Annotated in this window: 106 protein-coding genes and 1 pseudogene (1 of these 107 running past the window's edge); 46 read left to right on the top strand and 61 right to left on the bottom strand. The window is 63.1% G+C overall.

Annotated elements, in window-relative coordinates:
• A protein-coding gene (gene gyrB / locus H618_RS0115150; RefSeq protein ID WP_028695874.1) for a DNA topoisomerase (ATP-hydrolyzing) subunit B crosses the window boundary here: on the top strand, window positions 1–2,140 show its 3' portion. Its footprint begins 281 nt before the window's first position; the window shows 2,140 of its 2,421 coding nt (coding positions 282–2,421); its start codon lies beyond the left edge, outside the window; its stop codon occupies window positions 2,138–2,140.
• 54 nt (window positions 2,141–2,194) lie between these two features.
• On the opposite strand, the gene H618_RS0115145 is transcribed toward gyrB, so the two are convergent.
• The 11 genes from H618_RS0115145 to H618_RS0115095 form a co-directional block, all read right to left on the bottom strand.
• Window positions 2,195–2,626 (bottom strand): hypothetical protein, encoded by a 432-nt coding sequence (locus tag H618_RS0115145; protein WP_028695873.1) that lies wholly within the window; start codon window positions 2,624–2,626, stop codon window positions 2,195–2,197.
• 90 nt (window positions 2,627–2,716) lie between these two features.
• Entirely contained in the window at window positions 2,717–4,366 is a 1,650-nt protein-coding gene (locus tag H618_RS0115140) for a phytoene desaturase family protein (protein ID WP_028695872.1), read from the bottom strand.
• Window positions 4,367–4,388: 22 nt separating this feature from the next.
• The gene (gene fdxA, locus H618_RS0115135; protein WP_028695871.1) at window positions 4,389–4,760 is read right to left on the bottom strand and encodes a ferredoxin FdxA; all 372 of its coding nucleotides are present in this window, start codon (window positions 4,758–4,760) and stop codon (window positions 4,389–4,391) included.
• A gap of 42 nt (window positions 4,761–4,802) precedes the next feature.
• Complete coding sequence (locus tag H618_RS0115130; RefSeq protein WP_028695870.1) at window positions 4,803–6,308, bottom strand: phytoene desaturase family protein; 1,506 nt, start codon at window positions 6,306–6,308, stop codon at window positions 4,803–4,805.
• Window positions 6,309–6,344: 36 nt separating this feature from the next.
• Entirely contained in the window at window positions 6,345–7,100 is a 756-nt protein-coding gene (locus tag H618_RS0115125; protein ID WP_028695869.1) for an SDR family NAD(P)-dependent oxidoreductase, read from the bottom strand.
• Between the two features lie 33 nt (window positions 7,101–7,133).
• On the bottom strand, window positions 7,134–7,973 hold the full coding sequence (locus tag H618_RS0115120) for an alpha/beta hydrolase (protein WP_033727706.1): 840 nt from the start codon (window positions 7,971–7,973) through the stop codon (window positions 7,134–7,136).
• A complete protein-coding gene (locus tag H618_RS0115115; RefSeq protein WP_028695867.1) occupies window positions 7,970–9,490 on the bottom strand; it encodes a phytoene desaturase family protein in 1,521 nt (506 codons plus the stop codon). Before H618_RS0115115 ends, H618_RS0115120 begins: the two co-directional genes overlap by 4 nt.
• Window positions 9,487–10,386, bottom strand: a complete 900-nt coding sequence (locus tag H618_RS0115110; RefSeq protein WP_028695866.1) for a diiron oxygenase — start codon at window positions 10,384–10,386, stop codon at window positions 9,487–9,489. The genes H618_RS0115115 and H618_RS0115110 overlap by 4 nt, the downstream gene beginning before the upstream one ends.
• 34 nt (window positions 10,387–10,420) lie before the next feature.
• Window positions 10,421–10,687: a phosphopantetheine-binding protein gene (locus tag H618_RS0115105; RefSeq protein ID WP_028695865.1), complete on the bottom strand. Its 267-nt coding sequence runs from the start codon at window positions 10,685–10,687 to the stop codon at window positions 10,421–10,423.
• Window positions 10,684–11,487, bottom strand: a complete 804-nt coding sequence (locus H618_RS0115100) for a MaoC family dehydratase (protein ID WP_028695864.1) — start codon at window positions 11,485–11,487, stop codon at window positions 10,684–10,686. Before H618_RS0115100 ends, H618_RS0115105 begins: the two co-directional genes overlap by 4 nt.
• Before the next feature lie 2 nt (window positions 11,488–11,489).
• The gene (locus tag H618_RS0115095) at window positions 11,490–12,752 is read right to left on the bottom strand and encodes a beta-ketoacyl-[acyl-carrier-protein] synthase family protein (protein ID WP_028695863.1); all 1,263 of its coding nucleotides are present in this window, start codon (window positions 12,750–12,752) and stop codon (window positions 11,490–11,492) included.
• Window positions 12,753–13,094: 342 nt separating this feature from the next.
• On the opposite strand from H618_RS0115095, the gene H618_RS0115090 reads away from it, so the two are divergent.
• Window positions 13,095–13,763 (top strand): acyl-homoserine-lactone synthase, encoded by a 669-nt coding sequence (locus H618_RS0115090; protein ID WP_028695862.1) that lies wholly within the window; start codon window positions 13,095–13,097, stop codon window positions 13,761–13,763.
• On the opposite strand, the gene H618_RS22540 is transcribed toward H618_RS0115090, so the two are convergent.
• Together H618_RS22540 and H618_RS0115080 are read right to left on the bottom strand one after the other, a co-directional pair.
• Window positions 13,764–14,492, bottom strand: coding sequence for a LuxR family transcriptional regulator (locus H618_RS22540; protein WP_081673783.1), 729 nt, complete (start codon window positions 14,490–14,492; stop codon window positions 13,764–13,766).
• Between the two features lie 231 nt (window positions 14,493–14,723).
• Window positions 14,724–15,611: a LysR family transcriptional regulator gene (locus H618_RS0115080; RefSeq protein WP_028695860.1), complete on the bottom strand. Its 888-nt coding sequence runs from the start codon at window positions 15,609–15,611 to the stop codon at window positions 14,724–14,726.
• Window positions 15,612–15,792: 181 nt separating this feature from the next.
• Between H618_RS0115080 and H618_RS0115075 the strand changes: the two genes are divergently transcribed.
• Entirely contained in the window at window positions 15,793–17,442 is a 1,650-nt protein-coding gene (locus tag H618_RS0115075) for a GMC family oxidoreductase (protein WP_028695859.1), read from the top strand.
• 98 nt (window positions 17,443–17,540) lie between these two features.
• Window positions 17,541–19,160, top strand: a complete 1,620-nt coding sequence (locus H618_RS0115070) for an MFS transporter (protein ID WP_028695858.1) — start codon at window positions 17,541–17,543, stop codon at window positions 19,158–19,160.
• A gap of 168 nt (window positions 19,161–19,328) precedes the next feature.
• On the opposite strand, the gene H618_RS0115065 is transcribed toward H618_RS0115070, so the two are convergent.
• The 4 genes from H618_RS0115065 to glyQ all read right to left on the bottom strand — a co-directional run bounded on the left by H618_RS0115065 (window position 19,329) and on the right by glyQ (window position 23,691).
• Window positions 19,329–20,099 (bottom strand): lysophospholipid acyltransferase family protein, encoded by a 771-nt coding sequence (locus H618_RS0115065; protein WP_028695857.1) that lies wholly within the window; start codon window positions 20,097–20,099, stop codon window positions 19,329–19,331.
• Window positions 20,100–20,161: 62 nt separating this feature from the next.
• A complete protein-coding gene (gene gmhB / locus H618_RS0115060) occupies window positions 20,162–20,689 on the bottom strand; it encodes a D-glycero-beta-D-manno-heptose 1,7-bisphosphate 7-phosphatase (RefSeq protein ID WP_028695856.1) in 528 nt (175 codons plus the stop codon).
• 3 nt (window positions 20,690–20,692) lie between these two features.
• Window positions 20,693–22,747, bottom strand: coding sequence for a glycine--tRNA ligase subunit beta (gene glyS / locus H618_RS0115055; RefSeq protein WP_028695855.1), 2,055 nt, complete (start codon window positions 22,745–22,747; stop codon window positions 20,693–20,695).
• Window positions 22,744–23,691 carry a glycine--tRNA ligase subunit alpha gene (gene glyQ / locus H618_RS0115050; RefSeq protein ID WP_028695854.1) on the bottom strand — a complete coding sequence of 316 codons (948 nt, stop codon included), beginning with the start codon at window positions 23,689–23,691 and terminating at the stop codon, window positions 22,744–22,746. The genes glyS and glyQ overlap by 4 nt, the downstream gene beginning before the upstream one ends.
• Window positions 23,692–23,774: 83 nt before the next feature.
• Here glyQ and H618_RS0115045 point away from each other — a divergent pair, with 83 nt between their 5' ends.
• On the top strand, window positions 23,775–24,326 hold the full coding sequence (locus H618_RS0115045) for a DNA-3-methyladenine glycosylase I (RefSeq protein WP_028695853.1): 552 nt from the start codon (window positions 23,775–23,777) through the stop codon (window positions 24,324–24,326).
• Between the two features lie 40 nt (window positions 24,327–24,366).
• A complete protein-coding gene (locus H618_RS0115040; RefSeq protein ID WP_028695852.1) occupies window positions 24,367–25,254 on the top strand; it encodes a lysophospholipid acyltransferase in 888 nt (295 codons plus the stop codon).
• Between the two features lie 53 nt (window positions 25,255–25,307).
• Here H618_RS0115040 and H618_RS0115035 read toward each other — a convergent pair whose 3' ends face one another.
• The 5 genes from H618_RS0115035 to def are packed head-to-tail and all read right to left on the bottom strand — an operon-like array spanning window position 25,308 to window position 29,830.
• Window positions 25,308–25,616 carry a tetratricopeptide repeat protein gene (locus H618_RS0115035; RefSeq protein ID WP_028695851.1) on the bottom strand — a complete coding sequence of 103 codons (309 nt, stop codon included), beginning with the start codon at window positions 25,614–25,616 and terminating at the stop codon, window positions 25,308–25,310.
• A gap of 11 nt (window positions 25,617–25,627) precedes the next feature.
• Entirely contained in the window at window positions 25,628–27,001 is a 1,374-nt protein-coding gene (gene trkA, locus H618_RS0115030; RefSeq protein ID WP_028695850.1) for a Trk system potassium transporter TrkA, read from the bottom strand.
• 22 nt (window positions 27,002–27,023) lie between these two features.
• Window positions 27,024–28,334, bottom strand: coding sequence for a 16S rRNA (cytosine(967)-C(5))-methyltransferase RsmB (gene rsmB, locus H618_RS0115025; protein ID WP_028695849.1), 1,311 nt, complete (start codon window positions 28,332–28,334; stop codon window positions 27,024–27,026).
• Window positions 28,331–29,263: a methionyl-tRNA formyltransferase gene (gene fmt, locus H618_RS0115020; RefSeq protein WP_028695848.1), complete on the bottom strand. Its 933-nt coding sequence runs from the start codon at window positions 29,261–29,263 to the stop codon at window positions 28,331–28,333. Before fmt ends, rsmB begins: the two co-directional genes overlap by 4 nt.
• Window positions 29,264–29,323: 60 nt before the next feature.
• Window positions 29,324–29,830, bottom strand: coding sequence for a peptide deformylase (gene def / locus H618_RS0115015; protein WP_028695847.1), 507 nt, complete (start codon window positions 29,828–29,830; stop codon window positions 29,324–29,326).
• Between the two features lie 207 nt (window positions 29,831–30,037).
• Here def and dprA point away from each other — a divergent pair, with 207 nt between their 5' ends.
• The 4 genes from dprA to H618_RS22535 all read left to right on the top strand — a co-directional run bounded on the left by dprA (window position 30,038) and on the right by H618_RS22535 (window position 33,536).
• Entirely contained in the window at window positions 30,038–31,141 is a 1,104-nt protein-coding gene (gene dprA / locus H618_RS0115010) for a DNA-processing protein DprA (protein WP_028695846.1), read from the top strand.
• A 42-nt stretch (window positions 31,142–31,183) separates the two neighbouring features.
• Window positions 31,184–31,741 (top strand): L-threonylcarbamoyladenylate synthase type 1 TsaC, encoded by a 558-nt coding sequence (tsaC, locus tag H618_RS0115005; protein ID WP_028695845.1) that lies wholly within the window; start codon window positions 31,184–31,186, stop codon window positions 31,739–31,741.
• Between the two features lie 548 nt (window positions 31,742–32,289).
• Complete coding sequence (locus H618_RS22795; RefSeq protein ID WP_154660671.1) at window positions 32,290–32,589, top strand: hypothetical protein; 300 nt, start codon at window positions 32,290–32,292, stop codon at window positions 32,587–32,589.
• Window positions 32,590–33,224: 635 nt separating this feature from the next.
• Window positions 33,225–33,536: a hypothetical protein gene (locus tag H618_RS22535; RefSeq protein WP_081673782.1), complete on the top strand. Its 312-nt coding sequence runs from the start codon at window positions 33,225–33,227 to the stop codon at window positions 33,534–33,536.
• A 49-nt stretch (window positions 33,537–33,585) separates the two neighbouring features.
• Here H618_RS22535 and H618_RS0115000 read toward each other — a convergent pair whose 3' ends face one another.
• A complete protein-coding gene (locus H618_RS0115000; protein WP_028695844.1) occupies window positions 33,586–34,563 on the bottom strand; it encodes an NADPH:quinone reductase in 978 nt (325 codons plus the stop codon).
• A gap of 134 nt (window positions 34,564–34,697) precedes the next feature.
• Between H618_RS0115000 and hemF the strand changes: the two genes are divergently transcribed.
• Both hemF and aroE read left to right on the top strand, forming a co-directional pair.
• Window positions 34,698–35,621 carry an oxygen-dependent coproporphyrinogen oxidase gene (gene hemF / locus H618_RS0114995; protein WP_028695843.1) on the top strand — a complete coding sequence of 308 codons (924 nt, stop codon included), beginning with the start codon at window positions 34,698–34,700 and terminating at the stop codon, window positions 35,619–35,621.
• A 16-nt stretch (window positions 35,622–35,637) separates the two neighbouring features.
• Complete coding sequence (aroE, locus tag H618_RS0114990) at window positions 35,638–36,462, top strand: shikimate dehydrogenase (RefSeq protein ID WP_028695842.1); 825 nt, start codon at window positions 35,638–35,640, stop codon at window positions 36,460–36,462.
• Between the two features lie 7 nt (window positions 36,463–36,469).
• Here aroE and H618_RS0114985 read toward each other — a convergent pair whose 3' ends face one another.
• The 3 genes from H618_RS0114985 to betC form a co-directional block, all read right to left on the bottom strand.
• A complete protein-coding gene (locus H618_RS0114985) occupies window positions 36,470–38,035 on the bottom strand; it encodes a SulP family inorganic anion transporter (RefSeq protein WP_028695841.1) in 1,566 nt (521 codons plus the stop codon).
• A gap of 90 nt (window positions 38,036–38,125) precedes the next feature.
• Window positions 38,126–39,052: a choline ABC transporter substrate-binding protein gene (gene choX, locus H618_RS0114980; RefSeq protein WP_028695840.1), complete on the bottom strand. Its 927-nt coding sequence runs from the start codon at window positions 39,050–39,052 to the stop codon at window positions 38,126–38,128.
• A 158-nt stretch (window positions 39,053–39,210) separates the two neighbouring features.
• The gene (gene betC, locus H618_RS0114975; RefSeq protein ID WP_028695839.1) at window positions 39,211–40,743 is read right to left on the bottom strand and encodes a choline-sulfatase; all 1,533 of its coding nucleotides are present in this window, start codon (window positions 40,741–40,743) and stop codon (window positions 39,211–39,213) included.
• 109 nt (window positions 40,744–40,852) lie between these two features.
• Between betC and H618_RS0114970 the strand changes: the two genes are divergently transcribed.
• Window positions 40,853–41,755 (top strand): choline sulfate utilization transcriptional regulator, encoded by a 903-nt coding sequence (locus tag H618_RS0114970; RefSeq protein WP_028695838.1) that lies wholly within the window; start codon window positions 40,853–40,855, stop codon window positions 41,753–41,755.
• A gap of 34 nt (window positions 41,756–41,789) precedes the next feature.
• Entirely contained in the window at window positions 41,790–42,122 is a 333-nt protein-coding gene (locus tag H618_RS0114965) for a DOPA 4,5-dioxygenase family protein (protein ID WP_028695837.1), read from the top strand.
• 24 nt (window positions 42,123–42,146) lie between these two features.
• Here H618_RS0114965 and trpA read toward each other — a convergent pair whose 3' ends face one another.
• Window positions 42,147–42,956 carry a tryptophan synthase subunit alpha gene (gene trpA / locus H618_RS0114960; RefSeq protein WP_028695836.1) on the bottom strand — a complete coding sequence of 270 codons (810 nt, stop codon included), beginning with the start codon at window positions 42,954–42,956 and terminating at the stop codon, window positions 42,147–42,149.
• Window positions 42,953–44,170: a tryptophan synthase subunit beta gene (trpB, locus tag H618_RS0114955; RefSeq protein WP_028695835.1), complete on the bottom strand. Its 1,218-nt coding sequence runs from the start codon at window positions 44,168–44,170 to the stop codon at window positions 42,953–42,955. The genes trpA and trpB overlap by 4 nt, the downstream gene beginning before the upstream one ends.
• Before the next feature lie 109 nt (window positions 44,171–44,279).
• Between trpB and H618_RS0114950 the strand changes: the two genes are divergently transcribed.
• Window positions 44,280–45,176 carry a LysR family transcriptional regulator gene (locus H618_RS0114950; RefSeq protein WP_028695834.1) on the top strand — a complete coding sequence of 299 codons (897 nt, stop codon included), beginning with the start codon at window positions 44,280–44,282 and terminating at the stop codon, window positions 45,174–45,176.
• On the opposite strand, the gene H618_RS0114945 is transcribed toward H618_RS0114950, so the two are convergent.
• Window positions 45,173–45,496 carry an ElaB/YgaM/YqjD family protein gene (locus H618_RS0114945; protein WP_028695833.1) on the bottom strand — a complete coding sequence of 108 codons (324 nt, stop codon included), beginning with the start codon at window positions 45,494–45,496 and terminating at the stop codon, window positions 45,173–45,175. The genes H618_RS0114950 and H618_RS0114945 overlap by 4 nt on opposite strands.
• A 152-nt stretch (window positions 45,497–45,648) precedes the next feature.
• Between H618_RS0114945 and H618_RS0114940 the strand changes: the two genes are divergently transcribed.
• Window positions 45,649–45,864 (top strand): dodecin, encoded by a 216-nt coding sequence (locus H618_RS0114940; protein ID WP_028695832.1) that lies wholly within the window; start codon window positions 45,649–45,651, stop codon window positions 45,862–45,864.
• A gap of 191 nt (window positions 45,865–46,055) precedes the next feature.
• Window positions 46,056–46,277, top strand: a complete 222-nt coding sequence (locus H618_RS0114935) for a DUF1161 domain-containing protein (protein WP_028695831.1) — start codon at window positions 46,056–46,058, stop codon at window positions 46,275–46,277.
• Between the two features lie 45 nt (window positions 46,278–46,322).
• Here the strand turns inward: H618_RS0114935 and H618_RS0114930 are convergent, their stop codons facing one another.
• Window positions 46,323–47,327 carry an LLM class flavin-dependent oxidoreductase gene (locus H618_RS0114930; RefSeq protein WP_028695830.1) on the bottom strand — a complete coding sequence of 335 codons (1,005 nt, stop codon included), beginning with the start codon at window positions 47,325–47,327 and terminating at the stop codon, window positions 46,323–46,325.
• Window positions 47,328–47,481: 154 nt separating this feature from the next.
• Here H618_RS0114930 and H618_RS0114925 point away from each other — a divergent pair, with 154 nt between their 5' ends.
• Entirely contained in the window at window positions 47,482–47,907 is a 426-nt protein-coding gene (locus H618_RS0114925) for an OsmC family protein (RefSeq protein ID WP_028695829.1), read from the top strand.
• Window positions 47,908–47,991: 84 nt separating this feature from the next.
• A complete protein-coding gene (locus H618_RS0114920; protein WP_028695828.1) occupies window positions 47,992–48,225 on the top strand; it encodes a DUF1161 domain-containing protein in 234 nt (77 codons plus the stop codon).
• A 37-nt stretch (window positions 48,226–48,262) separates the two neighbouring features.
• Here the strand turns inward: H618_RS0114920 and H618_RS0114915 are convergent, their stop codons facing one another.
• Together H618_RS0114915 and H618_RS0114910 are read right to left on the bottom strand one after the other, a co-directional pair.
• Window positions 48,263–48,676: a PA0061/PA0062 family lipoprotein gene (locus H618_RS0114915; RefSeq protein WP_028695827.1), complete on the bottom strand. Its 414-nt coding sequence runs from the start codon at window positions 48,674–48,676 to the stop codon at window positions 48,263–48,265.
• Window positions 48,677–48,727: 51 nt separating this feature from the next.
• Window positions 48,728–49,141 carry a PA0061/PA0062 family lipoprotein gene (locus tag H618_RS0114910; RefSeq protein WP_028695826.1) on the bottom strand — a complete coding sequence of 138 codons (414 nt, stop codon included), beginning with the start codon at window positions 49,139–49,141 and terminating at the stop codon, window positions 48,728–48,730.
• 85 nt (window positions 49,142–49,226) lie between these two features.
• On the opposite strand from H618_RS0114910, the gene H618_RS0114905 reads away from it, so the two are divergent.
• Window positions 49,227–50,312, top strand: a complete 1,086-nt coding sequence (locus H618_RS0114905; protein ID WP_028695825.1) for an aminopeptidase — start codon at window positions 49,227–49,229, stop codon at window positions 50,310–50,312.
• On the opposite strand, the gene H618_RS0114900 is transcribed toward H618_RS0114905, so the two are convergent.
• Window positions 50,302–50,952: an HAD family hydrolase gene (locus tag H618_RS0114900; RefSeq protein WP_028695824.1), complete on the bottom strand. Its 651-nt coding sequence runs from the start codon at window positions 50,950–50,952 to the stop codon at window positions 50,302–50,304. The genes H618_RS0114905 and H618_RS0114900 overlap by 11 nt on opposite strands.
• Before the next feature lie 37 nt (window positions 50,953–50,989).
• The gene (locus H618_RS0114895; RefSeq protein WP_028695823.1) at window positions 50,990–51,538 is read right to left on the bottom strand and encodes a gamma carbonic anhydrase family protein; all 549 of its coding nucleotides are present in this window, start codon (window positions 51,536–51,538) and stop codon (window positions 50,990–50,992) included.
• Between the two features lie 104 nt (window positions 51,539–51,642).
• On the opposite strand from H618_RS0114895, the gene prlC reads away from it, so the two are divergent.
• The 6 genes from prlC to H618_RS0114865 all read left to right on the top strand — a co-directional run bounded on the left by prlC (window position 51,643) and on the right by H618_RS0114865 (window position 60,009).
• Window positions 51,643–53,694 carry an oligopeptidase A gene (gene prlC, locus H618_RS0114890; RefSeq protein WP_028695822.1) on the top strand — a complete coding sequence of 684 codons (2,052 nt, stop codon included), beginning with the start codon at window positions 51,643–51,645 and terminating at the stop codon, window positions 53,692–53,694.
• Entirely contained in the window at window positions 53,691–53,972 is a 282-nt protein-coding gene (locus H618_RS0114885; protein WP_028695821.1) for a YheV family putative zinc ribbon protein, read from the top strand. Before prlC ends, H618_RS0114885 begins: the two co-directional genes overlap by 4 nt.
• A 103-nt stretch (window positions 53,973–54,075) precedes the next feature.
• Window positions 54,076–56,088 carry a M3 family metallopeptidase gene (locus H618_RS0114880; RefSeq protein ID WP_245586783.1) on the top strand — a complete coding sequence of 671 codons (2,013 nt, stop codon included), beginning with the start codon at window positions 54,076–54,078 and terminating at the stop codon, window positions 56,086–56,088.
• Between the two features lie 64 nt (window positions 56,089–56,152).
• Window positions 56,153–57,208, top strand: coding sequence for a PA0069 family radical SAM protein (locus H618_RS0114875; protein WP_028695819.1), 1,056 nt, complete (start codon window positions 56,153–56,155; stop codon window positions 57,206–57,208).
• 357 nt (window positions 57,209–57,565) lie between these two features.
• Window positions 57,566–58,285: a carbonic anhydrase gene (locus tag H618_RS0114870; protein ID WP_028695818.1), complete on the top strand. Its 720-nt coding sequence runs from the start codon at window positions 57,566–57,568 to the stop codon at window positions 58,283–58,285.
• A 188-nt stretch (window positions 58,286–58,473) separates the two neighbouring features.
• Complete coding sequence (locus H618_RS0114865; RefSeq protein WP_161628453.1) at window positions 58,474–60,009, top strand: SulP family inorganic anion transporter; 1,536 nt, start codon at window positions 58,474–58,476, stop codon at window positions 60,007–60,009.
• A 24-nt stretch (window positions 60,010–60,033) separates the two neighbouring features.
• On the opposite strand, the gene H618_RS0114860 is transcribed toward H618_RS0114865, so the two are convergent.
• The gene (locus H618_RS0114860; RefSeq protein WP_028695816.1) at window positions 60,034–60,675 is read right to left on the bottom strand and encodes a hypothetical protein; all 642 of its coding nucleotides are present in this window, start codon (window positions 60,673–60,675) and stop codon (window positions 60,034–60,036) included.
• A gap of 380 nt (window positions 60,676–61,055) precedes the next feature.
• On the opposite strand from H618_RS0114860, the gene H618_RS0114855 reads away from it, so the two are divergent.
• A complete protein-coding gene (locus H618_RS0114855; RefSeq protein ID WP_028695815.1) occupies window positions 61,056–61,688 on the top strand; it encodes an SCO family protein in 633 nt (210 codons plus the stop codon).
• Window positions 61,689–61,785: 97 nt separating this feature from the next.
• Window positions 61,786–63,954 (top strand): M48 family metallopeptidase, encoded by a 2,169-nt coding sequence (locus tag H618_RS21745; protein WP_050577319.1) that lies wholly within the window; start codon window positions 61,786–61,788, stop codon window positions 63,952–63,954.
• A 43-nt stretch (window positions 63,955–63,997) separates the two neighbouring features.
• On the opposite strand, the gene H618_RS0114845 is transcribed toward H618_RS21745, so the two are convergent.
• From H618_RS0114845 to H618_RS0114835, 3 genes are all read right to left on the bottom strand, one after another.
• Complete coding sequence (locus tag H618_RS0114845; protein ID WP_028695814.1) at window positions 63,998–64,768, bottom strand: MetQ/NlpA family ABC transporter substrate-binding protein; 771 nt, start codon at window positions 64,766–64,768, stop codon at window positions 63,998–64,000.
• A gap of 63 nt (window positions 64,769–64,831) precedes the next feature.
• A complete protein-coding gene (locus tag H618_RS0114840) occupies window positions 64,832–65,503 on the bottom strand; it encodes a methionine ABC transporter permease (RefSeq protein WP_028695813.1) in 672 nt (223 codons plus the stop codon).
• Window positions 65,503–66,510, bottom strand: a complete 1,008-nt coding sequence (locus H618_RS0114835; RefSeq protein ID WP_028695812.1) for a methionine ABC transporter ATP-binding protein — start codon at window positions 66,508–66,510, stop codon at window positions 65,503–65,505. The genes H618_RS0114840 and H618_RS0114835 overlap by 1 nt, the downstream gene beginning before the upstream one ends.
• A gap of 224 nt (window positions 66,511–66,734) precedes the next feature.
• Between H618_RS0114835 and katE the strand changes: the two genes are divergently transcribed.
• A complete protein-coding gene (gene katE, locus H618_RS0114830) occupies window positions 66,735–68,879 on the top strand; it encodes a catalase HPII (protein ID WP_028695811.1) in 2,145 nt (714 codons plus the stop codon).
• 104 nt (window positions 68,880–68,983) lie between these two features.
• Here the strand turns inward: katE and H618_RS0114825 are convergent, their stop codons facing one another.
• The 4 genes from H618_RS0114825 to zur form a co-directional block, all read right to left on the bottom strand.
• Window positions 68,984–69,691, bottom strand: a complete 708-nt coding sequence (locus tag H618_RS0114825; protein ID WP_028695810.1) for a PA5502 family lipoprotein — start codon at window positions 69,689–69,691, stop codon at window positions 68,984–68,986.
• A gap of 128 nt (window positions 69,692–69,819) precedes the next feature.
• Window positions 69,820–70,602, bottom strand: a complete 783-nt coding sequence (znuB, locus tag H618_RS0114820; protein WP_028695809.1) for a zinc ABC transporter permease subunit ZnuB — start codon at window positions 70,600–70,602, stop codon at window positions 69,820–69,822.
• Entirely contained in the window at window positions 70,595–71,368 is a 774-nt protein-coding gene (gene znuC / locus H618_RS0114815) for a zinc ABC transporter ATP-binding protein ZnuC (protein WP_028695808.1), read from the bottom strand. The genes znuB and znuC overlap by 8 nt, the downstream gene beginning before the upstream one ends.
• Window positions 71,365–71,850, bottom strand: coding sequence for a zinc uptake transcriptional repressor Zur (gene zur, locus H618_RS0114810; RefSeq protein ID WP_028695807.1), 486 nt, complete (start codon window positions 71,848–71,850; stop codon window positions 71,365–71,367). The genes znuC and zur overlap by 4 nt, the downstream gene beginning before the upstream one ends.
• Window positions 71,851–71,915: 65 nt before the next feature.
• On the opposite strand from zur, the gene H618_RS0114805 reads away from it, so the two are divergent.
• Window positions 71,916–72,854 (top strand): zinc ABC transporter substrate-binding protein, encoded by a 939-nt coding sequence (locus H618_RS0114805; RefSeq protein WP_028695806.1) that lies wholly within the window; start codon window positions 71,916–71,918, stop codon window positions 72,852–72,854.
• Between the two features lie 37 nt (window positions 72,855–72,891).
• On the opposite strand, the gene H618_RS0114800 is transcribed toward H618_RS0114805, so the two are convergent.
• Together H618_RS0114800 and H618_RS0114795 are read right to left on the bottom strand one after the other, a co-directional pair.
• Entirely contained in the window at window positions 72,892–73,842 is a 951-nt protein-coding gene (locus H618_RS0114800) for a homoserine kinase (RefSeq protein ID WP_028695805.1), read from the bottom strand.
• Window positions 73,843–73,913: 71 nt separating this feature from the next.
• Window positions 73,914–74,201, bottom strand: a complete 288-nt coding sequence (locus H618_RS0114795) for a DUF2782 domain-containing protein (protein WP_028695804.1) — start codon at window positions 74,199–74,201, stop codon at window positions 73,914–73,916.
• Between the two features lie 75 nt (window positions 74,202–74,276).
• Between H618_RS0114795 and polA the strand changes: the two genes are divergently transcribed.
• On the top strand, window positions 74,277–77,042 hold the full coding sequence (gene polA, locus H618_RS0114790) for a DNA polymerase I (protein WP_028695803.1): 2,766 nt from the start codon (window positions 74,277–74,279) through the stop codon (window positions 77,040–77,042).
• Between the two features lie 337 nt (window positions 77,043–77,379).
• On the opposite strand, the gene yihA is transcribed toward polA, so the two are convergent.
• Window positions 77,380–78,012: a ribosome biogenesis GTP-binding protein YihA/YsxC gene (yihA, locus tag H618_RS0114785; RefSeq protein WP_028695802.1), complete on the bottom strand. Its 633-nt coding sequence runs from the start codon at window positions 78,010–78,012 to the stop codon at window positions 77,380–77,382.
• 339 nt (window positions 78,013–78,351) lie between these two features.
• Here yihA and H618_RS23485 point away from each other — a divergent pair.
• The 7 genes and pseudogenes from H618_RS23485 to H618_RS0114755 form a co-directional block, all read left to right on the top strand.
• Window positions 78,352–78,450, top strand: a pseudogene (locus H618_RS23485) (cytochrome C); the annotation flags it as partial.
• A gap of 31 nt (window positions 78,451–78,481) precedes the next feature.
• Complete coding sequence (locus tag H618_RS0114780) at window positions 78,482–79,099, top strand: c-type cytochrome (protein WP_028695801.1); 618 nt, start codon at window positions 78,482–78,484, stop codon at window positions 79,097–79,099.
• Window positions 79,100–79,250: 151 nt separating this feature from the next.
• Window positions 79,251–79,886, top strand: coding sequence for a thiol:disulfide interchange protein DsbA (gene dsbA, locus H618_RS0114775; RefSeq protein WP_028695800.1), 636 nt, complete (start codon window positions 79,251–79,253; stop codon window positions 79,884–79,886).
• A 10-nt stretch (window positions 79,887–79,896) separates the two neighbouring features.
• Window positions 79,897–80,751, top strand: a complete 855-nt coding sequence (locus tag H618_RS0114770; protein ID WP_028695799.1) for an endonuclease/exonuclease/phosphatase family protein — start codon at window positions 79,897–79,899, stop codon at window positions 80,749–80,751.
• A gap of 47 nt (window positions 80,752–80,798) precedes the next feature.
• Window positions 80,799–82,817, top strand: coding sequence for a GGDEF domain-containing protein (locus H618_RS0114765; RefSeq protein WP_028695798.1), 2,019 nt, complete (start codon window positions 80,799–80,801; stop codon window positions 82,815–82,817).
• Between the two features lie 58 nt (window positions 82,818–82,875).
• On the top strand, window positions 82,876–83,652 hold the full coding sequence (locus H618_RS0114760; RefSeq protein WP_028695797.1) for an N-acetylmuramoyl-L-alanine amidase: 777 nt from the start codon (window positions 82,876–82,878) through the stop codon (window positions 83,650–83,652).
• Window positions 83,653–83,758: 106 nt separating this feature from the next.
• Complete coding sequence (locus H618_RS0114755) at window positions 83,759–85,366, top strand: EAL domain-containing protein (RefSeq protein WP_028695796.1); 1,608 nt, start codon at window positions 83,759–83,761, stop codon at window positions 85,364–85,366.
• A gap of 13 nt (window positions 85,367–85,379) precedes the next feature.
• On the opposite strand, the gene H618_RS0114750 is transcribed toward H618_RS0114755, so the two are convergent.
• Window positions 85,380–87,158, bottom strand: coding sequence for a KinB sensor domain-containing domain (locus H618_RS0114750; RefSeq protein WP_028695795.1), 1,779 nt, complete (start codon window positions 87,156–87,158; stop codon window positions 85,380–85,382).
• Window positions 87,155–88,501 carry a sigma-54-dependent response regulator transcription factor AlgB gene (gene algB / locus H618_RS0114745; protein WP_028695794.1) on the bottom strand — a complete coding sequence of 449 codons (1,347 nt, stop codon included), beginning with the start codon at window positions 88,499–88,501 and terminating at the stop codon, window positions 87,155–87,157. Before algB ends, H618_RS0114750 begins: the two co-directional genes overlap by 4 nt.
• 211 nt (window positions 88,502–88,712) lie before the next feature.
• Between algB and H618_RS0114740 the strand changes: the two genes are divergently transcribed.
• From H618_RS0114740 to H618_RS0114715, 6 genes are all read left to right on the top strand, one after another.
• A complete protein-coding gene (locus H618_RS0114740; protein WP_028695793.1) occupies window positions 88,713–89,531 on the top strand; it encodes a BON domain-containing protein in 819 nt (272 codons plus the stop codon).
• Between the two features lie 198 nt (window positions 89,532–89,729).
• Entirely contained in the window at window positions 89,730–90,026 is a 297-nt protein-coding gene (locus H618_RS0114735; RefSeq protein WP_028695792.1) for a hypothetical protein, read from the top strand.
• Between the two features lie 41 nt (window positions 90,027–90,067).
• Complete coding sequence (locus H618_RS22525) at window positions 90,068–90,235, top strand: DUF1328 domain-containing protein (RefSeq protein WP_028695791.1); 168 nt, start codon at window positions 90,068–90,070, stop codon at window positions 90,233–90,235.
• A complete protein-coding gene (locus H618_RS0114725) occupies window positions 90,232–90,702 on the top strand; it encodes an inhibitor of vertebrate lysozyme family protein (RefSeq protein ID WP_028695790.1) in 471 nt (156 codons plus the stop codon). The genes H618_RS22525 and H618_RS0114725 overlap by 4 nt, the downstream gene beginning before the upstream one ends.
• A 711-nt stretch (window positions 90,703–91,413) precedes the next feature.
• Window positions 91,414–92,748 (top strand): glutamate/aspartate:proton symporter GltP, encoded by a 1,335-nt coding sequence (gene gltP, locus H618_RS0114720; RefSeq protein WP_028695789.1) that lies wholly within the window; start codon window positions 91,414–91,416, stop codon window positions 92,746–92,748.
• Between the two features lie 100 nt (window positions 92,749–92,848).
• A complete protein-coding gene (locus H618_RS0114715) occupies window positions 92,849–94,078 on the top strand; it encodes a nucleoside recognition domain-containing protein (protein WP_028695788.1) in 1,230 nt (409 codons plus the stop codon).
• 40 nt (window positions 94,079–94,118) lie between these two features.
• Here the strand turns inward: H618_RS0114715 and H618_RS0114710 are convergent, their stop codons facing one another.
• The 14 genes from H618_RS0114710 to H618_RS0114645 all read right to left on the bottom strand — a co-directional run bounded on the left by H618_RS0114710 (window position 94,119) and on the right by H618_RS0114645 (window position 109,873).
• Window positions 94,119–95,147, bottom strand: coding sequence for a DUF5924 family protein (locus tag H618_RS0114710; RefSeq protein WP_028695787.1), 1,029 nt, complete (start codon window positions 95,145–95,147; stop codon window positions 94,119–94,121).
• A 74-nt stretch (window positions 95,148–95,221) separates the two neighbouring features.
• Complete coding sequence (locus H618_RS0114705) at window positions 95,222–96,631, bottom strand: M16 family metallopeptidase (RefSeq protein ID WP_028695786.1); 1,410 nt, start codon at window positions 96,629–96,631, stop codon at window positions 95,222–95,224.
• 32 nt (window positions 96,632–96,663) lie between these two features.
• Window positions 96,664–98,322 carry a Na/Pi cotransporter family protein gene (locus tag H618_RS0114700; protein WP_028695785.1) on the bottom strand — a complete coding sequence of 553 codons (1,659 nt, stop codon included), beginning with the start codon at window positions 98,320–98,322 and terminating at the stop codon, window positions 96,664–96,666.
• A 205-nt stretch (window positions 98,323–98,527) separates the two neighbouring features.
• Window positions 98,528–99,835: a CitMHS family transporter gene (locus H618_RS0114695; RefSeq protein ID WP_028695784.1), complete on the bottom strand. Its 1,308-nt coding sequence runs from the start codon at window positions 99,833–99,835 to the stop codon at window positions 98,528–98,530.
• A gap of 290 nt (window positions 99,836–100,125) precedes the next feature.
• The gene (locus H618_RS0114690; protein WP_028695783.1) at window positions 100,126–102,084 is read right to left on the bottom strand and encodes a DUF7844 domain-containing protein; all 1,959 of its coding nucleotides are present in this window, start codon (window positions 102,082–102,084) and stop codon (window positions 100,126–100,128) included.
• Window positions 102,081–102,401 carry a DUF2388 domain-containing protein gene (locus tag H618_RS0114685; protein ID WP_028695782.1) on the bottom strand — a complete coding sequence of 107 codons (321 nt, stop codon included), beginning with the start codon at window positions 102,399–102,401 and terminating at the stop codon, window positions 102,081–102,083. Before H618_RS0114685 ends, H618_RS0114690 begins: the two co-directional genes overlap by 4 nt.
• A gap of 38 nt (window positions 102,402–102,439) precedes the next feature.
• On the bottom strand, window positions 102,440–102,730 hold the full coding sequence (locus tag H618_RS0114680; RefSeq protein WP_028695781.1) for a DUF2388 domain-containing protein: 291 nt from the start codon (window positions 102,728–102,730) through the stop codon (window positions 102,440–102,442).
• A 78-nt stretch (window positions 102,731–102,808) separates the two neighbouring features.
• Window positions 102,809–103,126 carry a DUF2388 domain-containing protein gene (locus H618_RS0114675; RefSeq protein WP_028695780.1) on the bottom strand — a complete coding sequence of 106 codons (318 nt, stop codon included), beginning with the start codon at window positions 103,124–103,126 and terminating at the stop codon, window positions 102,809–102,811.
• A gap of 294 nt (window positions 103,127–103,420) precedes the next feature.
• Complete coding sequence (locus H618_RS0114670; RefSeq protein WP_425414201.1) at window positions 103,421–103,573, bottom strand: DUF1127 domain-containing protein; 153 nt, start codon at window positions 103,571–103,573, stop codon at window positions 103,421–103,423.
• A gap of 418 nt (window positions 103,574–103,991) precedes the next feature.
• Window positions 103,992–105,485 (bottom strand): succinyl-CoA:acetate CoA-transferase ScpC, encoded by a 1,494-nt coding sequence (gene scpC / locus H618_RS0114665; protein WP_028695778.1) that lies wholly within the window; start codon window positions 105,483–105,485, stop codon window positions 103,992–103,994.
• Window positions 105,486–105,664: 179 nt separating this feature from the next.
• On the bottom strand, window positions 105,665–107,101 hold the full coding sequence (locus H618_RS0114660) for an NAD(P)(+) transhydrogenase (Re/Si-specific) subunit beta (protein WP_028695777.1): 1,437 nt from the start codon (window positions 107,099–107,101) through the stop codon (window positions 105,665–105,667).
• Between the two features lie 2 nt (window positions 107,102–107,103).
• Complete coding sequence (locus tag H618_RS0114655; protein ID WP_028695776.1) at window positions 107,104–107,418, bottom strand: NAD(P) transhydrogenase subunit alpha part 2; 315 nt, start codon at window positions 107,416–107,418, stop codon at window positions 107,104–107,106.
• 11 nt (window positions 107,419–107,429) lie between these two features.
• Window positions 107,430–108,551 carry a Re/Si-specific NAD(P)(+) transhydrogenase subunit alpha gene (locus H618_RS0114650; RefSeq protein WP_028695775.1) on the bottom strand — a complete coding sequence of 374 codons (1,122 nt, stop codon included), beginning with the start codon at window positions 108,549–108,551 and terminating at the stop codon, window positions 107,430–107,432.
• A 404-nt stretch (window positions 108,552–108,955) separates the two neighbouring features.
• Window positions 108,956–109,873: a LysR family transcriptional regulator gene (locus H618_RS0114645; protein WP_028695774.1), complete on the bottom strand. Its 918-nt coding sequence runs from the start codon at window positions 109,871–109,873 to the stop codon at window positions 108,956–108,958.
• A 159-nt stretch (window positions 109,874–110,032) separates the two neighbouring features.
• On the opposite strand from H618_RS0114645, the gene H618_RS0114640 reads away from it, so the two are divergent.
• A complete protein-coding gene (locus H618_RS0114640) occupies window positions 110,033–111,214 on the top strand; it encodes an acyl-CoA dehydrogenase (protein ID WP_028695773.1) in 1,182 nt (393 codons plus the stop codon).
• Window positions 111,215–111,228: 14 nt separating this feature from the next.
• Window positions 111,229–112,449, top strand: a complete 1,221-nt coding sequence (locus H618_RS0114635; protein WP_028695772.1) for a CaiB/BaiF CoA transferase family protein — start codon at window positions 111,229–111,231, stop codon at window positions 112,447–112,449.
• Window positions 112,450–112,922 lie beyond the last annotated feature (473 nt).

Genomic DNA, 112,922 nt, shown 5'->3' with positions numbered 1-112,922 from the left:
GGTCATCATGACCGTGCTGCATGCCGGCGGTAAGTTCGACGACAACTCCTACAAGGTTTCCGGCGGTCTGCACGGTGTAGGTGTTTCGGTGGTCAACGCCCTGTCCGAGAAGTTGATCCTGACCGTGCGCCGCAGTGGCAAGATCTGGGAACAAACCTACGTCCATGGCGTTCCTCAAGAACCCATGGCGATCGTGGGCGAAAGTGAAACCACTGGTACCCATATTCACTTCAAGCCGTCGGCAGAGACGTTCAAGAACATCCACTTCAGCTGGGACATTCTTGCGAAACGTATTCGCGAGCTGTCGTTCCTAAACTCGGGTGTGGGCATTCTGCTGAAGGACGAGCGCAGCGGTAAGGAAGAGTTTTTCAAATACGAAGGTGGCTTGCGTGCGTTCGTCGAGTACCTGAACACCAACAAAACGCCGGTCAACTCGCAGGTGTTCCATTTCAGCGTGCAGCGTGAAGACGGTGTCGGTGTTGAAGTTGCCTTGCAGTGGAACGACAGCTTCAACGAAAACCTGCTGTGCTTCACCAACAACATTCCGCAGCGTGACGGCGGTACCCACCTGGTTGGCTTCCGCTCTTCCTTGACCCGTAGCCTTAACAACTACATCGAGCAGGAAGGTCTGGCGAAGAAGAACAAGGTTTCCACCACCGGTGACGATGCGCGTGAAGGCCTGACCGCAATCATCTCGGTCAAGGTGCCGGACCCCAAGTTCAGCTCCCAGACCAAGGACAAGCTGGTTTCGTCGGAGGTGAAAACCGCCGTCGAGCAGGAGATGAACAAGTACTTCTCCGACTTCCTGCTGGAAAACCCCAACGAAGCGAAAGCGGTCGTCGGCAAGATGATCGACGCTGCACGCGCACGTGAAGCGGCGCGCAAGGCGCGGGAGATGACCCGTCGTAAAGGCGCTCTGGATATCGCGGGTCTGCCGGGCAAACTGGCTGATTGCCAAGAGAAGGACCCTGCCCTCTCTGAACTGTACTTGGTGGAGGGTGACTCGGCGGGTGGCTCGGCCAAGCAAGGCCGCAACCGTCGTACCCAGGCGATCCTGCCGCTCAAGGGCAAGATTCTCAACGTCGAGAAAGCCCGCTTCGACAAGATGATCTCGTCCCAGGAAGTCGGCACGCTGATTACCGCACTGGGCTGCGGCATCGGGCGTGAAGAGTACAACATCGACAAGTTGCGTTATCACAACATCATCATCATGACCGATGCTGACGTCGACGGTTCGCACATCCGTACCTTGCTGCTGACCTTCTTCTTCCGCCAGTTGCCTGAACTGGTCGAGCGCGGCTACATCTACATCGCCCAGCCGCCGCTGTACAAGGTCAAGAAAGGCAAGCACGAGCAGTACATCAAGGACGACGAGGCCATGGAGGAATACATGACTCAGTCGGCCCTCGAAGATGCCAGCCTGCACTTGGATGAGTCGGCGCCACCGGTATCGGGCGTTCAGCTGGAAAGTCTGGTCAACGATTTCCGTGGGGTGATGAAAACGCTCAAGCGTCTGTCGCGCCTGTATCCTCAGGAGCTGACCGAGCACTTCATTTACATGAGCGAAGTGACCCAGGAACAGCTTGGCGACCACGAGCACATGCAAGCCTGGCTGGCCAATTACCAGTCGCGCCTCAATGAGCATCAGAAGTCGGGCCTCGTCTACCAGGCCAGCCTGCGTGAGGACAAAGAGCGTAACGTCTGGCTGCCTGAAGTGCAGATCATCTCGCATGGTCTGGCCAGCTATGTCACCTTCAATCGCGATTTCTTCGGCAGCAACGACTACCGCTCGGTGGTCAACATCGGCAACAAGCTGAGCACCCTGCTCGGTGAGGGTGCCTATGTGAAGCGTGGTGAGCGTCGCAAGGCGGTGACTGAGTTCAAGGAAGCGCTGGACTGGCTGATGAACGAGTCGACCAAGCGCCACACCATCCAGCGCTACAAAGGCCTGGGGGAGATGAACCCGGATCAGTTGTGGGAAACCACCATGGACCCGGCCGTGCGTCGCATGCTCAAGGTCACCATCGAAGATGCCATTGGTGCTGACCAGCTGTTCAACACCTTGATGGGCGACGCAGTCGAACCGCGTCGTGACTTCATCGAGAGCAACGCGCTGTCGGTGTCGAACCTGGACTTCTGATCAAGTCCAAAAAAACCCGCGAAAGCGGGTTTTTTTATGCCTGTGATGTACCGCTCAGCTCAACGCTGCCCACACTTGGATCAGGCCGGTCAGATGCACCAGCCCATACACAAGGCAGATCGCTGAACTGATGGCGATGAAACGTTTGCTGCGCCCGGTCCCCGCCAGGGCGAACGGGCCGACGATGCCGCGTAGCAAATACACCGCAGTGATCGCGCAGAGCGCCGGGCGAAGCAGAGGCATGGGGTCGAGCATGCCCGCTCCGGAGAATGCATACAGTGCCCAGATGAACAGCACCCCGGCGATCCCCGCCGTCACCACTGCGGGATAACGTTTCCCTGAACGGGCGGCGCGGACGAATCGTTCGCCAGCGCCGAACAGGTGGTACCAGGACGGCCCGCCGATGATGACGCCGATATGCAGCGATGCCGCGATCAGGCTAAGGCCTGCGGCTATTGCCAGTGTCAGGTTGTAGTCGCTCGCCACGTCATCGCTCCTTGAGTGCACAGGCTGATTGATCCATTCATTCAGCCATGTCGAGCATAGCCTTGTTGCCGACCGGGGCTGAACAATCGCTTACTGCCCTGCGGTCTGAACCTCTGCCTGGGCACGGGTGCCGATGTCCATGATCTGATAGCGCACCTTGCGCCCGCTCACCGCAGCCGCCGCTTCGACTCCGCCCGTCATTGCGCCGAAGATGCCGTGCCCGGTTCGGGTCGAGGCGCCACAGAGGTAGAGGTTGCGAATATCGGTTTTGGCGCCGGGGCGGTTGTGCAGGAAGTACTCAGGGGTAAAGGCCAGGCCATAGGAAGTGCCGCCCTCTGAACCGATGAAGCGCGTTACCGAAAACGGTGTCGAGACTTCCTGATAGACGATGTGTTGGGACATGCCGGGTATCACCCTTTCGGCCAAGGCGATGAGTTGTTCGGCGTACCACTGCTTCTTCGCCAGGTAGGCCGGATTGTTGCGATAGCTGCCGTCGCGTACCTCAGCCTCGCTCAGGCCCCAGCTTTCGGGTGCTGACGGCACCGCCGACATCAACTGCAAGTTGTAGATGCCCGGTGGAGCGATGGCAGGGTTGTCCGGGTCTTTCATGGTCGCGTTGCCGATGAACAAGTGTGGCTCATCGGGGAAGCGCTCAGCGAACACCTCGCGATAGGCTTTCTCGTAGTCGCAGCCAGGGTAGATCCGATAGTTGGTGTTCTTCAGTCCCATGGCCTTGAGGTCCATGTCGATGCCCAGATACACCACCCCCATCGCCGGCGACATCTCGAACCGTTCGGCGCGTTTGACCGTGCTGCGTTTGAGTTGATCGCGACCCACAAGATCGAGCAAGGCATGTTTGATATCGGCATTGCAGATGATGTCGCGCGCTCGAACGGTACGCATGCCCAGGTGCTTGTTATTGAATTGAACACCCATTGCACGGCCATTCTCGATCAGGATGCGCTCGACCTTGGAACGCAGCAGAATCTTGCCGCCATTGCGTTCTACCACTGCACCGAGTTTGTCGGAGAACAACTGCCCGCCTCCCGATGGATAGTAGGAACCCTGCAGGAAATGGTTGACCACCGCCGCATGGCCCGCCATGGTCGCCCGGCTTGGAGGCTGATGGTAAACGCCCAATTGACCGGTGAGCACCGCGCGCAGTCGCTCGTCCTGGGTACAGGTATCGAGGAACTCGGCCACGGTGGACTTGGCATGGCGCATCAGCATCCATGAACGTGGCAGCACCCACAGCGCCGAAAGCGGACGCGAGTGAATCCCCATGAAGTCCCAGACTTGCTGAAGCATCCGGAAGTAGCGCTCGATCCCGGCCTTTTCCTGCGGAAAAGCCTCAATCAATTTTTCTCGGAAGCGTGCGTAGCCGCGTGGAATGGCGAACTGGAAGTCCGGGAAGCACAAGGTCTCGAAGCCTTCGGGGTCTTGCTCGATGAAGTTGATTTCGCCATCGTCGATGCCAGCACCACGCAGGATACGTGGGATCAGACCGTCCTTGCCGCAATCACCGATGTAGTGCAGACCCACGTCGAACTCGTAGTCCTTGCCTTTGCGGTGAAACACCGTGGCGCAGCCGCCCATCTCATAGTGCATGTCGAGCACCAGTACCTGCTTGCCGCGGTTGGCCAAGGTCGCGGCAGCGGTCAGGCCGCCGATACCGGCACCCACCACGATGACGTCGAAGGTCTCGCTTTCAAGGGTTTTGAATCGATCGTAGGTTTGCATGGGGACAGATTCCAGTTGGGCGTCAGGCGTGGGCCAGGTGCGTATCGCGGACCGGATCGACCGGGTCGGCTTCATGAATCAGGTGCGGCAACTTGTTGGGCACCCCACTCCACTGCGGATGATCCTCAAGCGCGGGAATGCGCTGCAGGATCACCGGCCAGTGCTCGGCCAGTGTGGCGTTGAGGTCCAGGAAATGACGGTTGCTGTCATCGAGCTGGTTCTCCGGCGTGATCGCCGCTTCCGGGCACTCGGGCAGGCACAGGCCGCAGTCGACGCATTCCTGGGGGTTGATGACGATGAAGTTGGGGCCCAGGTGAAAGGCATCGGCAGGACAGATGTCGACGCAGTTGGTGTGCCGGCAACGAATGCAGTTGTCAGTGACGACGTAGGTCATGGGAAGTCTCGCAATGTTCGATTGAGGACAGGAAATCGCCGGTCAGAAATAGCGGTCGACCAAGACACGCGCCGACAGCATCGTGCCGATGAAGCCGGCGCCGGGGAATGTCCAGGCGCCTACCTGGTAGAGGCCTTTGACCGGGTACTTCTGCGGGAAGCGGTTGAACAGGCCGGACTGCCGGGTGGTCTGTTCGAAGCCGTAGATAGCGCCTTCCGGGTTTTGCGTGAACTTGCTCATGGTCCTCGGCGAGCCGGCCTCGCACACTTCGATGTGCTGGCGCAGCCCGGGCATGACGCGCTCGGCGTTGTCGATCAGCAAATCGGTCAGCGCCTGTTTCTTGCGCCGGTACTCGAGCTTGCTCAGCGAGTGCCATTCACTGGGTCCGGTAAGGGTGAACAGGCCCAGGCTGGATTTGCCGACGGGCACCATGGACGGATCGATGTTGGAAAAGTAATTGATCGACCAACTGGTGTTGTCGGGGTGCAGCTCTCCGGCCTTGATGTGCTCGAACTGCTCGCGCTGGGTCTTCGGCGGGGCGAAGAAGTGAATGTAGTCTTCGGCTCCGACGCCCAGTTCGCTCAGCGGGCAGTCGAGCCCCAGGTACACCTGAAAGCCCGAGACCGAGAGCTTCTGCTCACGTAGCCGCGACAGATAGCGCGGGGCGAAATGCTCTTCGCCGGTGAGCGCCACGACCGCTTGCGGCGAGATGTTGGCCACTACGTTGCGCGCCCTCACCTCGCCCGACTTGCGCGTCACCACGCCCTTGATTCGGCCACGGCTGGTGACGATACGCTGCACTGCCGACTCCAGCTCCACTCGCCCGCCATGGGCTTCGATGACTTCGACCAAGGCTTGAGACAGCGCCTGCGAGCCACCCTTGATCGAGTAGCCGCCGTGGTCGAGGTAGTCGATGAACGGGTAGGAAAAATAGCCAAACGCCAGGTCCTTGGCCGGCAGGCCGTAGTAGCTCCATTGCGCTGACAGCACTTCCTTGAGCCGCTCGTTGGCGGTGAAGCGGGAAAAGTAGGCGTCCACCGTTTCGTGGCCATAGCGAAGCACCCGCGGATAGACCATGGGCGTCGCGACCAGACGCATCCAGAACGGTTTGCGTGAATAGAGAAAGCCACACAAGTCCTGATAGTTGCGTCGTGATTCGGCGAACAGGCGATTGATGTTGTCGGTCTCTTCAGGAAAGAATCGGAACAATGCGTTCTTGTAACCCTCGAGATCGCGGTGGCCGACGGTGATGTCGATATCGTCTGCGCGGTAGCGGTACAGCGTCGGGTGATGGAGGAACTCGACCTTGTCGGCCACCCCACAGGCCTCGATGACCTTGAACGAATGACCGCCACGCATCACCCCATCGAACGAATGCAGTGATACATCGAAGGTGAAGTCCTTGCGGCGGAAGTTGCTGGCGTAACCGCCAGGAATATTGTGCTTTTCCACCACCAGGACTTTCTGGCCGCGTTGGGCCATGAGGCTGGCGCTGGCGAGCGCGCCGAGGCCGGCGCCGACAAAAACCGTATCGTATTCGTGACTCATGAGTTCTCCCGGCCTTGCGTCCGGCATGTGTTCAGATCAGGCCGTCAGCCCGCCATCGATGAGAAAGGTCTGTCCGGTGATGTAGTTGGCCTGGGTCGACAGCAGGAAGCTGGCCAGGGCGGCAACCTCCTCCACCTCGCCAAAGCGCTTCAGGGGAATGCTGCTGGTGATCGACTTGCGCGCGTCCGCCGGAATCTGCTCGACCATTTCCGTGGCGATGTAGCCCGGGGCGATCGCGTTGACGTTGATCTTGAAGCGGGCCAGTTCCAGCGCCATGGAGCGGGTGATGCCCATCATCGCGGCCTTGGTCGCCGAATAGCCGACCTGACCCTTGTTGCCTTTCAGCCCACTGACCGAAGACATGTGGATGATCTTGCCGCGCTTTTCCGCAGCCATCGCCGGTGCCAGGCACTTGCTGAAATACACCGAGGAATCCAGGTTGGTGGCCACCACCTCGCGGTAGCGTTCTATGTCGAACTTGAACAGCAGTTGATCGCCGGTCATGCCCATGTTGTTGATCAGCCCGTATGGTTCGCCGAGCCGCTCTACCAGTTGCTCGCATACCTGCCTGACCGCGTCGTAGTCGCGCCCATCACAAGCATGCCCCTCGGCTTGTCCGCCCTGCTCGGCCACTTCCCGCTCCAGCTCACGCGCAGCCTCTGCCGATGACTGATAGGTGAAGACGACCTGATAACCCTGCCCTGCGAGGTGCTTCACCAGCGCACGGCCAATACCGCGACTGCCGCCGGTGACCAGTACCCATTTGCCCTTGCCAGGCTGTGCTGCATCCATGATTTCCATTTCCTGTGCCAGCGGTGTTCGCCTTCAGGCGGACACCAGCGGTTTGCGCGCCTGGGCGCGGTCGAAGAAGGCGAAGATCTCTGCGAAATAGCGGTCGCGGTGTTTCTTGTGGTTTTCCAGATGACGGCAGTGTTCGAAACCGATCACCTGCAGGTCTGCGCACTCGCGTTGCAGCTTCGTCACGCTGCTGCCTGGAATGAAGCGGTCGTCCAGTCCGTGGAGGTAGGCAATCGGCAGATGACGGATGCCCCGCAGCGACTGATCGATCGCGCAGGTGCCGGTTGGCACTGCCAGACGACTCCCACTGATCCAGCGCATGGCCAGGCGCAGCGGGCCGCGAGTGAAGTAGCTGCGCACCGAGAGCGGTACGCTGTCGAGCACCGCCGAGGTGAATGGGGTGTGGTCGCGGGCCAGGGCGTGGGCCAGGTGATAGCCGCCGAACGAGCAGCCGACCAGATGGATCGGCAGGCCGGGATAGTCTCGCGACACGCGCCGGGCAATCGCCAGCACATCGTCGGCGAAGGCATGGCCGCCGATGCTGCTGCGGCCGAAGCCTTTGAAGTTGAAGGCCACCACGTGGTAGCCCTGCTCGACGAAGGCGCGGTCCAGCTCGTTCTCATAGAAGTAGTGCATGCCGTACTTGAGGAAGGGATGGCACAGCATCACTACGCCTTTAGGCTGAACTGCACAGCTGTGCTGCACGGCCCCTTCGAGCAGACTGCTGTCAGGCGCGTTCTCGATGAATGCGCTGGCACGGGGCGGCACGTCGCGCTTCCAGCCCTGCACCTGACGAAACATCACCCGGATGAACAGTTTGGACACCGCTGCGCCCAGCCAACTGGTGCTGTGATCGTTTCTGCTCATGCGCGTCTCCATTGTCTGGCCTTCATTTCCGCATAGCCGAACGCGGCCTCATAGCTGGGCCCGGCGACCCAGGCACTGAGGAACTGCACGCCTTCGATGGGGAATCCGTGATGAAAAACATGCCCCTTGAGGTCGGTGCCGACCATGGCGCCGTAGCCGGAGCCCTCGGTGTTGTTGGTGAAGCGCACGTAGGTGTGCGGCGTAGCGACCTCGGTGTGCAGGATGTGCCCGCGCAGTCCCGGTACATGACGCAGCAGCCGTTCGACCAGCACCTGTGCTGCGCGCTTTTTCTTGGCCCGGTAGTCGGCGGTGCGCCGCTGTGGCCAGTGAGCGATCGAATCCAGCACATTGATGCACACCACCTTGCCGGCGTCAGGGTCGAGCGCGTGGTAGTTGGTGACTTCGATCGGCGACAAGCCCCAGAACGCTTCCTCGCACAGTGCAGCATCGTGTCCCTCGCGCTCGGCACGCATCCGCGCTGGCGCGGCTGCGGCGGGGTCGTCAGCGAACAGCATCGACTCGCTGTGGATCAGGCCAAGCTGCTCCGGTGCTGCGTCGGTGACCAAGTACACCGTGGTGGTGGAGCGCGCAGGCTTCAGCGCGCGGAGTTTTTCTCGTGTCGGGGCAAGCTTGAGCCCTGGTTCGAACAGGTGCTGCAAGGCGTAGTGTGGCGAGGCATTGATGAACACCCGCGGTGCATGGAAAGTGCCGGCGTCAGTGCGCACCCCGCTGACCTTGTCGCCATCGGTCAGCACGGCTTGCACGCGGGTGCTCAGCAGAATCTGACCACCGGCCTGCTCGATACGTTGGGCCAGCAGGTTGGAGAGATGCTGCGATGATCCCCTGACATAGGCGTTGCCACGGTTGAGCGTGGCGTACACCACATGCAGGTAGTACAGGTAACCGAGGTCCTCGCAGTACCCGCCGACATAAATGCCGGGCGCTGCGAGGATTTCGATCAGGTACGGATCGTCGAACAGCTCGTGCAGCCCCTGGTGAACGGTCTTGTGCTTGAGATTGCGGTGCGCGTAGCGCAATTGGGCCATGTCGGGTTCGAAGCTGCCATCGAGCATCTGAAACTGGTAGTAGCCGTTACGACCGTAACTGCGCACCTGTTCGAAAAACGTGGCGATGCCCTCGGCCTGGTGCGCGAAGCGTTCGGTCAACTGGCGCTCGACCCGCTCGGCGTCGTTGGCCAGAGGCAGTGCTTGCTTGCCTTGGTAGGCACAGAAGTAGTCCTGTGGATAAACCAGCTCCAGCGCATCCACCAAATCCAGGTCGCGCAGGATCCTGATCAGGTTGCCGCCTTCGTTCATGCCACTGAGCTTGTGCAGGCTGCAGTCGAACACGGCCTGCTGTTTCGGTCGGCTGAAGGTCGATGCGTAACCGCCGACGACGATGTGCTTGTCGATCATCAGCACCCGCATGCCTGGGTCGCGTTTGACCAGCATGGCTGCGCAGGCCAGGCTGGTGATCCCGGCACCGACGAAGATCGCGTCCCAGGATGCCGAGGTCATGGACGCAGCCCCAGCTTGTCGATCCAGGCATAGATCTCTGCGAAGCGCTGCTCGTTGAGCCGAGCATTGTGTGCCGAACGCCACACCTGCTCGATCTTCTCGTGTTCGTGCGGCTGGATCGGGAAGGTGAACGAGGTGTGCTGGGCGACCTCGGGGTTGTAGGTGAACATGTCGACCAGTGCCGGAACGATCTTGTGGCTCATCGCCTTGACCTGAGCGATCGCCTGCGCACTTGCGGTCTCGAAGAACGATTCGCTGATCCAGCGACCGAACGCGATGTGACGTGCCTCGTCGTAGTGGTGCTCGCGGAACAGGGTGCGGGTCATCGGTTCGACGGCAGCGCCCTGGGAGGTGTGCATCGCCCCCATCTCGGCCACCCACTCGATCAGCAAGGTGAACAGTACCCCTACCGCCGGCTCGAGCTTGGGCAGGGTTACCGTCAGCAGTTCATACAGCCCTTTCGGCGGATTCCAGATCTCCAACCCGGCCTTGGCCATGAAGCGTTTGAACGTCAGGGTGTGGACGATCTCCTCTTTGGAGAAGATCATCAGGTACTCCTGCAGATCCTGCGAAATGCGGTCATGGAACTGCGTTACATAGCCCATGTACAGCGGCGGAATGGTCTGTTCCAGCCAGATGAACATAGAGATATCGCGGCCAGTTTCCAGCCAGGCCAGTTCCAGTTTCTGTTCCTCGCTCAGGCCTTCGCAGAACGCCGTGCCGTTTATCCACAGGTGTTCAGGATCTTTCGGGTAGAGGCTGCGGTCGATGGGCTGCTCCCAAGGCAGCACCGTGGCATGGTCCATGGTCTTGTGGTGAGAGACTTCGCTCAGCTTGCGGATCTTCGATTCCCGCGCCGCTGAAATGGCGAGCACACTGCTGGTCGAACTGGACATTCCTTTGCTCCTGATGATGGATTCGACGCTGCTTTCAGGCAGTGGCCTCGACGGGCTCGGCAAGCTCGACCACCAGTTCGCACACCTGGCGCAGGGTGGTGATGTTGCGGTTGGCGAACGCATCGGGGTCGAGCGCTACGCCGATTTTCTTCTGTACCACGACCTGCATTTCGACGAAGTCCAGGCTGTCGAACTCCATCGCTTCGATGGAGGCGTCGAGGGTCACGTCGCTCTCATCGACATCCTTGAGCTCGAGGATCAGTTCACGCACGATCGAAAAAACGCTGTCTACGGTTGTCATTGCAGTGCTCCGTCTTGGGAAGGAAGGGCCTTGATCATCAGGCCGAGGGTGATGGTCATGCAGTGCTGGTCATCGACCAGCACGCCCAGGTCGAGGGTGCCCACGGCCTTGCCGGGGCTTTCGATCAGGACGATGTTGCCGATCTCGCAGCGGACGTCGGTGTGCAACTGAGCCAGTGATAGCAGCGAGGTGCAGAAGGTGATCTGGTGGCTGGTCTGAACCACCAGATGGCCAGAGATATCTTCGATTCGCTCGGGCCGAGGCTGCTGGTGAAATGAGTCGCAGAGGCTGTCGAAGACCATGCCCAGATGGTTCTGTATGAAGTGCGAGAAGATCAGCGCATCCAGCGCCACCCAGTCATCGATGTCGCGGCCCAGATCGTCTCGAAAGCGTTCGAGCCATCCTGCGATGTCCTGCGGGCCAAGGCTGAAGCCTGCCGCTTGCGCCGACCAGGTCGGCGCCGAGACCGCTGAGACATGGCCAATCACATGTTCACTGTCGCCACTGCACGAGTGCAGCTTGAACGCGGTTCGGGCGCTGCGCTCACGGGTCGAGAGGGCGACCGAACGGTTGCGCAGTACCGGCGTCTTCAGCAACGCCTTGAACTGCAGCCAGCCGTGGTCATGCCGCTGAGTACGGCCCATGCGGTGCTTGACCGCCAGCAATGCCAGCATGCCGTGCACCACCACATCGTCGGCTTGCATGCGCTGCGCGGCCTCGGCGTCGAAATGAATCGGATTGCGGTCGCCGGACAGGCTAGCCCAGGCTTCGATCTGCTCAGATCCAAATTGCCACTGCATGGTCAGTCCACCTTGCGCAGCATGATGCCGGCGTTGGCACCACCGAAGCCGAAGCTCAGGTTGAGCGTGTTGTTCAAGCGCTGGGCATGCAGGTGCTGGTTCGGCACGAAGTTGAGGTCACAGTCCGGATCAGGCTCATCGAGGTGCACCGTGGCCGGTACGGTGCCCTGGGCCATGGCCTTGAGGCAGAAGATGGTCTCCATGGCTCCGGCAGCACCGATCAGGTGGCCGGTGTACGACTTGGTACTGGACATCGGAATGGCGTAGGCGGCGTCGCCGAGCGCCAGCTTGATGGAGCGAGCTTCGTTGACATCGTTGAGCGGCGTCGAGGTGCCGTGCAGGTTGATGTAGTCGATGGCGGTCGCCGGCGTGCCGGACTGCCGGCACAGCGCTTCGATGACCTGTACTCGAGCCAGCAGGTCTTCGGCCGGCGCGGTCATGTCATAGGCATCGGAGTAGTTGGCGTAGCCGGTCACCTCACCGAGAATCGTCGCGCCACGGGCCTGGGCCAGTTCATAGTCTTCCAGGCATAGCACGGCCGCACCTTCGGAGAGTACGAAGCCACTGCGTCCCTTGCTGAACGGACAGCAGGCCAGGCGCGGGTTGTCCTGCTCCTTGCTGAGCGCCTGGATCACGTCGATCGACCAGACATTGAACTGCTCTTTGAGCGACTCGCTGCCGCCGGCCAGCATCATCCTGGCGCGGCCGCTGCGAATGGCCTCGTAGGCCTCGCCGATGGCGATCGTGCCGGTGGCACAGGCAGCGACAGGGCTGTTCTGCACACCGCGCATGTTCCAGTGCATGGTGACGCCGGCAGTGGCCGCGTTGCACATCGACATCACCGTGGCGAACGAAGTGGAGATACCGTGGGCGCGGTATTCGTTGTTGTTACCGTTGGCCGTGTCCAGCCCTCCCCAGCCGGTGCCGAGCATCACGCCGCGGTCGAACGGCGACACCACCTCATCCAGCGGCGTGTCGCCGTAGGCCATGCTCAGCGCTTCATGGGCGGCCACCAGGCTGTACTTGGCGAACAACGGCAGCATCTTGGAAATCTTTTTTGGAAACGGGCGCATCAGCTCGCGGCCGAAATCCTCGATGAAACCGAAGTAACGGGCATGGATGGTCGGGTCGTCGAAGCTGTGCTGCCGATAGCCGACCTGGTAGTCCATCATCGCGTCCCAGATGGCATTGACGTTCTGGCCAAGTGAACAGATCGCGCCGTAGCCGGTGACAACGACCCGGCGAGGTGCTGCAGAAGTGGACATTCCCATGATCTTCCCTGTTGGACGCCGCGCCTGACCGTTCACCGTCTGCACGGGCTAATGCACGTCGACGGTGACTGTTGCGCGGGCGTGGTATGAACAATTGCTGAAGCCGGTCAGCGACAGCGCTGCATAACCTGTCGTATTAGTCGGGTGCCTACAACTGTCTCTAAGTACAGGTCGAGTGCATCAGCCTTGGTTAAAGAAAATAGAAAAGCCGACCTGAACTTAAGGACAGGTTAAAACCCGCTGGAACGGGTTAAGCTGTGCTGTCGGAAGTGATACCCATCTACCCTGCGAAGTCTCGATTTATACCGAGTTCGCACCCGTGGAAGAAAACCGCTCATGGATGAGATAGCGTTTCATATAGTTGATTATTCCACTGTTCCGCATGACTGGGTGGCGCAAGTTCACCAACTGCGCAAGCACGTATTTGCGGACCGATTGAACTGGAAAGTACGCGTCAATAACGGTATCGAAGAAGACGAATTCGATAATCCGCAGACCACTTATCTACTGGGCACCTGGCAGGGCATCCCGCTGGCAGGCCTGCGTTTGATCAACACCGTGCACCCCTATATGGTCGAAGGCCCGTTCCGTGATTTCTTTCGCTGTGCAGCGCCCAGGCATCCACGTATCGCTGAATCCAGTCGCTTCTTCGTCGACAAGACGCGCTCTCGCCAGTTGGGTCTGGCCCACCTGCCGCTGACCGAAATGCTTTTGTTGTGCATGCACAATCACGCCCAGAGCACCGGGCTGGAGTCGATCATCACCGTGGTCAGTGCGGCGATGGCGCGGGTAGTGCGCCAGGCGGGCTGGCACTATGAGGTGCTCGACACTGGCGAGGCATCGCCAGGCGAGCGCGTGCTACTGCTGGACATGCCGGTGACGGCGAACAACCGGCAACGCCTGCTCGAAGCCATTCGCCGCCGCCAGCCGCTCAGCGACGAGCGTGCTTCCCAATGGCCCCGTCCATTACAGGGCCTGGACACGCAACTGCGCACCAGTGCCTGATCAGAGCAGGCCCTGGCACTGGGCCTCGTAGATCGCCTGCCGCGCATTGCTGACCTGCAGCTTGCTGGTGATATTGGACATGTGAAATTTCACCGTGCGCTCTGAGATGCCGCAGGTCTTGGCAATGTCCCGATAGTTCTGCCCCAGCATGACCAGCTTGAGTACGCTGGTTTCGCGTTGCGACAGGGTGTCTCTTGGCGCACTGGGAAACAATTGGTCGAGGCTGTGCAGGCCCATGATCCGGCAGTGGAAGCGAATCAGCGCCATCTGGATCTGCGCTTGCTGGTCGGCCATCCGGCGGTCCAGTTCCGCTTGCCCTCCGCCATCCGAGAAACTCAGCGCGCTGAACACGCCGCTGGCGTCGTGCAAGGTGAACGTCGCCCCGGAACGAAGATGGTGGTGCCCGGAACGGCGAAACAGATCGACACCGCTTTCATCGCCATAGGCGGCCGTGGCGTCGCTCCAGGAAAAAGGTGCACAGGTGGTGAGCCCATATTGAATGACCGGGTCGATCAAATGAGCATTCGCTGCTTTATAGGATTTAAGCCAGCGCGCCGGATAATTGGAAATGATCAACGGTTGAACATCGCGATTGCGCACCGTCGCAAAGTACGCGTAGTGCAAGGTGCGTAAATCACCCAGTTGCGTTTCCAATTCTGATTGAAGTGAAGTGTGTAAACAGCCCGGCGCGTGCACGTCGCACTTAGGCATTATCGGTCGACTGTCCATGTCGTGTCCTGTTATTGGGTTTCAGGCATTCTCGCATCTGCTCGGATGCGTCATTTTATGGGTCACGGTTTATTGACGACGGTGGGGCAGTGTCGTCAATGGTCAAGTATAGGCGCAGTTTATACAAGTTGGCCGTGAGCAGGATGAAACTACACCGTTGGCAGCATGGCGCCACGGCCAATGATACGCCGCGAAGCGTGACAGTCGGTTGCACCCCTGGCGTGCATCATTTCATTCTGCCAGCAACTCGCCCTGCGCATCCGCGCACAGCGCCAGTAGGTGATCCCAGACCACGCGCAGGCGCACGGACTTGTGCAACTCACGGCGGGTGCTGATCCAATAGCTGCGCTGAAGGGATTCGTTGGGCAGTATCCTGCGCAGAAGCGGATCATGCCGCGCCATGTAGTTGGGCAGCACCGCGATCCCCAGCCCGGCGCGTGCCGCCTCCTGCTGGGCGATCACGCTGGTGCTGCGAAAGACGACATTGGGCGCGCGACAGAAGCTGTTGAGCAACAGCAGTTCCTGGCTGAACAGCAAGTCGTCGACATAACCGATCCAGCTGTGCCGAATCAGGTCGTCGCGGCTGTGCACGGGCGCTGCCCTATCGAGGTACGCGGGGCTGGCATACAAAGCCAGGCGATAGTCGGTGAGCTTGCGGGTGATCAAGAGGTCGGCGTTCGGCCGCTCGAGATGCACGCTGATTTCTGCCTCGCGATTGAGGATGCTGACGAACCGTGGCACTGCCACCAGCTCGACCTCCAGGCCCGGATAGCGCTCGAACAGCCCGCCCAGGCGAGGCGTGATGAAACAGATGCCGATGCCCTCGGTCACGCCCAGACGGATCTTGCCCAGCGGGGTGATCGCCTGGGTGATTTCTTCCTGCGCCAGCAGCGCGACATTTTCCATGGCCTCAGCGTGTTTGAGCAGCGCCTGCCCGGCTGGAGTCAGCTCAAAACCCTGGGCGTGGTGGATGAACAGCGCCGTGCCAAGGCTGGCCTCGATACGCTCGATGTGCCGCGCTACGGTGCTGTGGGTGGTCTTGAGGCGCCGGCCAGCGCTCAGCAGGCGACCACTGCGCTGAAGCTCCAGGAAAAACCGCAAATCGTTCCAGTCGAACATAGGGCTGAGCCTTGCCGGCTATGGATGAGAGGGGTTGGCCGCGCCGCGCTGGCGTAAGGCGGTCAGCACGGCGCTGTAAAAAAATGCACAGCCATTGCGCAAAAACGCATGCGTGCGCAGCGAAATTAAGCACTAGGATCATAGACGACAAGAATAAAAAATCAGGCGCAAGAACATGCACATGTCATTTGCCGATTCAGGTTTCGACTACATCGTGGTCGGTGCTGGGCCTGCGGGCTGCCTGCTGGCCAATCGTCTGTCCGCTGATCCAAGCTGTCGGGTGCTGCTGCTCGAAGCCGGTGGGCGCGATAACTATCCATGGATTCACATCCCTGTGGGCTACCTGCACTGCATTGGCAACCCGCGCACTGATTGGTGTTTCAAGACCAGCGCGCAGGCAGGTCTGGGCGGTCGTGAGTTGGGCTACCCACGCGGCCGCGTGCTCGGGGGCTGCTCATCGATCAACGGCATGATCTACATGCGTGGTCAGGCCAGTGATTACGATGGCTGGGCCGCGCAAGGCAATCAGGGCTGGGCATGGAAGGATGTACTGCCGCTGTTCAAGGCCAGTGAGCGGCATTTCGCTGGAGCGTCTGACCATCACGGCGGTGAAGGTGAATGGCGCGTCGAACGCCAGCGTTACCAATGGCCGATTCTCGAAGCGTTTCGCGATGCTGCCGAGCAGTGCGGCATCGCCAAGCTCGATGACTTCAACACCGGAGACAACCAGGGCTCCGGGTATTTTCAGGTCAACCAGCGCAACGGCGTACGCTGGAATGCGGCCAAGGCGTTCCTGCGCCCGGTGATGCAGCGGCCCAACCTGACTGTGCTGACCGATGTGCAAGTCGATCGGCTGGAGCTGGAAGGTGGCCGCGCGGCGGCAGTCAACGGACGCTGGCAGAACCAGCCTCGCCGCTTCAGTGCGCGCCGCGAGATCATCCTGTGCGCGGGGGCGATTGGCTCACCCGGGATTCTTCAGCGCTCAGGCATTGGCCCGCGTTCGCTCCTGGAGCGGCTCGGCATCCCGGTGCTTCACGCGCTAGAGGGTGTTGGCGGCAATCTTCAGGATCACCTGCAATTGCGTCTGGTGTATCGCATCGCCAACGCCCGCACCCTCAACCAGATGGCCGGCAGCCTGTGGGGCAAGATGGGCATGGGCTTGCGTTACCTGTACGACCGCAGCGGGCCACTGGCGATGGCACCCAGCCAACTAGGAGCGTTCGTTCGCTCTTCAGCGGAGCAGCCCAGCGCCAACCTGCAGTACCACGTGCAGCCGTTGTCGCTGGAGCGTTTCGGCGAGCCGTTGCACCCCTTCCCTGCCTTTACCGCTTCGGTGTGCAACCTGCGTCCGCTCAGCCGCGGCCGCGTGGACATCAGCAGCGCTGACCCCAATAGCGCACCGCTGATCGACCCCAATTACTTGAGTGAGGCGCAAGACCTCACGGTGGCTGCCCAGGCCATACGCCTGACCCGACGCATCGTCCAGGCCCCTGCCCTGGCGATCTTCGACCCGCGTGAATACCTGCCCGGGGCGGAGATGAACACCGAGCAGCAATTGCATGAAGCCGCGGCGCGCATCGGCACCACCATCTTTCACCCGGTAGGCACGTGCCGGATGGGTAGTGGCCCGCTGGATGTGGTGGACAGCCAACTGCGGGTTCACGGCATTCAGGGCCTGCGCGTGGCCGATGCTTCGATCATGCCCGAGATCGTCTCGGGCAATACCTGTTCGCCAACCCTGATGATCGGCGAGAAGGCGGCGCAGTTGATTCTTCAGCAAAGCCATAGCAAGCGACCCCAGAGTACGCAGCACGCGATACCGACGCCTTGACCAGGTGACGTGCAACACCGGCAGCGGGGAGTCGGAAGCTGCCGACAGTGGAACAACAACAACTATTCACTGTGGCCCACGGGCCGAGGACAGCATCGATGTCGGACTACCTTCAAGAGCAACCCGCAGCTTCCGCTGGCGCCAGCCGCAGCGAGGAACGCAAGATCATCTTCGCCTCCTCGCTCGGCACGGTGTTCGAGTGGTACGACTTCTTCCTGTATGGCGCGCTGGCGGCGGTCATCAGCAAGCAGTTCTTCGCCGGGGTCAACGACACCACGGCGTTCATCTTCGCGCTGATGGCCTTTGCCGCAGGCTTTCTGGTGCGACCGTTCGGAGCATTGGTGTTCGGTCGACTAGGCGACATGATCGGACGCAAGTACACCTTCCTGGTGACCATCGTACTGATGGGGCTGTCGACCTTCGCCGTGGGCCTGCTGCCGACCTACGCCAGCATCGGCATCGCGGCACCGATCATCCTGGTGATTCTGCGCATGCTCCAGGGCCTGGCGCTGGGCGGTGAATACGGCGGTGCGGCCACCTATGTGGCGGAACACGCGCCGCCCGGCAAACGTGGTTTCCACACCGGCTTCATCCAGTCCACAGCCACCTTGGGCTTGCTGCTGTCGCTGCTGGTGGTGCTCGGTAGCCGCTACATCAGCGGTGACGAGTTCGAGACCTGGGGCTGGCGCTTGCCGTTCTTGCTGTCGATCGTGCTGTTGGGCATCTCGACCTGGATTCGCATGAGCATGCGTGAATCGCCAGCATTCGTGAAAATGAAAGCCCAGGGCAAGCTGAGCAAGTCGCCGATCCGGGAATCGTTCACCTCCTGGCCCAACCTCAAGGTGGTGCTGACTGCACTGTTCAGCATCAACGCAGGGCAAGCGGTGACCTTCTACACGGCGCAGTTCTACGTGCTGTTCTTCCTCACCCAGATGCTCAAGATGGACGCCGCTCAGGCCAATACGCTGTTGATCATCAGTGTGATCATCGGCGCGCCGTTCTTCGTGTTCTTCGGTTGGTTGTCCGATCGGGTGGGCCGCAAACCGATTCTGATGATCGGCCTGCTGCTGGCGACCGTGCTGTACTTCCCGCTGTTCAAGGCGCTCAGCCACTACGCCAACCCGCAGATCGACGCCGCCAGCCGTCAGGCGCCGATCGTGGTCAGTGCCGATCCAGGCGGCTGTACCTTCCAGTTCGACCCGGTCGGCAAGGCTCGCTTCGACAGCCCGTGCGACAAGGTCAAGACCTTCCTGGTCAAGCAGGGTCTGCCCTACAGCTCGGTCAAGACCACGGGCGAGGCGGTACAGGTCAGCATCGGTGAACGCACCATCGAAGGTTACGATGAAGCCGCGATGCGCGCCGCCATCGAGCAGGCCGGCTACCCCGCCAAGGCCGATCCGGCGCAGGTCAATCAGGTGATGGTGGTGGTGCTGATCGTGGCGATGATTCTGATCGCCACCATGACCTACGGACCCTTGGCCGCGGTCATGGTCGAGCTGTTCCCGACGCGCATCCGCTATACCTCGATGTCGCTGCCCTACCACATCGGCAACGGCTGGTTCGGCGGCTTCCTGCCCACGGTGTCATTCGCCCTGGTGGTCTACACCGGCGATATCTTCTACGGATTGTGGTACCCGGTGCTGGTCACTGGGATCAGTCTTGTGGTTGGCATTTTCTGCCTGCGAGAGACCAAGGACGTGGATATCGACAAGGTCTGAAGCATCCACAAAAAAACCGGCCTTCGGGCCGGTTTCTTGTGCAGCGAAAAAACTTATGCACGATTTTCGGAAAATCCTGACTTTATGAAATAAACATTAATTTCAATGAGTTACGGAAGATTTTCGGAATTTCAATACAGAGTTGCTCACACCTTATCCACAGAATCATCAAGCTACTTGTCCAGGCTGATCTTCGGCAACCGCAGGCAGTGAGCCGAGCGCGCGTTGGGTGGCCTCGTTCCAGGCCTGAGCACGGTCATTGAGCTCGGCAATGGCCCGAGGACCGGTGCCGTTGGCGTACATTGGTTCACCGATGACCACCTCGATCACCCCTGCCCGCTTGCCCCAGCCCGCCTTGGGCCAGAACTTGCCGGCATTGTGCGCGATTGGCAGCACGGGCAAGCCGGCGTTGACGGCCAGCGCCGTGCCACCGCGGGAGAACTTGCCGATCTGGCCGAAGGGCACGCGGGTGCCCTCTGGGAAGATCAGCACCCAGATGCGCTGCTTGAGCAGTTCATCGCCCTTCTTCGCCACTTGGCGCAGGGCCTCTTTGGGGTTATCGCGATCGATGGCGATGGGTCGCAGCATGGCCATGGCCCAGCCAAAGAACGGCACATACAGCAGCTCGCGCTTGAGCACCTGGCTCAGCGGCGAGAAGTACGCCGAGAGGAAAAAGGTTTCCCAGGTGCTCTGATGGTTGGCGAGGATCACGCAAGGCTCGTCGGGCACGTGCTCGGCGCCGGTGATCTTGTAGCGAATGCCCAGAATCACCCAGGCCAGCATCACGGCGAAGCGGCACCAGTAGACGTTGATGAACCGATAGCGCTGCCGGAAGGGCAGAAACGGTGCGATGAAGAAGCTCAGGGTGCACCACAGCAGCGAGCTGGTGCCCAGCAGCAGGTAAAAAAGAAAGACTCTGATCGCCTGCAGGATCGACATAGTGACATGTACCGTGGCGGGGCCTGCCCGCGTGAGAACGCTGCGCGCCAGGCGCAGCGTTTTTAAAGTAGGGCCCTGGCGACGGACGCCAGGTCTGGGTAGATCAAGGTGTGTTGCGGCACACCCTTGCTCAGGGTCTGCTCACCTTTACCGGTCTTGACCAGCACCGGTTGTGCATCAACCGCCACGGCAGCGTCAAGGTCGCCGCGGCTGTCGCCGACGAACCAGACGCCGGCCAGATCCTGCTGATAATGCTCGGCAATCGCCTTGAGCATGCCCGGCTTCGGTTTGCGGCACGCGCAGTGCTCATCCGGACCATGTGGGCAATACACGACAAGCCCGAGCTCGCCGCCCTGCTCGGCCACCAGCTCGCGCAAGCGCGTATGCATGGCTTCGAGGGTGGTGAGCGGGTAGTAACCGCGAGCGATGCCCGACTGGTTGGTGGCGACGGCCACCGTCCAGCCGGCCTTGCTCAGTTGCGCAATGGCCTCGATCGAGCCGGGGATGGGAATCCATTCCTCCACCGACTTGATATAGGCGTCGGAGTCGAAATTGATCACCCCGTCCCGATCGAGAATCAGCAGTTTCAAGGCTTACCCCAGCAACGAGATATCGGCAACACCCAGGAACAGCCCGCGCAGGCGGCTGAGCAAGGCGTAGCGGTTGGCGCGTACCTTGGCGTCCTCGGCGTTGACCATCACCGCTTCGAAGAAGGCATCGACCGGTTCACGCAAGGCTGCCAGGCGCGCCAGGCTCTCGCTGTACTGACGTGCTGCGGCCATCGGTTGCACGGCGTGGTCGGCCTGCTGGATGGCCGAATACAGCGAGAACTCGTTGGCGTTGTCGAAGTACTTCGGCTCGACCTGCGCAGCGATGGCGCCTTCGGCCTTGCTCAGCAGGTTCGACACGCGCTTGTTGACCGCAGCCAGGGCATCGGCTTCCGGCAACTTGCGGAAGGCCTGTACGGCCTGCACGCGCTGATCGAAGTCCAGTGCCGAGGTGGGCTTGAGGGCACGCACCGACAGGTAGGTGGCGACGTCGATGCCTTCGTCTTCGTAGCGCGCGCGCAGGCGGTCGAAGATGAATTCCAGCACTTGCTCGGCCAGGCCCTGGGTCTTGACCGTGGTGCCGAACTGAGCGACGGCAAAGCGCACGGCTTCGGTCAGGTCGAGGTCGAGTTTCTTCTCGATGAGAATACGCAGCACGCCCAGCGCCGCGCGGCGCAGTGCGTACGGGTCTTTGCTGCCGGTCGGCAGCATGCCGATGCCGAAGATGCCAACCAGGGTGTCGAGCTTGTCGGCGATGGCGACGGCAGCACCGGTCAGCGTGCTGGGTAGTTCGGCGCCCGCGCCACGCGGCATGTACTGCTCGTTGAGGGCCAGGGCGACGTCTTCCGGCTCACCGTCGTTGACGGCGTAGTAGTAACCGGCGATGCCTTGCATCTCGGGGAACTCGCCGACCATCTCGGTGGCCAGGTCGCACTTGGAGAGCAGACCGGCACGCGCGGCACGGGCGGCATCACCACCGATGTGCGGGGCAATCAGCGCAGCCAGCTTGGAGACCCGCGCGGCCTTGTCGTAGACGCTGCCCAGCTGGGCCTGGAAGACCACGTTCTTCAACCGCTCGTTGAAGGTTTCCAGAGGCTGCTTCTTGTCTTGCTTGAAGAAGAACTCGGCGTCGGTCAGACGCGGGCGCACGACTTTTTCATTGCCGTGGACGATCTGCTGCGGATCGCGGCTCTCGACGTTGGCGACGGTGATGAAGCGCGGCAGCAGCTTGCCCTGGCTGTCGAGCAGGCAGAAATACTTCTGGTTGTCCTGCATGGTGGTGATCAGCGCTTCCTGGGGCACTTCGAGGAAACGTTCCTCGAACGAGCACACCAGTGGCACAGGCCACTCGACCAGCGCGGTGACTTCATCGAGCAGCGACGGCGGCACGATGGCGGTGCCGTTCTGCTGGGCGGCCAGCTCGTCGGTGCGCTTGGCGATCAGCGCGCGACGTTCGGCAAAATCAGCGATGACGTAGGCTTTGCGCAAGTCTTCGGCGTAGTTGGCCGGGGCGCTGATGAGCACTTCTTCCGGGTGGTGGAAACGGTGACCACGGGAATGACGGCCGGCGTGCTTGGACAGCACGGTGCAGTCGATCACCTGCTCGCCGAACAGCATCACCAGCCACTGTGGCGGGCGTACGAATTCTTCACGGCTGGCGGCCCAGCGCATGCGCTTGGGAATCGGCAGGTCGTTGAGCGAATCCTGGACGATGGTCGCCAGCAGGCTGCTGGTGGCCTTGCCCGGGATGTGCTGGGAGAAACGCAGCTTGGCGCCGCTCTGGTCGATTTCGGCCAGCTCGACACCGCATTTCTTGGCAAAGCCCAGGGCGGCCTGGGTCGGGTTGCCGTCGGCATCGAAGGCTGCCTGGCGCGGCGGGCCGTCGATATTGATGCTGCGGTCGGGCTGCTGGGCGTCGAGCTGGCGAATCAGCACGGCCAGGCGGCGCGGTGCGGCATACACCTGCTTGCCGGTGTAGTTCAGGCCTGCGGCCTGCAGGCCCTTTTCGATACCGGCCAGGAAGGCGTCGCCGAGGCTGGTAAGAACCTTGGGTGGCAGTTCTTCGGTGCCCAGTTCTACCAGGAAATCTTGAGCACTCATTGTGCAACCTCCAGCTTGGCCAACACTTCGTCTCGCAGTTCAGGGGTCGCCATCGGGAAGCCCAGGCGTGCACGTGCCTGCAGGTAGCTTTGCGCCACGTCGCGGGCCAGGGTGCGCACGCGCAGGATGTAGCGCTGGCGCTCGGTCACCGAGATGGCGCGGCGAGCATCGAGCAGGTTGAAGGTGTGCGAGGCCTTCAGGACCATTTCATAGGTGGGCAGTGGCAGGTCGAGCTTGATCAGACGGTTCGCTTCGCTTTCGTAGAAGTCGAACAGTTCGAACAGTTTTTCGACGTTGGCGTGCTCGAAGTTGTAAGTCGATTGCTCGACTTCGTTCTGGTGGAACACATCGCCATAGGTGACCACGCCGAACGGGCCGTCGGCCCAGACCAGGTCATACACCGAGTCGACGCCCTGGATGTACATCGCCAGGCGCTCGAGGCCGTAGGTGATTTCGCCGGTGACCGGATAGCACTCGATGCCGCCAACCTGCTGGAAGTAGGTGAACTGCGACACTTCCATGCCGTTGAGCCAGATTTCCCAGCCCAGGCCCCAGGCACCGAGGGTTGGCGATTCCCAGTTGTCTTCGACGAAGCGGATGTCGTGCACCAGCGGGTCCAGGCCGATCGCCTTCAGCGAGCCGAGGTACAGCTCCTGGAAGTTGGCCGGGTTCGGCTTGAGCACTACCTGGAACTGGTAGTAGTGCTGCAGGCGGTTGGGGTTTTCACCGTACCGTCCGTCGCCAGGGCGACGGCTCGGCTGCACGTAGGCAGCGTTCCAGGTTTCCGGGCCGACGGCGCGCAGGAAGGTAGCAGTGTGGAAAGTGCCGGCGCCTACTTCCATATCGTAGGGCTGAAGCACCACACAACCTTGCTCGGCCCAGTACTTCTGCAGGGCGAGGATCAGGTCTTGGAAGGTACGCACGGCTGGCGTAGGCTGGCTCACGAAATTCACCTGTATCTGGGGATGCGGATGTAAAGAGCGGGAGTATAACCCGATTCGCCTCGCCCTCTACTGCTTGGAGCCTTATGCCACGCTGCTTTTGGTGTACCGACGACCCGTTGTACCAGGCCTACCACGACCATGAGTGGGGCACGCCGCGGCGTGATCCGGCGTTGCTCTTCGAGATGCTTTTGCTCGAAGGGTTCCAGGCGGGCTTGTCGTGGATCACCGTGCTGCGCAAACGCGAGCGCTATCGCGAGGTGCTGTATGGCTTCGACCCGGTACGACTGGCGCAGATGAGCGATGAACGCATCGAGGAACTGATGCTCGACCCCGGCATCATTCGCAACCGCCTCAAGCTCAACGCCGTGCGCCGCAACGCCCGGGCCTGGCTGGCGCTGGACAACCCGGCCGAGTGGCTGTGGTCGTTCGTCGGCGGCGAGCCGAAAATCAATCACTTCACCGGGCGCAGCGACATTCCGGTGAGCACCGACGAGGCCGTGGCCATGAGCAAGGCCATGAAGAAGGCCGGTTTCACCTTCGTCGGCCCGACCATCTGCTACGCCTTCATGCAGGCGACCGGCATGGTCATGGACCACACCACCGATTGTGATCGCTACGCCGCGCTGGTGCGCTGACGGGTACAATGCGCGGCTTGCAGCTAGAAGGAATGCACCTGTGGAAAAATTCAAAGGCGCCCTGATGGTCGGGGCGCTGCGCCTGTTCGCCAAGCTTCCGTGGTGTGCGGTGCAGCGTGTCGGCGCCGGCATCGGTTGGCTGATGTGGAAGTTGCCCAATGGTTCGCGCAAGGTGGTGCGAATCAACTTGGCCAAGTGCTTTCCGGAGATGAACCCCGCCGAGCGCGAGCAACTGGTGGGACGTGCCCTGCAGGACATCGCCAAGTCGTTCGTGGAAAGCGCCTGTGCGTGGATCTGGCCGCCGCAGCGCTCGATCGATCTGGTCAAGGAGGTCGAAGGCCTTGAGGTGTTGCAGGAGGCGTTGGCCTCGGGCAAAGGCGTGGTCGGTATCACCAGCCATCTGGGCAACTGGGAAGTGCTCAATCACTTCTATTGCAACCAGTGCAAGCCGATCATCTTCTATCGCCCGCCCAAGCTCAAAGCGGTGGACGACCTGCTGCGCGAGCAACGGGTGCAGATGGGCAACCGTGTGGCGCCGTCGACCAAGGAAGGCATTCTCAGCATCATCAAGGAAGTGCGCCGGGGTGGTCAGGTGGGGATTCCGGCCGACCCTGAGCCGGCGGAATCGGCCGGGGTGTTCGTGCCCTTCCTCGGTACCCAGGCGCTGACCAGCAAGTTCGTGCCGAACATGCTCGCCGGCGGCAAGGCGGTCGGGGTGTTCCTGCATGCCGTGCGGCTGCCCGACGGCTCGGGTTTTCGCGCCATCATCGAGGCGGCGCCGGAAGCGATGTACAGCCTTGATGTGACCGAATCGGCGGCGGCCATGAGCAAGGTGGTCGAGCGTTATGTGCGGGCCTATCCGAGCCAGTACATGTGGAGCATGAAGCGCTTCAAGAAACGTCCGGCCGGTGAAGACCGCTGGTACTGATTGATGTATGAGCGCGGGAGCGCCGGACCGCCTGACCGCCGGAGCGCTCGCCCCTACAGGGGTTTGAGTTTCTTTAGGAAGACAGTCATCTCTTTCTCGGCCTGTTTGTCGCCGTGGGCCTGGGCGGCAGTGATGCCTTGCTGCCAGGCGCTACGTGCGGCGGTCGGGTCGCCTGCCAGCTGGTGAGCCTTGCCCAGCAGCTTCCAGGCGGCCGAATACTTCGGGTCCTGCTCGACGCAGCGCGCCAGGTGCACCGCGGCCTCGGCGCCGTGTCCTTCGTCGAGCCAGGCCTTGCCCAGGCCGAAGCGCAGCAGCGGGTTATCCACACCCTTGGCCAGCATTTTTTCCAACGACTCGCGCATGGCTGTTCTCCCTAGAAGAAACTCAGGCCGACGTGGAACAGTTTCTCCACGTCGCGAATGTGCTTTTTATCCACAACGAACAGAATCACGTGGTCGCCACTTTCGATCACCGTCACGTCGTGGGCGATCAGTACCTGCTCGGCACGGATGATGGCGCCGATGGTGGTGCCAGGTGGCAGCGAGATCTGCGCGATGGCCTTGCCCACCACTTTGCTCGACTTGGCATCGCCATGGGCCACAGCCTCGATGGCCTCGGCCGCGCCGCGGCGCAGTGAGTGCACGCTGACGATATCGCCACGCCGCACATGCGCCAGCAAGGTGCCGATGGTGGCCAGCTGCGGGCTGATGGCGATGTCGATGTCGCCGCCTTGCACCAGGTCGACGTAGGCCGGGTTGTTGATCAGCGTCATCACCTTGCGCGCACCCAGGCGCTTGGCCAGCAGCGACGACATGATGTTGGCCTCATCGTCGTTGGTCAGCGCCAGGAAGATATCCGCTTCGGCGATGTTCTCTTCCAGCATCAGGTCGCGATCCGAAGCGCTGCCTTGCAGCACCACGGTGCTTTCCAAGGTGTCGGACAGGTGCCGGCAGCGCGCCGGGCTGACTTCGATGATCTTCACCTGGTAGCGGCTTTCGATGGCCTCGGCCAGGCGCTCGCCAATCTGCCCACCACCGGCGATCACCACCCGCTTGTTGCTTTCGTCGATATTGCGCAGCTCGCCCATTACCGCGCGGATGTCGCGCTTGGCCGCGATGAAGAACACTTCGTCGTCGGCCTCGATCACCGTATCGCCCTGGGGCGTGATCGAGCGATCGCGACGGAAGATCGCCGCCACCCGGGTGTCGACGTTGGGCATGTGCGCACGAATCTGGCGCAGCTGCTGGCCGACCAACGGACCCCCGTAGTACGCCTTGACCGCCACCAGCTGCGCTTTGCCGCCGGCGAAGTCGATCACCTGCAGGGCGCCGGGCTGTTCGATCAGACGCTTGATGTAGTTGGTCACCACTTGCTCGGGGCTGATCAGCACATCCACTGGAATGGCTTCGTTGTCGAACAGCTCGGCGCGGCTCAGGTACGACGATTCGCGCACACGGGCGATCTTGGTCGGGGTGTGGAACAGGGTGTAGGCGACCTGGCAGGCGACCATATTGGTCTCGTCACTGTTGGTTACCGCCACCAGCATGTCGGCGTCATCGGCACCGGCCTGACGCAGCACCGTGGGTAGCGAGCCGCGGCCTTGCACGGTGCGGATGTCGAGGCGGTCGCCGAGGTCGCGCAGGCGTTCGCCGTCGGTGTCCACCACGGTGATGTCGTTGGCCTCGCTGGCGAGGTTCTCTGCGAGTGTGCCGCCTACCTGGCCGGCGCCGAGAATGATGATCTTCATCGGCTAGTCGTACCTTTTCTGGTTATCCGCGCGAGGCGGCGATCTTGATCAGCTTGGCGTAGTAGAAGCCATCGTGCCCGCCTTCCTGGGCCAGCAACTGGCGGCCGTGGGGCTGGCGCAGGCCGGCCTCGGTGGCCAGGTCCAGCTCTCGGGCGCCGGGGGTGCGCGAAAGGAACGCGGCGATGACCTCGGTGTTCTCGGTGGGCAGGCTGGAGCAGGTGGCGTAGAGCAGCATGCCGCCTACCTCGAGGGTAGGCCACAGGGCGTCGAGCAGCTCACCTTGCAGGCTGGCCAGGGCAGGAATGTCATCGGCCTGGCGGGTCAGCTTGATGTCTGGGTGACGACGGATCACCCCAGTCGCCGAGCACGGTGCGTCGAGCAGGATGCGCTGGAACGGCGTGCCATCCCACCAGCTTGCGGTGTCGCGGGCGTCGCAGGCGATCAGTTGTGCATCGAGCTGCAGACGCGCGAGGTTTTCCCGGACGCGGGTCAGGCGCTTGGCTTCCAGGTCGATGGCGACCATCTGGGCAAGGCCCGGCTCGGCTTCGAGCAGATGGCAGGTCTTGCCACCCGGCGCGCAGCAGGCGTCGAGCACGCGCTGGCCGGGGGCCAGTTCGAGCAGGTCGGCCGACAGCTGTGCGGCTTCATCCTGCACGCTGATCCAGCCCTCGGCGAAGCCCGGCAGGCCACGCACATCGCACGGCGTATCGAGCACGATGCCGTCGCGGCTGTAGCGACAGGCGCTGGCGCCGATGCCAGCCTGGTCCAGCAAGGCCAGGTAGGCGTCGCGAGAATGGTGGCGGCGGTTGACCCGCAGAATCATCGGCGGATGGGCGTTGTTGGCAGCGCAGATGGCCTCCCACTGCTCGGGCCAGAAGGCCTTGAGCTGCTTTTGCAGCCAGCGCGGGTGGGCGGTACGCACCACCGGATCGCGCTGCATGTTGGCCAGCAGCGCTTCACCTTCGCGCTGGGCGCGGCGCAGCACGGCGTTGAGCAGGCTTTTGGCCCAGGGCTTTTTCAGCTTGTCGGCACAACCCACGGTTTCGCCCAGGGCGGCGTGGGCCGGGATGCGCGTGTAGAACAGCTGGTACAGGCCGACCAGCAGCAGCGCTTGCACATCGGCATCGGCGGCCTTGAACGGCTTTTGCAGCAGCTGCGCGGCGAGCAGTTCCAGGCGCGGCTGCCAGCGTGCGGTGCCGAAGGCGAGGTCTTGGGTCAGGCCGCGGTCGCGTTCCTCGACCTTGTCCAGTTGCGCCGGCAGTGCGCTGTTGAGCGAGGCCTTGCCGCTGAGCACGGCGGCAAGCGCGCGGGCGGCAGCCAGACGTGGATTCATTGGCCCAGCACCTTGCCGGCAGCGAAGTGCTCACGGCGGCTGTTGAACAGATCGCTGAAAGCCAGCGCCTTGCCGCCCGGCAGTTGCAGACGGGTCAGGCGCAGGGCCTGCTCGCCACAGGCCACCAGTAGGCCATCCTTGCTCGCGGCGAGGACTTCGCCTGGCTCACCCTTGCCCTCGGCCAACGTCGCCGCAAGCACCTTGACGGTGTCACCATCCAGCGTGCTGTGGCACACCGGCCAAGGGTTGAAGGCGCGCACCAGACGCTCCAGTTCCAAGGCCGGGCGGCTCCAGTCGAGGCGCGCTTCATCCTTGTTGAGCTTGTGCGCGTAGGTGGCCAGGGCATCGTCCTGTACCTCGCCGTGCAGGCTGCCATCGGCCAGGCCGGCAATGGCCTGGATCACGGCGTCCGGGCCCATGGCCGCCAGGCGGTCGTGCAGGCTGCCGCCGGTGTCTTCCGCGCTGATCGGCGTGCAGACCTTGAGCAGCATCGGCCCGGTGTCCAGGCCCGCCTCCATGCGCATCACGGTTACCCCGCTTTCGGCATCGCCAGCCTGTACAGCCCGTTGGATCGGCGCGGCGCCGCGCCAGCGCGGCAGCAGCGAGGCATGGCTGTTGATGCAGCCCAGGCGCGGGATGTCGAGCACCGCCTGCGGCAGAATCAGCCCGTAGGCGACCACCACCATCAGGTCGGGCTGTAACGCGGCGAGTTCGGCCTGGGCCTCGGCATTGCGCAAGGTCGGCGGTTGCAGCACCGGAATGTCATGGGCGCTGGCCAGTTGCTTGACCGGGCTGGGCATGAGCTTTTGCCCACGACCGGCAGGACGGTCGGGCTGGGTGTAGACGGCCACCACCTGGTAGGGGCTGTCGAGCAGGGCCTTGAGGTGTTCGGCGGCAAACTCGGGGGTGCCTGCGAAGACAATGCGCATGACGTTCTCGCTTGGAAAAAGAAGAAGGCTTGCCGCGGCAAGCCTTCTGGAAGGTGGGGATCAGGCTTGCTGGCGGTGCTGTTTTTCCAGCTTCTTCTTGATGCGGTCACGCTTGAGCTGGGACAGGTAATCGACGAACAGCTTGCCGTTGAGGTGATCGAACTCGTGCTGCACGCACACCGCCAGCAGGCCCTCGCATTCCAGCTCGAACGGCTTGCCGTCGCGGTCCTGGGCCTTGATGCGCACGCGCAACGGACGGTCGACGTTCTCGTAGAAGCCCGGCACCGACAGGCAACCTTCCTGGTACTGGCCCATGTCGTCGGTCAGTTCCTCGACCGATGGGTTGATGAAGACCCGCGGCTCGCTGCGGTCTTCGCTGAGGTCCATGACCACGACTTGCTCATGCACGTTGACTTGGGTCGCCGCCAGGCCGATGCCGGGCGCTTCGTACATGGTTTCAAACATGTCGTCGATCAGCTGGCGCAGGGCGTCGTCGAACGTCGTCACCGGTTTGGCGACGGTGCGCAGGCGCGGGTCCGGGAATTCGAGGATGTTCAGAATGGCCATAAGGTCAGGCAGTCACTGTGCATTTGGTTGAAAACTGAGCACACATAATAAAGGTAATCCGCGCATTCGGCACCTGGCAAAGGTCGGCTAGGGTGTCACAGGTCGCTTTTCGGGCTTACTCGTAGACAGCTTGTCAAAGCATTATCAACAGAGTTATCCACAGGTTGTGCAGGATGCATGGCCTGCTTTGAGCAAGGATGATCGGCCATGCCTTTACCTTTTTGTCACCTCTGCCCACCTGCCGAACTGGAGGCGCGACTGCGTCTGCACGGCGTCCCCGAAATAGGCCCACGGCGCTATTTCACGCTGATCTCCGCCTTCGGCGATGCCTGCTCGGCCTTCGCCGCCCCTGCCGGTGCCTGGCGCGCACTGGGGCTGCCGGCCAGTTGCAGCGAGGCGCGGCGCAGTGCTCAGGTGCGCGAAGGCGCGAGCGCTGCAATGGCCTGGCTAGAGCGTCCCGGCCAGCATTTACTGATGTGGGACGACCCCCTCTACCCTGCCTTGCTCAAGGAAATCGATGATGCGCCGCCGCTGTTGTTCGTCGCAGGTGATCCGCGATTGCTCGAACGTGCGCAACTGGCAGTGATCGGCAGCCGGCGCGCCAGCCCTCCGGCGCTAGACAACGCAAAGGCGTTTTCGCGGTGTCTGGCCAAGGCGGGATTCGTCATAACCAGTGGCCTGGCGCTAGGCATAGACGGCGCCGTGCACCGCGCTGCGCTGGACGCTGGCGGGCAGACCATCGCGGTACTGGGCAGTGGCCTGCAAAAACTTTATCCACAGCGCCATCGCGACCTGGCGCGCGAGATATCCGAACGTGGGTCTGCGCTGGTGTCGGACTATCCGCTCGACGCCGAACCGCTGCCCGGCAATTTCCCGCGGCGTAATCGCATCATCAGCGGGCTGTCGCTGGGCGTGCTGGTGGTCGAGGCAGGCCTTGCCAGCGGATCGCTGATCACCGCACGCCTGGCCGCCGAGCAGGGCCGCGAGGTGTATGCCATCCCCGGCTCGATCCACCATCCGGGGTCCAAGGGTTGTCATCAGCTGATCCGCGATGGCGCCTTGCTGGTGGAAAACGTCGAGCAGATTCTCGACAGTCTGCGCGGTTGGCAGAACGTCAGCCCGGCACCGACCACCACCGCGCCCAACGAGCATCCCCTGCTGGCCCTGCTGCACGCCGCGCCGCACACCAGTGAAGGCCTGGCCTTGAGCAGCGGTCTGGCGCTGAGCGATGTACTGGCGGCGCTGACCGAACTTGAGCTCGAAGGCAGAGTTACCTGCGCAGCCGGACGTTGGTTTGCAAGGTCGGCCTAAGTACACTGCTCGCACGCAAGATTTCCAGGTGGAGAAACGAACATGGTGAGCAGTTTTCGTGTGCAACAGGCCGCACGTGAGATCCGGGCAGGTGCAGTCATCGCCTACCCGACGGAAGCGGTCTGGGGCCTGGGCTGCGATCCGTGGAACGAAGAGGCGGTGTACCGTCTGCTGGCGCTCAAATCACGGCCTGTGGACAAAGGCCTGATCCTGATCGCCGACAACATCCGGCAATTCGACTTCCTCTTCGAGGATTTCCCCGAGGACTGGATCGACCGCATGAGCGCAACCTGGCCGGGGCCCAATACCTGGCTGGTACCGCATCAGGATCTGTTGCCCGAGTGGATCACCGGCGAGCACGACAGCGTCGCCCTGCGCGTCAGCGATCATCCGCAGGTGCGCGAGCTGTGCGCGCTGGTAGGCCCTTTGATTTCCACCTCCGCCAATCCTGCCGGCCGACCCGCCGCCAAGACACGGCTGCGGGTCGAGCAATATTTCCACGGTGAGCTGGATCATGTGCTGGGCGGGGCACTGGGCGGGCGCAAGAACCCCAGTGTGATTCGTGACTTGGCGACAGGGCAAATCGTACGTCCCGGTTAACGACAAAGCTGGTAATTCCAAACGCTCATCAGGCGAGTCAACGCCAAGCGACTCTTGATTGGTTTTGGGCCCGTGTTCCATTTTTCTATGCTGCGAACTGCTGCCGAGCAATTGAAATTGTGCACTCATCCCGGTGCAATGGCGTCTTAGGCTCTGTATGAAAAGTCCTGAGACGCCGCGAGACAAGGCCAATGGCGCCCCCAGCTAGGCGCCCCCAGCTATTTTCAACGCAGGATCAGCAAGTATCAGGGCTTTCAGACAGAGCCTAGCAATCTCAAAGAGCACACAGAGGACATGGAGGCACAGCCGAGTACCCACAAACGACAGAGTACTGAAACCAGCAAGTAGATTTTCGAAAAATATAATTATTTAAAGATGTGTGAACTTAGGTACTTCATCGTCAGAAATTTCGTAATTTCAAGAATTGTAATATTCTGAATTTACAAGTTTTTAATTTTTATTGTCGTTAAATCGCGCACCATTTAGGGTTGTGGGGCTGCGTCGCTCGTTGCAGAATATCCCCCTCCACTATCCAAGGCACCCGCGAAATGGCCGTTACACAGCCGAACACCGCTGTTTCAAACAGAGCAAAGGCGAAGAGCGCTGCCTCTGGCCAAACCAGAGCTAAATCCGGGAACTCCGCAACTAGACGCAATAAAGAGAAGGCGTTATCTGATAAGCAGAATGTCGCCAAAAGAACGGGTATGGCCGAGCTGACAGCAGAGCAGCTCTGGATTCGTCTTGAAACTAAAGGGTTCGGCCTTGGCAGTCACTTCGATCTGCAAAAGCTCACCCAAAATGACAGCGCTACAAAGCACGGTGCGTCGGGACGATGGGTACGGGAATGAAGTGCTTGACGAGGCGATTTTCGAGCTGACGCAGCGGAAACCTAAGGCGGAACTCTATTCCGTCGTGCCCAAAGGGGACAGAAACAAGCCAAAAAAATAAAGGCCGCTTGCGCGGCCCTAAGAGCTTAAGGAAGCACTCGCCCGGATAACTTGAAACTCGCCCGGCGCGCCAGTACAACCTTGGGGATCAGGCTACGCTTTCGAATCCGAGGGGTCAAGCGGGTGACGGCTTCGCTGATATTCGGTGCAGCGCAAAGAGTGGATTCATGAACCCTTTGCTTGACTCGCTTCGCAATTGTGCCCGTTGAATCTTCGGATGCTGACGTCAGAATTTTCTTTGATTTCCCCAATTGGGTGGCCGGCTGGAGTAGTGGGAAATATCCTACGAGCCGCGTCTACTGCCATGACCTTCTCACAGGGAATCCTTGCCCATAGGCTTCAGCCGTCGCCGAATAACTCGGCGATCGGGTGTGGTAGCCCGAACCAGAGAGTTCCTGGCAGTCAATGGCGGCTGTACGCGGGAGGCCTTGTGCCTGCCGGATTATGGGAACTCTCACCGGTTTACCACCCTGCGTGCAGCTGCCACCTAATCGTGTGGTAACGAGTAGGTGCGGCGTCAAGACGAGAGTGCCTCCATGAAAAGAATCGTACCCAGTCAACCCCTCCCTTGCACCTCCACCCGCGCATTTGGCCGCTGCGATGCTGGTCACGACCCTCTCTTTACAGTAAACCCCAACATCTCCGCCGAAGACGCATTGGTCCACGTAGCCCTTTACCTGCGCGGTGCTTATGAAACCGGTTACAAAGCGCTGGACTACCTACGTGAAGAGGGCCGAGGCCTGTTTTGGTCGCATCTGCATGCGATTGAAATGGCAGAGGGTGTAATTGATGCGCTACTCGATGGCATCGAATCGATGCCATCAAGAGGCAATCCTTCACCGGCCTAGACCTGCCATCACCGAACAGATGCTGATGGAGATTACGGGGCATTTACCTTCAGGGGATAAGTACCGTAGATCCCACTGTCCTTCGCCCAGACAACTCGGTCTGGGCCTTGGCCGCCTCGATCAGCGGGTAGCGCTGCTGGATATCCACCTTGACCTTGCCGCTGGCGATCACGGCGAACAGGTCGTCGGCCATGGCCTGGGTGTTCTGCGCGTTGTTGGCGTGGGTCGCCAGGGTCGGGCGTGTAACGTACAGCGAGCCCTTCTGCGACAGGATGCCAAGGTTGACGCCACTCACCGCACCCGAGGCATTGCCGAAGCTGACCATCAGGCCACGTGGTTGTAGGCAGTCCAGCGAGGTCAGCCAGGTGTCGGCACCGACGCCGTCATAGACTACCGGCACCTTCTTGCCGTCGGTCAGTTCCAGCACCCGCTCGACGACGTTTTCATGGCTGTAGTCGATGGTCGCCCAGGCGCCCAGCGACTTGGCCCGCTCGGCTTTCTCGGCCGAGCTGACCGTGCCGATGACCTTGGCGCCCAGCGCCGAGGCCCACTGGCAGGCCAGCGAACCGACGCCACCGGCGGCAGCGTGGAACAGAATCACGTCACCGGGTTGCACGGCGTAGGTCTGCTTGAGCAGGTACTGCACGGTCAGGCCCTTGAGCATCACCGCAGCGGCCTGTTCGAAGCTGATGCTGTCAGGCAGCTTGACCAGATTGGCTTCAGGCAGCGTGTGCACATCGGCGTAGGCGCCCAGCGGGCCGGTGGCGTAGGCCACGCGGTCGCCGACCTTGAGCCGGCTGACGCCCTCACCCACCGCTTCGACCACCCCGGCACCTTCGGTACCCACACCCGAAGGCAGTGACGGTGGCGCGTACAGGCCGCTGCGGAAATAGGTGTCGATGAAGTTCACGCCGATGGCGTGGTTGCGCACACGCACCTGCTGCGCGGCGGGTGGGGCCGGGTCGAACTCGACCAGTTGCAGAACCTCGGGGCCGCCATGCTGGCTGAACTGGATACGCTGGGCCATCTTGCACTCCTGGCAAAGGGGGGGGAAGCAGGCCCTCTATCGGACGCCTTTGCATGACCGCCGTCAACTGCGGCGCGCCGGGGTCCGATGGTATGCTGCGCGGCGAAATTCTTCCCGCCCCATCAGGTGACCCAATGTCCAGCCGCACCGAGGCCGTCAAAGCCTACCTGCTCGATCTGCAAGACCGCATCTGCGCCGCCCTCGAAGGTGAAGACGGCAGCGCCCGCTTCGTCGAAGACGCCTGGGTCCGCGACGCCGGCGGTGGCGGACGGACGCGGGTGATTGGCGACGGCCAAGTGATCGAAAAAGGCGGGGTGAATTTTTCCCATGTGTTCGGCAGTGGCCTGCCGCCTTCGGCCAGCGCCCATCGCCCGGAGCTGGCCGGACGCGGTTTCGAGGCCCTGGGCGTGTCGCTGGTGATCCACCCGCACAACCCGCACGTGCCAACTTCCCACGCCAATGTGCGTTTCTTCAGCGCTGAAAAAGAGGGCGAGGAAGCGGTCTGGTGGTTCGGCGGCGGCTTCGACCTGACCCCCTACTACGGCGTCGAGGAAGACTGCATCCACTGGCACCGTGTGGCCGAACAGGCGTGCGCGCCGTTTGGCGCCGATGTCTACCCGCGCTACAAGGCCTGGTGCGACCGCTACTTCCACCTCAAGCACCGCGGTGAGCCGCGCGGTATCGGCGGGTTGTTTTTCGATGACCTCAACGACTGGGACTTCGATACCTGCTTCGCCTTCATCCGCGCCATCGGTGACGCCTACATCGATGCGTACCTGCCCATCGTCCAGCGCCGCAAGCACGCCAGCTACACGGCCGAGCAGCGCCAATTCCAGGAGTTTCGCCGCGGCCGCTACGTTGAATTCAACCTGGTGTACGACCGTGGCACCCTCTTCGGCCTGCAGTCGGGCGGGCGCACCGAGTCGATTCTGATGTCGCTGCCGCCACAGGTGCGCTGGGGCTACGATTGGAAACCGGCACCTGGCAGCGAGGAAGCGCGCCTGACCGAGTATTTCCTGCAAGACCGTGACTGGCTCGGCCAGCAGACCCATGGATAACCCGAGGAATCGCGCAATGGACCAGTACGTCGTATTCGGCAACCCCATCGGCCACAGCAAGTCGCCGCTGATCCAGGGCCTGTTCGCCCAGCAGACGGGTCAGGACATGGCCTACAGCACGCTGCTGGCGCCGCTGGACGACTTCAGCAACTGCGCGCTGGGCTTCTTCAAGGTTGGGCGGGGTGCCAACGTCACCGTGCCGTTCAAGGAGCAGGCCTTGCAGTTGTGCGACAGCCTTACCGCCCGCGCACGCCGCGCCGGCGCGGTGAACACCCTGAGCAAACTGGCTGACGACACCTTGCAGGGCGACAACACCGACGGCGCCGGGCTGGTGCGTGACCTGACCGTCAACGCCGGGCTGGCGCTGGGCGGCAAGCGCATTCTCATCCTCGGTGCCGGTGGCGCCGTACGCGGAGTGCTGGAGCCGATTCTGGCGTTGCGTCCGCAGTCGCTGGTGATAGCCAACCGCACCGTGGAGAAGGCCGAACGACTGGCCCAGGAATTCGCCGAACTGGGGCCGGTGGCCGCCAGTGGATTCGCCTGGTTGCAGGAACCGGTGGATCTGATCATCAACGCCACCTCTGCAAGCCTTGCCGGGGAACTGCCGCCGATCGCAGGCAGCCTGGTCGAGCCAGGGCGCACGGTGTGCTACGACATGATGTACGGCAAGGAGCCCACGCCCTTCTGCCGCTGGGCCAGCGAGCTGGGCGCGGCGCAGGTGCTCGATGGCCTGGGCATGCTGGTCGAGCAGGCGGCCGAAGCGTTCCATGGCTGGCGCGGCGTCAGGCCGCAGAGCGCACCGGTGCTGGCGGAACTGCGTCGGCAACTGGCCGCCAGCTGAACCCTGCTCAATCCTCGAACAGGATCGGGCAGGCCTCAGCGCCTTCGAGCTTGTGCAGCTCTTCGATGACCTGTGGCGGTGCCCGGCGCAATGTCAGGCTGCCGCCTGTGCGCAGCAGTCGACGGGCCTCGCGGTGCAGCATGTCGACGCCGGAGTAGTCGATGAAGTTGATCTGCCGGGCGTCGATCACCACCTGTGGCCCCTGGCAACGCTGCAGGCGCGCCTGTAGGTAATGCGCCGCGCCGAAGAAGATCGACCCGCCTACCCGCAACACGTCGGCCTCACCTTCGCGCAGCTGTTGCACACGTGGCCGCGAGGTGCGCTTGAGGTAGAAGAACAGAGACGCCAGCACCCCGGCGTAGATGGCGGTCTGCAATTCCAGCAGCAAGGTGGCCGCAGCGGTCAGCAGCATTACCAGAAACTCCGAGCGGCTGACCCTGAACAGCGCGCCGATGGCGCGGTGGTCGATCAACCCCCAACTGATCAGCAAAATGCCGCCGGCCATCGCCGGAATCGGCAAATGTGCGATCAGCCCCGCACCGGTCAGGGCAAACAGCGCCACCCACAGCGCGGAAAACACCCCGGCCATGGGCGAACGGGCACCGGCTTCGAGGTTGAGTCCCGAACGGGTGAACGAGCCGGATGACAGCGACCCCGAGAACCACGCACCGATCATGTTCGACGCGCCCTGGGCGCGAATTTCCTGGTCGGCGTCGATCAGTTGCTCGGAGCGCGCCGACAGCGAGCGGGCAATCGACAGACTGGTCACCAGGCCCAGCATGCCCAGCGCCACGGCACTGGGCAGCAGGCGCAAAATCGATTCCACGTCGAGCAACGGCAGCGGGCTCAGCGGCGGCAGATGCCCGATGAAGGCCGGCACTCTCGGCACCTCGGCGAACCACGACGGCAGCGCCCAGGCCAGCAGGCTGACGCTGAACAGGCTGATCAACAGGCCCGGCCAGCGCGGGCGCAGCAGCTTGAGTACCAGCCCCAGCAGCAAGGTCGCCACGCCCAGCATCAGCGAGGGCACATCGACCTCACCGACATGGCTGAGCAGGCTTTCCAGGGTTTTCAGCGCGGTGGCCTGACTGCGCAGGTCGAGTCCAAGCAAATTGGGCAGTTGCCCCAGGGCGATGACCACCGCAGCGCCCAGGGTGAAGCCCAGCACCACCGAATGGGAGACGAAATTGACCACCGCGCCGAAACGCAGCATGCCCAGCAGCCACTGGAAAATGCCGGCAAGGAAGGTCAGCAGCAGAATCAGCGTGACGTAATCATCGCTGCCGCTTACCGCAAGGGGGCTCACGCTGGCATACAGCACCACGGAAATCGCCGCCGTCGGCCCGCAGATCAGGTGCCATGACGAGCCGAACAGCGAGGCGATCAGCACCGGGACGATGGCTGCGTACAGGCCGTATTCCGCCGGCAGGCCGGCGATCAGGGCGTAGGCGATGGACTGCGGCAAGGCAAGGATGGCGCCGCTCAGGCCCACCAGCAGGTCTTGCAGCAGGCTGCGGCCCGATTGTCGGGGTAGCCAGACGAGAAACGGCAGCAGCGAACTAAGGCGGGGCATCAGGCGCGGTCCATTGGGCAGTGGCGTCGAGGGTGAACGCCTGCAACGAGCGACGCAAGCCGGGCGCGCTCGGCCCGGCAGGGTCGGGTTTCAGAGTGCTGCCTTGACCGCCTTCAGGCCATCGTCACCGCTTTTGCTGGTGACCCCGGTCAACCAGGCGTCCAGTGCCTGGGGATGAGCCTTGACCCAGGCTTTGGCTGCCGCATCGAAGCTGAGCTTTTTATCCACAACCTCGGCCATGATGCTGTTTTCCATGTCGAGGGTGAAGTTCAGGTTGCCCAGCAGCTTCGCAGCGTTCGGGCACGCCTGTGGATAACCCTTGCGCACCAGGGTGTTGACCTCGCCTTTGTCGCCGAACCACTGCTCGCCACCGGTCAGGTACTTCATCTTCAGCTTCACGTTCATCGGGTGTGGGGTCCAGCCGAGGAAGGCGATGTACTGCTGATTCTTCACGGCGCGGTCGACTTGGGTGAGCATGGCCTGCTCGCTGGATTCGACCAGTTTCCATTTGCCCAGGCCGAATTTATCGGCATCGATGATTTCCTTGAGCGACAGGTTGGCCGGCGCACCCGAGCCAATCCCGTACAACTTCTGGCCGAACTGCTTGGCGTGCTTTTGCAGGTCGGCGAAGTCTTTCACGCCGGCATCCCACACATAGTCAGGCACCGCCAGGGTGAACTGGGTGCCCTCCAGGTTGCGCGACAGGCGCTGCACATCGCCGGTGGCGACGAACTTGTCGTGGAAGCCCTGTTGCGCTGGCATCCAGTTGCCCAGGAAGGCATCGACTTTGCCGTCCTTGAGGCCGCCATAGATGATCGGTACGGCCAGGCTGTCGATCTTCACGTCATAGCCCAGGCCTTCGAGCAGCAGGCGGGCGACGGCGTTGGTCGAGGCGATGTCGCTCCAGCCGGGGTCGGCGAGTTTTACGGTACTGCACGAGGCGTCGTCCGCGGCGTGGGCGGCAACGGCGCCCAGGCTCAGGGCCAATGTGATCACGCGAGGGGAGAACTTGGTCATGGGCGGTCTCTCTGTTCAATCCAAGGCTCTGTCTGAAAACCCTTGATACTCGTTCATGCTGCGTTGAAAACGGCCTGGATCGCCAGCCCGGTCGGAATGCTCATGTACTCGAGTACACTCCGCTTCCTCGGCCGTTTTCGCCTTGCCTGACCTTCGTCTCAAGGCTTTTCAGACGGAGCCATCGGGGCGGGCTGTGGATAACGTGCCTTGCGCTCGAGGTCGTCGAGATCGATGTGGTTGCGCATGTACTGCTGGCTGGCGTCCACAAAGGGTTGGTGGTCCCAGCTGGTCAGTGTGCCGATAGCCAGGGCTTGCGCCACTAGGCGCCGCCGGCGTTGGCTGGCGAGCACTTGCTGGCGCAGCGCCGGGACGTCCCAGCGTTGCCGTGCTTGATCGACGAATGCCTGCAGCAGCGCCTGATGATCAGGGCTGCCGGTGAGGTTCTCCCGCTCGTGCGGGTCGCGGCTCAGGTCATAGAGTAGACAAGGGTCGTCTTCGCTGTACACGAACTTGTAGGCGCCGCGGCGGATCATCAGCAGCGGCCCGACCGTGCCTTCGGCCATGTATTCACCGATCACTTCATCGTGCCCGCCCTGCCCTTGCAGATGCCCCAGCAGCGAGCGGCCGTCCAGGTGCAGGTTGCTCTGCACTTGACCGCCGGCCAGTTCCACCAGGGTCGGCAACAGGTCGCAGGTCGATACCGAAGCCGCTACTCGGCTTGCCGGGAAGCGTTGAGGCGCGTGCACCAGCAGCGGCACCCGTGCCGACATCTCGAACCAGTGCATTTTGTACCAGAGCCCGCGTTCGCCGAGCATGTCGCCGTGATCGCCCGAGAACACGATCAGCGTGTCGTCGGCCAGGCCGCATTCCTCCAGCGTTCGCACCAGCTTGCCGATGTTGTCGTCGATGTAGCTGCAAGCGCCGAAATAAGCACGCCGGGCATCGCGGATCTTGTCCACAGGCAGCGGTTTGTTCCACAGGTCGTAGACCTTGAGCAGGCGCTGGGCGTGGGGGTCCTGTTGATCCTGCTCCAGTGGATACAAGGGCATGGGGATATCCACACCCTCGTACAGATCCCAGTAGTGCCGCGGGATGGTGTAAGGGTCGTGGGGGTGAGTCATCGATACGGTCAGGCAGAACGGCCGGTCTGGGTTTTCCCGCACGTGGTCGTACAGGTACTGACGGGCCTTGAACACCACCTCTTCGTCGAAATCCAGCTGATTGGTGCGCACGCACGGGCCGGCTTGCAGCACCGAGGCCATGTTGTGGTACCAGCTCGGGCGTTCGTCCGGTGCGTCCCAGTTCACCGCCCAGCCATAGTCGGCCGGGTAGATATCACTGGTCAGGCGCTGTTCATAACCGTGCAACTGGTCGGGCCCGCAGAAGTGCATCTTGCCCGACAGCGCGGTGTGATAGCCCAAGCGGCGCAGGTAATGGGCATAGGTCGGTACGTCAGCGGGGAAATCGGCGGCGTTGTCGTAGGCGCCGATGCGGCTTGGCAGTTGGCCGCTGACCAAGGTGAAACGCGAGGGCGCGCACAGCGGGCTGTTGCAGTAGGCCGAGTCGAACACCACCGCCTGTTCGGCCAGTTTCGCCAGGTGCGGCATTTTGATCGGCGAGTCGGCATAGATCGGCAACAGCGGCGCGGCCATCTGATCGGCCATGATGAACAGGATATTCGGTCGTTTCACGGCGGCCTTCCATCGTCAGGATTTATGGGGAATGCTTGCCGATCAGAATGGAGCTGTGGATAACTGGGGTAAAGCCCATGCCGGGCAATGACTGGGATTAGCCAGGCTTATGTTTGAACACCTCGATGGTCTTTCGCTCGACACTTTGCGCGTCTTCGAGAGCGCTGCACGCCTGCGCAGTTTTACCGCCGCAGCCCTGGCGCTGGGCACCACCCAGCCGGCCGTCAGCCAGCAGATCAAGCGCCTGGAAAACGAGCTGGGTACACGCCTGTTCGACCGGGTCTATCGAGGTATCGACCTCACCGAAGCCGGGCAACTGCTGTTCGAGCGTATCCATGCCGGCATGCAGGCCATGGACGAAGGGGTTTCCCAGGCCCGCGCACACAACCAGCGCGAAGTGCTGCAGGTAGCCACCGATTTCGCTTTTGCGGCGTTCTGGCTGATGCCGCGGTTGCAGCGCTTTCACGCTGCTTATCCACAGGTCGATGTCAGCCTGGTGACCGGCGAGCGCAGCCAGGCCATGCTGCGGCCCGATATCGATGTGGCGATTCTGTTCGGCGATGGCCGCTTCCAGCATGGCGAAAGCCGTTGGCTGTTCGATGAGGAGGTCTACCCGGTGTGCAGTCCGCGCCTGATCGACGCCCTGCCCGCCTCAGCCGCGCCCTTGCAGCTCCTGCCATTGCTGCATTTGCGCGGTGAGCAGGCCAGCGGCTGGTTCGATTGGGCGGGTGTGTTCCGCGGCTATGGCCTGAGCACGCCGCCGCCAGCGGGGCAACTGCGTTTCGACAACTACACCCTGGTGATTCAGGCCGCCATCGCCGGCCAGGGCCTGGCGATCGGCTGGCGGCATCTGGTCGATGGGTTGGTCGAGCAGGGGCTGCTGTGTCGCCCACTGCCCGCCAGCCTGCGCTCGTCCCGGGGCTATTACGTGGTCTTGCCGGCACGCAAGCGCAGGGGCGCGTTGATCGAGCGTTTTGTCGACTGGCTGGAGCACGAGCGCTCGCTTCAGTGATACTCGCGTTTCATCATCGAACCGTGGAGTGACCGTGCAACAGATTCAGGGCTACCACGCCCATGTGTATTTCGACGCCGCAACCCTGGCCCAGGCCCGCGAACTGTGTGAACAAGCCGCTCGGCTGTTCCCGATCAGCATGGGCCGGATGCACCAGCGCGCGGTAGGCCCGCACCCGGACTGGAGCTGTCAGTTGGCCTTCGGCCCGCAAGTGATTGGCGAGGTGCTGCCGTGGCTGGCGCTGAACCGCCAAGGGCTGGTGATCTTCCTGCACCCGCTGACCGGGGATGAGCTGGCCGATCACCGCGACCATGCGATCTGGATGGGCGCGGTGAGGCCGTTGCAGTTGTCGATATTTGGCGGCTGAATCTGCGAAAGCCGGCGATCGGTCTCAGCCGCGTGCGTTGCGCACGCCCTTGGCCAGTGCCGAACACAGGCTCAGCACGTCATCCACTGCCTGGCCGGCGTCCTTGGCCTGGGCGATCTTGTCGACTAGCGCCGAACCCACAACCACCCCATCGGCCAGACGCGCGATGGCGGCGGCTTGCTCGGGGGTGCGGATGCCGAAGCCGACGCTGATCGGCAGCTCGGTGTGCCGGCGCAGGCGGGCGATGGCCTGTTCGACGTGCTCGTTGGTGGCCGAGCCGGCACCGGTGACGCCGGCGACCGACACGTAGTAGACGAACCCCGAGCTGCGCTGCAATACCCGTGGCAGACGCGCGTCGTCGGTGGTCGGGGTGGTCAGGCGGATGAAGTCGATACCCGCGGCCTGGGCCGGGGTTGCCAGTTCTTCGTCATGCTCGGGTGGCAGGTCGACGATGATCAGACCATCGACCCCGGCGTCCTTGGCGTCGGCGACGAAGCGCTCGACCCCAAAGCGGTGGATGGGGTTGTAATAGCCCATGAGCACGATCGGCGTGGTCTGGTTGCCGGTGCGGAATTCGCGGACCATCTGCAGGGTTTTCGCCAGGTTCTGGCCGGCCTCCAGAGCACGCAAGGTGGCCAGCTGAATCGCCACGCCATCGGCCATCGGGTCGGTGAATGGCATGCCCAGTTCGATGACGTCGGCGCCGGCCTCCGGCAGCCCTTTGAGAATCGCCAGAGACGCTTCATAACCCGGGTCGCCGGCGGTGACGAAGGTCACCAGGGCAGCGCGGCCTTCGGCCTTGAGGTCGGCAAAACGTTGTTCAAGACGGCTCATGCCTGTTTCTCCTGGGCGGCCATGTGGTTCATCACGGTCTGCATGTCTTTGTCACCGCGCCCCGACAGGCACACCACCATCAGGTGATCCTTGGGCAGGCTCGGCGCGCGGCGAATGGCTTCGGCCAGGGCGTGCGCGGTTTCCAGCGCAGGAATGATGCCTTCGAGACGGCAAGTGGCGTGGAAGGCGTCCAGCGCCTGGTCATCGGTGATGCTGACGTACTCGACGCGCTTCACTTCATGCAGAAAGGCGTGTTCCGGGCCGATGCCGGGGTAGTCCAGGCCAGCGGAGATCGAGTGGGCATCGGTGATCTGACCGTCGTCGTCCTGCAGCAGGTAGGTGCGGTTGCCGTGCAGTACGCCCGGCACGCCACCATTGAGGCTGGCGGCGTGTTTGTCGGTGTCGACGCCATGGCCGCCGGCTTCCACGCCGATGATGTCCACGTTGGCGTCGTCGAGAAACTCATGGAACAGGCCCATGGCGTTGGAGCCACCGCCCACGCAGGCGACCAGGCTGTCTGGCACGCGGCCTTCCTTTTCCTGCATCTGGGCGCGGGTTTCCTTGCCGATGATCGACTGGAAATCACGCACCATGGCCGGATACGGGTGTGGACCTGCCACGGTACCGATCAGGTAGAAGGTGTCTTCGACGTTGGTGACCCAGTCGCGCAGCGCCTCGTTCATGGCGTCCTTGAGGGTGCCGGTGCCAGCGGTGACCGGAACGATCTCGGCGCCCAGCAGCTTCATGCGGAACACGTTGGCCTGCTGGCGCTCGATGTCGGTGGCGCCCATGTAGATCACGCAAGGAATGCCGAAGCGCGCAGCGACGGTGGCAGTCGCCACGCCGTGCATGCCGGCGCCGGTTTCGGCGATCAGACGCTTCTTGCCCATGCGCCGGGCCAGCAGCACCTGGCCGATGCAGTTGTTCACCTTGTGCGCGCCGGTGTGGTTGAGCTCTTCACGCTTGAAGTAGATCTTCGCGCCGCCGCAGTGCTCGGTCAGGCGTTCGGCGAAATACAGCGGGTTCGGGCGGCCGATGTAATCACGCTGGAAATACGCCAGTTCTTCGAGAAATGCCGGGTCGGCCTTGGCCGCTTCGTATTCGCGGGCCAGGTCGAGCACCAGCGGCATCAGGGTTTCAGCCACGTAGCGGCCGCCGAACGAGCCGAACAGGCCGTTGGCATCGGGGCCGGCGCGGTAGTGAGTCTGCGACATGGGGCGCTCCAGAGCGTGATGAATGAGTGATGGGCTTTACTGTACCCATGCACGGCCCGGCTGAAAACCGATAAGATTGGCTCGATATGTCAGGAAAACTCACACGTTCATGCGCGACGACCTTCCCCCCCTCAATGCCCTGCGCGCCTTCGAGGCCGCGGCCCGACTGAACAGCGTCAGCCAAGCCGCCGAGGCGCTGCATGTGACCCACGGCGCCGTCAGCCGGCAGATCAAGGTGCTCGAGCAGCACCTGGGCGTGACCTTGTTCAGCAAGGAAGGACGCGGCCTCAAACTCACAGATGCCGGTGTTCGTCTGCGCGATGCCAGTGCCGAGGCGTTCGATCGCCTGCGCAATGTGTGCGCGCAGTTGGGCAATGACGGGCGTCAGGCCGCGTTCGTGCTGGGCTGCTCGGGAAGCTTGTTGGCGCGCTGGTTCATTCCCCGGCTTGGCCGGCTCGAAGCAGAGCTGCCGGAACTGCGCCTGCACCTTTCAGCTGGCGAAGGCGACCTCGATCCGCGTCGGCCCGGGCTGGACGCGTTGCTGGTGTATGCCGAACCGCCCTGGCCGGCCGACATGCACGTGCATGTGCTGGCCGAGGAACGCATCGGGCCGGTACTGAGCCCGCATCTGCCGGCCTTCGCCGCCTTGCAGCAGGCACCGGCCGAAGCCTTGCTCGGTGAGCCTTTGCTGCACACCACCTCGCGCCCACAGGCGTGGCCGAATTGGGCCCACGAGCAGGGTTTGCCGAGCGATCGATTACAGATGGGGCAGGCGTTCGAGCATTTGTACTACTTGCTCGAAGCGGCAGTGGCAGGTTTGGGGGTAGCGATTGCACCCGAGCCGCTGGTGGCGGATGACCTCAGGGCTGGCAGGCTGGCTGCACCGTGGGGGTTTTCCCCCACCCGTGCAGCCTTGGCGCTGTGGGTGCCCAAGCGCGCCGCAGATGAGCGCGCAGAGCAACTGGCGCAGTGGCTGCGCCGCGAGCTGCAGCGCCAGCTCGATTAGTTGCGACGGCAGAGCAGCCAGGCAGCCAGCAGGCCCAGGGCACCGACGGCAACGCCAGCGGTGGTCCAAGGGTGTTCTTGGGCGTAGTCGCGGGTCGCGATACCGGTTTCCTTGGTGCGGGTCTTCACTTCTTCGTAGGCATCGGAAATCACACCGCGCGAGTGGCGCAGCGCATTTTCGGCGTTACCGCGAATGGCCTTGATGGTCTTGTGCGACTCTTCCGTGGCGTCGTGCTTGAGCGTTTCCAGGGTGCTGAGCAGGCTTTCGATCTCGGCTTCCATGCTTTCCAGCGACGTCTTGCGCAGTGAGTTACGGGCCATGTTGATGCTCCTTAGCAATGAAATGGGCTGTGAGAAATGCGACTACATCACCGTGAGAAAGTGCAATCGAACTTTTCCCCCCGCGCGCCGCTCGCAGAGAGACCGGGCCTGCACCGTCAGGCTCATCGCACTGTCATCCAAGGAGAGCATTCATGAGTGATCATCACACCTACAAGAAGGTCGAATTGGTCGGTTCCTCGCGCACCAGCATCGAAGACGCCATCAACAATGCGCTGGACGAAGCCAGCAGCAGCCTGAAGAACATGGAATGGTTCGAAGTCACCGAAACCCGCGGACATATCGAAGGCAACAAGGTCGGCCACTTCCAGGTCACTCTGAAAGTCGGTTTCAAGATCGCCAATAGCTGATTTCATACCGATCTGCTCGCGGTCACGTGGCTGCCGTACTATTTTTCAGGGACGCCCTGCTGCCAACTGTAAAACCCCGCCGGCTATGGCGGATAAACCGCAGCTGCGGACCGCCCGCTCCTGCATCGTTGGCCTGCGGGGCGTCTTAGAGGTGTCTGATCTGTTTTTCGTCTGTACAAGGAATTCGAGCGATGAAGAGATGGCTAGTGGCCTCAGGCCTGATGATGCTTGCCACCGGTGCTCTGGCAGCCGGCAAGCCGTGTGAAGAGCTGAAGAGCGAAATCGCTGCCAAGCTCGATGCCAAAGGGGTGCAGAGCTACACCCTGGAAGTGGTCGACAAGGGCACTGCGGCCGGCAAGACCGTCGGCAGTTGCGAAGGCGGGACCAAGGAAATCGTTTACCGCCGTGATTGATCGGTAGCATCCGGGGCATGGCGTCGCGCCATGCCCCGGATGTGCTCAACCTGCCTGCAAGGCCTCGGCCAGCAATTGGTACGAACGCAGGCGGTCGGCGTGCTCGTACAGATCACAGGTGAAGATCAGCTCATCGGCGCCGGTCTGCTCCAGCAATACCTCCACCTTCGCCTTGACCTTCTGCGGGCTGCCGATCATCGCCAGGCCCAGGAAGCTGCTCACCGCCTCGCGTTCATGGGGCAGCCATAGCCCGTCCATGCTCGCCACCGGCGGACGCTGCATCAGGCTCTGCCCGCGCATCAGCGCCAGAATCCGTTGATACACCGAGGTCGCCAGGTATTCGGCGTGCTCGTCGGTGTCGGCCACCACCATGGGCACGCCCAGCATCACGTACGGTTTGTCGAGCACCGTCGAGGGTTTGAAGTGATTGCGGTAGGTGCGAATCGCCTCGTGCACGTAGCGCGGAGCGAAATGCGAAGCGAAGGCGTAGGGCAGCCCGCGCATGCCGGCCAGTTGCGCGCTGTACAGGCTCGAACCGAGCAGCCACAGCGGCACGTCCGTGTCATGCCCGGGCACGGCGATCACCCGTTGGTCATCGGTGCGCGGGCCGAGGTAACGCGACAGTTCTTCGACATCCTCCGGGAAGTCGTCGGCACTGCCGGAACGCTCACGGCGCAGGGCGCGGGCGGTCATCTGGTCGGAGCCAGGCGCCCGACCCAGGCCCAGGTCGATGCGCCCCGGGTACAGACTGGCCAGAGTGCCGAACTGCTCGGCGATCACCAAGGGTGCGTGGTTGGGCAGCATCACCCCGCCCGAGCCTACGCGAATGCGCGAGGTGCCACCGGCGAGGTAGCCGATCAGCACCGCCGTGGCCGAACTGGCGATGCCGTCCATGTTGTGGTGCTCGGCCACCCAGAAACGCGTGTAGCCCAGCGCTTCGGCGTGGCGCGCGAGGTCCAGCGAATTGTGCAGCGATTGTGCAGGCCCTGTGTCGGCACGCACCGGTACCAGGTCGAGCACCGAATAGTTGAGGTCGGACAAAGCCGTCATTGGAGCCTCCGCAAGAAATGGTTGGCCTGAAGCCATACTGACTCTGTATGGGCACATTCGGTCGATTCAATGCTTGAGCCAGGATTGCGCTGAACTTGCAGCGGAAGGCGGCCCTCTGACCTTGAGGTACTTCACCCAATGTCCAGGAGGCATCATGAAAAAGACAGCATCGGCGATTTGGGAAGGCGGGATCAAAGACGGCAAAGGCCGCATCTCCACTGAAAGCGGCGCGCTCAAGCAAAACCCGTATGGCTTCAATACCCGTTTCGAGAACACCCCGGGCACCAACCCGGAAGAGCTCATCGGCGCTGCCCATGCCGGCTGCTTCTCGATGGCGTTGTCACTGATGCTTGGCGAGGCCAAGCTGGTGCCCGAGCGTATCGATACCACCGCTGAGGTCACCCTCGACAAGCAGGGCGACGGCTTTGCCATCACCGCCATTCACCTGACCCTCAAGGCCAAGGTGCCAGGCGCCAGCGACGAGCAGTTCCAGGAGATCGCCAACAAGGCCAAGGCCGGTTGCCCGGTGTCTAAAGTGCTCAACGCCGACATCACCCTCGACGCCACCCTGGTGTCCTGAACGGTGTCCTGAGTACGGCAACAGGAACGCTTTCCTGTACTCTGGCAGGCATCGCAGGATGCCTGCCATTACCGGAGTCGTTTCATGATTCGTCTTGCCGTAGCAGTGCTGGCTTCACTGGTGGGCACCGCCGCCCTGGCCGCACCCAAGCCGTGTGAAGAGCTCAAGGCCGAGATCGAGGCCAACATCCAGGCCAAGGGTGTGGCTTCCTATACGCTCGAGATCGTGCCCAACAGCGAGGTCAGCGACCCCAACATGGTGGTCGGCAGCTGTGAAAACTCGACCAAGAAAATCATCTACCAGAAAAACGACGACTGACCGCCGCAAGCCTCGCCAGCGTCAGGCCTTGCCCGGCTCAGGGGATGCAGAAAATATCGCTCGGACGGTCCACCAGCACCTGGCGCCCTGCCCCGTACAAGTACACCTGCGGTTGCATTGCTGGCGCCCGCGCTTCCAGGCGGTAGCGCTGGCCGGCCTCGAAGTCGTTGAAGCGTACGGTCAGGTAGCAGGTGCGCTCGGTGGGGTTCATCGACAGACCGCCTGAATACACCTCGTAATCGAAGCGCACCACCAACTCGTGCTTGCCCGGCGTTACCTGGAAATAGCGGCCATCATCGAGTCGCTGACCGTCGAGCCGGTCGGCCATGAGCATGCGCCCGGGTGTCATGGTGTAGAGGTCGACCCAGGCCTGTTGCGGATCGACCGGGGGCATCGGGCTTGCGCATCCCCCCAGCACACTGAGGGCGATCAGCATCATTGGCTGGCGCATGGCGTAGCTCCGTCGGGGGACATGCCGTTGAGCATAGCGCGATCTGCCCTGTCAGGTACGCTGACAGCCTGCCGGTAAACCTTCCCCGATCAGCTTCTGCCGTTGGTCATACAACTTGACCCACGGATGCAGTCCGGTACTGCCGGCCATCAGCCGGTAGCGCTCGCCGGCATTGAAATCCTTGAACGACAGATTGAGCTGGCAGTCGCGCTGCAAAGGTTCTTCCACCGGGCCCAGGTTGCTCGGCGGCACGGCGAACTGATAGCGCACGGTCAGCTCGTGCTTGCCGGGCGCAACCTCGAAATAGCGCGGGTCCTGCCAGTCGCGTTCATCGACCTGCACCGCGTCCAGCGTGGTATCGGCATGGGGGGCAAGGTCGATCCAGGCCTGCTCGGGATCAGGATCGGGCAGCGTCGAGCAGGCGGATATCAGCAGCAGCGCGCAGGATGTGACGAGCATACGCATGGCAAAGCTTCCCTATGGCGAGATAGTCTTGTGGGCATTGGCCGCTTGAGCGAGATCGACACCTGCGATGTTCCACATTCCTCTGATCGAGCACGCCGGCCGCCGGGCTCTGGACTGCATTTTCAACAGGTTTGTTCCCGTGCTCGCCGCGCTTGTGCTGAGCGGTTGCAGCAGCCTGAGCTACTACGGCCAGTTGGCAGAAGGCCAATACCAACTGCTACGGGCACGTCAGCCGGTGAGCGCGCTTATCGATGATCCGCATACCGAGCCCACTCTGCGCCAGCAACTGCAGCAGGCCCAGGCGGCGCGCCGCTTCGCCAGCCAGACCCTGCAACTGCCAGACAACCAGAGCTATCGGGTGTACGCCGACCTCGGCCGGCCGTTCGTGGTGTGGAACGTGTTCGCCACCCCGGAACTGTCGCTGCAGCCGCTCAGCCACTGCTTCCCCATCGCCGGCTGTGTGGCCTATCGCGGCTATTACCGCCAGGGTGCGGCACGTGGCGCGGCGGCGCTGTTGCGTGAGCAGGGCATGGACGTCTATGTCGGCGGGGTCGAGGCCTATTCGACTCTGGGCTGGTTCGATGACCCGATCCTGTCGTCGATGCTCACCTGGGGCGATGAGCGCCTGGCGACGCTGATCTTCCATGAGCTGTCGCACCAGCGCGTGTACGTGGCGGACGACACCGCTTTCAATGAGTCGTACGCCACCTTCGTCGAGCAGCAGGGCACCCGAGATTGGCGCCGCGCCCAGGGCCTGGCGCAGGCCGACGAGCGATTACCGCAGCAGCGCGATCAGTTCATCGCCCTGGTGCTCGAGGCCCGTGAGCGTTTGCAGGCGCTGTATGCCAGCCCTCGCAGCGACGCCGACAAGCGCCTGGCCAAGCAGGCCGAGTTCGCCCGCCTGCGTCAGCGCTACCAACGTGTGCGCGACCAGCAATGGGCCGGCGACCGTCGTTACGACGCCTTCATCTACGGCCCCTTGAACAACGCCAAGCTGTTGCCGTTTGGCCTGTATGACCAATGGGTGCCGGCCTTCGCCGCGCTGTTCAGGCAGGTCGATGGCAACTGGACGCGCTTTCACCAGCGCGTCGAACGCCTCGGCCAACTGCCCGCCGCCGCGCGCAGCGTGCAGTTACAGCAGTTGGCCGCTGGCGCGCGGCTCAGCGAGTGAGAAACGCCTGGTGCAGCGCGGCGACGCTGTTGAAGTGGAAGGCCGGCGCCTCGGCGCGCAGCTCTTCTTCGCTGCCAAAGCCATAGCCCACAGCAGCCGCTTGCAGGCCATTGCGGTGCGCGCCCATGAGGTCGTGCTTGCGATCGCCGATCATCAGCGTCTGCGCCGGATCGAGGCGCTCTTGCTCTAGGAGATGGCCAATCAGCTCGACCTTGTTGGTGCGGGTGCCGTCCAGCTCGCTGCCGTAGATCACTTTGAAGTGCTGGTCGAAGGCGAAGTGCCGAGCGATTTCGCGGGCGAATTCCCACGGCTTGGAGGTGGCGACGTACAAGGTGCGACCCTGCCCCACCAGCTCGCCGAGCAGCTGCGGGATGCCTTCGTAGACCTGGTTCTCGTACAGCCCGGTCACGCGGAAACGCTCGCGATAGAAATTCACCGCCTGCCAGGCAGTGGCCTCGTCGAAGGCGTAGTTGTGCATGAACGCTTGCAGCAATGGTGGGCCGATGAAGTGTTCCAGGCGCGCGAGGTCTGGCTCGTCGATGCCCAGTTTGCTCAGCGCGTACTGGATCGAGCGGGTGATGCCCAGGCGCGGATCGGTGAGGGTGCCGTCGAGGTCGAAGAGGATGGTCTGCTGATGCATGTAAAGGGTGTCCAGTCGATGAATGCGGAGGTCAGGCTCACTCGGGGCGGTCGAAGCCTTCGGCCAGATGCTGGTCCTTGAGCTTGACGTAGTTGCCGGCGGTATAGGTGAAGAAGCCGCGCTCCTTGTCGGTGAGCGGGCGCACCTGCTTGACCGGACTGCCGACGTACAGGTAGCCGCTGTGCAGGCGCTTGCCCGGCGGCACCAGGCTACCGGCGCCGATGATCACCTCGTCTTCGACCACTGCCCCATCCATGACCGTGCTGCCCATGCCGACCAGAATGCGGCTGCCCAAGGTGCAGCCGTGCAACATCACCTTGTGCCCGATGGTGACGTCATCGCCGATCAACAGCGGGAAGCCTTCAGGATTGAACGGCCCGGCGTGGGTGATGTGCAGCACGCTGGCGTCCTGCACGCTGGTGCGGGTACCGATGCGGATGCGGTGCATGTCGCCGCGAATCACCGTCAACGGCCACACCGAGCTGTCTGCGCCGATCTCGACGTCGCCGATGACGACCGCCGAACGGTCGACGAACACCTGTGGGCCAAGCGATGGGGTGTGCTGGGCGAATGAGCGGATGGCCATGGAAATAGTGCCTCTCTTGCAAAGGGATAGGCAGGCTGCTTGCTGCGGTCGGCGTCGATTGTAATTAAGATGGGCGCGTGTTTCTTCTGCCAAGGTGCCAAACCGTGAGTGCGACCAACCCGCTTCTGCAGCCCCATGACCTGCCGTCCTTCTCGCTGATCCGCGCCGAACACGTGCTGCCGGCGGTCGAGCAGATCCTGGCCGACAACCGCGCAGCCATCGCCGGCATCCTGCAATCACAGGCCCAGCAGCCGACCTGGGCCGGTCTGGTATTGGCCATGGATGAGCTCAACGACCGCCTCGGCGCGGCCTGGAGCCCGGTCAGCCACCTCAACGCGGTGTGCAACAGCGCCGAATTGCGCGAAGCCTACGAGGCCTGCTTGCCGGCCCTGAGCGCCTACTCCACCGAGCTGGGGCAGAACCGCGAATTGTTCCAAGCCTACCAGGCGCTGGCGAGCAGCCCAGAAGCGGCCGGCTTCGATCAGGCGCAGAAAACCATTCTCGAGCACGCGCTGCGTGATTTCCGTCTGTCGGGCATCGACCTGCCGCTCGAGCAACAGCAGCGCTACGCCCAAGTGCAAAGCACCCTCAGCGAGCTGGGCAGCCGCTTCTCCAACCAACTGCTCGACGCCACCCAGGCCTGGAGCAAGCACGTCACCGACGAAACCGCGCTGGCCGGCCTGCCGGATTCGGCCAAGGCGCAGATGGCCGCCGCGGCCCAGGCCAAGGGCCTCGACGGCTGGCTGATCACCCTGGAATTCCCCAGCTACTACGCAGTGATGACTTACGCCAGCGACCGCAGCCTGCGTGAAGAGCTGTACGCCGCCTACTGCACCCGCGCCTCCGATCAGGGCCCGAATGCCGGCCAGTTCGATAACGGCCCGGTGATGGCGCAGATCCTCGACCTGCGTCAGGAACTGGCGCAGTTGCTCGGCTACCCCAACTACGCCGAACTGAGCCTGGCGACCAAGATGGCCGACAGCAGCGAGCAGGTGCTGAGCTTCCTGCGCGACCTCGCCCAGCGCAGCAAACCGTTCGCCGCCCAGGATCTGGAGCAGCTCAAGGCCTACGCCGCCGAGCAAGGCTGCAGCGACCTGGCCAGCTGGGACGTCGGCTACTACGGGGAAAAACTCCGCGAACAACGCTACAGCGTGTCGCAGGAAGCCCTGCGCGCCTACTTCCCGATCGACAAGGTGCTGTCGGGGCTGTTCAGCATCGTGCAGCGCCTGTACGGCATCGAGATCACCGAGCTCAAGGGCTTCGACGGCTGGCATGCCGACGTGCGCCTGTTCGAAATCCGCGAAAACGGCCAGCACGTCGGGCGCTTCTTCTTCGACCTGTATGCCCGCGCCAACAAGCGTGGCGGCGCCTGGATGGACGGCGCGCGCGACCATCGGCGGACCGCCGCTGGTCAGTTGCAGAGCCCGGTGGCGAACCTGGTGTGCAACTTCACCCCGGCCGAGCCAGGCAAACCCGCTCTGCTCACCCACGATGAAGTCACCACGCTGTTCCATGAGTTCGGCCACGGCCTGCACCATCTGCTGACGCGCATCGAACATGCCGGCGTTTCCGGCATCAATGGCGTGGCCTGGGACGCCGTCGAACTGCCCAGCCAGTTCATGGAGAACTGGTGCTGGGAACCGGAAGGCCTGGCGCTGATTTCGGGCCATTACCAGACCGGCGCGCCATTGCCGCAAGACCTGCTCGACAAGATGCTGGCGGCGAAGAACTTCCAGTCCGGGATGATGATGGTGCGCCAGCTGGAGTTCTCGCTGTTCGACTTCGAGCTGCACGCTACCCACGGTGACGGACGCAGCGTGCTGCAGGTGCTCGAAGGGGTGCGCGATGAAGTCACGGTGATGCGTCCGCCCGCCTATAACCGCTTCCCCAACAGCTTCGCGCACATCTTCGCCGGCGGCTACGCGGCGGGCTACTACAGCTACAAGTGGGCTGAAGTGCTGTCTGCCGATGCGTTCTCGCGCTTCGAGGAAGACGGCGTGCTGAATGCCGACACCGGTCGCGCGTTCCGCGAGGCGATCCTTGCGCGGGGCGGCTCGCTGGCGCCGATGGCGCTGTTCGTCGACTTCCGCGGCCGCGAGCCTTCCATCGATGCACTGCTGCGCCACTGCGGGCTGAGCGAGGCCGCGGCGGCATGAGCGAGGACGTTGTGATGAAAACCAAGAAGCGCTTCATCGCCGGGGCGGTCTGCCCGGCGTGCAGCGAGCCGGACAAACTGATGATGTGGAACGAAGACGGCGTTCCGCACCGTGAGTGCGTGGCCTGCGGCTTCAGCGACACCCTCAACGAGCAGGGCCTGTCGGTGCCCAAGGAACTGGGCACGCGGGTCAACCACTTGGCGCCCAAGGCGGCACCGGCGCAGGTGCAGACCGTGCAGTTCTTCCCCAACCCGAAGCTGAAGAAACCTGCTGAGTGAGTTGCCCGGGAGCCCCGCGCTCCCGTGCTGTAGGTAATGCGGCCCAGGGTGCCTGGGAGGCTGATTAAGGTGTTCGCCCTTTGATCAACTCCCGAGGTGCCCTGTGACCGACTCCCCGCTGCCGTCTCTGCACGGCTTGTTCGACTATCCCTCCCTTGACCCAGACACCGTGCAACAGGCGTTCGCCGAACGCTGCGTCGCGCAGCGCAGCGCGCTGGCCACTATTCTCGCCGAGCACGCCCAGGCGCCTGGGTGGAGCACCCTGGTAGCCGCCGTGGAAGCGCTCGACCAGCAGGTTCAAGACCTGTTCCACAGCCTGGTGCCGCTGGCCTATGAAGGTGAGCAATGGGCCGTGTCGATCGACAATTGTTACCAGCAACTGCGTGACTGGGAGCAGCACAAGTACCAGTCAGCCGAGCTGCATCAGGCTTATCTGGCGCTCGACGACGCTGCGCTGGAGCCTGCCCAGCGCGTGCTGCTGGCGCGGATTCTGCAGGATTTCCAGCGCAATGGTGCGGCGCTGGCGCCGCTGCAATGTCAGCAACTGCAGCAGACCGACAGCGCCATCGCTGCCCTCGAACAGCAGTTTCTGGTCAACCTGGACAATGCCCGTGATGCCTGGAGCCTGCTGCTCGATGACAATTCCCGTCTGGTCGGGGTGCCTGAAGCCGAGCAGGCGCGTCTGGCGGCCCGCGCTCATGCTCGCGGCGACAGTGGCTGGCTGATCGAACTGAACGGCACCACTGTCGAGACCTTGCTGCGCTGGGCGGATGAGCGTGATCTGCGCGAGCAGGTGTACCGCGCCCAGCACTCCCTCGCTTGCGACCTGGGCACTGATCCGCAGCTGGATAACGGCCCAGTACTGGCGGCCTTGCTGCGCCTGCGCCACGAACGCGCGCAGCTGCTGGGCGCCGAGGACGCGATGGCGTTGAGCCTGCGCGGCAAGGACGCCACGGGTCAGGCTGAGGTCGAGGGGTTCCTCACCACTTTGCTGGACGACAACCGACCACGCCTTCAGGCCGATCTCGAAGCGCTGCAGGCCGAAGCCATGCGTCAGGGGCTCGACGAACTGCAACCATGGGATGTGACGTACCTGTCGCGCTGCCTGGACAGCGCCGAGGATGACCAACTCGATGCGCGGCTGCGCCAAGGCTTCCCCCTCGAATCGGTTCTCGAAGGCTTGTATGCCCTCTATGAGCGGCTGTTCGGCCTGAACCTGACGCCGGTAGAAACGGCTGCGTGGCAGACCGATGTCCAGGCGTTGCAGGTCAGCGAGGCAGGTGTACTGCTGGGGCATATCTACTTGGACGCCTACGAACGTCCGGGCAAGGCAGCGTGGCCCTACAGCTATCCGATGCGCGCTCGCCATGTTCTGGCGCAGGGTTCGGCAAGCCTGCCGCTGGCGCTGATCTCGTGCAGCTTCGAGCGTCCGCTTGCCGGTGCTTCGGCGCACCTGACGCACCTCGACCTGTGCAAACTGTTCCACGAGTTCGGCCACGCGTTGCACCAAGTGCTGGCCGGCAACGATGATCGCCGGCTCAACCGTATCGACGTCGCCACCTTGGGCGCCGACCACGCCGAGTTCGTCGGCACCTTGCTCGAGCAATGGTGCTGGTCGGCACCCACTCTTGAGCTGTTGCACCATCCCGAGCCCGGTGCGCCGGCGGCCTCACTGCAAGACTTCGAGCAGTGGCTGGTGAGCAAGCGCCGCTGGCAAGCGGTGGACGAAGCGCGGCGTCTACGGCGCGCCTGGTTCGATGTGCATGCCCACAGCGGTAGCGCAGCCCGACACGACCTGCGCGCCCTCGCCGTGGCTGCCAACCAGGAAGCGGGCTTGCCCGAGGCCTTCGCGCAGGAGCGCTTCGCAGAATCGTTCGATTATCTGGTCACCGGTTACGACGCCGGCTACTACTGCTATGCCTGGGCTCAAGCCCATGCCATCGATGCCTTCACGCGATTCGAGCAAGCGCCTGCTGAAGAAGCAGCATTGGGCAGGCACCTGCGCCAGGAGATTCTGTCTCAAGGTGCCGTGCGCAGCATGACGGCGTCTTTCGAAGCCTTCATGGGGCGGCCGCTTTCACTGCAGGCCTATGCAGCCCGTCGGGGTTCCGCCTGACGCCTGTAGCGAGTTGACCAGTGTCGATGTACTGTATGTAAATACAGTGCATCGAGTGCTCAGCATGAACCCCTCCGTCATTCGTGGTCGCGGCACCGCGAACAATCCCCACAACCGCTTCGCCGCCACCCGTTCGGTGGCCGAGGACGACGGCTGGTATCAGGAAGTGCCGCCGACCCAGGCCACCGAGGTGCGTTTCGAACAGGCGAAAACCATCATCGCCCGCAACACCTCCCCCGACCTGCCCTTCGACCGCTCGATCAATCCGTATCGCGGTTGCGAGCACGGCTGTATCTACTGCTATGCCCGCCCCTCCCATGCCTATTGGGACATGTCGCCTGGGCTGGACTTCGAAACCCGGCTGATCGCCAAGAGCAACGCCGCTGATGTGCTCGAACAGCAGCTCAGCAAACCGGGGTATGTCTGTGCGCCGATCAACCTCGGGGCCAACACCGACCCGTACCAGCCCATCGAGCGCGAGCAGCGCCTGAGCCGGCAGGTGCTGGAGGTGCTGTTGCGCTATCGCCACCCGGTCACCATCGTCACCAAAGGCTCGCTGGTGCTGCGTGACCTCGACTTGCTCAGCGAGCTGGCCGAGCGGCGACTGGTGCGGGTAATGATCAGCCTGACTACCTTGGACAATGAACTCAAACGCACCCTCGAACCCCGTGCAGCTTCGCCCACCGCTCGCCTGCGAGCCATTCGCGTGTTGCGCGAGGCCGAGGTGCCGGTCGGTGTGCTGTGCTCACCGATGATCCCGATGATCAACGACAGCGAGCTGGAACGCCTGCTCGAAGCGGCCAAAGAAGCCGGCGCCCAGAGCGCCGCCTACATGCTGCTGCGCCTGCCGCGCGAGGTGGCGCCGCTGTTCGAGCAGTGGCTGCACGACCACTACCCGCAGCGCGCCAGCCATGTGCTCAGCCTGATCCGCCAGAGCCGCGGCGGCGAGCTGTACGACAGCCGTTTTGGTGAGCGCATGCGCGGCGAAGGAGTGTTCGCCGAGCTGCTGGCGCAACGCTTCGCCAAGGCCATGCGCCGCTTGCAGTTCGCCGGGCGCGAGGCGTTGGCGCTGGACTGCTCGGCGTTCGCGCCGCCGGGGGAGCAGATGCGCTTGTTTTGAGCGCTTGTTAGGTTCTGACGGTTGAACGCTACTGCGTTACGCGGATGAAAGAGCTTGTTCTTTGCGTGGGATCGTCGGCACTACCCAACAATCCCACTAAACCCAACCAACAATTTCGCTCATGGCTCTTGGCAACTAATGCTTTTTTGCTATTATCGAAAACCCGCCGAACCCATCTAGGACGCGTGTTCTAGACCCTCCGTAATTAAGTTTCAGTTAAGTTTTCTCCGATAGCGTAGGAAACCAGTCGTCACCGACTGTGATTTCTGGTCTTCGTGTGTCATCTAATTCCGCGCATAGCCTGAATCTTTCAACCGGTAAACGGATCTCACCTACTCACCGTCAAGAGGATCAATCATGCCCGTAAAGGACCCATCCAAGCCCGTCCCGGCTGCACCCGCAGAGAGCGCTGATGCTGCAATGAAGCACATCGTCGACGGCTTTCTGCGGTTTCACACCGAAGTGTTTCCCGAGCGTCAGGAGCTGTTCAAGAAGCTGGCCACCGCGCAGAAGCCGCGAGCCATGTTCATCACCTGCGCCGACTCGCGGATCGTTCCTGAGCTGATCACCCAGAGCTCGCCAGGCGATCTGTTCGTCACTCGTAACGTTGGTAACGTCGTACCGCCCTACGGGCAAATGAACGGTGGTGTGTCGAGCGCCATCGAGTACGCGGTAATGGCCTTGGGCGTGCACCACATCATCATCTGTGGTCACTCCGATTGCGGCGCCATGCGCGCGGTGCTCAACCCACGTTCACTGGACAAGATGCCTACCGTTTCCGCCTGGCTGCGTCATGCCGAAGTGGCACGCACGGTCATTGAAGACAACTGCGCCTGCGGCAGCGAGCACGAAAGCATGCAGTTGCTGACCAAGGAAAACGTCATCGCCCAGCTGCATCACCTGCGCACCCACCCGTCGGTGGCCTCGCGCCTGGCCGCTGGCCAGCTGTACATCCATGGCTGGATCTACGACATCGAAACCAGCCAGATCGAAGCCTACGATGCCGCCAGCGACCGCTTCCTGCCGCTGACCGAAGGTGATTCGATTCCCTGCGCGACCCCGAGAGGCCGCTACTAAGCGACCCGTCCTGCTGCACATGCCTTGATAGCCGGCTGCACCCTGTGGGTGCGGCGCGGTCATCGCCTGCCTTGAAACGCCCCGTCCGACCTGCCGGTTTTTACGCTGGCGGCTTGCGCCTGCGCGCCGCTCGGGGTTCCGCGTGCTGACGGCCAGTGGAATGGCCGGACAATTGAGAAAGGAGCGTCATGGTGAACAAGACACAGATGAAAGCGGCGCTGCCGCGCGAATTACTGGCTTCGGTGGTGGTATTTCTGGTGGCCCTGCCGTTGTGCATGGGCATCGCCATCGCCTCGGGCATGCCACCGGCCAAGGGCTTGATCACCGGCATCATCGGCGGCGTCGTGGTGGGCTTCATCGCCGGCTCGCCGCTGCAGGTCAGTGGCCCGGCCGCTGGCCTTGCGGTGCTGGTGTTCGAACTGGTGCGCCAGCACGGCATGGCCATGCTCGGGCCGATTCTGCTGCTGGCCGGGCTGTTGCAACTGCTGGCCGGGCGCTTCCGCCTGGGCTGCTGGTTCCGCGTTACCGCCCCGGCGGTGGTGTACGGCATGCTCGCCGGTATCGGCGTGCTGATCGTGCTGTCGCAGATCCACGTGATGTTCGACACCGCCCCGCAGCCCTCAGGCCTGCAGAACCTGCTGGGCTTCCCCGCCACCCTGGTCGAAGCCTTGCCGTTGGGTAGCGGCGGCATCGGCTGGCAGGCCGGGCTGCTGGGCCTGGGCACCATCGCCCTGATGTGGGGCTGGGAACGCTGGCGGCCGCAGCGCTTGCGCTTCGTGCCCGGCGCGTTGCTGGGCGTGGCGCTGATGACGCTGATCAGCATGGCGCTGACCCTGCCGGTCGACCGCGTGGTGGTGCCGGCGGATCTGTCCGAAGCGATCGACTGGCTGCGCCCGGATGACCTGCTGAAACTGGCCGACCCGACCCTGTTGATCGCAGCGTTCGCCCTGGCCTTCATCGCCAGCGCCGAAACCTTGTTGTCGGCCGCAGCGGTCGACCGCATGCACAGCGGGCAACGCTCGGACTTCGACCGCGAGCTGTCGGCGCAAGGTGTCGGCAACATGCTCTGCGGGGTGCTCGGTGCACTGCCGATGACCGGTGTGATCGTGCGCAGCTCGGCCAACGTGCAGGCTGGGGCGCAGACGCGCTGGTCGGCGATTCTGCATGGCGTGTGGTTGCTGGCGTTCGTGGTGGTGCTGAGCAGTGTGCTGCAGCAGATTCCTATCGCCAGCCTGGCCGGTGTGCTGGTCTACACCGGGATCAAACTGGTCGACTTCAAGGCCCTGCGCAGCCTGGGCCGGTACGGCCGGATGCCGATGCTGACCTACGCCGTGACGGCCCTGGCGATCGTCTTCACCGACCTGCTGACCGGTGTGCTGCTGGGCTTCGCCATGACCCTGCTGACCCTGGCGCTGAAAGCCGCGCGGCTGAAGATCAGCCTGATCGAGTTGGAAAAACCCGGGCATATGGAACTGCGCCTGAACGGGGCCGCGACCTTCCTCAAGGTGCCGGCGCTGACTCAGGTGCTGGAGACCGTGCCGGCCGGCACTACCTTGCATGTGCCGCTGGGCAACCTCAGCTATATCGACCACGCATGCCTTGAGTTGCTTGAAGACTGGGGCCGCAGCGGCAAGGCCAACGGTTCGCGGTTGTGGATCGAGCAGCGCCGCCTCAAGCGCCGCATCGAGGGCAAAATGCGCAGCACGGCGGGGGCTGGGGTGTAGCTGAGCCTGCGCCAACCCTGGGGCTCATGCCGACTGGCCGAGCTCCACGCCCCATTGCCGTGAAAGGCACGGCCAGCGCTGCCAGGCAGCGCCGGTGGCGGGGCTGATCAGGGTCTCGCGGTATTGCTCGACCGATTCTGCGGCGAAGCTCTGGTCGTCGAGCATTTCATCCACCGAGTGGTGCACCACGGCGTCGAGCTGGTTGGCGAACTGCTCGCCGATCAGCTGGTGGGCGATCAGGTTGGCGACGGTGGTGTCCACCGGAATCAGCGGCTGGCTGAAGTGGCGGATGTACAGGTCGTTGACTTCCTCTACCAGCCGATGCGCCAGATACGCCTCATCGAGCAGGCAGTCGAGGCCGACATGACCATTCAGCTCGCTGGGCGGCTGCAGGAAGTACGCCTCGGCGATCTGCAGCACGGGTTTGATCTGCGTTTCGATGCCCGCCTCGCGCGACACCGCATGGGCCGCTTCCAGCAGCTCCGGGACTTGCTCTATGTACGCGGTGACGAAACGGCCGAGGGTGCCTTGGGCATCCTGTTCGGGAAGTTGGATCAGCGGGTGCAGGTGGGGCAGTTGCTGTTCCAGGCGCTGCTTGAGCTGCCCGGTCTGGCGCTCGTGTTGGTGGGCTTGGTCGATCTGATCGCGTACTGCGGCGATGTTCATGACAACTCCAGAGGTGTGGCGTGACGAACGGAAGTCACTAAGGTAGCTCGGTATACCGTCGGCTTAAGAACAATTTGTCATATAACTTTCGATAGTATGCCGGCTGCGGCATATGAGACAGCGGCCTCAACGCTGCAGGCCTTGCCAGCCCTGGCTTTGCGGTTGATTCGCCGCTGCGGGTCAGGATCATTCCCCTACGAGCAATGGGGGTAAATTCGGTGCTGTCTATACTTCGTTTTGAAACATGATGTGTGCTTGGGCCTGAATGCCGCATGGTGAGGCTCGGTGACCCAAGTCGCACTGTATTGAGCGCCTTATGGCCCGCCGGGCGCAGCTGGGGTACCGTGTCGCGCGTCGCCCACCACCGGTAAACCCGCGCCATGACCCGCATCCAGAAAACCCTAGTCGTCCTCGTCGCCCTGGTCGGGCTGATCGGCGGCCTCACCGTGAACCGGATACTCAACGGCAATGCCGAGTTCAACCCTGCCGAACTGGCCGATGCCGGAATCATCCTGCTGCCGCAAAGCCGCGCCCTGCCAGGGCTGCGCATGACCAACCAAGAGGGTCAGCCGGTGGCGCTCGACCAGTTGCAGGGCAAGTGGTCGCTGCTGTTCTTCGGCTACACCTACTGCCCAGACATCTGCCCCACCACCCTGGCGCAACTGCGGCAGATCAAGAGCCAACTGCCTGAAGCCACCCTGCAACGCCTGCAAGTGGTACTGGTAAGCGTCGATCCTGAGCGTGACACCACGCAGCAGCTCAAGCAGTACCTGGCCTACTTCGACAAGAACTTCATCGGCCTGCGTGGGTCGATTGCCGATACCCAGACGCTGGCCAACGCCCTGAGCATCCCGTTCATCCCGGCCGACACCAGCAAGCCAGGCTACACCGTCGATCACAGCGGCAACCTGGCCGTGGTTGGCCCGGACGGACGCCAGCGCGGCTTCATCCGCGCGCCGTTCAGCACGCAGAAGCTGGTTGCGCGGTTGCCGCAGTTGGTCAAGCGCGATTGATACCGCCGTCTGCACCTGCAGGCGGCTTTTGAAGAGCAGGGAGCAGAGATGAAGTGGCAGGCAGTAGAGGTCGCAATTGGCGTGTGGAGCGTTGGCCATGACGCGTGACCAGTGGACGTTGGGCCGGCGCTTGCTGCTGGTACCGGTGCTGTTGCTGTTGATGGCGCTGTGGCAAGGCCATCGCGCCGACGCTACACGCACCGACGCCCTGCAACAGCAAAGCGAGTTGCGCAGTTTCGCGCTGAACATGCAGCAGTTGCAGGCGCAGAACTCACGCGAGTCGATTCAGCTGGGCGACAAATCCTATTCACCGGCACTGGCCGAGGCGCTGGCCCAGCGCCGATTGCATCAGTTGGAGCGAGAGGTCGGCGTCGCGCGTATCGGCAGTTGGCTGCCGGGCCCGGCGCAAGGCTTCGCTGCGCTGCTGCTGGTGCTGGGCGTGGCCTCGCTGCTGGCGGTGCATTTTGCCGGCAAGGCGGCGTTGCGCTCGCGCGCGCGCCTGGTCAGCCTGTTCTACCTCGGCCGCCAGGTACTGCCGACCGTATTGCTGTCGCTGGTGCTGTTGCTGACCATCACCGTGGTGCTGGAAATCGCCTACGAGGCGCTGTGGCTGTTCACCGTGGAGCAAAGCGGTTCCGGGCTGGCGAAGTTGCAACTGCTGGCCGGGATGATCCTGCTGATCATGCTCTGGCCGCTATACCGCCTGCCGCGCCAGCTCAAGGCCATGACCCAGCTGTTCGACCGTGAACCCCACACCATCTTCGGCAGGTCGCTGAGCGAAGAGCAGGCGCCGGTGTTGTGGGCGCGGGTCCGGGCCTTGGCTGGGCGTCTCGAGGCGTTGCTGCCCGATCACATCGTGGTCGGCTACCTGGACGGCTTTTACGTGACCTCCAGCGAAGTCGAGTTGGCCCCTGCCGGGCAGCGCCTGCAAGGGCGCACGTTGTATGTGCCGCTGCCTTTGCTGGCGCTGCTCGATGCTAACGAGACAGACGCGGTGATTGGCCACGAACTAGCACACTTTTCCGGCCAGGACACTGAGTACAGCATGCGCTTCATGCCGATCTACGACGGTGCCTGGCGCAGTGTCGGCGTGCTCCGCGAGCGCATGGCCGGCGGCTTCCTGCAAGGCCTGCTGACCCTGCCGGCGCACGACCTGGCGGTGCATTTCATGCGTTCGTTCGACCATGCGGTGAGCCACTGGAGCCGCAGCCGCGAACTGCTTGCCGATGCCACCGCTGCGCGTCTGCAAGGGGCGCAGGCGGTGGTCGACTCATTGGTGCGCACCAGCGCCTTGGGCACGGCGGTCGATGTTTGCCTGAACGAATGGTGCCAGCAACCCGAAGCCTGGCCGGACGACGTGCTGCAGGCCCTGCTGGTGCACCTGGCGGCGCAGCCGCCGCAGTTGCCGGACGGCGAACTGGACGAGGTACTGCCGCACCCCACCGACAGCCATCCACCGACCATCCAGCGTCTGCAAGCGCTGGGCATGGGCCTTGACGCTATCGACAGCGGGCGCGGCTTGCGTGCGGTGCAGCCCTCTGCCGCCATGGCCTGCCTGGAACAGGCGCTGCCGGGAGGCGGCGTGCTGGCGCGGCAGTTGAGCGATGAGCTGGGCAAGCGGCTGGTGGAGCACCATGAAGAAATGCGTCAGGACCTCGAGGCTCGGGCACAAGCCGCCGATGACAGGTGCGTGCTGCACGAGGGAGCGCAGCTGCGCGGGCGTATCGTGCTGGGCCTGGCGGTGGTGTTCGCAGCGGGCGGTCTGTGGCTTGGGTGGATGGCGCTGGTGTCCGGCAGCAAGCCCGCGCTGGTGACTTTCTTCAGCATCGTGGCGGCCACGCTGGGTGCGCTCAGTGTGTTGTTCGGTGTGCTCGGCTGGCGCCTGATTCGGCGCGCCGACACCCCCGCGCTGATCTTCGATGCCTATGCCATGCACTTTGCCAACGCGCCGCAGGGCGTGGCGCTGCACCATGTCGAGGACTACCAGATTCTCGCCACCCCCGCGTTGACCTTGCGTTTCCGGCTCGCCGAGGATGCGCCGCTGCCGGCGTTGCGCAAGAAACGTTTCTGGGGGCCTGATGCGAAGTTCGACGTGAAGACGCGCACCATCAGCCTGGGACTGACGCGCTGGAGCATCGATGGCAAGGCATTGGATGTGCAGGCGCTGGCGGCCCTGGTGGCGCGCTATCTGGAAGGGGGGCATGCGCGGCACGCCCTGGCCGAGCTGCAGGAGCAGGCCCAGGCGGCGCAACCGGCCGGGCACTGACTGCGATTGCCCACGCCGACGGGCGTGGGCAGGCGGGTATCACTCAGAACGCAGGTACGACCGCGCCCTTGTACTTCTCGGTGATGAACTGCTTGAGCTCAGGCGAATGCAGGGCCTTGACCAGCTTCTGCATGTCGGCGGAGTCCTTGTTGTCCGGGCGAGCGACCAGGATGTTCACGTAGGGCGAGTCGCTGCCCTCGATGACCAGTGCATCGCTTTCCGGGTTGAGCTTGGCTTCCAGGGCGTAGTTGGTGTTGATCAGCGCCAGGTCGACTTGGGTCAGCACGCGCGGGATGGTCGCCGCTTCCAGCTCACGGAACTTGAGGTTCTTGCCGTTGGCGGTGATGTCCTTGACCGTGGACAGGATGTTGCTGTTGTCCTTGAGGCTGATCACGCCAGCCTTGGCCAGCAGCAGCAGGGCGCGGCCGCCGTTGGTGGCATCGTTGGGGATGACCACGGTGGCGCCGGTGGGCAGTTCGTCGAGCTTCTTGTACTTGCTCGAGTAGGCGCCCAGTGGCTCCAGATGCACGCCGGTGACGCTGACCAGGTCGGTGCCCTTGGCTTTGTTGAACTCATCCAGGTACGGCTGGTGCTGGAAGAAGTTGGCGTCCAGACGCTTTTCCGCCACCTGCACGTTGGGCTGGATGTAGTCGGTGAATTCCTTGACCTTGAGGTCCACGCCTTCCTTGGCCAGTTGTGGCTTGACGAAGTTGAGGATCTCGGCGTGCGGCACCGGACTGGCAGCGACGGTCAGGGTATCGGCATGGGCCGAGAAAGCCGCGACGGCAGCGGCGACAGCAAGCAGTTTCTTCATCAAACACTCCTTGTGAGGCCACAGGCGGCCCCGAACGGGTCGGCAGGGCCGACCCCATTGCGCTTATTTGCGGGAAAAATGCACAACCAGTTTGTCGCCAACGCTCTGCAGAACTTGAACCAGCACCAGCAACAGCACCACGGTGACCACCATGACGTCGGTCTGGAAGCGCTGGTAGCCGAAGCGGATCGCCAGGTCGCCCAACCCGCCCGCGCCGACCACACCGGCCATGGCGGTGTACGACACGAGGGTGATGGCGGTGACGGTGATGGCCGCGAAAATCCCCGGACGCGCTTCAGGCAGCAAGGCGCTGGTGATGATCTGCCGGGTGCTGGCGCCCATCGACTGGGTGGCTTCGATGATGCCGCGATCGACCTCACGCAGGGCGGTTTCCACCAGTCGCGCGAAGAACGGCGTGGCTCCGACCACCAGTGGCGGGATGGCCCCGGCCACGCCCAGCGAAGTGCCGGTGATCAGCACGGTGATGGGGATCATCACGATCAGCAGGATGATGAACGGCAGCGAACGCAGGATGTTGACCACCAGCGACAGCAACGCGTACACGCCCTTCTGCTCGAACATCTGCCGCGGCCCGCAGAGGAACAGCAGCACGCCCAGCGGCAGGCCCAGCAGCACGGTGAACAACAGCGAGCCGAACAGCATGATCAGGGTGTCGCCCGTCGCCAGCCAGATTTCGGCCCAGTCGACATTGGCGAAGAAATTCACGGCGTCCATCAGCGCAGTACCTCCATATGAACGTCAGCCGCGGTGAAACGGGCGAAAGCCGCGTCCATGTCACCGCCGATCAGGGCCAGGGTCAGCTGGCCGTACGGCACGTCCTTGATGCGGTCGATGCGCCCGGCCAGGATGCTGTAGTCGACGCCGGTTTCCCGCGCCACGGTGCCCAGCAGCGGTGCGTAGGTGGCCTCGCCCTGGAAGGTCAGGCGCACGATGCGCCCAGGCACATGGGCGAAGTCGTCGCGCTGCTCGCCCTCGTCGACCTGCTCGTCTTCCTGGACGAAACGCTTGGTGGTCGGGTGCTGCGGATGCAGGAACACCTCGGCCACGCTGCCCTGCTCGACGATATGCCCGGCATCCATCACCGCCACCCGGTCGCAGACGCGACGGATGACGTCCATTTCATGGGTGATGAGGACGATGGTGAGCTTCAGCTCGCGGTTGATCTCGGCCAGCAGTTGCAGCACCGAGGCGGTGGTCTGCGGGTCGAGGGCACTGGTGGCCTCGTCGCACAGCAGAATCTTCGGATGGGTCGACAAGGCCCGGGCGATGCCGACGCGTTGCTTCTGCCCACCCGACAACTGCGCCGGGTATTTTTTCGCATGCTCGGTCAGCCCGACGCGGGCCAGCAACGCGGCTACCCGGGTGTCGATTTCGCTGCGTGACAGCTCACCGGCCAGGGTCAGTGGCAGGGCGACGTTGTCGGCGACGGTCTTGGAGGCCAGCAGGTTGAAGTGCTGGAAGATCATGCCGACCTGCTGGCGGAAGCGCCGCAGGCGATTGGCATCGAAGGCGGTGACATCTTCGCCATCGACGATGATCTTGCCACCGGTGGGGTTCTCAAGCCGGTTGATCAGGCGCAGCAAGGTGCTCTTGCCGGCGCCGGAATGGCCGATCAGACCAAAAACCTGGCCGTTTTCGATGCTCAGGCTGGTCGGGTTGAGGGCGGGGATGTCCCTACCGGCGACGCGGTAGGTCTTGTGCACATGTTGGAACTCGATCACGTAGCGAACCTTGTGGGGCGCATTGAATTTGGGGTCAGCGGTTAGCCGAGGTCGCGCATTTTAGCCTTTTCACGGCGATCTTCTTAGCATTTATTTCCCGTTGGTCCGAACCTGGCGACATAACGTCACGCGGGTAAAACCGGATGGAACGCACGGCAATTGGCCCTAGTCACTACTTGAACGAGCCCGAATGGGCAGCCTGATAATGATGAGGAGTACCCGAGATGCCGACCAAGAAGACGCCGGATTCCAAACACAGTGAGGTTGCCGGGGTCGATACGCCCGACAAGGCCAACACCAACGCCAAGCTGCAAAGCCTGGGCGATGTGCGCAGCGATGCCACTGGCCAGGCGCTGCGCACCAACCAGGGCGTGAAGATTGCCGATAACCAGAACACTTTGAAGGCCGGGCCGCGCGGACCGTCGCTGCTCGAAGACTTCATCATGCGCGAGAAGATCACCCACTTCGACCACGAGCGCATCCCGGAACGTATCGTCCACGCCCGCGGTACGGGTGCTCACGGCTACTTCCAGAGTTACGGCAACCACAGCGAGCTGACCAAGGCCGGCTTCCTGCAAGACCCCGAGAAGATCACCCCGGTGTTCGTGCGTTTCTCCACCGTGCAGGGCCCGCGCGGCTCGGGTGACACGGTGCGCGACGTGCGTGGTTTTGCCGTGAAGTTCTACACCGATGAAGGCAACTTCGACCTGGTCGGCAACAACATGCCGGTGTTCTTCATCCAGGACGCGATCAAGTTCCCTGACTTCGTCCACGCTGTGAAGCCTGAACCGCACAACGAAATGCCCACCGGCGGCTCGGCCCACGACACCTTCTGGGACTTCGTTTCTCTGGTGCCGGAATCGGCGCACATGGTCATCTGGGCGATGTCTGACCGCGCCGTGCCGCGCAGCCTGCGCATGATGGAAGGCTTCGGCGTGCACACCTTCCGCCTGATCAACGCCCAAGGCGTGTCCAGCTTCGTCAAATTCCACTGGAAGCCCAGCCACGGCGTGCATTCGGTGCTGTGGGACGAAGCGCAGAAAATGGCTGGCAAGGACACCGACTTCCACCGCCGCGATCTGCGCGAAGCCATCGAGACCGGCGACTATCCGGAATGGGAACTGGGCGTGCAGATCATCTCGGAAGCGGACGAACACAAGTTCGACTTCGACCTGCTCGACCCGACCAAGCTCATTCCCGAAGAGCTGGTGCCGGTGACGCCACTGGGCAAGATGGTGCTCAACCGCAACCCGGACAACTTCTTCGCCGAGGTCGAACAAGTGGCGTTCTGCCCGGGGCACATCGTGCCGGGTATCGACTTCAGCAACGACCCGTTGCTGCAAGGGCGTCTGTTCTCTTACACCGATACCCAGCTCAGCCGCCTCGGTGGGCCGAACTTCCACGAGATTCCGATCAACCGTCCGGTGGCGCCGAACCACAACAACCAGCGCGACGCGATCCATCGCCAGACCATCCACAAAGGCCAGGCGGCCTATGAGCCCAACTCCATCGACGGCGGCTGGCCGAAGGAAACCCCGCCTGCGGCGCAGGATGGTGGCTTCGAGAGCTACTACGAGCGCATTGATGCGCACAAGGTGCGCGAGCGCAGTGATTCGTTCGCCGATCACTTCTCCCAGGCGCGGCTGTTCTTCCAGAGCATGAGCAAGACTGAACAACAGCACATCATCAAGGCCTACAGCTTCGAGCTGGGCAAGGTCGAGCGCGAGTACATTCGTGAGCGTCAGGTCAATGAAATTCTCGCCAACATCGACCTCGACCTGGCTGCGGCAGTGGCGGCCAACCTGGGCCTGCCGGCACCGAAGGCCGGCACCGTGGAGGTCAAAGGCTCGAGCGTGAAGGCCTCACCTGCCCTGAGCCAGATGAACCTGCCGGGCACGGTCGGTATCAAGGGCCGCAAGATCGCCCTGCTGGTGGCCGATGGCGTCGATGGCGCCAGTGTCGACCGCCTGACCAAGGCCTTCGAAGCGCACAGCGCGCGGGTACTGCTGCTGGGGCCGTCCAGCGCGCCGGTGAAGACCGCTGATGGCAAGCAGCTCAAAGTCGATGCGTCGATGGAAGGCATGCCTTCGGTGATGATCGACGGCCTCTGGGTGCCGGCCGGCAAGGCCGCCCACGACGCGTTGGCCAACAGCGGCCTGGCCAAGCACTTCCTGCTCGAAGCCTACAAGCACCTCAAGCCCATGGGCCTGGCTGCCGAAGGCAAGGCGTTGCTGACGACGCTGGGGCTCAAGGAAGACAAAGGCCTGCTGCTGGGCGACGACAAGAAGGCCGTGGAAGCCTTGGTTGCCGTGCTCAAAGAGCATCGGGTGTGGGATCGTGAGGCTGCGGCCGAGGCGATTCCGGCCTGATGGCGGAGCGTGCTGCGGGGGCCTGATCGCCCCCTCTGGCGAATCGACACTGCGGGGCAAACCAGGCGACTGGTTTGCCCCGCAGTGTTTTCAGGCGATGGTGTTCACGGTTTGGGTGTGACCAGCACGGCCTGGGCGCTGAGCTGGCGGTGAATCTCGTGGCGCTGTTTGAGGGCGAAGTCAGGGTCGATGGCCTCGACACGCTTCTTCAGCAAGGTTTGCAGCCACGGTGCGTCCTGGCGACGCGGCACCTGGAACACCACCTCGCAGTGATAATTGACCACGTCGGTGGCGATGTCATCGAGTTGCTGGCGCAGGGCGGCGATGTCAGTGGTGTGCAAGGCGATCACGGTGGTCGGCGCGGTGGGGTCGATCAGGCGTGCCTCAGGCTTGGCTTCGGCGGCCTTGAGCGCCGCTTCGGCCTTGGCCAGCTCGGCCTTGCGCGCCTGTGCAACCGAATCACCGCCAGTCACTGCCGGAGCCTGCGGCATCAGCGCGCGGGCACGGGCCAGAGCGGTTGCAGCGGCATTGACGTCGCCCTTCTGCAGGACGATCTGGCTGCGTTGCAGGTAGGCCTCGGCGAGTTGGCGCTGGTATTGCTCGACGCGGGCATCATCCGGGGTACGGGTTTGCAGCGCGCTGAGCTGATCTTCGGCGGTCGCCAGTTCGTGGCTGGCGATGGTTTGCTGCAGCTGCTCCCAGCCATCCGGCTGGCTGGCGACCAGGGGCGGCTCGGCCGGCTTGCTCGCACAAGCGCCGAGCGTCAGCGAAAATATGGCAAGCAGTAGGTAACGGGTAGCGAACGGCTTCATTCCTGCGACTCTCTATTTGCGCAAAAAGCGAGCAAGTCTACACCCAGGTGCGCACGCTCGAAAACAGGTCTTACAGACCCTTTACCCGGGAAAAGGTTGCAGGGTGCGCTGGTTCGCATCCCGGCGCTTCAGCGTTTTGGCAGTGCCAGGCTGAGCAAGAATAGCACCGCTGCACTGACCACGATCGAAGGTCCGGCCGGCGTGTCCTTGAACCACGACAGCGCCAGGCCCGCGCACACCGCGGTAATCCCCAGCAGGCTGGCGCCCAGCGCCATCTGCTCCGGCGAGCGGGCGTGACGCTGCGCCGCAGCCGCTGGGATGATCAGCAGCGAGGTGATCAGCAGCACGCCGACGATCTTCATCGCCACGGCAATCACCACGGCGATCAGCAGCATCAGCGCCAGGCGCAGCCCGGCCACCGGCATGCCCTCGACGGTGGCCAGCTCTTCGTGCACGGTCACCGCCAGCAGCGGCCGCCAGAGCACCGCCAGCAGGCACAGCACCAGCGCGCTACCGCCAAGAATCCAGGCCAGATCCGTGGGGCTGATGGCCAGCAGGTCGCCGAACAGGTAGCCCATCAGGTCGATGCGCACATCGTGCATGAAGCTCAGCACCACCAGGCCCAGCGACAAGGTGCTCGGCGCCAGAATCCCGAGCAGGGTGTCCGAGGCCAGGGGCTGACGTTGCTGCAAGGTCACCAGCACGATCGCCAGCAACAGGCAGCCGACGGTCACCGCCAGGGTTGGGCTGACATCCAGGGCAAAGCCCAGGGCCACGCCAAGCAGCGCGGCGTGGGACAACGTGTCGCCAAAGTAGGCCATGCGCCGCCACACCACGAACGAACCCAGGGGGCCGGCCACCACGGCCAGGGCCAGGCCTGCAAGCAGGGCATACAGAAGAAAATCAGCCATGCTTGCAGTGCGCTCCGTGAACATGGGTTTCGGGGGTGATGACCGCGCCATGCAGGTCGTGGCTGTGATCGTGATGGTGGTGGTAGACGGCAAGGTTCGGCGCGGTCTGGCCGAACAGTTCGACGAAGGCCGGATCGCCGCTGACCTGCTCGGGGTGGCCCGAGCAGCACACATGGCGATTCAGGCACACCACCTGGTCGGTGGCGCTCATCACCAAGTGCAGGTCATGGGAGACCATCAGCACCCCGCAGCCATAGCGGTCGCGCAGACGGGTGATCAGCCGGTACAGCTCGGACTGCCCGACCACATCCACCCCTTGCACCGGCTCGTCGAGCACCAGCAGTTGCGGCTTGCGCAGCAGTGCCCGGGCCAGCAGTACGCGCTGCATCTCACCGCCGGAAACGGTCTGGATCGGGCTGTCGATGACCTGCTCGGCACCGACTTCCTGCAACGCCGCCAACGCTGCTGCGCGGTCGACCCCAGGCACCAGGCGCAGGAAGCGCAGCACCGACAGCGGCAGGGTCGGGTCGACCTGAATCTTCTGCGGCATGTAGCCGATGCGCAGGCGCGGCTGGCGCCAGACCTTGCCGGTGTGCGGCTTGAGCAGGCCGAGCACGGCGCGCACCAAGGTGGTCTTGCCCGCGCCGTTGGGGCCGATCAGGGTGACGATCTGCCGTGGCGCCACGGCCAGGTCGATGCGCTCGAGCACGGTTTCCCCGGAAAAACTGACCCCCACCTGCTCCAGACGAATCAGCGCCTCGCTCATGCCGCGCTCCGGCAGTTGCCGCACAGGCCGACGATCTCCACGGTCTGTGCTTCGACCTGGAAATTCACCGCGGCTGCGCTAGCGACGATGGCGTCACTGATGCTGGCCTGTTCGAGCTCCAGCGCAACGTGGCAGTTGCGGCAGATGAGGAACTGGCCCTGGTGGGCATGCTCGGGGTGGCTGCAACCGATGAAGGCGTTGAGCGAGGCGATGCGGTGCACCAGGCCGTTTTCCAGAAGGAAGTCGAGGGCGCGGTACACCGTCGGGGGGGCGGCACGACGGCCGTCCTGTTCGCTGAGCACTGCAAGGATGTCGTAGGCCCCCAGCGGCTTGTGGCTTTGCCAGACCAGCTCCAGCACCCGACGGCGCAAGGCGGTCAGGCGCAGGCCCTGGCGGTTGCACAGGACGTCGGCTTCGGCCAGCGCGCTGTGCACGCAGCGGGAGTGGTCATGGGGACGGTGGGCCAGCGGGGTGATGGACATGGGCAGCGACGGCTCTGGATGGAGACGTTATTATGTTACCTGTTCTGTCCAGCCGAGTATTCCCCGTGACCCGATTCCTGGCTTTTTTTGTCGCTTTTCTTACCGTCTCGGCGCATGCCGACGTGCGTGTGCTGACCAGCATCAAACCGCTTCAGCAGATCGCTGCCGCCGTTCAGGACGGCGTCGGCAGCCCCGACGTGCTGCTGCCGCCGGGCGCCTCGCCACACCACTACGCCCTGCGTCCTTCGGATGTGCGCAAGGTCGGTTCCGCTGACCTGCTGTACTGGATCGGCCCGGACATGGAAAGCTTCCTGCCCCGCGTACTGGGCCCGCGCAGCAAGCCCACTGTGGCGGTGATGACCCTCAAGGGCATGCACCTGCGTCACTTCGGCGAAGACAGCCATGGCCATGATGATCAGGACGAGCATGCAGCCCACGACACTCCGGCAGGCACCGACGACCACGATCACGACCACCGTCCCGGAAGCCTTGACGCACACCTGTGGCTGTCCACCGTCAACGCCCGCGTGATCGCGGCGAAGATGGCCGCCGACCTGTCCCGGCTGGACCCGGCCAACGCCGCGCGCTACCAAGCCAACAAGACGGCCTTCAGCGAGCGCCTCGATGCGCTGGATGCGCGCATCAAAACCCGTGTAGCGGGCGTTGCCGGCAAGCCGTTCTTCGTCTTCCACGAAGCGTTCGACTACTTCGAAGCGGCCTACGGCCTCAAGCACACCGGCGTGTTCAGCGTTGCCTCGGAAGTGCAGCCTGGCGCCCAGCATGTTGCCGCGATGCGCGCGCGCCTGCAGGAAGTGGGCAAGACCTGCGTGTTCAGCGAGCCGCCGTTGCGCCCGCGTCTGGCCGAAACCCTGACCGCCGGTCTGCCGGTGCGCCTCGCCGAGCTCGACGCCCTGGGCGGCACCGATCCGGTGGATGCCACGGGCTATGAGCGTTTGCTGGATAAACTGGGCAGCGATCTGGCCGGCTGCCTGGAACAGCTCTGAACCGCTGGGCAGGGCCGTACAGCGGCCCTGCCCTGTTTCACAAGGCGAACGGCAGGTGCAGCGCGACCTGTTGCCGCTGTGCCAGGCGTACCTCGAACTCGCTCGGGTCGTGGATCATCACGTCCATGCCGGCGAACGATTTGGCGGCGATCAGCCGCGACAGCCAGAAGCGCACGCAGGCGACCCGCAGCATCACCGGCCACAGCTCGGCTTCGCTTGCGGTGAAAGGTCGTAGCGCGGCGTAGGCGGCCAGCAGCGCCTGGGCACGCGGCAGGTCGATATGGCCGTCAGCGCAACTGCACCAGTCGTTGAGAGTGATAGCGATGTCATACAGCATCGGCCCGGAACAGGCGTTGTAGAAGTCGATCACCCCGGTCAGGTGGGTGCCTTCGAACATCACGTTGTCGCGGAACAGATCGGCATGCAGGTTGGCTTGCGGCAAGCCGAGGATCTGCGCCTTGTGCGCCTGGATTTCCACCAGCGCCTGATCGAGCAGCTGGCGTGGGGCGGGCTCCAGATCAGCAGCCAGCTCGCTGCCGGCACTGAGCATCCATTCCAGGCCACGGTCGGTGCGGCGGGTGATGATGCGCTCGCGGGTGGCCAGGTGAATGTGTGCCAGCAGCTCGCCGACCTGGGCGCAATGCTGGTTGTTCGGGGTCTTGATGTGCTTGCCGGACAGCCGCGGTTGCAGCAGCGCCGGCTTGCCGCACAGCTCGCGCAGGGCATTGCCGTCGGCATCGCGCAGTGCATAGGGCACTGGCATGTCAGCCTCGTGCAGCACGTCGAGCAGTTCGATGAAGAACGGCATGTCTTCGCTGGGGCCGCGCTCGATCAGTGTCAGGACGAACTCACCCTGTTCCAGACTGACGAAAAAATTGCTGTTTTCGGTGCCGGCGGCGATGCCCTGGAAATCCAGCAAACGGCCCAGTCGATAGGGCGCGACGAAGGTTTCCAGCTCGGGCCGGGTCACGGGGGTGAAGACTGACATGATGAAAATTTGCCCATGCAGGCACTTCCGCCGGGAAGTGCCGGGTTGATGTGAACGATACGCGCGTCAGCTTACCACTCGAAGATTTTCCACGAGGGAATCAGCATGTCCGGCTGGTCGGAGCGGACGAAGTTGCCGTCGGAGCCGTCGGCGCGTACCAGGAAGTAAGGCTTGCCGTGTTTGGGCGTGACTTTGATCGCGTACAGGAAGCCGTTTTGCCGGTATTCCTGAATGGTCCTGTCGCCTTCCGTGCGAATGGTCACCTCGGGATCGGCCGATGGCGCGTCGTCCACAGCGTGGCTGAGGACGGGCAGGCTGGCCAGCAGGCCTGCCAGTAACAGGCGATTGAATGTCCGCATGATAACCTTGTCCCTTTATCGTCAATGATTCTGGCTATTCTAGCGCCGGACCCGTCGAAAAGGTTGAATCTGCTCATGAGCCTCGCGCCCCTCGTCCTGGTGGACGGTTCCTCGTACCTGTACCGCGCGTTTCACGCGCTGCCGCCGCTGACCACCTCCAAGGGCAAGCCCACCGGCGCGGTGAAAGGCGTGCTGAGCATGCTCAAGGGCTTGCGCCGGCAGTACCCCGAGAGCCTGTTCGCCGTGGTCTTCGATGCCAAGGGCGGGACTTTCCGCGATGCGCTGTTCGCCGAGTACAAGGCCAACCGGCCGAGCATGCCCGATGATCTGCGCATGCAGGTCGAACCGCTGCATGCCAGCGTGCGCGCGCTGGGCTATCCACTGCTGTGCGTCGAAGGCGTCGAGGCCGATGACGTCATCGGCACCCTCGCCCGCAGCAGCGCCGCGCAAGGCCGACCGGTGGTCATCTCGACCGGCGACAAAGACATGGCGCAGTTGGTGGACGAGCACATTACCCTGGTCAACACCATGACCGGCAGCGTGATGGACATCGCCGGCGTGCACGAGAAGTTCGGCGTCGGCCCTGAACACATCATCGACTTCCTCGCGCTGATGGGCGACAAGGTCGACAACATCCCGGGCGTACCCGGGGTCGGCGAGAAGACCGCAGTCGGCCTGCTGACCGGCATCGGCGGTGGTCTGGCCGAGGTGTATGCCAACCTCGACCAGGTCGCGGGCCTCAGCATTCGCGGCGCCAAGACCCTCGCCGCCAAACTCGAAGAGCACCGCGATGCAGCGTTCCTCTCTTATGAGCTGGCGACCATCAAGATCGACGTGCCGCTGGACATCGAAGTCGAAGCGCTGGTGTGCGCCGAGCCTGATCGCGACACCTTGCTCGAGCTGTACAACGACCTTGAGTTCAAGAGCTGGGTTGCCGAAGTGCAGCGTGAGGCGGTCAAGGTCGGTGACGTCGTCGCACCGGCCAAGGCGCCGGCAGAAAAGGTCGAGGCGAAGTACGAGACCATCCTCGACGAGGCGCGTTTCCAGCATTGGCTCGAACGCCTGAACAACGCCTCGCTGTTCGCCTTCGACACCGAAACCACCAGCCTCGATGCGCAGCAGGCGCAACTGGTCGGCCTGTCGTTCGCCATCGAGCCCCATGAAGCGGCCTACGTGCCGCTGATGCACGACTATGAAGGCGCACCGGCGCAGCTGGACCGTGACCGGGTATTGCTGGCGCTCAAGCCGCTGCTGGAAAACCCGGCCAAGGGCAAGATCGGCCAGAACGCCAAGTACGACATCAACATCCTCGCCAATTGCGCGATCGGCGGCGATCCGGCCCAGGGCATCGAGATGCGCGGGGTGGCCTACGACACCCTGCTCGAATCCTACGTGCTCAACTCCACGGCCACCCGCCATGACATGGACAGCCTGGCCCTGCGCTACCTGGAGCACACCACCATCACCTTCGAAGACATCGCCGGGCGCGGTGCGAAGAAGCTGACCTTCAACCAGATTCCGCTGGAAACTGCTGGCCCTTACGCCGCTGAAGACGCCGACATCACCCTGCGCCTGCACCATGCCTTGCAGGCGCTGCTGGCCAAGACCCCAAGCGTGCAGCCGGTGTTGATGGACATCGAGATGCCGCTGGTGCCGGTACTGGCGAAGATCGAGCGCCAAGGCGCGCTCGTCGATGCCGAGCTGCTGCGGGTGCAGAGCAGCGAACTGGGCGAGAAGATGGCCGCCCTGGAGAAAGAAGCCTTCGAACTGGCCGGCGAGCAATTCAACCTCGGCTCGCCCAAGCAGCTTGGCGTGATCCTCTACGACAAGCTCGGCATGCCGGTCCTCAACAAGACCTCCAAAGGCCAGGCCTCCACGGCCGAGGCGGTGCTCGCCGAGCTGGCCGAGATGCAGTACCCGCTGCCCAAGGTTCTGATGCAGTACCGCACCCTGAGCAAGCTCAAGAGCACCTACACCGACAAGCTGCCCGAGCAGATCAACCCGCGTACCGGGCGCGTGCATACCTCCTACCAGCAGGCGGTGGCAGCCACCGGACGGCTATCCTCCAGCGACCCGAACCTGCAGAACATCCCGATCCGCACCGCCGAAGGCCGGCGCATCCGCCAGGCGTTCATCGCCAGCCCCGGCTACAAACTGCTGGCGGCCGACTACTCGCAGATCGAGTTGCGCATCATGGCCCACCTGGCCAAGGACGAGGGCCTGCTGCACGCCTTCCAGAACGATCTGGACGTGCACCGCGCCACGGCTGCGGAAGTCTTCGGGGTGCCGCTGGAGTCGGTCAGCAACGACCAGCGACGCAGCGCCAAGGCGATCAACTTCGGCCTGATCTACGGCATGAGTTCGTTTGGCCTGGCGCGCCAGATCGGCGTCGACCGCAAGCAGTCGCAGGCGTACATCGACCGTTACTTCACCCAGTACCCCGGCGTGCTGGCCTACATGGAGCGCACCCGCACCCAGGCGGCCGAGCAAGGCTTCGTCGAAACCCTGTTCGGCCGGCGTCTGTACCTGCCCGACATCAATGCCAAGAACCCGGCCCTGCGCAAGGGCGCCGAGCGCACCGCGATCAACGCGCCGATGCAGGGCACGGCGGCCGATATCATCAAGCGCGCGATGGTCACCGTCGATGCCTGGCTGAGCGAGAGCGGCCTGGACGCGCGGGTGATTCTGCAGGTGCACGACGAACTGGTGCTGGAGGTGCGTGAAGATCAGGTCGAGCAGGTGGCGCAGCAGATTCGTCTGCATATGAGCGGCGCCGCGCAGCTGGATGTACCGCTGCTGGTCGAGGTGGGGATTGGTTCGAACTGGGACGAGGCTCACTGAAACGTGAGCACGATGCCGGTTGGCTCTGCGGCTGAACGTCGCAGTGCCCAGCCGGTGCGTTAAGCTGCCTGATGCCTGGAGATGCGAACGCTATCGCGATTTGTTTCATCGGTTCAGGAACTAAACCGGTGAAGCGCGACTCAGACGTACTGAATGGCTGGTGAAGCCTTTCGATGCTCCTATGTTGTGTTAAGTGTTGGCAGATATCTGGACCCCGCCCTAGCGGTCCGGACTTGGACCCCGAACTTCCCCCTCCCCATACGAAGTCCGGGGTTTTTTTTGCCTGCGATTTGACCTTCGGTGCACGCCGGGCACCTGTCGATGCCCGGCGCCACGGTCATTCTGCAGGCTTGTCTTCCAGCTCCATCCACCCGGCCAGCACGCCATACGCCTCTTCCAGACCCTGGCGCTTGGGCGCCGAGAACAGCTGGATGGTGGTGCCCTCGCCCCAGCCCTTGCGAATCTCTGCCTGCACCTTGAGCAGGGTGTTCTTGGCGGCGCCGAAGGTCAGTTTGTCGGCTTTGGTCAGCAGAATGTGCATGGGCATGCCGCTGGCGCGGGCCCAGTCGAGCATCATCTTGTCGAAGTCGGTCATGGGGTGGCGAACGTCCATCATCAGGATCACCCCGCGCAGGCATTCACGCCCGCCCAGATAGGCTTCGAGGTGGCGCTGCCAATGCTGCTTGAGCGGAATCGGCACCTTCGCGTAACCGTAGCCGGGCAAGTCGACCAGACGCCGTTGCTCATCCAGGCTGAAGAAGTTCAGCAACTGCGTGCGGCCCGGGGTTTTCGAGGTGCGCGCCAGGCTGGCGTGGGTCAGGGTGTTGAGGGCGCTGGATTTGCCGGCGTTGGAACGGCCGGCGAAGGCCACCTCGTAACCCTGGTCGCTGGGACATTGGTCGACCTTGGCGGCGCTGAGGGCGAAGGTGGCTTTCTGGCACAGGCCGAGGATGGGGTTCTTGACTTGCATGGGATATCCGATGTGGGTGTTGCCGCAAGCAGGCGCAATGACCTGTGCGGCAAGCGGTGTCGTTTCCGTTTGGATGGCGGAAGTATATAATGCCCCAGTTTTTGTGTGCGCATTATCCCGGCGAAGGGTGGTGCGTACGGGTGCCGACCAACAGCTTGCGCATAGAACGCAGCGCGGCGCCCAGCCCTGAAAGGTCATCGAGCAAGGTGAAACGGCGATTGCCTACGGTGTATCCAGCCGTTTCCGGCGCTCAGGCTACACAGGCTTGCGAGGCGTTGTACAACCGCATGTGTGCGGACTGCTACAAGGCATGCAGGTGCGGGTGGCGCAATGATCCAGGGTTTCAAGGCTATGCCGCCGCGTGGATTGTGCACGGACTGCAGTACCGAGGACTACCGGTTGGTCATCCTCTGGATGAGCGGCAGTCCCGATACATAACATTTCACTCTTAGCCGTGTTGGATTAGCTGATGAACAAACTATTCGTGAGTCTGCTGTTGACCATTGGCGTCGCCGGCGTAGCCCATGCTGCGCAACCGATCAAGGGCGACGCCGCCGCAGGCCAGGGCAAGACGGCCATCTGCGGCGCCTGCCACAACCCCGACGGTAACAGCCTAGCGCCCAACTTCCCGAAACTCGCCGGCCAGGGCGAGCGCTACCTGGAAAAGCAACTGCACGATATCCAGTCCGGCAAGCGCCAGGTGCTGGAAATGACCGGCATGCTGGCCGGCCTCAATGACCAGGACATCGCCGACATCGCAGCCTACTTCGCCAGCCAGAAAGGCAGCGTGGGCGCCGCCGACCCGCAGTTGGTGGAACGTGGCCGGGCCCTGTTCAACGGCGGTGACCTCGAAAAGGGCATGCCCGCCTGCACCGGCTGCCACTCCCCCGACGGCGCAGGCCTGGCTCTGGCCGGCTTCCCCCACCTGAGCGGCCAGCATGCGCAATACGTGAGCAAGCAGCTCACCGACTTCCGCGAAGGCAACCGCACCAACGATGGCGATGCCATGACCATGCGCTCGATCGCCAGCAAGCTCAGCAACAAGGATATCGAAGCGCTGTCGAGCTACATCCAGGGCCTGCATTAACGTTCGGTTAATGCGCTTGGCAAAAGATGAAAGGGCAGCGTGGCTGCCCTTTTTCTTGCCCACTGCCGTTACACTACAGAACTCACGCCCGCCCCGGCCGGTCACAGCTCGGTCGTCATCGCGGCGTTTCAAGACAGCCCAGGAGTGAAGCATGCGTAAACTGATTCTCAGCGCCACGCTGGTCGCCGCCAGCGTATTCGGTATGGCCGGTGTCCAGGCCGCCGAGCCCGCCAAGGCAGGCGAGCAATACATCGAGCTGAGCAACCCTGTTCCCGTATCCCAGCCTGGCAAGATCGAAGTCGTCGAGCTGTTCTGGTACGGCTGCCCGCATTGCTACCACTTCGAGCCGACCCTCAATCCCTGGATCAGCAAGCTGCCGCAGGACGTCAACTTCAAGCGCGTACCGGCCATGTTCGGCGGTCCATGGGATGCCCATGGCCAGATGTTCCTCACCCTCGAAGCGATGGGCGTCGAGCAGAAAGTGCATGACGCCGTGTTCGACGCCATCCAGAACCAGCGCAAGCGCCTGACCGACCCTCAAGACATGGCTGACTTCCTCGCCACCCAGGGCGTCGACAAGGACAAGTTCCTCTCCACCTTCAACTCGTTCGCCATCAAGGGCCAGGTCCAGCAGGCCAAGGCACTGGCGAAGAAGTATGAAATCACCGGCGTTCCAAGCATGGTGGTCAACGGTAAATACCGCTTCGACCTGGGCACCGCAGGCGGGCCGGATGGCGTGCTGAGCGTGGCCGACCAGCTGATTGCCAAGGAACGCGCCGCCAAATAAGGGGCAAGCCATGCGCCGGTCCAATCCCATTCGTGGTATCGGCCTGCACCAGCCGCAGGTCAACGAACATCACCTGCAGACCACCGGTCTGCCGGAAGATGGTCGCCTGCGGCTGCTCAGTTTCAACATTCAGGTGGGCATCAGTACCGAGCGCTACCACCATTACCTGACCCGTAGCTGGCAGCACCTGCTGCCGCACACCGGGCGCGCCGGCAACCTGCAGAAGATCGGCCAGCTACTGGCCGACTTCGACCTGGTGGCGTTGCAGGAAGCCGACGGCGGCAGCCTGCGCTCGGGTTACGTCAACCAGGTTGAGCACTTGGCTCAGCTCGGCGCCTTCCCCTACTGGTACCAGCAGCTCAACCGCAACCTGGGCCGTTTCGCCCAGCACAGCAACGGCGTGCTCAGCCGGCTCAAGCCCCAGCAACTGGAAGATCACCCGCTGCCAGGCCCTTCCGGGCGTGGCGCCATTCTGGTGCGCTTCGGCGAAGGTCCGGACGCCCTGATCGTGGTGATGATGCACCTGGCCCTCGGCGCCAAGACCCGTGCCCGCCAGTTGGCCTATGTGCGTGAATTGATCGGCGGCTACCGCCATCAGGTGCTGATGGGCGACATGAATACCCATGCTTCCGACCTGCTCGAGCACTCGCCCTTGCGCGATCTCGGACTGGTCGCCCCGCAGGTCGAAGCGACCTTCCCCAGCTGGCGCCCACAGCGCTGCCTTGACCACATCCTGCTCAGCCCCAGCCTGACCCTGGAGCGGGTCGAAGTCCTCGCCCAGCCGATTTCCGACCACCTCCCCGTGGCCGTGGAGATTCGTTTGCCTGACGCCCTGACTGTGGATACGCTGCCGGTCTTGCGCTGACGCCCCACCGGGTCAGGCAATGCCACCACCCCTAGCGGACCCCGGGCATGACAGACGACGCCGAGCGTTGGAAAGAGAAGTACCTCAAGACCATCGAGCAGCACGACAAGATCGAGCGCCGCTGGGATGCGCGCCTCGACCTGCTGCGCCGGGGGCTGGTGCGCAGCACGCTGGCGGCCGAAGGCAGCGACAAGGCGGTCGACCTGTGCATGAAGGAAATGCGCGAGGTGATCCGCAGCGACAACATGGACGCCGGCCTGGCCGGGCTGATTCCGCGGCTGGAAAAGGCCGTGCTCGACTCCGAGCACCGCCGCGAAACCCGTATGAACCAGGTGCGCGAAGCGCTGACCTCGCTGGTCGATCAATTGCAGGGCCTGCCGCTGCCCGCAGAACACACCCGGGCGCTGAAGAAGCTCGGCAAGAAGATCGACGGGGGTGTCGGCCAGTCCCGCGACTTGCCGCCGCTGCTGGGTGAGCTCAGCGGCTTGCAGGAACGTGCCCTGGCTGCGCTGAAAAAGGCGCCGGACGACGCTCGCCCAGGCTTGCTGCAACGCTTGTTCGGGGCGCGGGAAAGCGCTGAAGCGCTGGCCGAACCCACCGCGCCGCTACAGCCCCAACCGGCTCCGGCTCCGACTCCGACTTCGACTCCGGCTGCCGAGGCCGCGCCGGTTGCGCCTTCTGCATCACCCTCGGTCGCGCCGGAGCCCCCTATCGAGCCAGAGCCGATGCCAGCACCGGTTGCGGCCGCCGTGGTCGAAGCCGCGAGTGAATCATCGACCCAGACCCCGCAGCAGCTCATGCAGGCCCCGGCACCGACAGTCCACGCCCCGGCGCCTGTCGCGCAAGCCGCTGACGAAGCCGCTGTACCTGCTGCGCACTCTGCCGAAGCCACGGCCACAGCCACTGACGAACAGCGCGTCCTCGAGCCTGCTGCGCCCGCCGCCGCGCCGTTGCCCGCCCTGGCCGACACCTGCGCCGCCGAAGACGGCCCGTACGCCCTGCCCCAGGCCCTTGAGCCTCCCTACAGCCAGGTGGCCGTGCATATCGAGCAGACCCTGCTCGGCCTGCTCGATGACCTCAACCTGCCCGAGCACTACAAGGATCAGGCACTGGCCATGCGCGAGCGGGTCGCCCGGGGCCTGAACTGGTACGAGCTGATCCCGATTCTCGATGACCTGGCCGTGTTCATGCTGGCGATCACCGACAGTGGCAAGCATGAGTTCGAGGCCTACCTGCAGCAGCTCAATGAACGCCTCGAAGCGTTCCATGGCCACTTGCAGGACGCCAGCGCCGGTCACGCCGACAACAGCGTCGCGGCGCAGCAGCTCGACAGCCAGCTGCGCGAGCAGGTCGATGGCCTGCAGAGCAGCGTCAAGGGCGCCTCCGACCTGGCCAGCCTGAAGCAGGTGCTTGACAGCCGCTTCGAAGGCCTGCTCGGCACCCTGGATGCCCACCAGCACGCCCGCGACCAACGCGAGCAGGAACTGGCCGCACGCCTGCACGGCCTGGCCGCGCGCGTGGCGGGCATGGAGCAAGAGGCGCTCGGCTACCGCGAGCACCTCGAGGAACAACGCCAGAAAGCCCTGCTCGATCCGCTCACCGGGCTGCCCAACCGCGCGGCCTGGGCCGAACGCATCGAGCAGGAAGTACAGGCCTGGCACAACCAGGGTGGGCAGTTGTCGATGGCGATCATCGACCTCGATCACTTCAAGCGCATCAACGATGGCTACGGCCACCTGGCGGGCGACAAAGTGCTGAAGATCGTCGCCAACGTGCTGAGCAAACGCCTGCGCGCGCGGGATTTCATCGCCCGTTTCGGCGGTGAAGAATTCGTCCTGCTGATGCCGCAGACGCCGCTGAGCGCCGCTGCGCAGTTCGCCGATAGCCTGCGCGCCGCCGTCGAGGCCTGCCCGTTCCACTTCAAGGGTGAGCCGGTGACCATCACCCTGTGCATCGGTGTCAGCGCCTTCAACCCCGCCGAGCGCAGCGACGCCGTGCTCAAGCGCGCCGATCAGGCGCTGTACCGGGCCAAGGCGCAAGGACGCAATCGCGTCGAACAGGGCTGAGTCATCGCGGCGCTTGCGTTATGCTGTCGCGTCACCGACTCAGCCCACCGTAGGCCCCATGAAAGCGCTCATCACCTCTGTTCTCGTGTTACTGCTGGCCGGTTGCTCGTCCGGCCTGCGCATCGACCGCAGCCATGTCTCGGCCAACCAGGATGGGCGCATCCAGTTCGTCGTCCTGCACTACACCAATGCCTCGCTCGAGCGCTCGATGGCGCTGCTGACCCATGGCGAAGTCAGCAGCCATTACCTGATCGGCGACGGCCCTGCCACGGTCTACCAGCTGGTCGACGAGAGCCGTCGCGCCTGGCATGCCGGCGACAGCCAGTGGGATGGCCGTACCTGGCTCAACTCCACCTCGATCGGCATCGAAATCGTCAATCCCGGCTTCACCGACACCCCGCAGGGGCGGGTCTGGCACCCGTACAGCGAGCAGCAGATCCAGGCCGTGATCGCCTTGGTCAAGGACATCGTTAAACGCAACGCCATCCAGCCGCGCTACATCGTTGGCCACAGCGATATCGCCCCCCTGCGCAAGCTCGATCCGGGGCCGTTGTTCCCCTGGAAGCGCCTGGCCGATGCGGGCCTGGGGCTGTGGCCCGACGCCAATGCCGTGGCCCGTCAGCAAGCCATATTCGCAGTCAGCCCGCCGTCGATCGTCTGGTATCAGCAGCAGCTGGCGCGCTTCGGCTACGCGGTGCCGCAGAACGGCGAGCTGGACCAGGCCACGCGTCAGGTGATCACCGCCTTCCAGATGCGCTTCCGCCCGCAGCGCTATGACGGCCAGCCGGATGCGCAGACCGCAGCCATGCTTCAGGTGCTCAACCACATGCGCTGAGGGCGGGTGCCCCTGCACAGATGAAAGGTCGATGAACCCCGCCCAACGGGCAGGCTGAAACCTGCGCCAGTTGCTATACCTGCGTGTATTCAACTGGATGCTGCGCATGCCCGCCCCCCCAACCGCCCTGCGTCAGATTTTCGACCGTCCCTGGCTGCTCGCCGTACTTGCGGCAGTGGTCAGCGCTGGGCTGTTGCTGGCTGCCAGCGTCGGCCTTGCCGTGCAGCAGATGAACCGGGAAGAAAGCGCGCAGATGAACGCCCAGGGCGAGCGTTTCCGCGAGCGCCTGGAGCAGGTCTTCGGCGAGCTGCGCCAGGGCGTCGATACCTTGCAGGCGCAACCCCTGCGCGGCTGCGACGCGGCGATGAAGACAGCGTTGCAGGAGGTCGGCCTGCGTTCACGCTTCATCTATGAGGCGGCCTACGTCGATACCAGCCAGGCCTGTTCGAACCGCGGTGGCGAACGGGTGATCGAGCCGCAGCGGGCCGCCGACATCCAAGGCCCCACCTACCGCTACTGGCTCAACACCAGCACCGAACCCAACGACAACCTGGCGGCGCTGATGCTCGGCCGCGGGCGGTTTCTGGTGTCGACCTCGCGTGGCCATCTCACCGACGTGGTCGACCTGCCGCCGGGCGGCAGTCTGCTGGTGCTGCTCGACCATGGCAGCCGGGCGATCCCCGTGCTGGGTCCGGCGCAGCAATGGCCGCCCTCGGCAGACTGGCCGCCGCGCTCGCACAGCCCTTTACTCGAAATGAGCGACAAGCTCGTCTACCGCATGCCGACCCGCTCCCCCGACTACCAGCTGGTGCTGATCGCGCCCCGCGCCAACCAGCCCGTGCGCCTCGACGGGCCGCTGTGGTTGCTGTTTCCGGTCAGCCTGCTGCTGGCCGCTTGCATCGGTTGGTTGACTCTGCAATGGATCGAGCGCCGGCGCTCGATGAGCTCGGCGCTGCAACAGGCGCTGCGCCGCGGCGAGCTGCAAGTGCTCTACCAGCCCATCTTCGAGCTTGCCAGCCGGCGCTGCGTGGGCGCCGAGGCGCTGGTGCGCTGGCACCGGCAGGACGGCAGCCTGACCAGCCCCGACCTGTTCATTCCCATGGCGGAAAACACCGGGCAGATCCGCCAGATCACCGATTTCGTTCTGCAGCGCGTGCTCGAGCAGCTCGGCCATGTGCTGCGCGCCAACCGCCAGTTGTACGTGTCGGTGAATCTTGCGGCCTGCGATGTGATGGCGCCGCGCATCGGCCTGGTCGCCGCCCGCCTGTTGGCCCGGCACCGGGTGTCGGCCACGCAGATCGCCTTTGAAGTCACCGAGCGCGGCCTGATCGATGTGGTGGTGGCGCGCGACAACCTGCAAGCGCTGCGCGCCTCGGGGCATCAGGTGCTGATCGATGATTTCGGCACTGGCTACTGCAGCTTGTCGTACCTGCAAACCCTGCCGGTGGACTGCCTGAAGATCGACAAGGCGTTCATCGATGCCCTTGGCCACGATGCCGCCAGCAGCGGCGTGGCCCCGCACATCATCCGCATGGCGCATTCGCTGCACCTGCGAGTGATCGCCGAGGGCATCGAGTGCGAAGCGCAGGCGCTGCTGCTCAGCAGCGAGGGGGTTAATTATGGTCAGGGCTGGTTGTTCGCCCAGCCCCTCAGCGCCCAGCAGTTCATCGCCCTGCTTGCCCGCAGCCGGCCGCTGGCTGCGGGCAGTTCGTGAACGGCGGTGCGCGTCAGACCGGCAGCGCCATGTAGAACTGCGTGCCCTGGCCGGGCCGCGAGAACACGCCCATGCGGCCACCGTGCAACTGCACGATCTCTTTGCACAGGGCCAGGCCCAGGCCAGCCCCGCCTTTCTTGCGCCCGACCTGTACGAAGGGCTCGAAAATCCGCCCCTGCTGGCCGTAGGCGATGCCCTCGCCACTGTCTTCGACGCTGACGATCACCCGGTCGGCGTGGCGCCGGGCGTGCAGGCGGATGTTGCCACCGGCAGGGGTATGGCGGATGGCGTTGTGCAGCAGGTTGTCGAGCACCCGGTCGAGCTGGCCGACATCGGCCTGGATGCGTGGCAGCGGTAGTTCCATGTCCACCACCAGCCCGATCTGCTTGTCGGCGGCCGAGGCCTGGAAGCGCTCGTGCGCCCGCTGCATGAGGGTTTCAATGTCGCACGGCGCAACGTCGAGCTTCTGCAGGCCGCTCTGGTAGCGAGAGAAGTTGAGCAAGTCGTTGATCAACTGCGTGAGGCGCTGCATCTCTTCACCAATGGTGTCGAGCAGGTCGCTTTCACGCGAGTCGCCGGGGAACTTGATCCGCTCACGGAACAGGCCGAAGGCCATGTGCATGCCGGTGATCGGCGTACGCAGCTCGTGCGAGGCGCGCAACACGAACTCGCTGCGCACCCGCTCGAAGGCGCGCTGCTCGGTGACGTCGCGCAGCACCATCACTGCGCCCAGGATCGGGCCTTGCGGGTGGCTGACCGGGGTCAGGCTGTAGGTCAGCAGACGATTTTCGTCACCGACTTCCAGGCTCAGGTCGTCAGGTGGCCGGTCAAGGTTGCCGCCACGCAGTACCTGGCTCAACTGCTGCTGCAGTTCAGGTCGCTGCAAGGCTTCTTCCAGTGGCGTGCCGATGCGCCCGTCGTCCCAGCCCAGTTGGCGCTGGGCGACCGGGTTGAGGTGCTCGAGGCGGCCTTCGGGATCGATGATCAGCAGGCCATCGTCGATGCTGTCGAGCACCGCCTGCAAGCGTTGCTGGCCGGCCAGCAGTTCATCGATATTGGTCGCCTGGTGCTTGCGCAGGGCATCGGCCATCAGGCCGAAGCGGCGGGTCAGCTGGTTGAGTTCGCTGGCCTGGGCGACCGGCAGGGTGACATCGAAGTTGCCGCGCCCGACCTGGTCGGCGGCCCGCGCCAGCGCCTCGATGGGAAGGCCGAAGCGCCGCGCGATGCTGTGCGCGGTGATGAAACCAAGCACCAGCACCGCCAGGCCCATCAGGCCCAGCACGCCGCTGACCAACAGGGCTTGGTCGTGATTTTTCTCTTCGGTGCGGGAAATCTCGTCGAGCGCCCGGCTGCTCGAGGCGATCAGGTTGCGCCTGACATGATCGAAGGCCATGCCCAGCGGCTGTTCAAGGCCCATTTCCCGCGATGGCGTGACACTTTCCCGGTAGACCTTGAGGAAATCCTGATAACTGTTGCTGACGGCGGCGAAGCCGGTGCGCTCACCGCCCTCCTCCAGGCCTTTGTCGAGCAACGCCTGGAAGTTCTGTTGCAGGCTGCCCAGGCTCTCCCGATCAGGGCTTTCATCGAGGATCTGGGTGAGCTGCTCGCCCAGGTTCTGCCGCAGCTTGACGCCCATTTCCAGCACATGGCTGGTCTGCTGGAGCATGCGCTGCTGCATGGAGGCCATCTGCATGACGCTCACCAGCCCCAGCAGCAAACCCATCAAGGCCACGGTGATGAGTGCCGAGATGCTCAGGAACAGCCGCGTGCGCAGCTTCATTGGCCACTTCACAGGTTGTACTGCTTACGCTTGCGGTACAGCGTCGAGGCGTCGATACCGAGGGTTTTGGCGGCCTGATCGAGGGTGTCGCTGGTGGCCAGCACCGCACCGATGTGCGCCCGCTCCAGTTCATCCAGGCTCAATGCGGCGCCGACCCGCGGCGCATTGCCGCTCGGTTGCTCGCCCATGCCCAGGTGGCTGACCTCGACCCGCTCCTGTGGGCAGATGATGCTTGCCCGCTCGATGACGTTGCGCAGCTCGCGAATGTTGCCCGGCCAGCGGTAGTTGAGCAGTGCCGAGCGCGCTTCATCGGTGAAGCCGCGCGCAGGCCGTGAGTAGTCTTTGACGAACCGCGCCAGGAAGCGCTCGGCCAGGGTCAGGATGTCTTCGCTGCGCTCGCGCAACGGCGGCAGATGCAAGGTGATGACGTTGAGGCGGTACAGCAGGTCTTCACGGAAGCGGCCATCGCGGACCATTTCCTCGAGGTTGAGGTTGGTCGCGGCGAGAATGCGCACATCGGCGCGGCGCGTCACCGGGTCGCCGACCCGCTCGTATTCCTTGTCCTGAATGAAACGCAGCAGCTTGGGCTGCAGGGTTAGCGGGAAGTCGCCGATCTCATCGAGGAACAACGTACCGCCGTCGGCCTGATTGACCCGGCCCAAGGTGCTTTCGCTGGCGCCGGTGAAGGCGCCGCGGCTGTGGCCGAACAGCTCGCTTTCCATCAGCTCGGCGGTCAGCGACGGGCAGTTGATGGTCACGCACGACTTGCGCGCCCGCTTGCTCCAGCCATGAATGGCGCGGGCCAGTTCGCCCTTGCCGGTGCCGGACTCGCCGAGGATGAGAATGTTGGCATCGGTGGTGGCCACCTGGCGCGCGGTCTCCAGCACCACCATCATCGCCGGGCTGTGCGAGTCGAGGCCGTCCTTGGGCTTGCGCACCTCGCCTTCGAGGGCTTCCAGGCGCGCCGAGAGCTGGCGTACCTCCAACTGCTTGGCAGTGGCCAGGCGCAGTTGGTCGGGGCTGCACGGCTTGACCAGGTAGTCGGCGGCGCCCGCCTGAATGGCATCGACGGCGGTGTCGATCGCCGAGTGCGCGGTGACGATGACCACGCGCATCCACGGCGCCTGAATGCGCATCTGCGCCAGCACGTCGAGGCCGTTGTCTTCACCCAGACGCAAATCCAGGAAGCACAGGTCGAACACCTGACGCTGCAGCAGCGTGTCTGCCTGGCTCGCGCTGTTGGCCGTGGCGACGCTATAGCCTTCATCTTCAAGGCAATAACGGAAGGTACGCAGGATGGCGGACTCATCGTCCACCAGCAGAATGCGGCCTTGGGTGTCCTGGGCGGATTCCATCTTTCCTACGCTCCTTTGCGAATAGTCACACTTAGTCTCGGAAATATCGGGCAAGTTGCATGGTCTTTTCTGTGTACCTGCTGACTTTGCAATGCTAGCCGGTTGCCTGCAGCTTGGCTAACCCGTTGAAAGTCTGAAAATTTCCCATTGATTGGAGCGCTGGCACGCCGGTTGCGACGATCACAGGCTTTGCACACACAGGAGAGAATTCATGAAAACCCTGCCATCCGTTGCCGTTCTGGCGTTCAGTCTGATGACCAGCGCTGCGGTATTTGCCGATCCTGTGCAAAACGCCCGGCTCGAGGGTGGCGTGCAGACGGCACTGTCGCTCAACCGCGTACTCAACCCGTTCAAGATCGACGTAAGCGTCGACGGCGCCCAGGCGCGCCTGAGCGGCGAGGTGGAAAACCAGGTCGAGCGCGACCTGGCAGAGCGCGTTGCGCTGGCGACCGCCGGCATCGACAAGGTGGATAACCAGCTCAAGGTCAACGCCGAGCTGGTCGAACAACCGCTCGAGGCACGTTCCTACGCCCAGCGGCTGGATGACGCCACGTTGGCGGCGATGGTCCGCGCCCGTCTGGCCTGGAGCCGGGTCACCGAGAAAGCGCCCATCGAGGTTGAAAGCCGCGACGGTGTCGTCACCCTGCGTGGCCGCGTCGACAGTGCCGAGGCCAAGGACCTGGCCGGTGTCGTTGCGCGCACCACCGAGGGCGTGCACTTGGCCAACAACCTGGTGAGCCTGGACAGCGCGGCCATGGCCGAAGCCCGCAACAAACCCGTGGACGCACCCAGTGGGCCGCAGCCCAGCGACAGCTGGATCGTCGACAAGATCGAAAACAGCTACCGCTTCAGCCGCAACCTCGATGGCGGCACCATCCACGTGGTCAGTGCCGAAGGCCTGGTGAAGTTGTCGGGCGATGTGGTGAGCAGCGAACTGAAAACCGTGGCGGTGGAAATTGCCCGGCAGATCGTCGGCGTGCGCGGCGTGGATGCCGACATGCTCAAGGTCGCGACCAAGGTCGAGGGCTGAACGGGCCAGCGGCGCTTCTTGCAAATTGCACGACCCCAGGTCGTGCATCGTGCAGGATACGCCCGTGGCACCCATGTCTTAATCAGATAACTCTTTGATTTATAACGAAAAAATTAATCGTGCAAAGCTGGCATGCAGGCTGCAACTACTTGATCAGGATCAGATAACGAATTCAGTAGTCCAGTAGGAGGAGCCGGCATGAACCGCCAGACCGTCAACAGCATGCAGACCGCAAGCACCCTGCCTGTGGGCCAGCTCCTCTTCATTGGCGTTGCACTGGTGCTGACCATTGTCGCCGGGCAGTTCTATCACAGCGTGCAGACTGCCCGTCTTGCCGACCAGGTCGCAGCCCAGACGGCTCTTTTGGCAAAGATTCAGGCCACTCGTTCAACTTCGTTGGTGAAAGCCGCCGAAACCCTGCCGCAGGCACCCGTGGCCAAAGCTTCCCCGGCCACTATCGATAACGTCGTACCCCAGGAACGCTGGGTCTTCTAAGGCCCCGCCGTACTGATTCCATAGGAAATAGGAGAATCACCATGCTGAGTTGGGCAATTACCTTCCTGATCATTGCCATCGTCGCCGCTGTATTGGGCTTTGGTGGTATCGCCGGCGCTGCAACGGGTATCGCCAAGATCCTGTTCATCGTCTTCCTGGTTCTGTTCGTTGCATCGTTCTTCTTCGGTCGAGGCCGTGGCCGTCCATGAACACCCTGCTCAGGAACGTGCTGGCTGCTGCCGTGCTGATCGGCAGCAGTTCAGCCGTCCTGGCCGCCAATGACGGCCAGGTCTATCTGAATACGTTGCTGGGCGCGGATTCGGAATACCGCGAAACATGGCAGGACGCCATAAAAGGTCAAGAACGCTTGCCGGATTGGGTGATCAACCTGTCGGGCAGCGCGCAACAACAGATGTCTGCAGCTACCGAAGACGGTGACAAGTACTTGGTCGGGCCTTTGTGCGAAACCGAGACCACCTGCACCTACAAGCGGCTGGTAGTGGCATTCAGCTGGGACAAGGAAGACGCCTACGGGATGCTCGTCGAAGTGCCCGAAGGCCTGCCGAAGGATAAATCGCCCACCCGTCACGCCCAGTATCGCTGGATCGGTGACCCGGACGACGGCATGAAGGCGCTGCTTCAGGAGCAGCTCAAGCGCGACCCGAACTGGTACTGACCAGCGGTAGCGCACTGTAATCATTTGGAAGTGCAACCCGATTACCGTTGCCACTTCCATGATGCGCCGCATCGACAAGATGAGGCACATGACCAGGGGGTCGGGCTGTTCTGACGGTTGCACAGTCGGAGTGGCCTAGGGGTACAGGGAGTACCTCCGTAATGGGCCGGGTCAGGAAAGGTAGCATCGGAAGGTTCAGGTCCATGCCGTGGAGCGGACCTGACCTCCGAAGCACCGATTCCCCTTCTCGATAGCGTAGGAAATGTCTGAGAAGACACATTTCCCCTTCGCCACACATCGAATTTTTCCCTTCGTTTGCATCCGCCCGATGAGCGCTCGCCGCCCATTCGGATTGTCGAACATCAAGCTGCGCGCTTTCCGCCACCCACGGCACACACACCGAATGGAGGGTTTTCGTGGTTGTTCGGTTATCCGAACAAGTAAAAAAATACCTCCCGAAATGGCCGATTTACCCCACCTTAGTTATGCAGTTTCGGCATAGGGTAGTCGTTTCCGGCATTAGACTGACCCTTCTCCCATGGCAATAGTTGCCGCCTTTTCGCGGGCACCGGCGTCACTTGACGTGCCTGCGGTGACCTTTCATGGAGCCCGCCTAACGGAAGCAACAGTTCACTCGTGACCCAGCCAGATGGCTCTGGCACGTGTATTTCCGGCCGGCGAACCATGTCCACTACAACAAAGGGTAACGACATGAAGAAGGCAAAACTGAGCCTCGCCTGGCAGATCGTCATCGGTCTGGTCCTGGGCGTTGCAATCGGCGCGCTGCTGAATCATTTCAGTGCAGAAAAGGCATGGTGGATCAGCAACATCCTCCAACCCGCCGGTGACATCTTCATTCGTCTGATCAAGATGATCGTCGTGCCCATCGTGATCTCTTCGCTGATCGTCGGCATCGCCGGTGTGGGCGACGCCAAGAAGCTCGGCAGCATCGGCCTGAAAACCATCATCTACTTCGAAGTGGTGACCACCATCGCCATCGTCGTCGGTCTGGTGCTGGCCAACGTGTTCCATCCGGGCGCCGGCATCGACATGAGCACCCTGGGTACCGTGGACATCTCCAAGTACCAGGCCACGGCGGCTGAAGTGCAGCATGAGCATGCATTCATCCAGACCCTGCTCAACCTGATCCCCTCGAACATCTTCGCAGCGCTGATGCGCGGTGAAATGCTGCCGATCATCTTCTTCTCGGTCATGTTCGGCATGGGCCTTTCTAGCCTGCCCAGCGACCTGCGTGAGCCGCTGGTGCGCACCTTCCAGGGCGTTTCGGAAACCATGTTCAAGGTCACCCACATGATCATGAACTACGCCCCGATCGGCGTATTCGCCCTGATCGCCGTGACCGTCGCCAACTTTGGCTTCGCTTCGCTGTTGCCGCTGGCCAAGCTGGTCTTGCTGGTGTACTTCGCCATCGCCTTCTTCGCCTTCATGGTGCTGGGCCTTGTCGCACGAGTGTTCGGCTTCTCGGTGATCAAGATCATGCGCATCATGAAAGACGAGCTGATCCTCGCCTACTCCACCTCCAGCTCGGAAACCGTACTGCCGCGCGTGATCGAGAAGATGGAAGCCTACGGTGCGCCGAAATCGATCTGCAGCTTCGTGGTGCCGACCGGCTACTCGTTCAACCTCGACGGCTCGACCCTGTACCAGAGCATCGCGGCCCTGTTCATCGCCCAGCTGTACGGCATCGACCTGACCTGGAGCCAGCAGCTGCTGCTGGTGCTGACCCTGATGGTCACTTCCAAAGGTATCGCCGGCGTACCGGGCGTGTCCTTCGTGGTTCTGTTGGCGACCCTGGGCAGCGTCGGTATTCCGCTGGAAGGCCTGGCCTTCATCGCCGGTGTCGACCGCATCATGGACATGGCCCGTACCGCGCTGAACGTGGTCGGCAACGCCTTGGCGGCGCTGGTGATCGCCCGTTGGGAAGGCATGTACGACGCGGCCAAAGGCGAGGCTTACTACAACTCGCTGCCGCACATGACCGGCAAGAAAGCCGCTGCAGTCAGCGCGCAGGCGGTCAAGCAGTAAGTCGCCAGCCGACGCGTTGCACTCAGAGCCCCGGCCTTGGTCGGGGCTTTTTGTTGGTGGGCTGGGTTATGATGCGGGCATTTTTCGGGGGACGACGCGGATGCTCAACGGCCTGTGGCTTGGCTTTTTCCTGGTAGGCAGCATCTCGGCGCTGGCGCAGTGGCTGGTCGGCGGCAATGCCGGCATCTTCGCGGCCATGGTCGAGAGCATCTTCGCCATGGCCAAGCTGTCGGTGGATGTGGTGATCCTGCTGTTCGGCACCCTCACCCTGTGGCTGGGCTTTCTGAAGATCGCCGAGCAGGCCGGCATCGTCGAATGGCTGGCCAAGGTGCTCGGCCCGCTGTTCGCCCGGCTCATGCCCGAGGTGCCCAAGGGGCACCCGGCGCTGGGCCTGATCACCATGAACTTCGCCGCCAACGGCCTGGGCCTGGACAACGCCGCCACGCCCATCGGCCTCAAAGCCATGCGCGCCTTGCAGGAGCTCAACCCCAGCAGCACCACCGCGAGCAACGCGCAGATCCTCTTTCTGGTACTCAACGCCTCGTCGCTGACCCTTCTGCCGGTGACCATCTTCATGTACCGCGCCCAGCAAGGGGCCACCGACCCGACCCTGGTGTTCCTGCCGATTCTGCTGGCCACCAGCGTCTCGACCCTGGTGGGCCTGCTGTCGGTGGCGGTGATGCAGCGCCTGCGCCTGTGGGACCCGGTGGTGCTGGCCTACATGATTCCGGGTGCGCTGTTGCTGGGCGGCTTCATGGCCTTCCTCGGCACGCTGTCCGCCGCCGCCCTGGCCAGCCTGTCGTCGCTGCTCGGCAACCTCACGCTGTTCGGCGTGATCGTGCTGTTCCTGCTGATTGGCGCATTGAAGCGGGTCAAGGTCTACGAAGCGTTCGTCGAAGGCGCCAAAGAGGGCTTCGACGTCGCCAAGAACCTGCTGCCCTACCTGGTGGCGATGCTGGTCGCGGTGGGTGTGCTGCGCGCCTCGGGGGCGCTGGAGCTGGCGCTGGACGGCATTCGTCACGCGGTGAACTGGCTAGGGTTGGACACGCGCTTCGTCGATGGCCTGCCGACCGCGCTGGTCAAACCGTTCTCGGGCAGTGCAGCGCGGGCCATGCTGATCGAGACCATGCAGGCCCAGGGTGTCGACAGCTTCCCGGCGCTGGTCGCGGCGACCATTCAGGGCAGCACCGAAACCACCTTCTACGTGCTGGCGGTGTATTTCGGCGCGGTGGGTATCCAGCGGGTCCGCCACGCCGTGGGCTGCGCGCTGCTCGCCGAGTTTTCCGGGGTGGTGGCGGCGATCTTCGTCTGCTACTGGTTCTTCGCCTGAGCTGAACCCAAGGGCCGGTGCGCAACGCCCGGCCCAGCCCTCAACTGGCCGGTTTCGCGGCGTCGTCGATGACCTTGAAGCGCAGCACGCCAATCACCTGACCATCCTCGGTCAGCACCCGTACCTGCCAGCGACCGACCGGGTTAGGCGGGAAGTTCTGCTTGTGCGTCCAGGCACGGTAGCCCTCTTTGCGTCCGCCCTTGATGTCGAGGGCGATGCGGTCGACTTCCTGGCCGTCCTTTTGCCAGACATGGTAGATGCGCTCGTTGAGCCCGCGCGGTGCGTTGATCGAGGTGTAGGCATAGAGCCCGCTGCTGCGAATCTGACTGGCGGCGATTTCTTCCAGCGAGTCGCCCGGCTGGCGATTGTTGACCTGGGTACTCACCGCCACTTCGGTCATCCACAGCGTTGCCGGTGGCACCCACGAACGCAGCAACCAACCGCAACCACCGACCGCCAGGGTCAACAGCACCAGCGCCGCACCGCGCCGCCAGGTGTTGATCGGGAAGCTGCTGGCAAGGCTTGGGAACGACAGCACCATGGCCGCAATCAGCGCCAGCTTGAAGCTCTGCGCGGTGGTCAGGTGGAGGATGATCGGCAGGGCGGTGAGCAGTGCAGCGAACAGCGTCAGCGTGTGCAGAGCCATGAACAGCCAGCGTCGCGGCGCCAGCCAGCGGTAGTACAGCGGGTCGACGATCGACACCAGCCCGGCGCCGGCGAGCAGGCCAGTGAACACCAGCTGGCCGCTGTTCCAGGTGGTGGTGATGAAGAAGAACGGCAGGACGAAGAACAGGCTTTCCTGGTGGATCATCTGCGTGGCATAGCGCAGCAGCGGCTGTGGGATTTCGCGCTTGAAGGTGCGGGCGAACAAGCCGGTGAGGGTGTTCTCCAGCATCAGCCAGATCCAGCTGACCAGCAGCAGGATGGCGATCCAGCTGGCGAGGCCCGCCTGGCGGTCGACCAGGATGAAGCTGCCGATACCCGAGAGGAAACCACCGAGGGCGATGACCCCGGGATAGCGTTTGAGCAGCTCGATAACGCGCTGAACGAGATGAGGTATGGGCGGCATGGGTCAGCTACACGGCAGGAAAAGGGGACCAGCGCCAGCCGCGAAGGCGGCGCTGGCGCAAGGATAGCGCCGAATCAGCGGTGCCGTGTAGCACCGCTGGGCCGAGGTGGTGGCGGCTGGCGCCGGCGGCGCAACAGGCCAATGGCCAGAAGCGAGGCCAGCAGCAGGCCGACCAGCCCGTACAGCTCGTCGTAGGCCATCAGCGGCTGCTCGATGCGCAGGTAACCGGGTGACTTGAGCAGCTCACGCAGCGCTGCGTTGGCTTCCTCCAGCTTCACTTTGCGCAGCTTGCCGATCGGGTCTTGGTAGCGCCCGTCGCTGTAGCTGTTCAGGCCGCCCCAGTAGTAGTCCGCCAGGGCACTGTTGCCTTGGCTGCTCCAGCTCTCGCGGGCGATGGCCGCGTCCTTGATGCGGGCGAAGGTCTGCGCATCCAGGCCGTCCTTGCGCAGCGTGTCGAACAGCCCTTCGAGCACCGAAACCGCCGCATCGACATCGTCGCGCTCCAGGTCGGCATTGAGGCTGAGCATGCCGCTGTCGCCGAAGCTCTCGCGTTGCACCGAGGGCCCGTACGACAGCCCATGGCGCAGGCGCAGCTGTTCGTACAGCGCCCAGTCGAGGTAGCGCGACACCAGGTCGAGAGTCTGTTCGTGGTCGACATCCAGCACCGGCTCGATGAACAGCCAGTGCAGCTTGGCGCTGTCGCCCAGCCAGCCCCGGGTCAGGGTGCGACGCTGTTCGGCCTGATGGGTGATGGTTTCCAGGTCACGGCGTTCGCCTGGCTCGCTGGGCGGCAGCTCGCCATAGCTGCGTTCCAGGTAGGCCGGCAGCAGTTTGTCGAGGCCACCGACGACGATCAGGGTCATGTTGTTGGCGGCGTACCAGTGCTCGCGCAACTGGTTGACCTGCTTGAGGGTCATGTCGTCGACATCGGAGCGCTCGGCGCACTTGAGGCCCAGCTCCTCGGCGAGCTGATCGCTGGCGCGGTGACCGATGTCCTGGCGATCCAGCCAGCGCTGCACGCGGCTGTAATGCCCGCCGTCCTCGCGCTCGATGATCTTCTTCGCATTGGCCAGGGCTTTGGCGTCGATCTGCGTATCGCGCACCAGCGCCAGCAGCAGGTCGAGCACCTTGCGCTGGTTGCGCGCCGGCGCTTCGATGACGAAGGTGGTATCGGCGTTGCTGGTGAAGGCGTTCCATTCGCCGCCCAGGCTTTGCAGGCGCATTTCCAGGCCACCCTCACCGCTCTCGTCCAGGCCGCTGAACAGTAAGTGTTCGAGCAGGTGCGGCAGCTCGCGCTGGTCGCAGGGGAAATCGTCGAGGCCAACGCCGATCACCAGCCGAATGGAGACGTGATCGCTCTCATAGCCTGGCTTGAGAATCACCTGCAGGCCGTTGGGTAGCAGGTAGCCTTCGACCCGTGAGCGGTCCAGGGCGAGCGACGGCAGGGTGAACAGCAGCAGGCAGATCAGCATCAGACAACGCATGGGCGGGCGGGCAGTCTCCGAGGTGAACGATTTCAGGGCTGACGGGGTTCATCGGGAACACTGTCGAGCAACAAACCGCCGGTGTCCGAACCGCCTAGTACCACATAGGCACTGCTGCAGAACAAAGAGTTCAACCGGTTCATGTCAGCGATCAGCTCCAGGTGCAGCGAGCTGGTCTCGATACTCTGCACCACCTTGCGTTGCAAACGGCTGACATGGGCGTGGGCCAGGCGCCGCTCTTGGGCGCGGAATCGGCGTTTTTCCCGCAGCAGCAGGCGTGCGCTTTCCGGGTCGGCGCTGAGAAACACCGACAGGCCCAGGCGCAGGTTGGCCAGCAGTTGTTCTTGCAGGCCGGTCAGCTCACCCAGGCCCACTTCGGAGAACTCTCGGCGCTGGGCGGTCTTCTGCTGCTGGACCTTGCGCAGCATGCGCTCGATCAGGTCGCTGGACAGCTTGAGGTTGATCGCCAGCTCGATGATCTCGGCCCAGCGCCGGTTGTCGTGCTCGCTGAGGTCTTCACGGGTCATCTGCGCCAGGTACAGCTTGATCGCGCTGTACAGCGCATCGGCGTCCTCGCCGAGGGTGCGTACCTGCTGCGCCATGGCCGGCTGGGTGCCGCGCAGGGCGCCGAGCATGGCGGTCAGCAGGCTGTCGACGATATCGCCCAGGCGCAGGGTTTCGCGGGCGGCGTTGGCCAGCGCCAGGCTGGGAGTCTCCAGCGCCGAGGGGTCGAGGTGGCGCGGACGCATCTGGGCCTCGCCGCTGTCGCGCTCAGGCAGCAGCGCATTGCAGACGCGGCCCATGAGCTTCACCGTCGGCAGCATCAGCAGGCAGCGCAAGGTGTTGTAGAGCAGGTGGAAGCCAATCACCAGTTCCTGCGGGCTGAAGCTCAGGGTGTCGAGCCAGTCGACCAGCGGGTGCAGCAGCGGAATGATCAGCAGCAGGCCGATCAGCTTGTACAGCAGGCTGCCCAGGGCCACGCGGCGCCCGGCAGCGTTCTGCATGCTGGTGCTGATGAACGCCAGCAGGCCGCTGCCGATGTTGGCGCCGACCACCAGGCCGATGGCCACCGGCAGGCTGATCAGGTCGGAGCCGGCCAGGGTCGCGGTCAGCAGCACCGCTGCCAGGCTGGAGTAGGAAATCATCGCGAACAGCGCGCCGACCAGCGCATCGAGGAGGATATCGCCGGTCAGCGAGGCGAACAGCACCTTCACCCCCTGGGCCTGGGTGATCGGCGCTGCGGCCTGCACGATCAGCTCCAGGGCGAGGATGATCAGCCCCAGGCCGATCGCCACCCGGCCCATTTGGCCGACGCGGGTCTGCTTGCGCGAGAGGAAGAAGATCACCCCAAGGAAGATCAGCAGCGGCGATAGCCACGACAGGTCGAAGGTCAGCACCCGGGCCATCAGCGCGGTACCGACATCGGCGCCAAGCATGATCGCCAGGGCCGGGGTCATCGCCATCAGCCCCTGGCCGACGAACGAGGTGACCAGCATGGCGGTGGCGTTGCTGCTCTGCACCATGGCGGTGACGACGATACCGGCAATGAACGCCAGCGGCCGTTTGTCCATGTTCTGCGCAATCACCCGACGCAGGTTGGAGCCGTACACCCGCAGGATGCCGGTGCGCACGATGTGCGTGCCCCACACCAGCAAGGTGACTGCCGAGAGCAGATTGAGCAGGGTCAACATGATCAGAGCCCCTTGAAGCCGACGCCCTGAGCGGGCCAATGGATGCTGCGGTGAGCCTGATCCTGTACGGACGGTTGTGACAGGTCTCACTCAAGCTGTAGTTGTTCGATGCGACGTCCGCCAGCTTGGCACGGCTGAAACATATTTGAAACATTTGCGCAGGGCAGCGTGGGCCTGCGTGGCAGGCCCGGTTGCAGGCGGGCTGTTACAGGCTGCCGAACAGTGGGAAGACGCCCAGCAGCAGCGCCGCCAGAAGAATGCACAGGCACACCAGCACGGCCCACTTCAGGGTAAAGCGTTGGTGGTCACCGAATTCGATGCCCGCCAGTGCCACCAGCAGGTAGGTCGAGGGCACCAGCGGGCTGAGCAGGTGCACCGGCTGGCCAACGATCGAGGCACGGGCCATTTCCACCGGCGAAATACCGTAGTGGCTGGCCGCCTCGGCCAGCACCGGCAGCACGCCGTAGTAGAAGGCGTCGTTGGACATGAAGAAGGTGAACGGCATGCTCACCACCGCGGTGATCACCGCAAGGTACGGGCCCATGCTCGGCGGAATCACCGCCAGCAGGCTTTTCGACATGGCCTCGACCATGCCGGTGCCGGACAGAATGCCGGTGAAAATACCCGCCGCGAAGATCAGCCCGGTGACCGCCAGCACGCTGCCGGCATGGGCGGCGATGCGGTCTTTCTGCTGCTGCAGGCAGGGATAGTTGACGATCATGGCAATGCTGAAGGCGATCATGAACAGCACCGGCAGCGGCAGCAGGCCCATGATCAGCGTGACCATCAGCGCGGCGGTCAGGGCACCGTTGAACCACAGCAGCTTCGGCCGGCGCGCCTCGGGGAACTGCGACACGCTGATGCTGCTGTGGTCGATATCGTCGGTCGGCAGGCGCAGCTCGCCCAGCCGTGCGCGCTCACGTTTGCCGTACAGATAGGCAATGGCGAGGATCGCCAGCACGCCGAAGGCCATGGCCGGAATCATCGGTACGAAGATGTCCGAGGGGTCGACGTGCAGCGCGCTGGCGGCACGTGCGGTAGGGCCGCCCCAGGGCGTCATGTTCATCACGCCACCGGCGAGGATGATCAACCCGGCCATGATCCGCGGGCTCATGCCCAGGCGGCTGTACAGCGGCAGCATCGCCGCGCAGCAGATCATGTAGGTGGTGGCGCCGTCGCCATCGAGCGACACCACCAGCGCCAGCACGGCGGTGCCGACCGAGACCTTCAGCGGGTCGCCCTTGACCAGCGCGAGGATCTTGCGCACCGCCGGGTCGAACAGGCCTGAGTCGATCATCAGGGCGAAGTAGAGGATGGCGAACATCAGCATCACCCCGGTGGGGGCAAGCTTGCTGATGCCTTGCAGCATCATGGGCCCGATGTCACTGGCGAAGCCCCCGAACAGGGCGAAGACGATCGGTACCAGAATCAGCGCGATCAGCGCCGACAGGCGCTTGGTCATGATCAGGTACATGAAGGTGATGACCATGGCGAAGCCAAGGAAGGTCAGCATGGCGAAGTACTCCAGGCGTGGCGCAGCGAAAGGAAGGTGCGGCGTGTCGCGTCAGCGCTTGAGCGGCTGAACGGGAGCGGGCTGGAGTAACGGAAGAACGAAGAGGGCACGGAAAGGCATTGCAGTCACCATTTGTTGTTGTTGGATGGTCCAGGCCCGAATCGAGTCGGGTCGCTGGCGCGCCGGTCTGCTGCCGGCAATGGTGACATCCTAAGTGGGCAAGCTTTCAGCCAGCTTTCGACTGCGGCCCGCCGCGCACGGTTAGCGCTCGCGGCGGGTCGCTGGGCCGCTCACGGCAACTGCAAGCCGCCTGCTGCCTTGTGCAGGGCCCGCAAATGCTCGCCAATCTGCCGGGTGTTGGCTTCCACGGCAGCGATTTCCTTGGCCCGGCTCGGGTCGAGCAGGGCGCGCACTTCCTGATCGAGGTTGGTGCTCAGGCGCAGCAGTTGCGCCTGGCGCTCGCCAGCGGTGCGCTCCAGGTATTGGCGTTCATCGGCCTGCGGGATGCCATAACCCTGGGTGCCGAGCAGCTCGGCCGGGCGGCTGAGGAAGCCGCTGTTGGCCAGCATCTGTTGCAGGGTTTCGTTGGCTTTGTCGACCGTGCCGTCCTTCAACGCGCTGGCGTTCAGGTAGCGCTGCTTGACCTCATCCTGGGCCAGCAGCAACTGCCGGCGCAGGCTGGCCTGCTCTAGCAGCAGCAACGCTGCACTGGTGCGCAGGTCGGCCTTGGCGAACCAGGCGCGGCGTTGTTCGGCATCCTGGGCGAGCCAGTCCTCGACGTTCTTCTGCGGCACCGGCAGCTGCTTGCGCAGCACCTCGAACATGGCCTGGAAACGGTCGCGGTAGGAATCGAAGCGGTAGCCAAGGCGCAGTGCCTCGCGTGGATCATCGAGCACGCTGGTATCGGCCAGGCCGCGGCCCTTGAGCACTTCCAGCAGGCCGTTGGGCATGATGCTGTCGAGGTCGTTGAGGCGCGGATTGCCGGTGCCGCTGCGCAGCAGCTTGAGCGATTCGACCGCACAGTTGTTGGACAGGAAGTAATAGTTGCCGTCGTAGCTCCAGTGCATCTCGGCGGCCTGGCGCACCAGGTTCTCCACTTCGCTGCGGCTGAACTTGAGCGGAATCGAGGCCAGACTGCGCAGCTCGGTCTTGGTGTATTCGTCGATCACCTGACCCAGCGGCAGCACGAACAGGCGTGACGGGTAGGCGCCCACCAGGCCATCCCAGCTCGATAACTGCACATCATTGACGAAGGCGCGGTACGAAAGCACCAGGTGCTGATCGAGGTCGAGCCGGCAGTCAGGGCCGCGCGGGCGGCCGGGGGCACAGATCACCAGGCGCAGCATGCTATGGCCCCAGCGGCTGACCCAGTTCTGGTTGGCCTCGGCCAGCAGGTAGTCGACCTCGTAGACCCGCTCGGGGTCGATCTCGCCCAGCGGCTGGCGGGCGAAGTCGTTGCCGGCGTTGATGAACGGCAGGCCCTTGGCGCAGGCATCCTGGCGCGGCGCCCAGGCGAAATGGTCTTTGAGGTACTGATTCAGCGCCGGGCGGCGGCAGCCATAGCTGGCGTCGAGGAGGAAATACTCCATGTTGACCGCGACGAACTCCTTGGGGCTGCTCAGTTCGTAGCCATCCGGGCTGCGCACGCCCTGGCCGTTGTGCTGCTCACGTTCGCCGCGTCGGCCGACGTATTGCTGCCAGCCGGCCAAGTCGAGCAGGCGGGGGTCATCGCTGAGGGTGAAGCGGCGCTCGGTCTGGCCGCGGCAGGCTTCTGGCAGACCGATCTTGCCCAGGCTGCTCAGTTGCCGCTTGCAGCGGTTGAGCAACGGTCGATCGGCGGCCGACCACAGCCGGGCGCGGTCATAGATATGGGTCAGCTCATGCAGGACGGTGGCGAGCAGCTCCTCGCGCACGGTGCCGTGGGGGCGGCCGGTCTGCTGGGTGGCGGCGCTGCCGTCGACCAGCCCCGGCAACAGGCGGCGATTGAGTTCGAGGGTATCGACCAGCGACGCCTGCCCATAGGCGTCGGCACGCATGCCGGCGCTCCAGCTGACCCGCACACGGCGGTCCAGTTGTTCGACGAAGCGTGGCGGCAGCTTGCTCAGCGCTTCATCGAGCAGCGTTTGTGTGGCGTGTCGTTCTGCACTGTCGAGGTCATTGGTCCGCAGCTCGAGGCGCAGATCGGCCAATGCGGGCGTGCCCAGTAACGTCAGTGCGCAACCGAGAAGCCAGGCACGCACCGTCTTCACAGCGCCAGAATGGCTTCGGCCAGCACTTGGTCGCTGGCGCCACGCGCTTCTGGCAGGCGCTCGCGCAGGGTGGTGAAGGCGGCTTCCAGCTGTGCACCACGAATGTCGCCATCGCTGGCCACGAAGCTTGCGGCATCGTCGTGGGCCTCGCGCACCACTTTGGAATCGCGAATCGAGGTGGTGGTGTCGGAGGTGAAGTCGATCGAACGGCCAAAGGCCCGCACGATGATGTTGCTGGTGGCCACCAGCGTTTGTGCCTGGGCCAGGTCAGCCAGCAGGAACAGGCCCAGGGTGGCGGCAATCAGCGGTTTACGCATGGAGCATCTCCAGAAGAAGCGGGGGAGTCAGGGATGGATCATTGGACGAGAATTGCCTGCGCCAGTTCAAGGTCATCGGCACTTTGTGCAGGGTGCGTCTGGCGCAGTGCCATTAGCGCCGCCTGCAGCCGCGCGCCGCGAATCCGGCCTTCACTGGCGACGAACGCAGCCGCGTCATCGCGGGCGTCGATGATCAGTTTGCGATCGAACGGAGCGGTGGTCAGCTGAGTGGTGCCGTAGCTGCCGATGACCACACCCTGGGTGCTGGTATCGAACGCATGGGCAGCCGTGGCGACGAGCAGCAGTGACAGCGGGAGCAGATAACGCATGGGCTTTCTAGATTTCAGCAGAGTCAGGGCCCGCCAGGCGATTCGCGCGCTGACCTTGGTCAGCGCGACGTTACCCGGTCAGAGCGCGAGGATGGCCTGGGCCAGTTGCGTATCGCTGGCCTGCAACTGTGGTGCTTGCTGGCGAATGTAGCTGAAGGCGCTTTCCAGTTTCGCGCCGCGAATCTCGCCCTGGCTGCCGACGAAGCTGGCGGCATCGTCACGAGCGGCCTGAACGATCTTGTTGTCGCGCAGGGAGGAGGAGGCGTCGGAAGTGGCATTGGTGGAGGCGGCGATACCATCGACCACTGCGTCCGTGGTGACGATGAAGCTCGAGGCGCTGGCGGTACCTGCCAGGCTCAACAACAGAGCCGCAGCGAACAGGGGTTTACGTGACATGGTGAGAACTCCTGAAGAGGGTCAAGTGGTGATCTGCTAATCGGACGCTCGCAGTGCGCCGTACGTTACGTAGGACAAAGGTTTCTATCAAACCCTCTGCGTCCTTGCACTGTACTTGGTTATTTCCAGATGTAAGCAGAGTGACTGACTGTACCAGTCGATAATCGGCAAAGTAAAAACTGTATGGGTTTCAGCCCAAGCCGCTCTACGGCGGGCGTTGGAAACAAAAAACCCGTCGCAGTTCCCTGCGACGGGTTTTCAGAATTCACTACCGGCCAGGCCGGCAGAGCGGGCTTAGCGCCAGAACGGCTTGCCCAGCTCTTCGTAGCGTTGCGACTCGCTGATACCAGCGTCGGCGAGCAGGCGGCTGTCGAGGCGCGCCAGCTGACGACGGCTGGACAGGCGACGCTGCCACAGCATCAGGGTAGACAGTGCACGCAGCGGCATCGAGGCCTGGGCGGCGGAGTTGTTTTCGAAAGCCAGATCGGAACTGAGTGTACGTTCCATGAGATTCATCCTTCCGCTTATGGCGGCATTAGATAGTGATTTAACTGGTGCCCATCTTCCTCCTGTTGTGTCCATCGCAATAGATACAGTTCAACTGTATTGCAGTGGCTCAGTGAACTGTGAAATGGAGCTGTTGCACCCTTTATTGGCGCAACTGTACCGGTCTGCACCGATAAGGTGCATTTATGAATGTTTTTAGCATCGCGGCAAGTTTGAAAGCTCGAATAACCGGTACAGTTGTACAGTTTATTAACATATGTGCGGTTATCTAACCTGCGCAGCCCCTGAATGAAGTCAAAAAAAAGCCCGCGCCAGAAGCCAAAGGCTCTAGCGCGGGCTTTTACAGTTTGGGAAACCCTCAGATCGCCAGCATACGGCCACCTTCTTCGAGGTTCTCGTGCCAGCTCAGCGCCTCGCGCAGAATATGTGGCGTGTGCCCGCCGCGCTCGCAGGCCCGGGTGAAGTAGTCGTCGAGGGCGGCGCGGTAGTCTGGGTGCACACAGTTATCGATGATCGCCCGGGCACGTTCGCGCGGTGCCAGGCCGCGCAAGTCGGCAAGGCCCTGTTCGGTCACCAGGATGTCGACATCGTGCTCGGTATGATCGACGTGGCTGACCATCGGCACCACGCTGGAAATCGCGCCACCCTTGGCAATCGACTTGGTCACGAACACCGCCAGGTGAGCGTTACGGGCGAAGTCACCCGAGCCGCCGATACCGTTCATCATGCGCGTGCCGCACACATGGGTGGAATTGACGTTGCCATAGAGGTCGAATTCCAGCGCCGTGTTGATGCCGATGATTCCCAGGCGACGTACCACCTCGGGGTGGTTGGAGATTTCCTGCGGGCGAAGTACCAGTTTGTCCTTGTAGCGTTCCAGGTTGCCGAACACATCGGCGTTGCGCCGGCTCGACAACGTGATCGAACTGCCCGAGGCGAAGCTGAGCTTGCCGGCGTCGATCAGGTCGAAGGTCGAGTCCTGCAACACTTCCGAGTACATGGTCAGGTCTTCGAACGGCGAGTCGATCAGCCCACACATCACCGCGTTGGCGATGCTGCCAATGCCGGCCTGCAGTGGGCCGAGCTTGCTGGTCATGCGTCCGGCTTGCACTTCTTTCTTGAAGAAGGCGATGAGGTGATCGGCGATGCCCTGGGTTTCGCTGTCCGGCGGCAGCACGGTCGACGGTGAGTCAGGCTGCTCGCTGATGACGATGCCGACGATCTTCGCAGGATCGATCGGAATCGCCGTGCTACCGATGCGGTCGTCGACCTTCACCAGAGGAATCGGCGTACGCGTGGGTCGGTAGGTGGGGATGTAGATGTCGTGCAAACCTTCCAGATTGGGGTTGTGCGACAGGTTGATCTCGACGATCACGCGCTTGGCGAAAATCGCGAAGCTGGCCGAGTTGCCCACCGAGGTGGTCGGCACGATATGGCCCTGCTCAGTGATCGCCACCGCTTCGATGACCGCGATGTCCGGCAGAGTCAGCTGCTTGTTGCGCAACTGCTCGACGGTTTCCGACAGGTGCTGGTCGATGAACATCACCTTGCCGTCGTTGATGGCCTTGCGCAGCGTGCTATCCACCTGGAACGGCATGCGACGGGCCAGCACACCGGCTTCGGTGAGCTGCTTGTCGAGGTCGTTGCCCAGGCTGGCGCCGGTCATCAGGCTGATCTTCAGCGGCGTCTGGCGGGCGCGCTCGGCCAGTGCGTGGGGAACGGCCTTGGCTTCACCGGCGCGGGTGAAACCGCTCATGCCGACGGTCATGCCATCTTCAATCAGGCCGGCGGCGTCTGCTGCACTCATTACCTTGCTGTGCAGGGAGGACAAGCGAATACGATCACGGTACATGGATTGTTATCTCGGGCTACTCAAGCTAGATGCGCAGTCTAGTGGCTTCGCCCGGCGCCGTCCCCCGACCAAGGTCTATGAAACGTGGGGTCAAGCGCACCTTTCATCGGGGCCATGACGAACCAAGCCCCGGCAGGGGCCAGGGCTTGGTCGATCACGCGGCTTCTATATATAGAAGGCTATTCCACCGCCTTGACCATGTCTTCGATGACCTTCTTGGCATCGCCGAACACCATCATGGTCTTGTCCAGATAGAACAGCTCGTTGTCCAGGCCGGCGTAACCGCTGGCCATCGAGCGCTTGTTGACGATGATGGTCTTGGCTTTGTAAGCCTCCAGAATCGGCATGCCGGCGATGGGCGATTTGGGGTCGGTCTTCGCCGATGGGTTGACCACATCGTTGGCGCCCAGCACCAGCACCACATCGGCCTGGCCGAACTCGGCGTTGATGTCGTCCATCTCGAATACCTGGTCGTAAGGCACCTCGGCCTCGGCCAGCAGCACGTTCATGTGCCCCGGCATGCGTCCTGCGACCGGGTGAATGGCGTACTTGACCGTGACACCGTTGTGCACCAGCTTCTCGGTCAGTTCTTTCAGGGCGTGCTGCGCGCGGGCCACCGCCAGGCCGTAGCCTGGGACGATGATCACGCTGTCGGCGTTGCTGAGCAGGAAGGTGGCGTCGTCGGCCGAGCCGGATTTGACCGGACGCTGCTCGCTGGAGCCCGTCGCCGGCCCGGCATCGGCAGCGCCACCGAAGCCCCCGAGGATGACGTTGAAGAACGAGCGGTTCATCGCCTTGCACATGATGTACGAGAGAATCGCGCCGCTCGAACCCACCAGCGAGCCTGCGATGATCAGCATCGAGTTGTTCAGCGAGAAGCCGATACCCGCCGCTGCCCAGCCCGAGTAGCTGTTGAGCATCGACACCACCACCGGCATGTCGGCGCCGCCAATCGGGATGATGATCAGCACGCCCATGACGAAGGCCAGGGCCAGCATCAGGGTGAAGGCACTGTAGTGGCCGGTGAAGGTGAAGATCAGGCCCAGGGCGATGGTCGCCAGGCCTAGGATCAGGTTGAGCTTGTGCTGGCCGGCGAACTGTACCGGTGCGCCCTGGAACAGGCGGAACTTGTACTTGCCCGACAGCTTGCCGAAGGCGATCACCGAGCCGGAGAAAGTAATGGCGCCAATGGCCGCGCCGAGGAACAGCTCCAGGCGGTTACCGGTGGGGATCGGATCGCTGATGTGCAGCACGATACCCATCGACTGCGGCTCGAGCACTGCGGCGATGGCGATGAAGACCGCCGCCAGGCCGATCATGCTGTGCATGAAGGCGACCAGTTCCGGCATCTTGGTCATTTCCACGCGCTTGGCCATGATCGAGCCAGCGCTGCCGCCGACCAGCAGGCCGACGATGACGTAACCGATGCCGGCGGTGGCTAACTCTGCGCCCAGTTTGTAGATCAGGCCAACGGTGGTGAGGATGGCGATGCCCATACCCAACATGCCGAAGAAGTTGCCGCGGCGCGAGGTGGTCGGGTGCGACAGGCCTTTGAGCGCCTGGATGAAGCAGATCGAAGCGACCAGATACAGAAGCGTGACGAGGTTCATGCTCATGATTACTTCTGCCCCTCGGTTTTGACTTTCTTCTTGAACATTTCCAGCATCCGCCGGGTAACCAGGAAGCCGCCAAACACGTTGACCGCTGCCAGTGCCACGGCCAGGGTGCCCATGATCTTGCCCGCTGGCGTCACGGTCAGGGCTGCGGCGAGCATGGCGCCGACGATGACGATCGCCGAGATGGCGTTGGTCACGGCCATCAGCGGGGTGTGCAGCGCCGGGGTGACGTTCCACACCACGTGGTAGCCGACATAAATCGCCAGCACGAAGATGATCAGGTTGTAGATGCCGTGGGAAATCAGCATGTCTTCCATTGCTTTGCTCCTTAGCCGTTCTTGCGCACGACTTGCCCATCGCGGCACATCAGGCAGGCCGCGACGATATCGTCTTCGAGGTTGATCACCAGCGCGCCGTCCTTGTCGAACAGCAGCTTCATGAAGTCCAGCAGGTTGCGTGCATACAACGCCGAAGCATCGGCTGCTACCTGGGCAGGCAGGTTGGTCGGACCGACGATGGTCACCCCGTTGGCGTTGACCACCTGGTCTGCCACGGTCAGCGGACAGTTGCCGCCCTGTGCCGCCGCGAGGTCGATCACCACCGAGCCGGGTTTCATCTGCGCCACGGTTTCTGCGCTGAGCAGGGTGGGCGCCTTGCGCCCCGGGATCAGCGCGGTGGTGATGACGATATCGGCCTGCCTGGCACGCTCGTGGACCGCCTGCGCCTGGCGCTGCATCCAGCTGGCCGGCATCGGCCGGGCATAGCCGCCAACGCCCTGGGCGCAGTCGCGTTCTTCATCGGTTTCGTAGGGCACGTCGAGGAACTTGGCCCCCAGCGATTCGATTTGCTCCTTCACCGCAGGGCGCACATCGGACGCCTCGATCACTGCGCCCAGACGCTTGGCCGTGGCGATGGCCTGCAGGCCTGCCACACCGGCGCCGAGAATCAGCACGCGGGCTGCCTTGACCGTACCTGCGGCGGTCATCAGCATCGGCATGAAGCGCGGGTAGTGGTGAGCAGCGAGCATCACAGCTTTGTAGCCGGCGATGTTGGCCTGCGACGACAGCACGTCCAGGCTTTGCGCGCGCGAAGTGCGCGGCGCCGCCTCAAGAGCGAACGCGGTGATGCCGTGCTCGGCCATCTTGCCGATCAGCTCACTGTTGAAGGGGTTGAGCATGCCCACCAACAAGGTGCCGCGGTTGATCAGCGCCAGCTCCTGGTCGCTTGGCGCGACCACTTTGAGCACCAATTGTGCACCGAAGGCATCCGCGGCACTGCCCAGCGAAGCGCCAATGGCTTCATAGGCACTGTCTTGAATGCTGGCGTTGAGCCCGGCACCGCGTTGAACGGTCACCTGATGCCCTTGGGCGATCAGCTTTTTGAGGGTTTCCGGCGTGGCGGCGACGCGCGTCTCACCCGGCTGCGTCTCGAGAGGAACACCAATATGCACGACCTATCTCCTGCGGCGACCTTGAATCTTGTAAGAAACCAGCCCACTTCGAGTGGTGTGGCTGGGGCGTCCATAACCTTGAGCCCGCGCATTCCGGGGCGGGCGAGGCATTGTGCAGAGCGCTCGGAAGCGCAGCAACCGGTTTTGAAGTGAGACGATCTAAAAACTACAAGTCAGACCGTGACTATCTGTCGCACTCGTCCTTATCCAAGCCATCTGCCTCGCGGGCTTGGCTAAAGATGCTGAAAATTTCCAAATAACCGGAAATTTCAGCGGATATTGGCCCTTTTGCGAATATTTAGCCCAGCTCACCGTTCCGGTATTGGTGTGACAAGTGCCATAACAGATTGCTTATAGGCGACATAAGCTTATATCTGTAGGTTTTTCATTTCCCGACTACGCAATCACGGCGCAGCGACTTCTCGGCTGCAGGCCACGTACTCTCTGGCATTGGCCATTAACCAGTCTTTGAAAGCGCGCAGTGAGGCCGACTCGATCTTGCGTTCGGGAATGGCTAGATAGTAGGCCTTGTCGCTGCTCAGGACATGTCTGTGAGCGACTACCAAACGACCTTCCTGCAACTCTCGCTGGATCAGGAACGCCGGTATCAGGGCCACGCCCATTTGGTGAATGGCGGCCTGGGCCAGCATCGAGAACAACTCATAGCGCGGCCCGGCCATGTCTTTGCTGACGTTCATGCCGCAGGAGCCGAACCACTGACGCCAAGCGTAGGGCCGAGTGGTCTGTTGCAGCAGGGGCAGCTCGGCGATTTCCTCGGCGGACAGGGCGCTGCGGCCCTTGAGCACTGCCGGACTGCAGACCGGTAGCGGGTTTTCCCGCATCAGGTGGTGGCAGTGCGTGCCTGACCAGTCGCCATCGCCGAAGTAGATGGCGGCATCGAACGGGGTATCAGCGAACAGGAAGGGGCGCGTGCGGTTGGTCAGGTTGACCGTGATGTCCGGGTGTTGCTGCTGGAAGCTTTTCAGGCGTGGCAGCAGCCACTGTGTGCCGAAGGTAGGGACGACCGCCAGCTCGACCACGTTGGCCCCTTGCTGGCCCATGACCGACAAGGTATCGCGTTCGACCGCATCGAGCTGTGCCGCTACCTGGCGACTGTAGGAGAGTCCGGCTTCACTGAGCTTCACGCCACGTTGCGAGCGGCGGAACAGTTCGACGTTGAGGAAGGTTTCGAGCCCTGCGATCTGTCGGCATACCGCACCCTGGGTGAGGGAAAGCTCCTGAGCCGCCTTGGTAAAGCTTTCATGACGCGCGGCCGCTTCGAAACAGATGAGCGCAGTGGTACTGGGAATGGTGCGGCGCATGTACGTGGCCCTCACTTCAGATGCCGGTGGAGTGGCAGAGTTTGCCTTTCTGGAGTGAGAAAATATCACTCAAGCGTGCGTAATCCTCGTTTGTTCGCGCGCAGATTCCGGCCTAGCATCAGTGCACACACACTTTCGTCTGACCGCTCGAGGAATCCCATGGCCGGTAAAGCGCAGTTCAACTGGATCGACCCCCTGCTGCTCGACCAGCAGCTCTCGGAAGAAGAACGCATGGTGCGTGACAGCGCCTTCCAGTTCGCCCAGGACAAGCTGGCGCCGCGGGTCATCGAGGCGTTTCGGCACGAAAAGACCGATGTGGCGATCTTCCGTGAGATGGGTGAAATCGGTTTGCTCGGGGCGACCATCCCCGAAGCCTACGGCGGCAGCGGTCTGAACTACGTCTGCTATGGCCTGATCGCCCGCGAGGTCGAGCGTATCGATTCGGGCTACCGCTCGATGATGAGCGTGCAGTCCTCGCTGGTGATGGTGCCGATCAACGAGTTCGGCACCGAAGCGCAAAAGCAGAAATACTTGCCCAAGCTGGCCAGCGGCGAGTGGATCGGCTGCTTCGGCCTGACCGAGCCCAATCATGGCTCCGACCCCGGCGCGATGATCACCCGGGCACGCAAGGTCGAGGGCGGTTACCGCCTCAGCGGCGCGAAGATGTGGATCACCAACAGCCCGATTGCCGATGTGTTCGTGGTCTGGGCCAAGGACGATGCCGGCGACATTCGCGGTTTCATCCTGGAAAAAGGCTGGGAAGGCCTGAGTGCCCCGGCGATCCACGGCAAGGTGGGTTTGCGCGCCTCGATCACCGGCGAGATCGTCATGGACAACGTCTTCGTTCCCGACGACAACCTCTTCCCCGAGGTGCGCGGCCTGAAAGGACCGTTCACCTGCCTCAACTCAGCCCGCTACGGAATCTCCTGGGGTGCCCTGGGTGCCGCCGAAGCATGCTGGCACACCGCACGGCAATACACCCTGGATCGCCAGCAGTTCGGCCGTCCGTTGGCTGCGAATCAACTGATCCAGAAAAAGCTGGCCGACATGCAGACTGAAATCACCCTGGCCTTGCAAGGCTGCTTGCGCCTGGGGCGGATGAAAGACGAAGGCACCGCTGCGGTCGAAATCACCTCATTGATGAAGCGCAATTCCTGTGGCAAGGCGTTGGACATCGCCCGGCTGGCCCGCGACATGCTCGGCGGTAATGGCATTTCCGATGAGTTTGGCGTGGCCCGTCATCTGGTCAACCTCGAGGTGGTCAACACCTATGAGGGCACCCATGACATTCATGCGCTGATCCTCGGGCGCGCACAGACTGGCATCCAGGCGTTCTATTAATAGAGGGAAAGGTCATGGGCGCGTTGTCACATGTACGAGTGCTGGACCTCTCGCGGGTATTGGCCGGGCCATGGTCCGGACAGATCCTGGCGGACCTCGGTGCCGACGTCATCAAGGTCGAGCGCCCGGGCAAGGGCGACGATACACGTTCATGGGGCCCGCCATTCCTTGCCGATGGCGAGGGCCGCAGCACCGGAGAGGCGGCCTACTACCTGGCGGCCAATCGCAACAAGCGCTCGCTGACTATCGACTTCACGCAGCCGCAGGGTCAGCAACTGATCCGCGAGCTGGTGGCGCGTTCGGACATCGTCATCGAGAACTTCAAGGTGGGTGGGCTGGCCGCCTATGGCCTGGACTATCAGAGCCTGAAGGCGGTCAACTCCCGACTCATCTATTGCTCGATCACAGGCTTCGGGCAAACCGGCCCCTATGCGCGGCGGGCAGGCTACGACTTCATGATCCAGGGCCTGGGTGGCCTGATGAGCCTGACCGGGCGTGCGGCTGGTGAGAATGGAGCGGGCCCGGTGAAGGTGGGCGTGGCGCTGACCGACATCCTCACCGGGCTGTATGCCACCACCGCGATCCTCGCTGCACTGACGCATCGCGAGCAGACCGGCGCCGGGCAGCATATCGATATGGCGCTGCTCGATGTCCAGGTAGCGTGCCTGGCCAACCAGGCAATGAACTACCTGACCACTGGAAACCCGCCGCAACGGCTCGGCAATGCCCATCCGAACATCGTGCCGTATCAGGATTTCCCGACAGCCGATGGCGACTTCATCCTCACCGTAGGTAACGACAGCCAGTTCCGCAAATTCGCTGAAGTGGCGGGCCATCCTGAGTGGGCCGATGACGAACGCTTTGCCAGCAATGCGATGCGGGTGGCCAATCGCGGCGTGTTGATCCCGTTGATTCGCCAGGCGACGGTGTTCAGGACAACTGCGGAGTGGGTCGAGACCTTGGAGCAGGCTGGAGTGCCGTGCGGCCCGATCAACGACCTGAGCCAGGTATTCGCCGACCCGCAGGTGCTGGCCCGTGGCCTTGCGTTGAGCATGCCCCATGCACTGGCGGGTGAAGTACCGCAGGTGGCGAGCCCGATACGGCTATCTGAAACGCCTGTGGAGTACCGGATGGCGCCGCCGCAGCTGGGTGAGCACACGGCGCAGGTGCTGGGCCAGGTGCTTGGCCTGGAGGATGCTGATCTGCAGCAATTGAAGGCCGCAGGTGTGATCTGACAGTACGGCCTCTATATAGAAAGGGCGTTGAGGCGGTGAATGTCATCTATTTGAAATAAGTGCTTGACCCCTCTCGGAATCTCTTTATACTGCGCACCACTTCCGGGGCAAACGGAACGGAAAACTCCTTGAGTTTCAACGAGTTAGCTGTTCATGTGGTGCTGGAGGTGCTTCGATCTGCTGATCGATAGCGGTGAAAAAGGTGGTTGACAGCGTTGTTCAACGCTGTATGATTCGCCTCCCGCTACGAGCGATCGCAGCGAGCCAAGTGTTTGAAGTTGAACGAGATTCTCGCAAAATACTTCGAAATAAACGCTTGACAGACTTAGAGGAAAGCGTAGAATGCGCGCCTCGGTTGAGACGAAAGGCTTAACCAAACGCTCTTTAACAAATTGAATCAAGCAATTCGTGTGGGTGCTTGTGAGTACGGACTGATCGTCGCATAGATTATCAGCATCACAAGTGGCCATGCG

The organism is Pseudomonas cremoricolorata DSM 17059 = NBRC 16634 (assembly GCF_000425745.1).
GTDB classification, from domain to species: domain Bacteria; phylum Pseudomonadota; class Gammaproteobacteria; order Pseudomonadales; family Pseudomonadaceae; genus Aquipseudomonas; species Aquipseudomonas cremoricolorata.
Note: the sequence above shows the minus strand (reverse complement) of the source record. Positions and strands in the feature narration are given on the sequence as shown.

What these genes read in the sequence shown, in the direction of transcription:
- H618_RS0115140 (WP_028695872.1), bottom strand. Translation starts at nt 4,366, where the DNA reads ATGCAAACCTACGATCGATTCAAAACCCTTGAAAGCGAGACCTTCGAC.
- fdxA (WP_028695871.1), bottom strand. Translation starts at nt 4,760, where the DNA reads ATGACCTACGTCGTCACTGACAACTGCATTCGTTGCCGGCACACCAAC.
- H618_RS0115130 (WP_028695870.1), bottom strand. Translation starts at nt 6,308, where the DNA reads ATGAGTCACGAATACGATACGGTTTTTGTCGGCGCCGGCCTCGGCGCG.
- H618_RS0115125 (WP_028695869.1), bottom strand. Translation starts at nt 7,100, where the DNA reads ATGGATGCAGCACAGCCTGGCAAGGGCAAATGGGTACTGGTCACCGGC.
- H618_RS0115120 (WP_033727706.1), bottom strand. Translation starts at nt 7,973, where the DNA reads ATGAGCAGAAACGATCACAGCACCAGTTGGCTGGGCGCAGCGGTGTCC.
- H618_RS0115115 (WP_028695867.1), bottom strand. Translation starts at nt 9,490, where the DNA reads ATGACCTCGGCATCCTGGGACGCGATCTTCGTCGGTGCCGGGATCACC.
- H618_RS0115110 (WP_028695866.1), bottom strand. Translation starts at nt 10,386, where the DNA reads ATGTCCAGTTCGACCAGCAGTGTGCTCGCCATTTCAGCGGCGCGGGAA.
- H618_RS0115105 (WP_028695865.1), bottom strand. Translation starts at nt 10,687, where the DNA reads ATGACAACCGTAGACAGCGTTTTTTCGATCGTGCGTGAACTGATCCTC.
- H618_RS0115100 (WP_028695864.1), bottom strand. Translation starts at nt 11,487, where the DNA reads ATGCAGTGGCAATTTGGATCTGAGCAGATCGAAGCCTGGGCTAGCCTG.
- H618_RS0115095 (WP_028695863.1), bottom strand. Translation starts at nt 12,752, where the DNA reads ATGTCCACTTCTGCAGCACCTCGCCGGGTCGTTGTCACCGGCTACGGC.
- H618_RS0115090 (WP_028695862.1), top strand. Translation starts at nt 13,095, where the DNA reads ATGGATGAGATAGCGTTTCATATAGTTGATTATTCCACTGTTCCGCAT.
- H618_RS22540 (WP_081673783.1), bottom strand. Translation starts at nt 14,492, where the DNA reads ATGGACAGTCGACCGATAATGCCTAAGTGCGACGTGCACGCGCCGGGC.
- H618_RS0115080 (WP_028695860.1), bottom strand. Translation starts at nt 15,611, where the DNA reads ATGTTCGACTGGAACGATTTGCGGTTTTTCCTGGAGCTTCAGCGCAGT.
- H618_RS0115075 (WP_028695859.1), top strand. Translation starts at nt 15,793, where the DNA reads ATGTCATTTGCCGATTCAGGTTTCGACTACATCGTGGTCGGTGCTGGG.
- H618_RS0115070 (WP_028695858.1), top strand. Translation starts at nt 17,541, where the DNA reads ATGTCGGACTACCTTCAAGAGCAACCCGCAGCTTCCGCTGGCGCCAGC.
- H618_RS0115065 (WP_028695857.1), bottom strand. Translation starts at nt 20,099, where the DNA reads ATGTCGATCCTGCAGGCGATCAGAGTCTTTCTTTTTTACCTGCTGCTG.
- glyS (WP_028695855.1), bottom strand. Translation starts at nt 22,747, where the DNA reads ATGAGTGCTCAAGATTTCCTGGTAGAACTGGGCACCGAAGAACTGCCA.
- H618_RS0115045 (WP_028695853.1), top strand. Translation starts at nt 23,775, where the DNA reads ATGCCACGCTGCTTTTGGTGTACCGACGACCCGTTGTACCAGGCCTAC.
- H618_RS0115035 (WP_028695851.1), bottom strand. Translation starts at nt 25,616, where the DNA reads ATGCGCGAGTCGTTGGAAAAAATGCTGGCCAAGGGTGTGGATAACCCG.
- trkA (WP_028695850.1), bottom strand. Translation starts at nt 27,001, where the DNA reads ATGAAGATCATCATTCTCGGCGCCGGCCAGGTAGGCGGCACACTCGCA.
- rsmB (WP_028695849.1), bottom strand. Translation starts at nt 28,334, where the DNA reads ATGAATCCACGTCTGGCTGCCGCCCGCGCGCTTGCCGCCGTGCTCAGC.
- fmt (WP_028695848.1), bottom strand. Translation starts at nt 29,263, where the DNA reads ATGCGCATTGTCTTCGCAGGCACCCCCGAGTTTGCCGCCGAACACCTC.
- def (WP_028695847.1), bottom strand. Translation starts at nt 29,830, where the DNA reads ATGGCCATTCTGAACATCCTCGAATTCCCGGACCCGCGCCTGCGCACC.
- dprA (WP_028695846.1), top strand. Translation starts at nt 30,038, where the DNA reads ATGCCTTTACCTTTTTGTCACCTCTGCCCACCTGCCGAACTGGAGGCG.
- tsaC (WP_028695845.1), top strand. Translation starts at nt 31,184, where the DNA reads ATGGTGAGCAGTTTTCGTGTGCAACAGGCCGCACGTGAGATCCGGGCA.
- H618_RS22795 (WP_154660671.1), top strand. Translation starts at nt 32,290, where the DNA reads ATGGCCGTTACACAGCCGAACACCGCTGTTTCAAACAGAGCAAAGGCG.
- H618_RS22535 (WP_081673782.1), top strand. Translation starts at nt 33,225, where the DNA reads ATGAAAAGAATCGTACCCAGTCAACCCCTCCCTTGCACCTCCACCCGC.
- H618_RS0115000 (WP_028695844.1), bottom strand. Translation starts at nt 34,563, where the DNA reads ATGGCCCAGCGTATCCAGTTCAGCCAGCATGGCGGCCCCGAGGTTCTG.
- hemF (WP_028695843.1), top strand. Translation starts at nt 34,698, where the DNA reads ATGTCCAGCCGCACCGAGGCCGTCAAAGCCTACCTGCTCGATCTGCAA.
- aroE (WP_028695842.1), top strand. Translation starts at nt 35,638, where the DNA reads ATGGACCAGTACGTCGTATTCGGCAACCCCATCGGCCACAGCAAGTCG.
- H618_RS0114985 (WP_028695841.1), bottom strand. Translation starts at nt 38,035, where the DNA reads ATGCCCCGCCTTAGTTCGCTGCTGCCGTTTCTCGTCTGGCTACCCCGA.
- choX (WP_028695840.1), bottom strand. Translation starts at nt 39,052, where the DNA reads ATGACCAAGTTCTCCCCTCGCGTGATCACATTGGCCCTGAGCCTGGGC.
- H618_RS0114970 (WP_028695838.1), top strand. Translation starts at nt 40,853, where the DNA reads ATGTTTGAACACCTCGATGGTCTTTCGCTCGACACTTTGCGCGTCTTC.
- trpA (WP_028695836.1), bottom strand. Translation starts at nt 42,956, where the DNA reads ATGAGCCGTCTTGAACAACGTTTTGCCGACCTCAAGGCCGAAGGCCGC.
- trpB (WP_028695835.1), bottom strand. Translation starts at nt 44,170, where the DNA reads ATGTCGCAGACTCACTACCGCGCCGGCCCCGATGCCAACGGCCTGTTC.
- H618_RS0114950 (WP_028695834.1), top strand. Translation starts at nt 44,280, where the DNA reads ATGCGCGACGACCTTCCCCCCCTCAATGCCCTGCGCGCCTTCGAGGCC.
- H618_RS0114945 (WP_028695833.1), bottom strand. Translation starts at nt 45,496, where the DNA reads ATGGCCCGTAACTCACTGCGCAAGACGTCGCTGGAAAGCATGGAAGCC.
- H618_RS0114940 (WP_028695832.1), top strand. Translation starts at nt 45,649, where the DNA reads ATGAGTGATCATCACACCTACAAGAAGGTCGAATTGGTCGGTTCCTCG.
- H618_RS0114935 (WP_028695831.1), top strand. Translation starts at nt 46,056, where the DNA reads ATGAAGAGATGGCTAGTGGCCTCAGGCCTGATGATGCTTGCCACCGGT.
- H618_RS0114930 (WP_028695830.1), bottom strand. Translation starts at nt 47,327, where the DNA reads ATGACGGCTTTGTCCGACCTCAACTATTCGGTGCTCGACCTGGTACCG.
- H618_RS0114925 (WP_028695829.1), top strand. Translation starts at nt 47,482, where the DNA reads ATGAAAAAGACAGCATCGGCGATTTGGGAAGGCGGGATCAAAGACGGC.
- H618_RS0114920 (WP_028695828.1), top strand. Translation starts at nt 47,992, where the DNA reads ATGATTCGTCTTGCCGTAGCAGTGCTGGCTTCACTGGTGGGCACCGCC.
- H618_RS0114915 (WP_028695827.1), bottom strand. Translation starts at nt 48,676, where the DNA reads ATGCGCCAGCCAATGATGCTGATCGCCCTCAGTGTGCTGGGGGGATGC.
- H618_RS0114910 (WP_028695826.1), bottom strand. Translation starts at nt 49,141, where the DNA reads ATGCGTATGCTCGTCACATCCTGCGCGCTGCTGCTGATATCCGCCTGC.
- H618_RS0114900 (WP_028695824.1), bottom strand. Translation starts at nt 50,952, where the DNA reads ATGCATCAGCAGACCATCCTCTTCGACCTCGACGGCACCCTCACCGAT.
- H618_RS0114895 (WP_028695823.1), bottom strand. Translation starts at nt 51,538, where the DNA reads ATGGCCATCCGCTCATTCGCCCAGCACACCCCATCGCTTGGCCCACAG.
- H618_RS0114885 (WP_028695821.1), top strand. Translation starts at nt 53,691, where the DNA reads ATGAGCGAGGACGTTGTGATGAAAACCAAGAAGCGCTTCATCGCCGGG.
- H618_RS0114875 (WP_028695819.1), top strand. Translation starts at nt 56,153, where the DNA reads ATGAACCCCTCCGTCATTCGTGGTCGCGGCACCGCGAACAATCCCCAC.
- H618_RS0114870 (WP_028695818.1), top strand. Translation starts at nt 57,566, where the DNA reads ATGCCCGTAAAGGACCCATCCAAGCCCGTCCCGGCTGCACCCGCAGAG.
- H618_RS0114865 (WP_161628453.1), top strand. Translation starts at nt 58,474, where the DNA reads ATGGTGAACAAGACACAGATGAAAGCGGCGCTGCCGCGCGAATTACTG.
- H618_RS0114860 (WP_028695816.1), bottom strand. Translation starts at nt 60,675, where the DNA reads ATGAACATCGCCGCAGTACGCGATCAGATCGACCAAGCCCACCAACAC.
- H618_RS0114855 (WP_028695815.1), top strand. Translation starts at nt 61,056, where the DNA reads ATGACCCGCATCCAGAAAACCCTAGTCGTCCTCGTCGCCCTGGTCGGG.
- H618_RS21745 (WP_050577319.1), top strand. Translation starts at nt 61,786, where the DNA reads ATGACGCGTGACCAGTGGACGTTGGGCCGGCGCTTGCTGCTGGTACCG.
- H618_RS0114845 (WP_028695814.1), bottom strand. Translation starts at nt 64,768, where the DNA reads ATGAAGAAACTGCTTGCTGTCGCCGCTGCCGTCGCGGCTTTCTCGGCC.
- H618_RS0114840 (WP_028695813.1), bottom strand. Translation starts at nt 65,503, where the DNA reads ATGGACGCCGTGAATTTCTTCGCCAATGTCGACTGGGCCGAAATCTGG.
- katE (WP_028695811.1), top strand. Translation starts at nt 66,735, where the DNA reads ATGCCGACCAAGAAGACGCCGGATTCCAAACACAGTGAGGTTGCCGGG.
- H618_RS0114825 (WP_028695810.1), bottom strand. Translation starts at nt 69,691, where the DNA reads ATGAAGCCGTTCGCTACCCGTTACCTACTGCTTGCCATATTTTCGCTG.
- znuB (WP_028695809.1), bottom strand. Translation starts at nt 70,602, where the DNA reads ATGGCTGATTTTCTTCTGTATGCCCTGCTTGCAGGCCTGGCCCTGGCC.
- znuC (WP_028695808.1), bottom strand. Translation starts at nt 71,368, where the DNA reads ATGAGCGAGGCGCTGATTCGTCTGGAGCAGGTGGGGGTCAGTTTTTCC.
- zur (WP_028695807.1), bottom strand. Translation starts at nt 71,850, where the DNA reads ATGTCCATCACCCCGCTGGCCCACCGTCCCCATGACCACTCCCGCTGC.
- H618_RS0114800 (WP_028695805.1), bottom strand. Translation starts at nt 73,842, where the DNA reads ATGTCAGTCTTCACCCCCGTGACCCGGCCCGAGCTGGAAACCTTCGTC.
- H618_RS0114795 (WP_028695804.1), bottom strand. Translation starts at nt 74,201, where the DNA reads ATGCGGACATTCAATCGCCTGTTACTGGCAGGCCTGCTGGCCAGCCTG.
- polA (WP_028695803.1), top strand. Translation starts at nt 74,277, where the DNA reads ATGAGCCTCGCGCCCCTCGTCCTGGTGGACGGTTCCTCGTACCTGTAC.
- yihA (WP_028695802.1), bottom strand. Translation starts at nt 78,012, where the DNA reads ATGCAAGTCAAGAACCCCATCCTCGGCCTGTGCCAGAAAGCCACCTTC.
- H618_RS0114780 (WP_028695801.1), top strand. Translation starts at nt 78,482, where the DNA reads ATGAACAAACTATTCGTGAGTCTGCTGTTGACCATTGGCGTCGCCGGC.
- dsbA (WP_028695800.1), top strand. Translation starts at nt 79,251, where the DNA reads ATGCGTAAACTGATTCTCAGCGCCACGCTGGTCGCCGCCAGCGTATTC.
- H618_RS0114770 (WP_028695799.1), top strand. Translation starts at nt 79,897, where the DNA reads ATGCGCCGGTCCAATCCCATTCGTGGTATCGGCCTGCACCAGCCGCAG.
- H618_RS0114765 (WP_028695798.1), top strand. Translation starts at nt 80,799, where the DNA reads ATGACAGACGACGCCGAGCGTTGGAAAGAGAAGTACCTCAAGACCATC.
- H618_RS0114760 (WP_028695797.1), top strand. Translation starts at nt 82,876, where the DNA reads ATGAAAGCGCTCATCACCTCTGTTCTCGTGTTACTGCTGGCCGGTTGC.
- H618_RS0114755 (WP_028695796.1), top strand. Translation starts at nt 83,759, where the DNA reads ATGCCCGCCCCCCCAACCGCCCTGCGTCAGATTTTCGACCGTCCCTGG.
- algB (WP_028695794.1), bottom strand. Translation starts at nt 88,501, where the DNA reads ATGGAATCCGCCCAGGACACCCAAGGCCGCATTCTGCTGGTGGACGAT.
- H618_RS0114740 (WP_028695793.1), top strand. Translation starts at nt 88,713, where the DNA reads ATGAAAACCCTGCCATCCGTTGCCGTTCTGGCGTTCAGTCTGATGACC.
- H618_RS0114735 (WP_028695792.1), top strand. Translation starts at nt 89,730, where the DNA reads ATGAACCGCCAGACCGTCAACAGCATGCAGACCGCAAGCACCCTGCCT.
- H618_RS22525 (WP_028695791.1), top strand. Translation starts at nt 90,068, where the DNA reads ATGCTGAGTTGGGCAATTACCTTCCTGATCATTGCCATCGTCGCCGCT.
- H618_RS0114725 (WP_028695790.1), top strand. Translation starts at nt 90,232, where the DNA reads ATGAACACCCTGCTCAGGAACGTGCTGGCTGCTGCCGTGCTGATCGGC.
- gltP (WP_028695789.1), top strand. Translation starts at nt 91,414, where the DNA reads ATGAAGAAGGCAAAACTGAGCCTCGCCTGGCAGATCGTCATCGGTCTG.
- H618_RS0114715 (WP_028695788.1), top strand. Translation starts at nt 92,849, where the DNA reads ATGCTCAACGGCCTGTGGCTTGGCTTTTTCCTGGTAGGCAGCATCTCG.
- H618_RS0114710 (WP_028695787.1), bottom strand. Translation starts at nt 95,147, where the DNA reads ATGCCGCCCATACCTCATCTCGTTCAGCGCGTTATCGAGCTGCTCAAA.
- H618_RS0114705 (WP_028695786.1), bottom strand. Translation starts at nt 96,631, where the DNA reads ATGCGTTGTCTGATGCTGATCTGCCTGCTGCTGTTCACCCTGCCGTCG.
- H618_RS0114700 (WP_028695785.1), bottom strand. Translation starts at nt 98,322, where the DNA reads ATGTTGACCCTGCTCAATCTGCTCTCGGCAGTCACCTTGCTGGTGTGG.
- H618_RS0114695 (WP_028695784.1), bottom strand. Translation starts at nt 99,835, where the DNA reads ATGCTGACCTTCCTTGGCTTCGCCATGGTCATCACCTTCATGTACCTG.
- H618_RS0114685 (WP_028695782.1), bottom strand. Translation starts at nt 102,401, where the DNA reads ATGCGTAAACCGCTGATTGCCGCCACCCTGGGCCTGTTCCTGCTGGCT.
- H618_RS0114680 (WP_028695781.1), bottom strand. Translation starts at nt 102,730, where the DNA reads ATGCGTTATCTGCTCCCGCTGTCACTGCTGCTCGTCGCCACGGCTGCC.
- H618_RS0114675 (WP_028695780.1), bottom strand. Translation starts at nt 103,126, where the DNA reads ATGTCACGTAAACCCCTGTTCGCTGCGGCTCTGTTGTTGAGCCTGGCA.
- H618_RS0114670 (WP_425414201.1), bottom strand. Translation starts at nt 103,573, where the DNA reads ATGCCGCTGCGTGCACTGTCTACCCTGATGCTGTGGCAGCGTCGCCTG.
- scpC (WP_028695778.1), bottom strand. Translation starts at nt 105,485, where the DNA reads ATGTACCGTGATCGTATTCGCTTGTCCTCCCTGCACAGCAAGGTAATG.
- H618_RS0114660 (WP_028695777.1), bottom strand. Translation starts at nt 107,101, where the DNA reads ATGAGCATGAACCTCGTCACGCTTCTGTATCTGGTCGCTTCGATCTGC.
- H618_RS0114655 (WP_028695776.1), bottom strand. Translation starts at nt 107,418, where the DNA reads ATGGAAGACATGCTGATTTCCCACGGCATCTACAACCTGATCATCTTC.
- H618_RS0114645 (WP_028695774.1), bottom strand. Translation starts at nt 109,873, where the DNA reads ATGCGCCGCACCATTCCCAGTACCACTGCGCTCATCTGTTTCGAAGCG.
- H618_RS0114640 (WP_028695773.1), top strand. Translation starts at nt 110,033, where the DNA reads ATGGCCGGTAAAGCGCAGTTCAACTGGATCGACCCCCTGCTGCTCGAC.
- H618_RS0114635 (WP_028695772.1), top strand. Translation starts at nt 111,229, where the DNA reads ATGGGCGCGTTGTCACATGTACGAGTGCTGGACCTCTCGCGGGTATTG.